General features: G+C 65.7%; 114 protein-coding genes, 3 pseudogenes and 1 other annotated feature (2 of these 118 cut by a window edge). Of the genes and pseudogenes, 56 read left to right on the top strand and 61 right to left on the bottom strand.

Going from position 1 to position 113523, the window contains the following annotated elements; all coding sequences use genetic code 11:
- Window positions 1–200, top strand: the end of a protein-coding gene (locus ACPXYO_RS09600; RefSeq protein WP_423919516.1) for a helix-turn-helix domain-containing protein. It extends 544 nt beyond the left edge of the window; the window shows 200 of its 744 coding nt (coding positions 545–744); its start codon lies beyond the left edge, outside the window; its stop codon occupies window positions 198–200.
- A gap of 40 nt (window positions 201–240) precedes the next feature.
- Here the strand turns inward: ACPXYO_RS09600 and ACPXYO_RS09595 are convergent, their stop codons facing one another.
- The 3 genes from ACPXYO_RS09595 to ACPXYO_RS09585 are packed head-to-tail and all read right to left on the bottom strand — an operon-like array spanning window position 241 to window position 3517.
- Window positions 241–1497 carry a CoA transferase gene (locus ACPXYO_RS09595; RefSeq protein ID WP_423919514.1) on the bottom strand — a complete coding sequence of 419 codons (1257 nt, stop codon included), beginning with the start codon at window positions 1495–1497 and terminating at the stop codon, window positions 241–243.
- Window positions 1497–2747 (bottom strand): CaiB/BaiF CoA transferase family protein, encoded by a 1251-nt coding sequence (locus tag ACPXYO_RS09590; RefSeq protein WP_423919511.1) that lies wholly within the window; start codon window positions 2745–2747, stop codon window positions 1497–1499. Before ACPXYO_RS09590 ends, ACPXYO_RS09595 begins: the two co-directional genes overlap by 1 nt.
- A 23-nt stretch (window positions 2748–2770) precedes the next feature.
- Window positions 2771–3517 (bottom strand): lysophospholipid acyltransferase family protein, encoded by a 747-nt coding sequence (locus tag ACPXYO_RS09585; RefSeq protein ID WP_423919509.1) that lies wholly within the window; start codon window positions 3515–3517, stop codon window positions 2771–2773.
- A 119-nt stretch (window positions 3518–3636) separates the two neighbouring features.
- Here ACPXYO_RS09585 and ACPXYO_RS09580 point away from each other — a divergent pair, with 119 nt between their 5' ends.
- Both ACPXYO_RS09580 and ACPXYO_RS09575 read left to right on the top strand, forming a co-directional pair.
- Complete coding sequence (locus tag ACPXYO_RS09580) at window positions 3637–3807, top strand: hypothetical protein (protein WP_420621682.1); 171 nt, start codon at window positions 3637–3639, stop codon at window positions 3805–3807.
- An 84-nt stretch (window positions 3808–3891) separates the two neighbouring features.
- Complete coding sequence (locus ACPXYO_RS09575) at window positions 3892–4785, top strand: MaoC/PaaZ C-terminal domain-containing protein (protein WP_423919506.1); 894 nt, start codon at window positions 3892–3894, stop codon at window positions 4783–4785.
- On the opposite strand, the gene ACPXYO_RS09570 is transcribed toward ACPXYO_RS09575, so the two are convergent.
- The 4 genes from ACPXYO_RS09570 to ACPXYO_RS09555 form a co-directional block, all read right to left on the bottom strand.
- Window positions 4766–6358: a M1 family metallopeptidase gene (locus ACPXYO_RS09570; RefSeq protein ID WP_423919503.1), complete on the bottom strand. Its 1593-nt coding sequence runs from the start codon at window positions 6356–6358 to the stop codon at window positions 4766–4768. The genes ACPXYO_RS09575 and ACPXYO_RS09570 overlap by 20 nt on opposite strands.
- Window positions 6359–6441: 83 nt before the next feature.
- Window positions 6442–7119: a dienelactone hydrolase family protein gene (locus ACPXYO_RS09565; RefSeq protein ID WP_423919500.1), complete on the bottom strand. Its 678-nt coding sequence runs from the start codon at window positions 7117–7119 to the stop codon at window positions 6442–6444.
- Between the two features lie 79 nt (window positions 7120–7198).
- The gene (locus tag ACPXYO_RS09560; RefSeq protein ID WP_423919497.1) at window positions 7199–7630 is read right to left on the bottom strand and encodes a type II toxin-antitoxin system VapC family toxin; all 432 of its coding nucleotides are present in this window, start codon (window positions 7628–7630) and stop codon (window positions 7199–7201) included.
- Window positions 7627–7923 carry a transcriptional regulator gene (locus tag ACPXYO_RS09555; protein ID WP_423919495.1) on the bottom strand — a complete coding sequence of 99 codons (297 nt, stop codon included), beginning with the start codon at window positions 7921–7923 and terminating at the stop codon, window positions 7627–7629. Before ACPXYO_RS09555 ends, ACPXYO_RS09560 begins: the two co-directional genes overlap by 4 nt.
- Window positions 7924–8120: 197 nt before the next feature.
- On the opposite strand from ACPXYO_RS09555, the gene ACPXYO_RS09550 reads away from it, so the two are divergent.
- Both ACPXYO_RS09550 and ACPXYO_RS09545 read left to right on the top strand, forming a co-directional pair.
- A complete protein-coding gene (locus ACPXYO_RS09550; RefSeq protein ID WP_423919492.1) occupies window positions 8121–8339 on the top strand; it encodes an antitoxin in 219 nt (72 codons plus the stop codon).
- The gene (locus ACPXYO_RS09545) at window positions 8330–8752 is read left to right on the top strand and encodes a PIN domain-containing protein (protein ID WP_423919490.1); all 423 of its coding nucleotides are present in this window, start codon (window positions 8330–8332) and stop codon (window positions 8750–8752) included. The genes ACPXYO_RS09550 and ACPXYO_RS09545 overlap by 10 nt, the downstream gene beginning before the upstream one ends.
- A 2-nt stretch (window positions 8753–8754) precedes the next feature.
- On the opposite strand, the gene ACPXYO_RS09540 is transcribed toward ACPXYO_RS09545, so the two are convergent.
- The 4 genes from ACPXYO_RS09540 to ACPXYO_RS09525 form a co-directional block, all read right to left on the bottom strand.
- On the bottom strand, window positions 8755–9546 hold the full coding sequence (locus ACPXYO_RS09540; protein WP_423919487.1) for a hypothetical protein: 792 nt from the start codon (window positions 9544–9546) through the stop codon (window positions 8755–8757).
- A 734-nt stretch (window positions 9547–10280) separates the two neighbouring features.
- A complete protein-coding gene (locus tag ACPXYO_RS09535; protein ID WP_423919485.1) occupies window positions 10281–11435 on the bottom strand; it encodes an amidohydrolase family protein in 1155 nt (384 codons plus the stop codon).
- Between the two features lie 121 nt (window positions 11436–11556).
- The gene (locus ACPXYO_RS09530; protein WP_423919482.1) at window positions 11557–12339 is read right to left on the bottom strand and encodes an alpha/beta hydrolase; all 783 of its coding nucleotides are present in this window, start codon (window positions 12337–12339) and stop codon (window positions 11557–11559) included.
- Between the two features lie 10 nt (window positions 12340–12349).
- Window positions 12350–13009, bottom strand: a complete 660-nt coding sequence (locus tag ACPXYO_RS09525) for an O-methyltransferase (protein WP_423919479.1) — start codon at window positions 13007–13009, stop codon at window positions 12350–12352.
- A 23-nt stretch (window positions 13010–13032) separates the two neighbouring features.
- On the opposite strand from ACPXYO_RS09525, the gene ACPXYO_RS09520 reads away from it, so the two are divergent.
- The 5 genes from ACPXYO_RS09520 (at window position 13033) to ACPXYO_RS09500 (ending at window position 21115) form a co-directional block, all read left to right on the top strand.
- On the top strand, window positions 13033–14250 hold the full coding sequence (locus ACPXYO_RS09520; RefSeq protein WP_423919476.1) for a hypothetical protein: 1218 nt from the start codon (window positions 13033–13035) through the stop codon (window positions 14248–14250).
- Between the two features lie 78 nt (window positions 14251–14328).
- On the top strand, window positions 14329–15954 hold the full coding sequence (locus ACPXYO_RS09515; protein WP_423919473.1) for an acyl-CoA carboxylase subunit beta: 1626 nt from the start codon (window positions 14329–14331) through the stop codon (window positions 15952–15954).
- 82 nt (window positions 15955–16036) lie between these two features.
- The gene (locus tag ACPXYO_RS09510; RefSeq protein WP_423919471.1) at window positions 16037–18277 is read left to right on the top strand and encodes an acetyl/propionyl/methylcrotonyl-CoA carboxylase subunit alpha; all 2241 of its coding nucleotides are present in this window, start codon (window positions 16037–16039) and stop codon (window positions 18275–18277) included.
- A gap of 64 nt (window positions 18278–18341) precedes the next feature.
- Window positions 18342–19958, top strand: coding sequence for a SulP family inorganic anion transporter (locus ACPXYO_RS09505; protein WP_423919468.1), 1617 nt, complete (start codon window positions 18342–18344; stop codon window positions 19956–19958).
- Between the two features lie 83 nt (window positions 19959–20041).
- Window positions 20042–21115 (top strand): alpha/beta hydrolase, encoded by a 1074-nt coding sequence (locus tag ACPXYO_RS09500; RefSeq protein ID WP_423919465.1) that lies wholly within the window; start codon window positions 20042–20044, stop codon window positions 21113–21115.
- Between the two features lie 339 nt (window positions 21116–21454).
- Here ACPXYO_RS09500 and ACPXYO_RS09495 read toward each other — a convergent pair whose 3' ends face one another.
- The 9 genes and pseudogenes from ACPXYO_RS09495 to ACPXYO_RS09455 form a co-directional block, all read right to left on the bottom strand.
- Window positions 21455–21763, bottom strand: coding sequence for a hypothetical protein (locus tag ACPXYO_RS09495; RefSeq protein ID WP_423919462.1), 309 nt, complete (start codon window positions 21761–21763; stop codon window positions 21455–21457).
- Between the two features lie 77 nt (window positions 21764–21840).
- A pseudogene (locus ACPXYO_RS09490) lies at window positions 21841–22092 on the bottom strand (PIN domain-containing protein); the annotation flags it as partial.
- A gap of 635 nt (window positions 22093–22727) precedes the next feature.
- Window positions 22728–24140, bottom strand: a complete 1413-nt coding sequence (locus ACPXYO_RS09485; RefSeq protein ID WP_423919459.1) for a DHA2 family efflux MFS transporter permease subunit — start codon at window positions 24138–24140, stop codon at window positions 22728–22730.
- Window positions 24141–24237: 97 nt separating this feature from the next.
- The gene (locus ACPXYO_RS09480; protein WP_423919456.1) at window positions 24238–24597 is read right to left on the bottom strand and encodes a type II toxin-antitoxin system HicB family antitoxin; all 360 of its coding nucleotides are present in this window, start codon (window positions 24595–24597) and stop codon (window positions 24238–24240) included.
- An 11-nt stretch (window positions 24598–24608) separates the two neighbouring features.
- A complete protein-coding gene (locus tag ACPXYO_RS09475) occupies window positions 24609–24812 on the bottom strand; it encodes a type II toxin-antitoxin system HicA family toxin (RefSeq protein ID WP_423919453.1) in 204 nt (67 codons plus the stop codon).
- Between the two features lie 69 nt (window positions 24813–24881).
- On the bottom strand, window positions 24882–25049 hold the full coding sequence (locus ACPXYO_RS09470) for an amidohydrolase family protein (protein ID WP_423919451.1): 168 nt from the start codon (window positions 25047–25049) through the stop codon (window positions 24882–24884).
- Complete coding sequence (locus tag ACPXYO_RS09465) at window positions 25046–25189, bottom strand: hypothetical protein (RefSeq protein WP_423919448.1); 144 nt, start codon at window positions 25187–25189, stop codon at window positions 25046–25048. Before ACPXYO_RS09465 ends, ACPXYO_RS09470 begins: the two co-directional genes overlap by 4 nt.
- 11 nt (window positions 25190–25200) lie before the next feature.
- Complete coding sequence (locus tag ACPXYO_RS09460; RefSeq protein WP_423919446.1) at window positions 25201–26220, bottom strand: zinc-binding dehydrogenase; 1020 nt, start codon at window positions 26218–26220, stop codon at window positions 25201–25203.
- Between the two features lie 35 nt (window positions 26221–26255).
- Window positions 26256–27008, bottom strand: a complete 753-nt coding sequence (locus ACPXYO_RS09455) for a crotonase/enoyl-CoA hydratase family protein (RefSeq protein WP_423919443.1) — start codon at window positions 27006–27008, stop codon at window positions 26256–26258.
- 73 nt (window positions 27009–27081) lie between these two features.
- Between ACPXYO_RS09455 and ACPXYO_RS09450 the strand changes: the two genes are divergently transcribed.
- Window positions 27082–28299, top strand: coding sequence for a cytochrome P450 (locus tag ACPXYO_RS09450; RefSeq protein ID WP_423919440.1), 1218 nt, complete (start codon window positions 27082–27084; stop codon window positions 28297–28299).
- Window positions 28300–28316: 17 nt separating this feature from the next.
- Window positions 28317–29630 carry an MFS transporter gene (locus ACPXYO_RS09445; protein WP_423919437.1) on the top strand — a complete coding sequence of 438 codons (1314 nt, stop codon included), beginning with the start codon at window positions 28317–28319 and terminating at the stop codon, window positions 29628–29630.
- Between the two features lie 8 nt (window positions 29631–29638).
- Here ACPXYO_RS09445 and ACPXYO_RS09440 read toward each other — a convergent pair whose 3' ends face one another.
- The 7 genes from ACPXYO_RS09440 to ACPXYO_RS09410 form a co-directional block, all read right to left on the bottom strand.
- A complete protein-coding gene (locus tag ACPXYO_RS09440) occupies window positions 29639–29920 on the bottom strand; it encodes an HU family DNA-binding protein (RefSeq protein WP_423919435.1) in 282 nt (93 codons plus the stop codon).
- A 109-nt stretch (window positions 29921–30029) separates the two neighbouring features.
- Entirely contained in the window at window positions 30030–30929 is a 900-nt protein-coding gene (locus tag ACPXYO_RS09435) for an ABC transporter permease (RefSeq protein WP_423919432.1), read from the bottom strand.
- Window positions 30930–31007: 78 nt separating this feature from the next.
- Window positions 31008–31727, bottom strand: a complete 720-nt coding sequence (locus ACPXYO_RS09430) for an ABC transporter permease (protein ID WP_423919430.1) — start codon at window positions 31725–31727, stop codon at window positions 31008–31010.
- A 203-nt stretch (window positions 31728–31930) separates the two neighbouring features.
- A complete protein-coding gene (locus tag ACPXYO_RS09425; protein ID WP_423919427.1) occupies window positions 31931–32488 on the bottom strand; it encodes a hypothetical protein in 558 nt (185 codons plus the stop codon).
- A 132-nt stretch (window positions 32489–32620) separates the two neighbouring features.
- Entirely contained in the window at window positions 32621–32791 is a 171-nt protein-coding gene (locus ACPXYO_RS09420; RefSeq protein WP_423919424.1) for a hypothetical protein, read from the bottom strand.
- Between the two features lie 45 nt (window positions 32792–32836).
- Window positions 32837–33256, bottom strand: coding sequence for an ABC transporter substrate-binding protein (locus ACPXYO_RS09415; RefSeq protein WP_423923796.1), 420 nt, complete (start codon window positions 33254–33256; stop codon window positions 32837–32839).
- Window positions 33257–33288: 32 nt separating this feature from the next.
- A complete protein-coding gene (locus ACPXYO_RS09410) occupies window positions 33289–33750 on the bottom strand; it encodes a hypothetical protein (protein ID WP_423919421.1) in 462 nt (153 codons plus the stop codon).
- 233 nt (window positions 33751–33983) lie between these two features.
- Here ACPXYO_RS09410 and ACPXYO_RS09405 point away from each other — a divergent pair, with 233 nt between their 5' ends.
- From ACPXYO_RS09405 to dtd (ACPXYO_RS09390), 4 genes are all read left to right on the top strand, one after another.
- Complete coding sequence (locus ACPXYO_RS09405) at window positions 33984–36485, top strand: CoA transferase (RefSeq protein ID WP_423919417.1); 2502 nt, start codon at window positions 33984–33986, stop codon at window positions 36483–36485.
- A gap of 41 nt (window positions 36486–36526) precedes the next feature.
- Window positions 36527–36937 (top strand): RidA family protein, encoded by a 411-nt coding sequence (locus ACPXYO_RS09400; protein ID WP_423919415.1) that lies wholly within the window; start codon window positions 36527–36529, stop codon window positions 36935–36937.
- Window positions 36938–37138: 201 nt separating this feature from the next.
- Window positions 37139–38353, top strand: coding sequence for an ATP-binding protein (locus ACPXYO_RS09395; RefSeq protein ID WP_423919412.1), 1215 nt, complete (start codon window positions 37139–37141; stop codon window positions 38351–38353).
- 4 nt (window positions 38354–38357) lie between these two features.
- The gene (gene dtd / locus ACPXYO_RS09390; RefSeq protein ID WP_423919410.1) at window positions 38358–38795 is read left to right on the top strand and encodes a D-aminoacyl-tRNA deacylase; all 438 of its coding nucleotides are present in this window, start codon (window positions 38358–38360) and stop codon (window positions 38793–38795) included.
- Between the two features lie 233 nt (window positions 38796–39028).
- Here the strand turns inward: dtd (ACPXYO_RS09390) and ACPXYO_RS09385 are convergent, their stop codons facing one another.
- Both ACPXYO_RS09385 and ACPXYO_RS09380 read right to left on the bottom strand, forming a co-directional pair.
- Window positions 39029–39883 (bottom strand): hypothetical protein, encoded by an 855-nt coding sequence (locus tag ACPXYO_RS09385; RefSeq protein WP_423919407.1) that lies wholly within the window; start codon window positions 39881–39883, stop codon window positions 39029–39031.
- A gap of 33 nt (window positions 39884–39916) precedes the next feature.
- Window positions 39917–40345 (bottom strand): fibronectin type III domain-containing protein, encoded by a 429-nt coding sequence (locus tag ACPXYO_RS09380; protein WP_423919404.1) that lies wholly within the window; start codon window positions 40343–40345, stop codon window positions 39917–39919.
- A 157-nt stretch (window positions 40346–40502) separates the two neighbouring features.
- Between ACPXYO_RS09380 and ACPXYO_RS09375 the strand changes: the two genes are divergently transcribed.
- From ACPXYO_RS09375 to ACPXYO_RS09360, 4 genes are all read left to right on the top strand, one after another.
- Complete coding sequence (locus tag ACPXYO_RS09375) at window positions 40503–40937, top strand: fibronectin type III domain-containing protein (protein WP_423919401.1); 435 nt, start codon at window positions 40503–40505, stop codon at window positions 40935–40937.
- A 320-nt stretch (window positions 40938–41257) separates the two neighbouring features.
- Window positions 41258–41866: a hypothetical protein gene (locus tag ACPXYO_RS09370; protein ID WP_423919398.1), complete on the top strand. Its 609-nt coding sequence runs from the start codon at window positions 41258–41260 to the stop codon at window positions 41864–41866.
- Window positions 41867–41905: 39 nt separating this feature from the next.
- Window positions 41906–42550 (top strand): hypothetical protein, encoded by a 645-nt coding sequence (locus ACPXYO_RS09365; RefSeq protein ID WP_423919395.1) that lies wholly within the window; start codon window positions 41906–41908, stop codon window positions 42548–42550.
- A 41-nt stretch (window positions 42551–42591) separates the two neighbouring features.
- Entirely contained in the window at window positions 42592–43002 is a 411-nt protein-coding gene (locus tag ACPXYO_RS09360) for a RidA family protein (protein WP_423919393.1), read from the top strand.
- A 54-nt stretch (window positions 43003–43056) separates the two neighbouring features.
- Here ACPXYO_RS09360 and ACPXYO_RS09355 read toward each other — a convergent pair whose 3' ends face one another.
- Entirely contained in the window at window positions 43057–43506 is a 450-nt protein-coding gene (locus tag ACPXYO_RS09355) for a VOC family protein (protein ID WP_419554394.1), read from the bottom strand.
- A gap of 231 nt (window positions 43507–43737) precedes the next feature.
- Here ACPXYO_RS09355 and dtd (ACPXYO_RS09350) point away from each other — a divergent pair, with 231 nt between their 5' ends.
- Entirely contained in the window at window positions 43738–44163 is a 426-nt protein-coding gene (gene dtd / locus ACPXYO_RS09350; protein ID WP_423919390.1) for a D-aminoacyl-tRNA deacylase, read from the top strand.
- 27 nt (window positions 44164–44190) lie between these two features.
- On the opposite strand, the gene ACPXYO_RS09345 is transcribed toward dtd (ACPXYO_RS09350), so the two are convergent.
- Window positions 44191–44610, bottom strand: coding sequence for a Zn-ribbon domain-containing OB-fold protein (locus ACPXYO_RS09345; protein WP_423919387.1), 420 nt, complete (start codon window positions 44608–44610; stop codon window positions 44191–44193).
- Window positions 44607–45773 carry a thiolase domain-containing protein gene (locus tag ACPXYO_RS09340; protein ID WP_423919384.1) on the bottom strand — a complete coding sequence of 389 codons (1167 nt, stop codon included), beginning with the start codon at window positions 45771–45773 and terminating at the stop codon, window positions 44607–44609. Before ACPXYO_RS09340 ends, ACPXYO_RS09345 begins: the two co-directional genes overlap by 4 nt.
- A gap of 96 nt (window positions 45774–45869) precedes the next feature.
- On the opposite strand from ACPXYO_RS09340, the gene ACPXYO_RS09335 reads away from it, so the two are divergent.
- Together ACPXYO_RS09335 and ACPXYO_RS09330 are read left to right on the top strand one after the other, a co-directional pair.
- The gene (locus tag ACPXYO_RS09335; RefSeq protein ID WP_423919381.1) at window positions 45870–48329 is read left to right on the top strand and encodes a CoA transferase; all 2460 of its coding nucleotides are present in this window, start codon (window positions 45870–45872) and stop codon (window positions 48327–48329) included.
- Window positions 48330–48360: 31 nt separating this feature from the next.
- Entirely contained in the window at window positions 48361–48861 is a 501-nt protein-coding gene (locus tag ACPXYO_RS09330) for a hypothetical protein (protein WP_423919378.1), read from the top strand.
- 44 nt (window positions 48862–48905) lie between these two features.
- Here ACPXYO_RS09330 and ACPXYO_RS09325 read toward each other — a convergent pair whose 3' ends face one another.
- From ACPXYO_RS09325 to ACPXYO_RS09315, 3 genes are all read right to left on the bottom strand, one after another.
- On the bottom strand, window positions 48906–51407 hold the full coding sequence (locus ACPXYO_RS09325; RefSeq protein WP_423919375.1) for a CoA transferase: 2502 nt from the start codon (window positions 51405–51407) through the stop codon (window positions 48906–48908).
- 87 nt (window positions 51408–51494) lie between these two features.
- Window positions 51495–52211, bottom strand: a complete 717-nt coding sequence (locus ACPXYO_RS09320; RefSeq protein WP_423919372.1) for a type 1 glutamine amidotransferase — start codon at window positions 52209–52211, stop codon at window positions 51495–51497.
- Between the two features lie 57 nt (window positions 52212–52268).
- Window positions 52269–53408, bottom strand: a complete 1140-nt coding sequence (locus ACPXYO_RS09315) for a serine hydrolase domain-containing protein (protein WP_423919370.1) — start codon at window positions 53406–53408, stop codon at window positions 52269–52271.
- Window positions 53409–53477: 69 nt separating this feature from the next.
- Between ACPXYO_RS09315 and ACPXYO_RS09310 the strand changes: the two genes are divergently transcribed.
- Both ACPXYO_RS09310 and ACPXYO_RS09305 read left to right on the top strand, forming a co-directional pair.
- Window positions 53478–54440 (top strand): LLM class flavin-dependent oxidoreductase, encoded by a 963-nt coding sequence (locus tag ACPXYO_RS09310; protein ID WP_423919367.1) that lies wholly within the window; start codon window positions 53478–53480, stop codon window positions 54438–54440.
- A gap of 33 nt (window positions 54441–54473) precedes the next feature.
- The gene (locus tag ACPXYO_RS09305; protein WP_423919365.1) at window positions 54474–56156 is read left to right on the top strand and encodes an AMP-binding protein; all 1683 of its coding nucleotides are present in this window, start codon (window positions 54474–54476) and stop codon (window positions 56154–56156) included.
- A 27-nt stretch (window positions 56157–56183) separates the two neighbouring features.
- On the opposite strand, the gene ACPXYO_RS09300 is transcribed toward ACPXYO_RS09305, so the two are convergent.
- Genes ACPXYO_RS09300 through guaB form a run of 3 tightly spaced genes read right to left on the bottom strand, consistent with a single transcriptional unit; the run spans window position 56184 to window position 59711 of the window.
- Window positions 56184–58175, bottom strand: a complete 1992-nt coding sequence (locus tag ACPXYO_RS09300) for a putative glycoside hydrolase (protein ID WP_423919362.1) — start codon at window positions 58173–58175, stop codon at window positions 56184–56186.
- 52 nt (window positions 58176–58227) lie between these two features.
- A complete protein-coding gene (gene queF, locus ACPXYO_RS09295) occupies window positions 58228–58596 on the bottom strand; it encodes a preQ(1) synthase (protein WP_419554409.1) in 369 nt (122 codons plus the stop codon).
- A gap of 35 nt (window positions 58597–58631) precedes the next feature.
- Window positions 58632–59711, bottom strand: a complete 1080-nt coding sequence (gene guaB / locus ACPXYO_RS09290; RefSeq protein ID WP_423919358.1) for an IMP dehydrogenase — start codon at window positions 59709–59711, stop codon at window positions 58632–58634.
- A gap of 28 nt (window positions 59712–59739) precedes the next feature.
- Between guaB and ACPXYO_RS09285 the strand changes: the two genes are divergently transcribed.
- Both ACPXYO_RS09285 and ACPXYO_RS09280 read left to right on the top strand, forming a co-directional pair.
- Window positions 59740–60636 (top strand): YceI family protein, encoded by an 897-nt coding sequence (locus ACPXYO_RS09285; RefSeq protein WP_423919355.1) that lies wholly within the window; start codon window positions 59740–59742, stop codon window positions 60634–60636.
- 106 nt (window positions 60637–60742) lie between these two features.
- Window positions 60743–61621, top strand: coding sequence for a haloalkane dehalogenase (locus ACPXYO_RS09280; protein WP_423919352.1), 879 nt, complete (start codon window positions 60743–60745; stop codon window positions 61619–61621).
- 25 nt (window positions 61622–61646) lie between these two features.
- Here the strand turns inward: ACPXYO_RS09280 and ACPXYO_RS09275 are convergent, their stop codons facing one another.
- The gene (locus ACPXYO_RS09275) at window positions 61647–62879 is read right to left on the bottom strand and encodes an LLM class flavin-dependent oxidoreductase (RefSeq protein ID WP_423919350.1); all 1233 of its coding nucleotides are present in this window, start codon (window positions 62877–62879) and stop codon (window positions 61647–61649) included.
- A gap of 144 nt (window positions 62880–63023) precedes the next feature.
- Here ACPXYO_RS09275 and ACPXYO_RS09270 point away from each other — a divergent pair, with 144 nt between their 5' ends.
- The 5 genes from ACPXYO_RS09270 (at window position 63024) to ACPXYO_RS09250 (ending at window position 66406) form a co-directional block, all read left to right on the top strand.
- Entirely contained in the window at window positions 63024–63932 is a 909-nt protein-coding gene (locus ACPXYO_RS09270) for an NAD(P)-dependent oxidoreductase (RefSeq protein ID WP_423919347.1), read from the top strand.
- A gap of 4 nt (window positions 63933–63936) precedes the next feature.
- Window positions 63937–64902 carry a HalD/BesD family halogenase gene (locus tag ACPXYO_RS09265; protein WP_423919345.1) on the top strand — a complete coding sequence of 322 codons (966 nt, stop codon included), beginning with the start codon at window positions 63937–63939 and terminating at the stop codon, window positions 64900–64902.
- A gap of 81 nt (window positions 64903–64983) precedes the next feature.
- A complete protein-coding gene (locus ACPXYO_RS09260) occupies window positions 64984–65673 on the top strand; it encodes a pyridoxamine 5'-phosphate oxidase family protein (RefSeq protein WP_423919342.1) in 690 nt (229 codons plus the stop codon).
- Window positions 65674–65768: 95 nt separating this feature from the next.
- The gene (locus tag ACPXYO_RS09255; protein WP_423919340.1) at window positions 65769–65999 is read left to right on the top strand and encodes a CopG family transcriptional regulator; all 231 of its coding nucleotides are present in this window, start codon (window positions 65769–65771) and stop codon (window positions 65997–65999) included.
- Window positions 65996–66406, top strand: coding sequence for a type II toxin-antitoxin system VapC family toxin (locus tag ACPXYO_RS09250; protein ID WP_423919337.1), 411 nt, complete (start codon window positions 65996–65998; stop codon window positions 66404–66406). The genes ACPXYO_RS09255 and ACPXYO_RS09250 overlap by 4 nt, the downstream gene beginning before the upstream one ends.
- Before the next feature lie 22 nt (window positions 66407–66428).
- Here the strand turns inward: ACPXYO_RS09250 and ACPXYO_RS09245 are convergent, their stop codons facing one another.
- Window positions 66429–66866, bottom strand: coding sequence for a GFA family protein (locus ACPXYO_RS09245; RefSeq protein WP_423919334.1), 438 nt, complete (start codon window positions 66864–66866; stop codon window positions 66429–66431).
- Window positions 66867–66948: 82 nt separating this feature from the next.
- Window positions 66949–67830, bottom strand: a complete 882-nt coding sequence (locus ACPXYO_RS09240) for an endonuclease/exonuclease/phosphatase family protein (RefSeq protein ID WP_423919331.1) — start codon at window positions 67828–67830, stop codon at window positions 66949–66951.
- Between the two features lie 176 nt (window positions 67831–68006).
- Between ACPXYO_RS09240 and ACPXYO_RS09235 the strand changes: the two genes are divergently transcribed.
- Together ACPXYO_RS09235 and ACPXYO_RS09230 are read left to right on the top strand one after the other, a co-directional pair.
- On the top strand, window positions 68007–68423 hold the full coding sequence (locus tag ACPXYO_RS09235; RefSeq protein ID WP_423919328.1) for a hypothetical protein: 417 nt from the start codon (window positions 68007–68009) through the stop codon (window positions 68421–68423).
- A gap of 259 nt (window positions 68424–68682) precedes the next feature.
- Window positions 68683–69240 (top strand): DUF488 family protein, encoded by a 558-nt coding sequence (locus ACPXYO_RS09230; RefSeq protein WP_423919325.1) that lies wholly within the window; start codon window positions 68683–68685, stop codon window positions 69238–69240.
- A 29-nt stretch (window positions 69241–69269) separates the two neighbouring features.
- Here ACPXYO_RS09230 and ACPXYO_RS09225 read toward each other — a convergent pair whose 3' ends face one another.
- The 7 genes from ACPXYO_RS09225 to ACPXYO_RS09195 form a co-directional block, all read right to left on the bottom strand.
- Entirely contained in the window at window positions 69270–70079 is an 810-nt protein-coding gene (locus ACPXYO_RS09225; protein WP_423919323.1) for a Swt1 family HEPN domain-containing protein, read from the bottom strand.
- A 410-nt stretch (window positions 70080–70489) separates the two neighbouring features.
- The gene (locus ACPXYO_RS09220; protein WP_423919321.1) at window positions 70490–71182 is read right to left on the bottom strand and encodes an exonuclease domain-containing protein; all 693 of its coding nucleotides are present in this window, start codon (window positions 71180–71182) and stop codon (window positions 70490–70492) included.
- Window positions 71183–71257: 75 nt separating this feature from the next.
- Window positions 71258–71683, bottom strand: coding sequence for a type II toxin-antitoxin system VapC family toxin (locus ACPXYO_RS09215; RefSeq protein WP_423919318.1), 426 nt, complete (start codon window positions 71681–71683; stop codon window positions 71258–71260).
- Window positions 71680–71964: a type II toxin-antitoxin system Phd/YefM family antitoxin gene (locus ACPXYO_RS09210; protein ID WP_423919315.1), complete on the bottom strand. Its 285-nt coding sequence runs from the start codon at window positions 71962–71964 to the stop codon at window positions 71680–71682. The genes ACPXYO_RS09215 and ACPXYO_RS09210 overlap by 4 nt, the downstream gene beginning before the upstream one ends.
- A 101-nt stretch (window positions 71965–72065) precedes the next feature.
- The gene (locus tag ACPXYO_RS09205; RefSeq protein WP_423919312.1) at window positions 72066–72800 is read right to left on the bottom strand and encodes a hypothetical protein; all 735 of its coding nucleotides are present in this window, start codon (window positions 72798–72800) and stop codon (window positions 72066–72068) included.
- Between the two features lie 140 nt (window positions 72801–72940).
- Window positions 72941–73396, bottom strand: coding sequence for a type ISP restriction/modification enzyme (locus tag ACPXYO_RS09200; protein WP_423923794.1), 456 nt, complete (start codon window positions 73394–73396; stop codon window positions 72941–72943).
- Window positions 73397–73435: 39 nt separating this feature from the next.
- Window positions 73436–75133 (bottom strand): TolB family protein, encoded by a 1698-nt coding sequence (locus ACPXYO_RS09195; protein WP_423919309.1) that lies wholly within the window; start codon window positions 75131–75133, stop codon window positions 73436–73438.
- A gap of 144 nt (window positions 75134–75277) precedes the next feature.
- Here ACPXYO_RS09195 and ACPXYO_RS09190 point away from each other — a divergent pair, with 144 nt between their 5' ends.
- Together ACPXYO_RS09190 and ACPXYO_RS09185 are read left to right on the top strand one after the other, a co-directional pair.
- Window positions 75278–76045, top strand: a complete 768-nt coding sequence (locus tag ACPXYO_RS09190) for a gamma-glutamyl-gamma-aminobutyrate hydrolase family protein (protein ID WP_423919306.1) — start codon at window positions 75278–75280, stop codon at window positions 76043–76045.
- Between the two features lie 16 nt (window positions 76046–76061).
- A complete protein-coding gene (locus ACPXYO_RS09185) occupies window positions 76062–77648 on the top strand; it encodes an acyltransferase family protein (protein WP_423919304.1) in 1587 nt (528 codons plus the stop codon).
- Here the strand turns inward: ACPXYO_RS09185 and ACPXYO_RS09180 are convergent.
- Window positions 77605–78633, bottom strand: a complete 1029-nt coding sequence (locus tag ACPXYO_RS09180; protein ID WP_423919301.1) for an LLM class flavin-dependent oxidoreductase — start codon at window positions 78631–78633, stop codon at window positions 77605–77607. The genes ACPXYO_RS09185 and ACPXYO_RS09180 overlap by 44 nt on opposite strands.
- Window positions 78634–78823: 190 nt before the next feature.
- Between ACPXYO_RS09180 and ACPXYO_RS09175 the strand changes: the two genes are divergently transcribed.
- The 3 genes from ACPXYO_RS09175 (at window position 78824) to ACPXYO_RS09165 (ending at window position 82339) form a co-directional block, all read left to right on the top strand.
- On the top strand, window positions 78824–80539 hold the full coding sequence (locus tag ACPXYO_RS09175) for a flavin-containing monooxygenase (RefSeq protein WP_423919299.1): 1716 nt from the start codon (window positions 78824–78826) through the stop codon (window positions 80537–80539).
- A 139-nt stretch (window positions 80540–80678) separates the two neighbouring features.
- Entirely contained in the window at window positions 80679–81851 is a 1173-nt protein-coding gene (locus ACPXYO_RS09170) for a thiolase C-terminal domain-containing protein (protein WP_423919296.1), read from the top strand.
- A gap of 68 nt (window positions 81852–81919) precedes the next feature.
- The gene (locus ACPXYO_RS09165) at window positions 81920–82339 is read left to right on the top strand and encodes a Zn-ribbon domain-containing OB-fold protein (protein WP_423919293.1); all 420 of its coding nucleotides are present in this window, start codon (window positions 81920–81922) and stop codon (window positions 82337–82339) included.
- Window positions 82340–82405: 66 nt separating this feature from the next.
- Here the strand turns inward: ACPXYO_RS09165 and ACPXYO_RS09160 are convergent, their stop codons facing one another.
- On the bottom strand, window positions 82406–83569 hold the full coding sequence (locus ACPXYO_RS09160) for an MFS transporter (RefSeq protein ID WP_423919290.1): 1164 nt from the start codon (window positions 83567–83569) through the stop codon (window positions 82406–82408).
- Between the two features lie 197 nt (window positions 83570–83766).
- On the opposite strand from ACPXYO_RS09160, the gene ACPXYO_RS09155 reads away from it, so the two are divergent.
- On the top strand, window positions 83767–84675 hold the full coding sequence (locus ACPXYO_RS09155; protein WP_423919287.1) for an IS982 family transposase: 909 nt from the start codon (window positions 83767–83769) through the stop codon (window positions 84673–84675).
- A gap of 197 nt (window positions 84676–84872) precedes the next feature.
- On the opposite strand, the gene ACPXYO_RS09150 is transcribed toward ACPXYO_RS09155, so the two are convergent.
- Together ACPXYO_RS09150 and ACPXYO_RS09145 are read right to left on the bottom strand one after the other, a co-directional pair.
- Window positions 84873–85781: a hypothetical protein gene (locus ACPXYO_RS09150; RefSeq protein ID WP_423919284.1), complete on the bottom strand. Its 909-nt coding sequence runs from the start codon at window positions 85779–85781 to the stop codon at window positions 84873–84875.
- Window positions 85765–86235 carry an FxsA family protein gene (locus ACPXYO_RS09145; RefSeq protein ID WP_423919281.1) on the bottom strand — a complete coding sequence of 157 codons (471 nt, stop codon included), beginning with the start codon at window positions 86233–86235 and terminating at the stop codon, window positions 85765–85767. The genes ACPXYO_RS09150 and ACPXYO_RS09145 overlap by 17 nt, the downstream gene beginning before the upstream one ends.
- 104 nt (window positions 86236–86339) lie before the next feature.
- Here ACPXYO_RS09145 and ACPXYO_RS09140 point away from each other — a divergent pair, with 104 nt between their 5' ends.
- On the top strand, window positions 86340–86468 hold the full coding sequence (locus ACPXYO_RS09140; RefSeq protein ID WP_423919279.1) for a hypothetical protein: 129 nt from the start codon (window positions 86340–86342) through the stop codon (window positions 86466–86468).
- A gap of 53 nt (window positions 86469–86521) precedes the next feature.
- Here the strand turns inward: ACPXYO_RS09140 and ACPXYO_RS09135 are convergent, their stop codons facing one another.
- Window positions 86522–87418 carry an IS982 family transposase gene (locus ACPXYO_RS09135; RefSeq protein ID WP_423919277.1) on the bottom strand — a complete coding sequence of 299 codons (897 nt, stop codon included), beginning with the start codon at window positions 87416–87418 and terminating at the stop codon, window positions 86522–86524.
- 42 nt (window positions 87419–87460) lie between these two features.
- Between ACPXYO_RS09135 and ACPXYO_RS09130 the strand changes: the two are divergent.
- From ACPXYO_RS09130 to ACPXYO_RS09110, 5 genes and pseudogenes are all read left to right on the top strand, one after another.
- Window positions 87461–88046: pseudogene (locus ACPXYO_RS09130) on the top strand (transposase); the annotation flags it as partial.
- Window positions 87739–87867, top strand: a sequence feature (AL1L pseudoknot). It overlaps the preceding pseudogene by 129 nt.
- A gap of 108 nt (window positions 88047–88154) precedes the next feature.
- Window positions 88155–88872: pseudogene (locus ACPXYO_RS09125) on the top strand (IS3 family transposase); the annotation flags it as partial.
- Window positions 88873–89135: 263 nt separating this feature from the next.
- Entirely contained in the window at window positions 89136–90668 is a 1533-nt protein-coding gene (locus ACPXYO_RS09120; protein ID WP_423919274.1) for a carboxylesterase/lipase family protein, read from the top strand.
- Between the two features lie 311 nt (window positions 90669–90979).
- Window positions 90980–92845 carry a translational GTPase TypA gene (gene typA, locus ACPXYO_RS09115; RefSeq protein ID WP_423919271.1) on the top strand — a complete coding sequence of 622 codons (1866 nt, stop codon included), beginning with the start codon at window positions 90980–90982 and terminating at the stop codon, window positions 92843–92845.
- Between the two features lie 147 nt (window positions 92846–92992).
- Window positions 92993–94264: an ATP-binding protein gene (locus ACPXYO_RS09110; RefSeq protein WP_423919268.1), complete on the top strand. Its 1272-nt coding sequence runs from the start codon at window positions 92993–92995 to the stop codon at window positions 94262–94264.
- Window positions 94265–94274: 10 nt separating this feature from the next.
- On the opposite strand, the gene ACPXYO_RS09105 is transcribed toward ACPXYO_RS09110, so the two are convergent.
- The 4 genes from ACPXYO_RS09105 to ACPXYO_RS09090 form a co-directional block, all read right to left on the bottom strand.
- On the bottom strand, window positions 94275–95528 hold the full coding sequence (locus tag ACPXYO_RS09105; RefSeq protein ID WP_423919265.1) for an LLM class flavin-dependent oxidoreductase: 1254 nt from the start codon (window positions 95526–95528) through the stop codon (window positions 94275–94277).
- 45 nt (window positions 95529–95573) lie between these two features.
- Window positions 95574–96725, bottom strand: a complete 1152-nt coding sequence (locus ACPXYO_RS09100) for a serine hydrolase domain-containing protein (protein WP_423919262.1) — start codon at window positions 96723–96725, stop codon at window positions 95574–95576.
- A 132-nt stretch (window positions 96726–96857) separates the two neighbouring features.
- Entirely contained in the window at window positions 96858–97820 is a 963-nt protein-coding gene (locus ACPXYO_RS09095) for a hypothetical protein (RefSeq protein ID WP_423919260.1), read from the bottom strand.
- Window positions 97817–98473, bottom strand: coding sequence for an RNA polymerase sigma factor (locus ACPXYO_RS09090; protein ID WP_423919258.1), 657 nt, complete (start codon window positions 98471–98473; stop codon window positions 97817–97819). The genes ACPXYO_RS09095 and ACPXYO_RS09090 overlap by 4 nt, the downstream gene beginning before the upstream one ends.
- On the opposite strand from ACPXYO_RS09090, the gene ACPXYO_RS09085 reads away from it, so the two are divergent.
- From ACPXYO_RS09085 to ACPXYO_RS09070, 4 genes are read left to right on the top strand one after another with little or no spacing between them, the layout of a single operon-like run.
- A complete protein-coding gene (locus ACPXYO_RS09085) occupies window positions 98357–98659 on the top strand; it encodes a hypothetical protein (RefSeq protein WP_423919255.1) in 303 nt (100 codons plus the stop codon). The two genes, ACPXYO_RS09090 and ACPXYO_RS09085, sit on opposite strands and share 117 nt — an antisense overlap.
- Before the next feature lie 38 nt (window positions 98660–98697).
- Entirely contained in the window at window positions 98698–99462 is a 765-nt protein-coding gene (locus tag ACPXYO_RS09080; protein WP_423919253.1) for an ABC transporter ATP-binding protein, read from the top strand.
- A 13-nt stretch (window positions 99463–99475) separates the two neighbouring features.
- A complete protein-coding gene (locus ACPXYO_RS09075) occupies window positions 99476–100873 on the top strand; it encodes an ABC transporter substrate-binding protein (protein WP_423919250.1) in 1398 nt (465 codons plus the stop codon).
- A 58-nt stretch (window positions 100874–100931) separates the two neighbouring features.
- Window positions 100932–103772 (top strand): ABC transporter permease subunit, encoded by a 2841-nt coding sequence (locus ACPXYO_RS09070; protein ID WP_423919247.1) that lies wholly within the window; start codon window positions 100932–100934, stop codon window positions 103770–103772.
- 51 nt (window positions 103773–103823) lie between these two features.
- Here the strand turns inward: ACPXYO_RS09070 and ACPXYO_RS09065 are convergent, their stop codons facing one another.
- Window positions 103824–104567, bottom strand: a complete 744-nt coding sequence (locus tag ACPXYO_RS09065; protein ID WP_423919244.1) for an RCC1 domain-containing protein — start codon at window positions 104565–104567, stop codon at window positions 103824–103826.
- Between the two features lie 441 nt (window positions 104568–105008).
- Between ACPXYO_RS09065 and ACPXYO_RS09060 the strand changes: the two genes are divergently transcribed.
- The 4 genes from ACPXYO_RS09060 (at window position 105009) to ACPXYO_RS09045 (ending at window position 108143) form a co-directional block, all read left to right on the top strand.
- The gene (locus tag ACPXYO_RS09060) at window positions 105009–105341 is read left to right on the top strand and encodes a helix-turn-helix domain-containing protein (RefSeq protein ID WP_423919241.1); all 333 of its coding nucleotides are present in this window, start codon (window positions 105009–105011) and stop codon (window positions 105339–105341) included.
- Window positions 105319–105990, top strand: a complete 672-nt coding sequence (locus tag ACPXYO_RS09055; RefSeq protein ID WP_423919239.1) for an IS30 family transposase — start codon at window positions 105319–105321, stop codon at window positions 105988–105990. The genes ACPXYO_RS09060 and ACPXYO_RS09055 overlap by 23 nt, the downstream gene beginning before the upstream one ends.
- Before the next feature lie 157 nt (window positions 105991–106147).
- On the top strand, window positions 106148–107482 hold the full coding sequence (locus ACPXYO_RS09050; protein ID WP_423919236.1) for an IS1380 family transposase: 1335 nt from the start codon (window positions 106148–106150) through the stop codon (window positions 107480–107482).
- Between the two features lie 298 nt (window positions 107483–107780).
- Window positions 107781–108143, top strand: coding sequence for a hypothetical protein (locus tag ACPXYO_RS09045; protein ID WP_423919234.1), 363 nt, complete (start codon window positions 107781–107783; stop codon window positions 108141–108143).
- Window positions 108144–108169: 26 nt separating this feature from the next.
- Here ACPXYO_RS09045 and ACPXYO_RS09040 read toward each other — a convergent pair whose 3' ends face one another.
- Together ACPXYO_RS09040 and ACPXYO_RS09035 are read right to left on the bottom strand one after the other, a co-directional pair.
- Window positions 108170–110563 (bottom strand): xanthine dehydrogenase family protein molybdopterin-binding subunit, encoded by a 2394-nt coding sequence (locus ACPXYO_RS09040; RefSeq protein WP_423919231.1) that lies wholly within the window; start codon window positions 110561–110563, stop codon window positions 108170–108172.
- A gap of 68 nt (window positions 110564–110631) precedes the next feature.
- Window positions 110632–111399: an SDR family NAD(P)-dependent oxidoreductase gene (locus ACPXYO_RS09035; protein ID WP_423919228.1), complete on the bottom strand. Its 768-nt coding sequence runs from the start codon at window positions 111397–111399 to the stop codon at window positions 110632–110634.
- A gap of 188 nt (window positions 111400–111587) precedes the next feature.
- Here ACPXYO_RS09035 and ACPXYO_RS09030 point away from each other — a divergent pair, with 188 nt between their 5' ends.
- Both ACPXYO_RS09030 and ACPXYO_RS09025 read left to right on the top strand, forming a co-directional pair.
- Window positions 111588–112265 carry a metal-dependent transcriptional regulator gene (locus tag ACPXYO_RS09030; protein WP_423919225.1) on the top strand — a complete coding sequence of 226 codons (678 nt, stop codon included), beginning with the start codon at window positions 111588–111590 and terminating at the stop codon, window positions 112263–112265.
- A gap of 222 nt (window positions 112266–112487) precedes the next feature.
- The gene (locus tag ACPXYO_RS09025; RefSeq protein ID WP_423919222.1) at window positions 112488–112718 is read left to right on the top strand and encodes a (2Fe-2S)-binding protein; all 231 of its coding nucleotides are present in this window, start codon (window positions 112488–112490) and stop codon (window positions 112716–112718) included.
- A 50-nt stretch (window positions 112719–112768) separates the two neighbouring features.
- Here ACPXYO_RS09025 and ACPXYO_RS09020 read toward each other — a convergent pair whose 3' ends face one another.
- On the bottom strand, window positions 112769–113523 hold the final stretch of the coding sequence (locus ACPXYO_RS09020) for an HNH endonuclease (protein ID WP_423919220.1). 919 nt of this gene lie beyond the right edge of the window; 755 of the gene's 1674 nt are visible here — the last part of the coding sequence; the start codon falls outside the window, past its right edge — the gene reads right to left on this strand; it ends in the stop codon at window positions 112769–112771.

Genomic DNA, 113523 nt, shown 5'->3' with positions numbered 1-113523 from the left:
CAGCGGGCGAGTGGAACGCGGAGTTCTTCGGCTGGGAGAAGCCCTATCCCGACGTCAGCCACCTTGCCGATGCCCGCGAAGAAATCGAAGGGCTCACCGACAAGCTCCACGCGCCCGATTTCGAGTGCCTGACCCCCGATGAGCGTGCTGAAGTGCGTGAGCTGGCCAAGGCGGCGCGCTTCCACAACCCTGACAAGTAGCCAACGCGCGCAACCGACGCCGGGCGTTGCGATGCAGCGCTCAGTCAGTGAGCAGGCCTTGGTGCTCGCCGAGGCGCGGGGCTCGCGTGGCGTGCCATGGCGTCGCAGAGAACTGGTAGGGCGCTCCGGGATAGGTGACGGCAGTCCCGTCGTGGTCGATCTCGACGGGGAAGCCTCGGGCCACGACATGCTCGTCGGCGAGCATCTCTTCGGGCGAATACACGATGCCGCAGGCCAGCCCGAGCGACTGCAGGCCTACAAAGAGCTCGTGTGCGCCTAGGCGCTCGGCCAGGAAGTTGATGGTGTCGCGGCCTGCGCCGAACACCTCAGCACCGAGCGGGTCCGCAGCCAGATGCAAGACGTCGATCTGCTCGTAATCCTCGCCCAGTGCCAGCAATTCGGTGTACGGGCATTCGTCGGTGAGTCCGAGTTCAGCGACCCAGCCAGCCAGCGCTGCAAACTCCGGTCCACGCCGGGGCGGCACCCCGGTATTGAGCCAGCGGCCGTCGGCGCAACGAACCTGCGTGGGCTCAGACAGCTGCGGGAGAGCGTGACGGCCGGTCTGGCGCTGCACATCGACCTGCTGGTTCAGCCAGAAGTAGGTCGCGAACTCGCAGGTTGCGTTCGCGGCGCCGAGCATCGACACGTCGATGAGCTGGCCACGGCCCGAGTCTTCCCGCCACATCAGCGCCGCCATCAACGTGGCCACGGCGTAGTGGCAGGCCATCTGCAGGCCTTGATTCCCGCCGCCACGCACCGGCGCGATGGAATGGTCGTCATAGCCGCACGACCACACGGGCCCCCCTTCAGCCAGCACGGTGAGGTCGGTTGCCGGCGGGTCGGGACGCTCACGCCCGTTGTGGGTGATCGAGACCCAAACGAGCCGTTCGTTGCGTCCGGCGTCCCCTGCGGTATCTGATGTTTCTGCCGCCAGCCCGCCGAGCTGGTTCCAGTCGAGCCCGAGCGCGCCAAGCCGGCCGAGCGGTTCAGCTTCGAACACGACGTCTGCAGTGCCGACGAGACGCTGGAAGTCGTGAGCGCCCTCGTCGGTGTCGAGGTCGATCACCACCGAGCGCTTCGACGTGTTGTAGTGCCACCACCACAGGGCGCCTTCGGGATCGGATTCGTCTGCAGCGAACGGCTCGTAGTCACGCATCGGTGAGCCACTCGGCGGCTCCACCACGATCACGTCGGCGCCCATGTCAGCCAGCAGCTTCCCCGCGAGCGCGCAGCGCTCCGAGGTCAGCTCGATGACCCGGAGTTCGTCAAGCGGACGCGGAGCCCCTTCACCGGCCATCAGATGACCCCGTCGGCAGCCAGCGCAGCGATTTCGTCGTCGCTGCGGCCGAGCACTTCGCCGAAGACGTACCGGTTGTCCTCGCCCAGACATGGAGCGGCGCGGCCGATCGCCCAATCGGTTTCCGACAAGCGGACCGGCAAACCTTCGACCCGGGTGTCGCCCACCTCCCGATGCGGCACGGTGACCCACATTCCCCAGTCCTCGGTGCGGGGATCGCCGTCGATGCGCTCGCTGGGGCGCAGCACCGGCGCGGCTGGCACCTCTGCCGCGATGAGGTGTTGGGAAACACCTTGCCTAGTGCGGCCCGCCGTCCACTCACCGACCAACCGATCCAGTTCGTCTTCGTCCGCCAAGCGGCCCGCGAGCCGCTCCCAGCGCGCTTCGTTCGCCCACGGTTCGTTCACTGCGTGCGCGAAACGCTGCCAGTCATCGTCGCTGCGCACCGCGATCGCCACCCACTCGTCGTCGCCGCGGCACGCAAAGATGCCGTGCGGCGCCATCGCTGGGGACTGCGAACGGTTGCTGTTGGGCATGCCGTTGCGCCGAGCCGTCCTGCCGTTCACGGTGAAATCCAGCGAGGCTGCGCCGTGGAGGGTGCCAGCCGCCTCAATGCAGGCCAAGTCCACCCACTGGCCCTCGCCGGTGCGCCGACGATGAAACAGCGCCATGCCGATCGCGATCGCCATGTAGTAGGCGCCGGTGTGATCCATGAACGAGTAACCCCAGCCGGCAGGCGGCAGATCGGGCAGGCCGGACTGAAACGTCAGGCCCGACACCGCCTGGGCAATCGGGCCCCACGACCGGAAGCTGGCATACGGACCGCTCGCACCGAAGCCGCTGTTCGAGACGTAGACGATGTCGGGCTTGATGGCACACAGCGCCTCGTAGCCGAAGCCGAGGCGGTCCATCACACCGGCTGCGAAATTCTCGGTGACCGCGTCGCTGACCGCGACGAGTTCAGCGAGCAGCTCCTTCGCCCGGTCGTCTCGCAGGTTGAGCGTAATACCCAGCTTTCCGGCGCTGTGATTGTTGAACGCGCCCCCGGCTTCGATGCCGCGGTGTTCGCCCACGAACGGCTGGGTGCCCCGCAGGATGTCCCAACGGCCCTGCCGCACGGGGTCTTCAATGCGGATCACCTCCGCACCGAGGGCCGCCAGGATCTTGGTGGCGCCAGCGCCGGCCAGCTGCCCGGTGAAGTCGCAGATGCGGATGCCGGCCAGCGCTCCGGGCTCGGGCTTCGGCCACACCGGTGAAAGGTGATCGGGTCCGATCACGGCACAAGATCGCGCATAGGCGTGCGCCCACGGCCGGGCTCGTTCGCCAGCGCTCGTGCACTCCGCTGGCAGTCCTCCAGCGCGTCCCGCAACGTCGCCGTCCACGCGGTCATGTCAGGTCGCCGGGCACGTCCCCCGTCTGGCCTTGTCGGCGGTGCAAGGGGTTCGCCCACCACGATCGCCACCTGTGTCCTCTTGGGGAACTTCGCGCCGCTGGGCATGGCCTCGCGTGTGCCGGCGACTCCCACAGGCAGCACTGGAGCCCCCGATTTGGCCGCCAGCCACGCGGTGCCGTCGAAGATCGGGCCGATGTCATCGGAGGGCTGTCGCGTCCCTTCAGGAAAGACCAGCATCGCCTCGCCGTCTCGCAACAATTGCAGCGCCGCACGCATTGCGTCGAGGTCGGCCTCGCCTCGCCGCACTGGGAAGGTCCCGATCGAGCGCATGAACCAGCCGAGCGGCTTGGGATGGAAGAGCTCCTCTTTGCCCAGGTAGCGAACTCGATGATGGGTGAGGCTCCCGACGAGTGGGCCGTCGAGGTGGCTGCGGTGAACGGGCGCGTAAATCAATGGGCCGTTCGCCCGCAGGCGCTCCTGCCCGGTGGCGCGCACGCGGAACATTCGGTACAGCACGATGCGAATGAGCCCGCGCGCCGCCCGCCACGCCCGATAGCCGGCCGTGCCGTCGGCGGCCAGCAAACCTCCTGGGCCGCGCAATCTCCATCTGTTCGCCCGTCTCGCCACACAGTGATTCTGGCGTTTCGAAGGCACCGCGCGACGACTTGGGGACCGCGCAAGAAAGGTATGCAAGAAATGGCGAATACCGCGAACACTTTTTCTGCGGTCAGACTTACAGTGAAGTCATGACCCGACTGACGATCCCCGATCACGCCGAGATCCGTCGGCAACGGATCGCACGTCGGCGTCGGATCGACGGACACACCGTCTGCACCCGCCCGTCGCAGCCAAGCGAGCTGTGCCGGCGCATGCTGAAGGTGCTCACCGCCGTCCGGCGCCCGCCCTGCGGTTACTGAGACCGACGATCCCGCCGACTGCCAGTCGGCGGGACCTCGCGGCATCACTACGCTCGTGCCCGCGAACAGCGGGGGTTTGACGCCATGCCAGTACCGACAGACATGGTGGGCGAGGTGATCGGGCCGATCACCCACGACGTGGACGCCCGCTGGACAATGGCCTACGCAGCGTCGCTGGGCGACACCCACGATTGCTATTTCGACACGCTTTCTGACGACGGCATCGTGGCGCACCCAATGTTCGCGGTGTGTCCCGAGTGGCCGGCCATCGTGGCAGGCCGTGACGTTTCGGCCCGCTGGGGCATCAGCCTCGACGAGATCCGGCGCTCGGTGCATGCCACGCACGACTTGACCGTGCACCGCTTGGTGCGACCGGGCGACCGGCTGACGACCAGCCTCACCTACTCCGGCATGCAGCAACGCAAGCCGGGCACGTTTCAGACGATGCGGCTCGACACCGTCGACGCCAACGGCGACCCGATCGCAACGACGTATCAGGGCGGCATCTACCTCGGCGTCGAAACCGTCGGCCCCGATCGCCCCGACCCTGACGCGCCCGCAGAGCCGGATTTCGGCGATCTGCCAGCCGAGCCTCTCATTGAGCTTCCGGTGCCCGTGACTCACGGAGCGGCACATTCCTACACAGAGTGCGCTCGCATCTGGAATCCGATCCACACCGACGCCGCCGTCGCGCGCAAGGCCGGGCTGCCCGGCATCATCCTGCATGGCACCGCCACCCTGGCCCTCGGCGTCTCAGCCGTCGTCGACGCTGTTGCCGACGGCGACCCCATGAGGGTTCGCCGCATCGTCTGCCGCTTCCGCGCCATGGTGCTCATGCCGTCGACGATCACGGTGCGCATCTGGGAGGTGATACCTGTCGACGATCATGGCGACGCCACCGAGGCCGTTCGCTTCGATGTGCTGAATGCGGAAGGCGGCCCTGCAGTGGACCGCGGCGTCATCCTCTTAGGTCGCTGACAGGCGGATCACCCAACGTCGACGGCACGTCGACGCTATAAAGCCAAGCGTCAAGCACGTCGGTGGCCTCGGACCCGCCCAGCTCAGCGACGATCGCTGCGAAGTCGGCAGTGGTGGCGGTGCCGCCTGCCGCTTGTGAGTAGTGGCGTCTGAGGATCTCGAAGAACGTCTCGTCGCCGACGCGGCGGTGCAGGGTGTGAAGCGTCAGCGTCGCCCGTCGGTAGATCGAGTTGAAGTCGAACAGCTGGGTGACTTCGATGCTGCCAGGCGGCGCCGCCTGTCCCGCAATCGCCACTAGCAGTTCCTGCGCCATCAGGTCATCGAGATCCTCACCCTGCACTTCGGCGAGGTACATGAAGCTCAGATAGTGAGCGAATCCTTCGTGCAGCCAGATGTCGCTCCAATCTTCCACCGTCACCGAGTTGCCGAACCACTGGTGCGCCAACTCGTGGGCAATGATCTGCGAGTCCAGCGTGTGGCTGCCGTGCAGCGAGAGCGTCTGGTTCTCCATGGCGAAGCCGAGGGCGAACGGCATCACGATCGTGCCGTAGACATCGAACGGGTAGGGACCGAGCAGCCCCTCGAAATACTCGATGGCTCCCGCAGTGACAGAGAGCGCATCGAGCGTCGCCTGGCGCTCAAGGTCCGACAGCGATCCCGAGATGTAGTCGCGGATAAGCAGATCGTCTCGGAACGCCTGGATGTGCCGCTCGAAATCGCCGATGTACACAGCCGCCAGATAGGGCGCCATCGGGTCGTCCATGTGCCAGGTCGCCGTGCGCCGGCCGTCGGCAACGGTCTCGTCGACGAGCAACCCGTTCGATGCCGCCGTCAGGTGTTCCGGCACGGTGATGCGCATGGTGAACGTGGCCTTGTCAGTCGGGTGGTTGTTCGATGGAAACCACGACATTGAGCCCGAAGGCTCGTTGGCGGTGAACACCACACCGTTCAAGTTGAACCAGCCGATCGGCGTGAACGGCACGCCTGGATCACGGACCCCCTGTGGGGTACCTGAGTAGGCAACTTCGACCGTGAAGCTGCTGCCAGCAGAGATCGGCGCAGCTATCTGCACGATCAGCTCGGCTCGTTCGCGTGCGAACTCCGCTGGCGTGCCATCGATGCTGACCGCTCGCACCTCGAGGCCGGATAAGTCCAAGTACAGCGTCTCAAGGTCTTCGGTCGCAACGGCATGGACAGTCGTGTCGCCGTCGATGGTGTTGGCGACGGGGTCGACATCAAGCGAGAGGTCGTAGTGGGTGACGTCGTAGCCGCTGTTGCCCAGCCAGGGATAGAAGCTGTCGCCGGCGCCTGCCCCGGGTGGTGGCGGTGCGTCACGGTCGTCTTCTGGAACAGCCAGCGCTGCGGTCGCCGAGGTGACGGGTGATTCCGGCGTCGCAGCGGTCGTTGGCGGAATCGGTGGTGCAGTGGTCGGTGGAGGCGAAGCGGTGGTCGCGGTGACAGCGGGTGCTGCGATGGTCGTCGGCGGCTGCGTTGTCCCAGCGCGCTCGGCGTCAGTGGCACTGCATGCCGACACCGCCAGTGCGATCGTCAAACCCGCCAGCAAGCTGTGCATCGGCGTCATCATCTCAGGCGATAGTCCAAACGCGACTTCACCCCGGCGGATCGCCGGATATCGGACGCGATCGCGTCGCGCAGCTAGCTCAGATGTTCAGCGAAGTGCGCTAGCGTGCGTTGCTTGGCAAGGGCGGCCGCCTCGGAGTGGAAGCTGGCGCGGGCGTCGCAGTTGAAACCGTGGTCGGCGCCGTCGTAGATGTGCACGGCGATGTGCGACCAGCGTTCGTCGATTGCACGCACGCTCTCAAGCGGAATGCCCTTGTCTTCAGAACCGAAGTGAAGCAGCAGCGGAGCTTCGGGGCGTTCCTCGAGGTGCGGCATGATCTGCCCGCCGTAGTAGCCAGACACCGCAGCGATCTCATCGGACATGCGGGCTGAGGCCACGTAGCACATCGACCCGCCCCAGCAGTAGCCGACGACGCCGACCTTGCCGCCATCTGAGGCGCAATCGGCCGCCGCCGAGATATCGGCCATGACCTGATCGACCGTCAGGTCTTCGAAGGCGATCTTGCGGCCCACGTCAATGCCCTCGGCGTCGTAACGCAGCTCGACGCCGCCGCGTACCCGATCGAACAGCGCTGGCGCCACCGCCACGTACCCGTCAGCGGCATAGCCGTCAGCGACGCTGCGGATGTGATCGTTCACGCCGAAGATCTCCTGCACCACCACGACGCCACCCTTGGGCGCGCCGTCGGGATCGGCCCGGTAGGCACTGAAAGTCGTCCCGTCAGAAGCTGTCAATTCGATCGTCTGTCCCATGGCGCCAATGTCTAGCGGACCCGCCCCCGCCCGCGATCATCGGTGCGGCGCCTCTGGGAGATTGCGATTTGCCTCACGCTCACCACAGGAGCAAGAGACCTTCGGCTGCGGCAGCGTTATTCAGCTTCTCATCGAAGCAGCCGAATGGACATCTGCCGATGAGGCGAGATGCGGCCAGCGCCGATGCAAGCTGGACCGCGTCGTAAGCGCGAAGCGGGTGGCGGGCTACGAGGCCGATTGCCGAACGAAGGATGTCTTTGCCTACCTCGATGAGGACGGCGTCGCTCTCTGGGGAAGAAGCGGAGATGTCGGTCAGAAATCGTCGGCACAGGTTCTGAGCATCGGTTGCGGAGATTTCACCGATCCGATGCTTGCGCCATAACGCGGCTGGGACCTCGACTGCAGCCAGATCGCTGGCGATCACCGGCTCCGAGACAGCTTGCACCAGGTCGCTGTCCGGCTCGTCGGCGTAGCGCTTGACGAGAGCGGATGAATCGAGGAAGGCCGTCACCGGTTGGCGCGAATCAGTTCAGACAGCGGTGTCCCCGGACCCGCTCGTCGGCGGGCGGCTTCAACAACCTCTTCGTCGGGTCGCACCGCGTCGTGAGCTTCGAAGTCAGAGAGAAGACCAGCGAGTCTGAGGCGCGATCTGATCTCCTCGATTTCGTTCGACAAGAGCGAGGGATCGGTTGCCGCTTGCGCGATCCGCGTGAGGTACTCGTTCATCGAGACGCGTTGGTGCTGAGCGCTCACCTTCACCCGAGCAACGAGTTCATCGTCTGCTCGCCAAGTGATCTGCTGCATGCCTGCATGCTAGCAGTCATGCAGTCACATTGAGTCACGGTTGAGGACTCTGCTGATCGATTGGCCGGGTAGTCAGCTTGTCGAGAACCCGCGCGCGTTACTGATGCGATGCTAAGCAGTGCTGATTCGGTGCAGGTGTTGTCGGGTCGGAGTATCTTCGATATCATGCGATATCCCGAGATGACGGAGGTCGGAACGTGGCAGACATCTTGATTCGCAACGTTCCCGACGATGTCATCGCGGCCGTCGACGCCAACGCGATCAGGGCCGAACTCTCCCGGGTCGAATACCTGCGTCGGATGCTCGAACGCGAATGCTCTCGTGCCCCCGAGGTGACCCTGGACGACTTTCGTCGGCTTGCGGAAACGTGCGCGGACGCGAGAGATCCCGAGTTCATCGCCTCCGCATGGCGCTAACCGAGTGGCTCATCGACACCTCGGCGCTGGTTCGGTTGGAAATTGCGCTCGGCGCAGATGAATGGACGATGCGGGTCCAGCGTGGACTCGTGCGGATCTCGACGATCACGAAGCTGGAACTCGGCTATTCGGCCCGAACGGCTGAAGATCACCGCCGGGACCTGGCGGGGTTACCTGTCAGTGCCATGCCGGTCGAGCACCTGACACCGGCAGCGGAGGACCGGGCCATCGAAGTGCAACTGGCGCTGGCGCGAGCTGGTCCTCACCGCGCCCCGTCGATTCCCGATCTCTTGCTTGCGGCCTCGGCGGAACTCGCTGGACTCACCGTCCTACACTTCGACAAGGATTTCGAGCTCATTGCCGAAGTCACCGGCCAGCCCGTCGAACGGCTGCCGATCGAATCACCTCATTGATGTCAACCAGACCCGGATGGTGGGGTCGCGTCGCCCTCAAGCTCGTCAAAGGCGTCAGCTAGCCAACGCAACCGCTGAGCCACGAGGCGTCCCGGCGCGGTAGGAACGAAATCGCCCTGACCTGAGGCGCCGTCTTCGTTCCTCGCTATCGCTCCAAGCCACTGACCGGCCAACAGTTCCACAGCAGCAGCGACCTCCGCCGGAGATGCCTGGATTCTCTTCAGCATGTTGAGTGTCACTGAGATCGCCGACTGGTCGGCCTTCAAGCCCTTGGTGGCGATGTCGGTCACAGCCTCATGTACCGCCAACAGCAGATCTCGGCGGTGCGCTTGCTGAGAACGAGCGGCCTCAATCTGCCGAAGCTCCACGGTGCCGCCAACTGGTCGGCCATTCTCATCGACAAACAGGCCGTGATACTCCGCTAATGGCAACGGGACAACGGCGTGCGCGTCAACAAGGTCCGCGAGGTGTTCGGCGGCGAGAACGCCGATCTGTGCATTCGCAGCGAAATCAAGCAGCTGACCAGTCGGAGACGGGCCAACCAGAAGCGCAAAGTCCGCTTGGTGCTGTTTTCGGTGCTTCTCGATGGCGGGCCACGTCACCTGCCCAGAAGTCAACGAACCCTTGCTGACGGCTTTCGCGTCGACGGCAGCTCTGTACTGCCAACGATTCATCGAGAGGTGATCACCGATCTCCGATTTTCGAACCCCAGTGACCAGGACATCCGTCTGCCCGGCTCCTGACAGCAGCTGCGCCTCGAAGCCCAGAAACTCGAAGGCGTCACGGACCGCCACCTCAAATTCCTTGTGCTTGCTGCCCTCGACAGAGAGCGTCCGAAGTCGCTCAGCCAATGTCACTGGCGGAGCCGGGGGTGTCGGCGGAGCCAGAGGTGGCGGAGGCGGAGCCGGGGGTGTCGGCGGAGCCAGAGGTGGCGGAGGCGGCCGCGGCAGACGTGGTCGATACAGTTCGACCTGTTCAATAAACGCAAGCCCCGTCTCAGTTGCTTGGTACTCGCTGCCGTTGATCATTCGCGCGAGTCCTGCCGACCTCAGCCAACAGAGCCGGAAATCGATTTGGGCTGTCTTGTCCCAAGTGAAGCCATAGCGGTTGTTCGCCAGCTGACGCAAGGCCTCCTTCGAGCGTGGTTCGCGGATTTCGTCAAGTAACTCGCCGATGAGTTTGACATTGACGTGCATCGCTCCGATGATTAATTCTGTCCGTCCACTCTCGCGCCAACGGACGACTGATGCCGATGGCGCTACCGCGCTTGCAGCCACTTGGAGCAAGCCATACCGGAACGCCGCATCGATCTGACTACCTGCGGTCTTCTGCGACAAGTCGTATTGCTGCTGATACCGCTTCTTGAGCTCGACCTTGGTCAATCGATTGGATTGGCAGGTTTGCACAATCCACGCCAGTGCATCCAAGTACAGCTGGTTACCGCCAGCCAGGGGCAATACTCCGCCCGAACGTTCTTCCCACGGCTTGACCGGGGGTAGGTTCGCAGTGAGGTTGTCGGACACAGGGCTCAGGTCAGGCCCATGAAGCGGCGGGCGTTGGTGTAGACGACCTCGTCGCGCAGGCTGCGCACCTCATCGTCGCCGAATCCGTCGAACGTCTCGTTCAGCTCGGCCAGCGCGCCGGGGAACGTGCAGTCGTAGTGCGGGTAATCCGAGCCCCACACCACGGTGTGCGCGAGGCCCATTGCGGCGACCTGCTCGAAGGCCTCGCCCTCGCCGGCCTCCATCGTCACGAAGCACTGCTCGGAGAAGATTTCGGTGGGGTCACGCTTGAGCCTCGGCACCAGGTGACCCATGGCTTCCTTGTGCTCGTCGAGGCGGTCCAGCCAGTACGGCAGCCACCCCAGGCCGGACTCGAAGAAGCCCACCCTCAGCATGGGATGGTCGTCAAGCACGCCGGACGCCACCATCTCCATGACCGATGCCATCTGTTCGAAGGGGTGGCAGACCATGTGGACGTAGAACTGGTTCTCATAGCGGGTCTTGGCGAAGCTCGGCATTCCCGAGCCGAAGCTGCCGTGGATGCCGACGGTGAGGTCGTGGTGCTCGGCGGCTGACCACACCCGGTCCATGTCGGCGGAGAACAGTTCCAGCCCGCCGTAACGCTCGGGGCGGAAGGTGATCCCCGTCAGCCCTGCGTTGGCGACTTCCTCGATGATCTCTGCTGCGCCGTCAATCGACTGCAGCGGGCACACGCCCATGCCGAAGAGCCGGTTCGGGTCCTCCGAGCAGAAATCGGTCATCCAACGGTTATATGCACGGGCGTTCTCGACAGCAACCTCGGGGTCGTTGATGTCGCCCGAGATCAGCATGAGCGACGGGAACATGAGCGCTGCGTCGAGGCCTTCGTCGTCCATGACCGACAGGCGTGCTGCTGGGTCGTAGCTGCCCGGCACGATGTCGTTCCAGGTGACCTTGGTGCCGTACGCGTGCGGGATGCACGCCGGCGCGATGCCGTTGCGCAGCTTCTTGCCTTCGGCGAACGCGGCGTCGGTGCCGTCGTCCATGATCCGGCATTGCATGATCCGGTCGCGGAACTTCGGATCGGCGTATGCCTGCCACACCGACGGCGGCTCAGCGATGTGCGCATCAGCGTCGTACACCGGCACCTTGCCGTTCGTCGCCAGCGGCCCAAGTCCCTTGCGTGTCTGCGTCATGGCCATGTCCCGGCCTCCCCGTTGCCCTAGTGCGCCCATTCTGCCCCACCCCCGCAATCGGCGCGGAATGACGCCGGGTCAGCGCAGTTCGGGATGCCGCAGGGGAGCTGGAACTTCGTAGCCGGGATCAGACGGCGTAGAGAACCCGCAGCCCGCGGCTGACAGCCGGGCCGACCACGGTGTTGTGGTTCTCTCCGGGGAAGACGTGCCAGGTGAGGTCGATGTTGCGGTACCTGCGGGCCGAGAGCTGGTCGTGGAACTTGGCTTGGGGCGAGTACTCGTCGGTCTCGTTCTCCCCCATCGACATGAACACCTTGACGTCCGGATCGCCGCCAGCAGCAGCGTGCTCGGCCTCCAGGCGGAACATGACCTCGTAGTCCCACCACACCGACGGGCTCGCGAGCAGGTAGCGGGCAAACATGTCGGGGCTGTTGAAGAGCACGTGGAGCCCGAACAGCGCCGTGAACGAGTGCCCGACGTAGGTGGTCTCGCCGACGTGGTACCGGTCTCGCAGCAGCGGTATCACATCGCTGGCGAGCCACTGTCGAAACTGTTCGGCCCCACCCGTCTCAGCGGCAGGCGCCCGAATGCCGGTCATCGGCGGGGCCTCGGCCGGCGTCACCGTGTAGTCGATTGCCCGCAGGTCGAGCATCTCGCGCATGTCGGTGGTGTCGTGCGCGATGCCCGCGACCACGCAGCGGGGCGTCTCCCGGGACATCGACAGGATCCGGGTCGTGTCCACTGCGGTGCCGAAGGTCCATGGCGCGTCGCAACAGACAACGAGCGGGTACGGCCGGGAAGCGTCTGCCCGGTAACCCATCGGCAGCGCCACCCACAACTGGTAGGTCCGGTCGGCGTCGCGACGGTGGAGGATGTAGGTCTCGATGGGCCAGGCGGCCGAGTCACGCACGGCGGGGATGTTATTGGCGGCGCGTGATCATCGTCAGGCCGTCGCCGATGGGGAGCATCACGCTGCGCGCCCGGTCGTCGGCCGCGACGTGGTCGTTGAATGCCCGCATGGCTGCGGTGCCGTCGTCTACTCGGGCGGGATCGGCGACCGTGCCGCCCCACAGCACGTTGTCCACGAGAATCACGCCGCCCGGCGAGAGCCGGCCGAAGATCTCCTCGTAGTAGTCGATGTAGCTGGACTTGTCGGCGTCGATGAACGCCAAGTCGATCTGGGGTCCGGTCGGCAGGGCACGCAGTGTGTCCAGCGCCGGCCCGATGCGCAGGTCGATGCGATCAGCCACGCCCGCGCGCTCCCAGTAACGGCGGGCAACTGAGGTCCACTCCTCGGAGACATCGCAGCAGATGAGCTCGGCACCCGGTTCAAGCGAACTCGCAACGCAGAGTGCTGAGTAGCCGGTGAACGTACCCACCTCGACCGCGAGCCGGGGGCGCAACGCCGTCGTCAGCACGCTCATGAACGCCCCCTGCAGCGGGCTGATCTGCATGCCCGCAACTCGCCCGAGCGTTGCCGTCTCGGCAATCAGCTCCCGCTGGATCGCCGTCGGCTGCAGCGAGTGCGCTGCGGCGTATGACGCGACTCGATCTTCGATGAAGGCGCTCTGGCGAGACACGGCGACGAGGTTACGGTGCATCAATGAAGCGCTGCCATGCAATCGCTGGCCTCACTGCAATGGTCGCGCTCGGGGTTGCCTGCTCAAGCGTTCAGACCGAGATCGTCGCCGGCGGCCCGGGCCCTGACGCCACCGGCTCGACGTCTGAAGTAGACGTCGCATCTGCAGACGATCGCTCGGATGAGTCGAACATCATCATTCTCGAAGGAACTCCGATCGAGAGTGCCGCATCGATGCCGCTGCGGGAATTGGCCCAGCGAGTACTCGGCTCTGACCCCGACTTGCCGTGGCGGCTGTACGACCCCGATGCGCCCTTGACGCACGAAGCATGCGATCCTGAGCCGCCGCCCGACAGCGGTGAACGAGAACACCAAGAAGACCAACAAGACTCTCAAGCGCTCACCGCCCCCGAAGGGACGGTGCTGATGGCCTGCTACATGGCTGCGGATTTCGGCATTCCGCCATGGCAGGCACTGATCCAGATGGGCCAGGAAGACCGAGCCGGCGCCTTCACCTCACGCTGGCGCACGGAGTACCACCACGAACTCGACGTGGCCTTCAACCTGACCGTGCGCTGGAACGGTGCTGTGCCACCCGAAGTGATGGCCGAGGCACGCGCCAGTGGTCTTCCGTTCCGATTCGAGCAATCGTCCACCGTCACTGCTGCAGAGATCCAGCGCGCTGCCAAAGAGATCTGGGAGACCCTGCAAGAGTTCGGCATACGCAATGTCGACTACGGGGGCTACGTCGTGACCCGGACGGTTGAGGCCCGCATTGGCCAGGCGTTCGTCGGCGGAGTGCCCATTGACCGTGAGGCCGTCGAAGCGGCCTTGCCCAGACGGTCAGGCATCACCTACGAGATCGAGTGGCTGCTCGATCCCGACGAGATTTCGCCGCCGGCGGTGGACCGTTTCGTTGTCGCATTCGTGCAGATGTCGACCGACAACTTGAATCGCGGCACTCTGCGCATCGGCGATGAGTGCATCTGGGCCGAGTACGGCGATGGGCCGACACAGCGGACGCTCGTGTTCCCCCACTCCGAGCGGCTCAGCTTCGATGCCTCAATCCCCGCCGTTGTGAACGGTAAGCAGTTGATGCGTGACGGAGACGAGATTGAGTTCGGCGGCAGCGCCGAGGGGCGCATCGACGATGTCGGCGATGACTTCCTCACTCTGCCCCACTCCACGTGCCCGCCGATATGGCACATTGCCACCGGGCCTTCGCCGTACACCGGCTGGTAGGCACTAGCGACTCGCTTCAAGCAGACTGCGAGGGTTCGCGTCTGCGTTCGCGCCGCTTGCCTACTGCGCAGGAGTCACATGCCGGTACTGCAATCACACATCGACACGTCTGCTGAGTGGTTCGCCAAGAACTGCGACGACATGCGCGAACAGCTCGTCGAGCTTGACGAGCTGCAGCAACAGGCAGCGGAAGGTGGTGGGCCGCGGGCAATGGCGCGCATGCGTAGCCGGGACAAGATGCCGGTCCGCGAGCGCATCTCGATGCTGGTCGACCGCGACTCGCCCTTCTACGAGATCAGCTCGCTGGCCGGCTACTGCTCCAACTACGCCGTGGGCGGCGGGCTGGTGATGGGCATCGGTGTCGTGAACGGCGTCGAGTGCATGATCGAGGGCAACGATCCGACGGTTCTGGGCGGCGCAATCACGGTGTTCGCCGGCCGCAAGATCATGCGAGCCATCGAGATCTCCCGCGACAACCGGATGCCGTACATCCAGTTTGTCGAATCGGCCGGCGGCGACCTGCGGGGCAACGACGACCCCGAACGGCAGATGCGCGAGCAAGAGAGTCACTTCGCGGAATCCGGCCGGCTGTTCTACGACGTGACCGAGCTGTCGAAGCTGAAGATTCCCTCGATCTCAGTGGTGTTCGGCAGCTCGACGGCCGGCGGCGCCTACCAGCCGGGGATGAGCGACTACAACATCTTCATCCGCAACCAGTCCAAGGTCTTTCTGGGCGGGCCGCCGCTGGTGAAGATGGCGACCGGCGAGGACTCCGACGACGAGACGCTGGGAGGGGCGCAGATGCACGCCGAGATCTCGGGCTTGGCCGACTACCTCGCCGAGGACGAAGCGGACGCCTTGCGTATCTGCCGGGAAGTGGTCTCGCACCTCAACTGGCGCAAGCTGGGTCCCGGCCCGACCATGCCAGCCGACCCGCCGGTCCACGATCCCGAAGAGCTGCTCGGGCTGATGCCGCGGGACCTCCAAGCCATGATCGATTGCCGCGAGATCATCGCCCGCATCACGGACGGCTCCCGCTTCGAGGAGTTCAAGTCGCGGTACGGCACCACGCTCATCTGCGGTTGGGCCTCCGTACACGGCTTCCCCGTCGGCATCATCGGCAACAACGGACCGCTCTTCAGCGACAGCTCCGAGAAGGCCACCCAGTTCATCCAGCTATGCAACCAGCAGGACATCCCGCTGCTGTTCCTGCAGAACATCACCGGCTACATGGTGGGCAAGGACTTCGAGCAGGGCGGCATCGTCAAGAACGGCTCGAAGATGATCAACGCCGTGTCCAACTCGATGGTGCCGCACATCACCGTGATCCTCGGCAACAGCTACGGGGCAGGGAACTACGGCATGTCGGGTCGGGCGTTCAACACCCGCTTCACGTACCTGTGGCCGACCGCCAAGATCGCCATCATGGGACCGAAGCAGATCGCCGGCGTCATGTCGATCGTGCGGCGCGGCCAAGCCATGCGGCGCGGAATCGAGTTCGATGAGGAAGCCGACCGCAAGATCACCGAGCAGGTCGAGCACTTCCACGAGCTGAAATCCCTCTCCGCCTACGCCAGCGGGCGAGTCACCGACGACGGCGTCATCGACCCGCGCGACACCCGCGATGTCGTGGCGATGTCGCTGTCGGCGTGCCACAACAACGAAGTGAAGGGCGCCGACGGCTTCGGCGTCTTCCGGATGTAGGGGCGGCTGCGATGAGCGAGCAACGACACCTCAGGAAGACGCCGCCACGACACGGGTCTTCCGGATGCAGCGGGGGCACGCAATGAGCGAGAACACTCGAACACAGCAACGCCCGCTGCGGCGGCTGCTCGTTGCCAACCGCGGCGAGATCGCTCGCCGCGTCTTCCGCACCGCGAGCGACATGGGCATCTCGACGGTTGCCGTGTATTCCGACGGCGACGCCGAAGCGCCGTTCGTCACCGACGCGGACCTGTCGGTGCCGCTCGGCGGGCGGACAGCGACAGAGTCGTACCTGTCGATCGACAAGGTGATCGCTGCCGCTGTGCGCAGCGGCGCCGATGCCGTGCATCCCGGCTACGGCTTCTTGTCGGAGAACGCCAACTTCGCCACGGCTGTGATCGACGCGGGGCTGATCTGGGTGGGGCCGCCACCTGAGGCCATTGCAGCGATGGGCGACAAGCTGGCTGCCAAGGAGACAATGGTGGCCGCGGGCGTCCCGACGCTGCCGTCGGTCCCGGTGACCGACACCATGTCCCCCGATGACCTGGCTGCTGCGGCGACTGACGTCGGCTATCCCCTGCTGGTCAAGGCTTCGGCTGGCGGCGGCGGCAAGGGCATGCGCATCGTGGACTCGGCGAGTTCGCTCGCGGATGCTGTGGCGGCGGCACGCCGGGAAGCAGCCGGAGCCTTCGGCGACGACACTGTCTTTCTTGAGCGCTACCTGCCAGCGCCTCGCCACGTCGAGATCCAAGTGCTGGGTGACACGCACGGGAGCGTCGTGCACTGCTTCGAGCGGGAATGCTCGATCCAGCGGCGGCATCAGAAAGTCATCGAGGAGGCACCGTCGCCGGCGGTGACACCGGCGCTGCGTGAGCGCATGGGTGCTGCTGCGGTCGCTGCCGTCAGCACGATTGGCTACCACTCGGCTGGGACCGTGGAGTTTCTGCTGGAAGGCAGCGGCGACGACGCCGAGTTCTGGTTCCTCGAGGTCAACACCCGTCTGCAAGTCGAGCATCCGGTCACCGAAGAGATCACCGGTCTCGACCTGGTGCGTGAGCAGATCCGAATCGCTGCCGGGGAGCCTCTGGGCTACGCGCAGGCTGACCTGGCGATCAACGGCCACGCCGTCGAGGCCCGCCTGTACGCGGAGGATCCCGCCAACGGATTCCTGCCCGCAACCGGCACTGTCGAGCTGTGGGCACCGGCACGCGAGCCGCAAGCGCGCTTCGATTCAGGCATCGAGATGGGTTCGGTGGTCGGGACAGAGTTCGATCCGATGCTCGCCAAGGTGGTCATGGCGGCGCCGACGCGTACCGAGGCTGCGCTGGGACTGGCATCAGCGCTCGACCGCACCCGGTTGGGCGGCGTTGTCACCAATCGCGATTTCCTCTCGGCGGTGCTGCGCAGCGACGAGTTTCTCGCCGGCGACACCACTACCGATTTCATCGACCGAACAGGACTTGCCACCGACTCGCCGCCCTACCGCGGCCTGTTCTTGCATGCAGCGGCATCGGCTGTGGCGCTGGTGTCGCAGGCCCGGAATCGTGAGCTGGCGACTGCGCTGGGCTTTATGACATCGGGGTACCGCAACAGCGTCATGCCCGACGAGGTGCTGCCGCTCACGGCACTCGATCCCGTGGCAGGCGATGTCGATGTGAGCGTTGCCTACCGGCGGCAGCGAGACGGCAGCTATCGGCTGCGCGTGGCGCCGCTGCGGAACGACGCGCCGTATGCGCCGCCAGAAGATGGCGAACCCCAACGCAGCGACGGCGGCGCGGGCGACGGCGAGACCGACGGGGGCGACGGCGACGGGGGCGACGGCGACGGCGACGGCGAGGGGGGCCTGCCGGACTCCAGCGAGTTCGTCGTGCGGCCCCACTCGATCCAGATCCACCCGATCGTGGACGACTTGGCTGGCGAGGTGACCGACGCACCCCCCGCCGAGCAATTCGATGCCGAACTCGACGTCGAGACCGGCGGGATGCGAGGCACCTGGCAGATCAGCCGTCGCGGTCACGACTGGTACGTCACTGGGCCGCTCACCGGTTCCGCGACATTAAGGGAGCGCTCTCGATTCCCCGACCCGGACGCCGAGGCTGTCGAGGGCGGGCTGGTCGCGCCGATGCCCGGCAAGGTGCTGATGGTCAATGTCTCCGAAGGAGACCGGGTGAGCGCGGGCCAGGTGCTGGTGGTGATGGAGGCCATGAAGATGGAGCACCAGATCACCGCACCGGCAGACGGCGAAGTGAGCGAGGTACGCGCTGCTGTCGGCGATCAGGTCGACAACGGCGAACTGCTCGTCGTCATCACGGCAAACGAATAGCCGAGACACCCCGTCGAATAGCGTCGATCTGGTCGGCGTTCGAGGGGGGTCGGGCAACTCCGATATGCGCTACGACCTGCAGACATTCCGGGGTGACTTGGCGGGCGGCCTCACGACGGCCGCAATCTCGATCGCGCCAGCGGCGACGTTCGGCGTCGTCTCCGGTCTGGGGCCGGCAAGCGGCATCTACGGCGGCATAGCGGTCGGTCTCTTCGTCGGCATCTTCCAGCGGGCACGACCTCAGATGGCAGCCACCAGCAGCGTTATGGCAGTCGCCATGGCGACCGTCATCGCCACGCATGCCGACACGATGGCTGAGGCGTTCACCATCGCGATGCTGGCCGGTGTCATCCAGATCGTGCTCGGCGCCCTGCGCATCGGCAGCTACATCTCCTACACGCCCTACTCCGTGATTGCCGGTTTCACATCGGGTATCGGGCTGATGATCGTCGTCTCGATGGTTGGGTCCTTTCTCGGCGATCCGATCAAGATCACCAAACCCGTCGACGCGATCCGAGCCTGGCCCGATGCGATCGGCTCAGCGAACGCCAGCGCGCTCGCGATCGGCCTTCTCACGCTGGTCGTCTCACTGCTGTGGCCTCGAAAGCTGCGCAAGCTGCTGCCGTCAATGCTTGCGGGGCTGCTATTCGGCACTCTGCTCAGCGTCGTCTGGCTCGTCGATGTGCCGACGATCGACGGCATCCCGTCCGCCCTGCCCGAGATCCAGCGACCGGTCGTGTCGCTGGGCTTTTTGGCGAGTGCCGTCGTGCCGGCGCTGACCGTCGCGTTGCTCAGCACGGTGCGCGGGCTGCTGTCGTCGCTCGCAGTCGACGCGCAAACCCGGACACAGCAAGACCCGGACCGAGGGCTCCTCAGCGTGGGAGCCGGCAACGTGGCAGCAGGCCTCATCGGCGGTCTTCCGGGGCACATGACCTTCGTCCCGACGATGGTGGCGTACCGGCTCGGCGCCCGAACACCGCTGTCGCCGGTGATCCGGGCGCTCACGCTCTTGGTGCTCGTGCTGGGGCTGGCGCGCTACCTCGAGTTCATCCCCCATGCGGCACTCGCGGGCATGCTCGCAGTGCTCGGCTGGCAGCTCATCGACTGGCGCTTCCTTGCGCGCCTTCACCGCGTCCAGCGCGAGCACCTCGTCATCATGCTGGCGACGTTCAGCGTCACCATGCTGGTCGACCTGGTGACAGCCGTCGCGGTCGGGCTGATCGTGGCCGGCATGATCGGTGCCCGCCAATTCGAGCGCCTCCAGCTCGACAGCGTCGTGTCGGTGCCGCTGCTCGACCAGATCTTCCTCCACGACCAGACACCCGATACCCACGCCATCAGCCCCTACTCCGCACGCGTCGGCATCGTGAAACTGCGTGGCAGCTTCACGGTCGCGTCGTCGAGCAAGCTCATCCGCACCATCGGCGACGACATCGTCGGCCACGAAGTCGTCATCTTGGACTTCTCCGAGACCGACTACATCGACGACAGCGCCGCCCTGGTGATCGAGCAGCTCATCGACACCGCTGCCGCCGGCGACGCGACCTGCATCGTCATGGCCCTTGACGGCGCCCCCACGGCGACCCTGGCCTCACTGGAGGTTCTGCGCCAAGTCGGTGACGAGCACATCGTGGCAACCCTTGATGAAGCCCGCGAAGCGGCCCGGTACCTGCTCGACTAGACGCGACGCGTGGCAACAGGCCCTGGGACTACTGTCAGCGCGATCTGGGGGCGCCGTGCCGCCTGGTGGACAGGGGACCACTCATGGACGCAGCGCAAGTACACCGACCTGGACGGCTCGGCGACCCGGACATGACGCTGGGGACTGATCCGCGAGCCGATCGCCGGATGGTCGCCGTGATGGCCGAGTTCGGCCTCGACGGCCACGGCGAGCCCACGCCGGTCAACGCTGACACGCCCATCGAGGGTCTCTACGCCTACTGCAACGAGGCCGAGCCGGGCTTCCAGATGATGTTCGACGTGCTCTATGCGGGCCTGCCGCCGATTGAGGGTGTCGAGCGGAACGACATCACGATCACTGGGCCCGACGGCAACGAGATCGGCCTGTACATCCACCGTCCCGCCGGCGTCGACGAACCGCTGCCGGCCGTCTTCCACATTCACGGCGGCGGCATGGTGATCCTCACAGCAGCCGACGCCTCGTTCTGTCGTTGGCGGGACGAGCTGGCCGCTCTCGGCCTCGTGGCGGTGGGCGTGGAGTACCGCAACGGCGGCGGAGCGCTCGGCAACCACCCGTTCCCGGCGGGGCTCAACGACTGTGACACTGCGCTGCAGTGGGTCGCTGCCAACAAGGCCGACTTGGGCATTTCCACGATCACCGTCTCGGGCGAGTCTGGCGGCGGCAACCTGACGCTGGCGACCACGCTCAAGGCCAAGCGCGACGGCTACCCCGGCATCATCGACGGCGTGTTCGCTCAGTGCCCGTACATCTCGGGCATGTACGCGAACCCACCCGCCGACCTGCCATCGCTGCACGAGAATGACCTGTACTTCCTGGGCTGCGAGAACCTGGGCGCACTCGCGAAGGTGTACGACCCGTCCGGTGAGAATGCGACCAATCCGCTGGCATGGCCGATGCACGTCAGCGTCGAAGAACTGGAGGGCCTGCCTCCACACGTCATCTCGGTGAACGAGCTCGATCCGCTGCGCGATGAGGGCCTGACGTACTACCGCAAGCTGACCGCTGCAGGCAATGCAGCGGTCGCTCGGACGCTGAACGGCACCTGCCACGCGGGCGACGTCATCTTCCGCGGCGTCCTGCCCGACGTGTACGCCTCCACCGCCGCTGCGCTGCGTAACTTCGCCTATTCGGTGTAGCCAAACCGCCTCGAACCGTCGTCGCCGCCAGGAACGCCTGAGCGATTACATCTCAAGCCAGCGGTGTAAAGGGCACTCGTACGATGACCCAGCGAAGGGTGTCCTGCCGCGTTGAGTCAAATCAGGAATTGGTCAAGCTTCGGCAACCTACGACGCCCAAGACTTCGTGACGACACTTCAGCAGTCTTGACCGGAACGCTGGTCACATGACAGTGACATCGCTGGAGCAGCTCAGTCGCTGCTGAGCCCCAAGGCCAAATCAATTGCAGCAATTGTTTCGTCCATCGATCGCTCTACTGCATCCTGGCGATGGACTGCCGCAATTACTTGCAGTGCTGATCACAATCCCAATCCCTGATTCGGATTCCCCAGTGTAATTGTCTGGCTTACATCCTCGTCTGCCGCCAGGTACACATCAGGTCGTAGGCTTACGTGATCGGCGTCAGCAAGCGCCTTCCAAGCATCCGAGAGTTCACGCCAGTATGCAGAAATCTGATCACACTTCGCCCGCCGCTGGCCAAATGAGACATATTCATCCGCATGATCGTTCCAGAACTCTGAAGCTAGTTCGGTGCTCATTGCTCGATCATCAGCAATTGCCTGCGCATTGAACCAGATAGCTTCTCCCGGATCGTCTCGGCCAGCCATTATAGTTCCCCAGTAAGAAATAGCTTTGAGTGCATCAGTTCCATACGGATTAGATCAATCGCAATCCACCATCCACATCATCTGATTTGTCGAATAAACGTATCCGATCCCCAAGCCCTGTCAGCAGTCAACAGTACCAATTGCAGGCGACGAGCAAGCGCCATACAGAGACGATCCGCTAGCGAGAGTCCTTCAGCGCGAACGTATCGCCGAGCCGCCCACTCCGCATCGTCACGATTAACGGGCACGATGGCAATCAATCGACGCTCCATTAAGAAATCAGCAATCTGCCCAAGATCATGACCTTCGGCAAGAATCTGCTGAGATACTTCGGACCAGTTTGCTGCACCTCACAGTGCAGTTTCTTGCAGCATCGCCTGTTCAACCACATCTGCGCCCGCCTCGCCTTGAAGATAGGCCAAGAGTGCCGATGCATCCAAGACGACACTCATCGCAGATCTTCTCTGGCTGCTTCCTCTCTCCTCGACCTCAAGAGATCACTTACCATGCCACTACCGCTGAGCTGCGTCCGAATCGTACGCAAAGCTGCCGAGTAGCTCTCGGCTTGGTTAGCTGACGTATTTGTTCTTTGAGCGCTGCTGCAAAGACTCGCGATTAATTCTGTCATCCGAGTCCGCGTCGTTGCCGAAATTGGGTGCTGTGGGTCTTGATTGGCGACCGGCACTTCTTCGGTCGTTTCGCTCATGAGAGCAATCCTATTGTTTGCGATGGATCTAGTGGAAATCGGTCATGTGCGCATCGGGGATATCGACCCGCTCCGAGGTGTTCGATACGTGCGACGGGGCGACCACTTCTACGTGGTCGCATCGGCGGTGGCAGCAGTGGTGCGCCCCCCATCGAGGCGGTTGTCGATCCTCGCGGTTGGTGGGTCCACCGCTCCGCCACGCCAAACATCTTGCCACGGTAGGACGTTTGCCTTCGCAACTCAAAGTAGTTACCGCATCTAACGACATGCTTGGGCGACGGGGACGCCATCGTGCCGGGGGTACGCCGTCGCGAACAGCAGCGTTTGGGCGGCAAACAGGACGAGCGACATCAGCCATACCCAGCGCATCCCGCCGAGGAACTCGGCCGGCGACGCGGGTCGGCCGACGATGCCGATCGCGGCGGCGACAGCGAGTGCCACCGAGAGTTGGAAGATGGTGGTGCGGCCCGCGCCAGCCATCGCATATCGGGGTGGGGGCACATCGCGCATCGTCGCACCGACGAGCGGCGCGAAACCGCACGCGGCGCACAGGCCCATGGCCACACCGGGAATGAGCAGGCCCATCAGGTAGCTGGGTTCGGTGCCGGTCCACGCCAAGTGCATCGCAGCCGATGTCACACCCATCAGCCCGCCCACGACGAGAAGCGGACGCGGCCCGAGCCGATCTGCGAACCGACCGGCCATCGGGGCAAGCATCGAGGCCACCATCGGCCCGGGCGCGATGGCGAATCCCGATCTCAGCACCGACCAGCCCCAGGCGCGCTGAAGGAACTCGGGAAGGACGATCAGCCACGCAAAGAAGGCCGTCGCGAAGTTGACGGTGCCGAGATTGCCGACGAGATAGCTGCGGAGCCGGAACAAGCCCAGGTCGAACAGCGGCGCTGGGTGGCGATGCGCGCGCAGGACAAACAGGCACAGCAGCACGGCGCCCGCTGCCCACGCAGCGAGCGTCCCAGGGCTGGTCCAACCCCAGTCCGATGCCTGAACGATGGCCAGCAAGAAGGCTCCGACGCCAATCGAGGCCAGCGGCACACCCACGAGGTCCACCCGCCGCGCTACACCTTCGCCTCTGCTCTCAGCAAGCCAGGTCGGTCCGAGCAGCAGGGCCATCAGTGCCACCGGCACGTTGATGAGGAACACCGACCGCCAACCCAGGGCGTCGACGAGAAGCGCACCCACTGATGGACCCAACGCCGCCGCCAGCCCGCCCATGGCGCCCCAGACGCCGATGGCCATCTGTCGTCGCTCGATCGGAAACGCTGTCAGCAGCAGTGCCAGGCCAGACGGAAACTGCAGCGCTCCACCCAAGGACTGCAGTACACGCGCCGCTATCAGCAGCTCAGAGGAAATCGCGAGCCCTGACAGCAGCGAGCCGACGGCGAAGATTGCCAGTCCCCACAAGAACATCTTCCGGCGGCCGAATCGATCAGCCATCCAGCCTGCGGGCAGCAGCACCGACGCGACACCGATGTTGTACGCGGTGATGACCCACGACAGCATGGCCGCCGACGCGTCCGGGAATGCCTGCGCGATCTCATCACGGGCCAGCGCGATGACGGTGATCTCGAGCGCCACCATGAAGCCAACGAGCGACGTGACGAACAGAGTTCGGTACGCAGTTGCGTTCGACGTGGCGCCGGGATTGTCCAAGGTCAGGCCGCCGAGGGCTGAGAAACTTCGGACAGCGGCTGACTCGACGCACCTGTCGTGATCGAAGACGATCTGCCTGGCCAGATGGGAATCGAGCTCACCCGGCGACTAACTGTTGGACGCGCTGGTGCGACACGCCGAGCATCCGGGCCGAGTCGCGTCGTGAGATACCCGCATCGGCGAGTCGCAAGGCCGCGGCGCGCTGTCGGGCCAAATAGATTTCTTGCCGCTCTTGAGCCTGGTCACGAAGTCTCGCCAGCTCGTCGATATCGACGTCGACAACATCGAAGTGCTCGTCGAGTTCCAATTGCCAAGGGTCGTCGTCCACAGTGACGGCGATGGCTTCACGAACGTTGGTTGCCGCCTCGTCAAGCGTTCGACCGAACGTGTGCACGTCTGCCATGCCTTCGATCTCGACGAGCCATGCGTCATCATCGGCATCCCGACGGTATGTCACCGCATACGCCGTCATCGCTTCAGCCATCCTTTCCCGAGACACGATTCAAGCTGGCGCTCGATGGAGCGCAGCGTCCCGACGGGAATGTCGCGACCTGGGTGTACCGGCACGGTCGCCAGACAGTCACCGCAGCGCAGTCGTACATGTGATCCTCGCCGTCGCAACACCTGACACCCTGACCGGCGCAACCTGCGCAGCAGCTCGTCGCCGGTCACCTGTCAACTGTACTAGACACGCATGCCGACGATGCTGCGCGACGTCATCGGATTGGTTCGGCGCCAACCTCATAAGCCGAGGACTCGGGCGGCGTTGTCGCGCAGGTACTTGCGCTCGATGTGGGGCGGCAGGTCCCAGCTGGCCACAATGCGGCGCAGGTCGGTGAGCGGACCGCAGCTGGGGTAGACGCTCCCGAACAGGATCTGGTCGGGCAGCTGGCGGGCTAGCGCGGTCACGTAGTCATCCGATCCAGGTAGTGATAGGTCGTGGACGGCGTCCAGCTGCGAGCGCCGATGGGCCGGAATCGGAAGTCGATGACGCCGAAGGGCTCGTTCTCATCCCCGTCGGCAGCCACCACCGTCCCGTGGGGGGTCATTGCAGCGACGTTTAGACGGGGGCGTCGGCGGTGATGACGATCTTGCCGAAGAAGCGTCGCTCCTCCATGGCCCGGTGAGCCTCGACGCCGTCGGGCAGTGGCACCAGGGAATCGATCACGGGCACCAGCTCGCGCGACTGCACCATCCGCAGCAGCTCATCAAGGTCGTCGCGCTTCCACCCGTTGGAACCTCGGATGTCCATCTCGGCGGTCCAGATGAAGCGAAGGTCAGTCGGCGGGTTGTAGCCAGCGGTAGCGCCGCAGGTCAGGACACGCCCGCCCTGCCGCACGCATCGCAGCGAACGGGCCCAGGTGTCGCCGCCGGTGAAATTGACCACCACGTCGTAGCCGCCCCCGCCGAACAGGCCGCCGGTCTGTTCTCGGCAATAGCGGGCAATGTCGACCTCGGAGTAATTGATCGTCTCGTCGGCGCCCAGGTCAGCGAGGCGCTGGCACTTCTCGTCGGTGCCCGCTGCAGCGATCACTTTCGCACCGCGCAACACCGAGATCAGCAACGCGCTGGTGCCCACTCCCCCGCTGGCGCCCAGGATCAGCACGGAGTCGTCGGGGCCGACCTCGCCGCGGGTGATCATCATCCGGTGGGCGGTGCCGTACGCGACCGGCAGGCACGAAGCATCCTCGTAAGAAACGTCGTCGGGCAGCGAGATCAGCTGGCTTTCGCTCACGGTGACGTACTCGGCATAGGCGCCCCACAGGGTGTCGCCGATCATGGAGAACTTGCCGCTCCCGCGGTCCCAATGGACCGGGTCTGCGAGCACCCGGTCGCCCACCGACCATCCCTCGACACCTGGACCGAGCTCGGCAACCTGCCCTGCGGCGTCACAGCCCGGGATGCCCGGCAGCGGCACCCTGATCCCTGGCATTCCCCGGCGTGTGAATACGTCGTGGTAGTTCAGCGAGCAGGCCCGCACCGCGATCCGCACTTCGCCGGGTTGCAACTCGGGCGTGTCGATGTCGCGATACGACAGCACATCGATGTCGCCGTGCTCCGAGAAGACGATTGCTTTCATCGCAGTGCCCCTATTCGCCGACCTTCATCGGTCTCTCATGCCGCCGAGGCGCGGTCTCGTTCGACGGATGCGTCCATCTCGGCAAGCACGTCGCCGCGCAGTGCCCGCACTGTGCCGGCGTAGGCACGGGGGTCCAGCGTGTCGGCCAGCTCCGCAGCGACCTCGAGCGCCCGCTCGACGACCGCATCCGGCGCCACCGCCTCGTCGAGGAAGCCAGCTTGCGTCGCACCCACGCCGTCCAGCAGGCGGGCGTTCGCCACGCAGCGCTGCAGGTGACGCTTGGGCAGGCGTTCCTTGGAAATCGCCATGGCCCAGTCCGGCAGCGTCAGCGCTATCGCCACTTCGTTCAGCCCGATCCGCACGGGCGCATCGGGGCCGACGCGATGGTCGCAGCCCAGCAGCAGCAACGCTCCCGCTGCAACGGCATGGCCAGTGCATGCTGCCACCACGGGTACCGATGAGCCGTAGGCCCGCCGCACCATTGCGCCACCCGCTGACACCAGCTCGGTCATCGCAGCACGGTCGCCGCCGCGGATCACGTTGAGGTCGAACCCGGCAAAGAAGGCCCGTTGGTTGCCGGCGATGACCACCGCACCGATGCCGTCATCGGCCTCGGCTGCATCGATCTGCGCGTCCAGCGCCGCCAGCATCGACACCGAGAACGCGTTCGCCTTGCCGTCGTCCACCCGGACCAGCAGCACGCTGCCGTGTCGTTCAGCTGAGACCGTGCCATTGCCTGATTCCCCATTGCCTGATGTGCCATTGCCCGGTGTGCCTGCGTCATTCATCGTGCGAATGCTACGGCTGCGCCTCCCGGCGTGCCCGAGCCGAGGCCAGTGCAGGGCTGGTTAGGGTGCGCCCATGGCTGTGCCGGTTGCCGATGTGGAGATGCCCGAACTGGACCTCGATCCGGTCACATGGGAGGAGCAGCGTCAGCTGCTGCTCGGCCTGCTCGAAGACGACAACTGGATTGCGCGGACGCCGCTGGGCTACGTCATCACTCGCTACGACGACGCAACCGCCATGCTGCGCGACGACCGCTGGTACTCGGCCATCGGGCTGATCGCGGAGATGCAGGGCTACGACGACCCGGACTTCAGGCGGCGCTCGGGCCGAAACATCTTGGCCATGGAAGGTGACGAACACCACCGGATCCGTCGCCTCGTCGGACCCGCCTTCACACCGAAATCAGCCGAGCGACTGCGACCCTTCATGGCCGAGGTCATCGACGAGTTGCTCGATCCGATCTGCGCACGGGGAGAGGCCGAGTTCGTCAGCGAGGTGTGCGAGCCGTATCCGATCCCGATCATCTGCGAGATGCTGGGTGCTCCTCGCGAGGACTGGAAGCTGTTCGGACGCTTGGCGACTGACATTTTCCGCATCTTCAACGGCAACCTCCACCGGGACGGTCCGGCCATCGTCGCTGCGCAGAGCGAGATGGAGGCTTACATGACGGCGCTCATCGCCGAGCGCCGAGCGGCGCCGCGTGACGACCTGCTGTCCGATCTCATCGCCGTGTCCGAAGCAGGCGATCGGCTGTCGACGGAGGAGTTGTTGTCGCTCGCCAACTCGTTGCTGTTGGCAGGCACCGACACGACTCGCAACCAGCTCGCGTGCGCGGTGGCGCTGTTCGCACAGCACCCTGAACAGTTCCGAGTCCTGGCGGACGATCCATCGTTGGCACCGGGAGCCGTCGAAGAAGTCATGCGGTATCTCGGCGCGATACGCGGCACGGCTCGTTACGCCAGCGGGCCGATCACCTACCGCGACATCGAGTTCCCGGCCAACACCTTCATCTTCCCTAGCCTTGTGGGCGCCAACTACGACGGCGAGAAGTTCGTCGAGCCCACAGACTTCGACATCACGCGCCGTTCAGGCACCCCGCACATGACCTTCGGCAGCGGCATCCATCACTGCTTGGGGGCCTTCTTGGCCCGGGCAGAGCTGCAGGAGGCATTCAAGGCCATCGCACGCCGCATGCCGAACCTTGAGCTCGACGGCAACGTCGAGTGGAAGCCGCTCTCGAACGGGATCTGGGGTCCGGCGGTTCTGCCCATCAGGTTCACGCCGGGGCACTGACCCCAGCCACTGCGCAGATGGGCCGCTTGCGCGACGCCTTCAGGGTCACGCCCGCAGCGACAGGACTGGGCGATGCCGTGCCGACACTGGGCTCGGCGGCAGCTGCCGATGCGGTCGGCGACGGGGTCGACTTCGACCGCGTGCGCTGGGGCCGCGTCGTGCTCGTGGCCTTCTCCGGGGTGGTATCGCACATCTTCGGTCGGGCCACCATCGGAGTACTGCTCCCCGCCATGGCCCCCGAACTCGGGCTGAGCGACACGCTGGTCGGCGCACTCGGTTCGACGAATATGGGCGCCTACTTCACGGGTGTAGTGATCGTCACGTTCAGCGCGGGCCGTGTCGAACCGTTCACGCTTCTGCGAGCCGGCATCGTCACGTCGACGATCGGCCTCGTCGTGGTGGGAACGGCGTCGTCTCCGTTCGCTGTGGTGATCGGAACTGCACTGGCGGGCCTCGGCGGCGGGGGTATCTGGCTCACCGCTCCAGTCATCGCCAGCGAGGGAGTGCCTGCGGCTCGGCGCGGCGCCGCGCTCGGCGTGCTCACCGCCACCATGGGCGCAGCATTCATCGGCGTTCCCCTGGCAACTGCGGCGATGCGCAACGTGGCTGGCAGCGACGCGATCTGGCGGCCGCTCTGGCTGGGCGAGGCAGCGATCTCGATACTGCTGCTCGTTGCGCTGACGCTGTTCGTCAGGGTGGGGAGAACCGAACGGGTAGACGCCGTCGGCGGACTCGCAGCGTTGCGGCAGATTCAGGGCTGGAAGCGGACCGTCGTGGCGTACATGGCCTTCGCCTATACGACGTCGTCGTTCGCAAACTTCCTGGGTCTGGCACTCGAGCGCGACCACGGCTTCGACCGCTTGGCCGCCACGCTGGTGTTCTCCGGCATGGGGGCGGGTTCGATGGTCGGCGCTTTGGCGTTCGGCCGTCTCAGCGATCGCATGGGCCGTCCCGCCACGATGGCGACCGTGATGGCCATCAGCGCATGCACCGGTGTCGTGCTGGCGGCGCGCGTTCCCAATGCAGCAATCATCGTCGCCGCCGTGGTCGTGTTCGGCGGCGCATCGTTCGCCTACCCATCGCTTACCGCCACGTTTGTGAGCGATCACGTTGCCGACCGCACGTTTGCGGCTGTGCTCGGCACGATGACAATGTTCTATGGCCCGGTGGCCGTCATCGGTCCAGCGGCGAGCGGTTGGCTCGCTGACAGGACAGGCAATTTCGACGCGACCTACGGAGTCATCGCGGTGATGGCCCTCACGTCATGCCTCTGCATGGCGACGATGCGCCGTTCTCGAAGTACGGCGCCGCAGCAGGCGCCGACTGGCTGAGCGCTGGCTCAGCCCTCCATCAGCTGCTTCTTCATGGCAGCCGCGGTTGCCAGCTTCAACGAGCGGCTCGGGCCAATCTCGATGGACTCGCCGGTCTGGGGGTTGCGTCCCATCCGGGCGCCACGTTCGGACATGGAAAAGGCGCCGAATCCTGGCCAGGTGATCTTGCCACCGGCCTTCACCTCCGCCGCGACGAGATCGAAGAACGCTGACAGCGTCCGCTCTGCGTCGCCCGCAGTTACACCGGCTTGAGCGGCTACCGCCTTAATGGTCTCTGCCTTGTTGGCCACGGTCCAGTTCCTCTCACAAAGGGATTCGGGGTATCACCTCAGCACACAAACAGGCCGAAGTGGTGGAATTGCGGCCCGCTGTCTACCGGTATGAGGGCTCCGACGCACCTCACGCCTGGGGATCGGCGGGCGTTTGATGACGTACTTCCACCTTGACATCGAAGGCGTCTCGCAGGCCGTCGCCGACGTAGTTGACCGACAGGACGGTGATCACAATGGCCAAACCGGGGGCCCACACGAGCCAAGGCGCAGTCGTCACCAGCCCCTCATTGCCGCCGAGCATGTTGCCCCAGGTGGCACCGTGCACTGGGCTGACGCCGAGGCCGAGAAAGCTCAGAACTGATTCAGCCAGGATCGCCGCTGCGACTGCCAACGAGACTGCCGCCGTGATTTCGCCCACCAAGTTCGGCAACAAGTGCCGAAACAAGATGCGCGGAGTCCCTGATCCCATGGCTCGGGCAGCGGCGATGTAATCGTGCTCACGCAACGCCAGCGCCTTGGCGCGAATGATGCGCGCGAGTGGCATCCATCCGAGCAGCGACAGCACCAGAACCACGTCGAACACGCTCCCGCCAAGGATCCGAGCCAGCAGGATCACCACCATGAGGCTCGGAAGAGCGAGCAGCGTGTCGATGATCCGCATGAGCGCGGCATCGACGAACCCGCCGCGGTATCCGGCGACAAGACCGACGAGCGTGCCCATCACCGATGCCAGAATCGCCACCGACACACCGACCAGCAGCGAGATGCGGCCGCCATAGAGAACACGGCTGAACGTGTCGCGACCGAGAGTGTCGGTACCCAGCAGGTAGTCGCGGCTCGGGCCAGCGAGCAGATCGTCGAGATGCTGCTCGGTCGCGGGATGTGGCGCGATGAGGTCGGTGCCGGCAACGACCGCCGCGACGAGCACAAGTGCCACCAGCGCCACGACCGAGAGCCGATGCTGGGCGAATCGCTGACACGCCTGCGCTAGGGGCCCATGAGCACGAGCGCGATCAGCGAGCACCACGCCGGATCCTCGGGTCAAGCACGCCGTACAGCAGGTCGGCGACGAAATTCAGGGCGTACACGGCGACTGCCACGGCCATTACCGCAGGCAGCAGTACTGCGTTGTCCCCGCGTGCAGGGCGTCAAGGAACAGCAGGCCCATGCCCGGGTACTGAAACACCTGCTCGGTCACGATGAGACCGCCAACCAACAAACCGATGTCGAGGGCAGCCTGTGTCGTCAGCGGGATCAAGGCGTTGCGCACGCCGTGGCGGAGCACAACGACACGTTCGGACAGACCCTTGGCGTACGCCGTGCGCACGTATTCAGCGCTGAGGGCATCGAGCAGCCCCGCACGCATGTAGCGGCTGTAGACGGCAACCAGCTGCAATGACAAGGCCATGGTCGGCAAGGCGAGATGACGAGCACGGTCGATCAGATCGAAGCCCTCCTGACCCGGGGAATACAGACCAGCCGTCGGCAGCAGTGGCGGGGTAACTCCCAGCCAATTCGCGAGGTACAGGCCGAAGAAGAGCTGCAGCATCAAGCCGAGCCAGAACACCGGGATCGAGAGACCGAAGAACGACGTGGTGGTAGCTGCGTAGTCGATGAGCAAGCCGCGTCGCGCGGCTCCGAGCGTCCCCAGGACGATGCCCACCATCAGCGACAGCGTCACTGCGACAGCGACGAGCACCAGTGTGTTCACCAAAGCGGTCCGCACCAGCGGCCACACCTCGGCTCCGTTTTGCACCAGCGACGTGCCAAGGTCGCCGGTGACGAAGTTGCTCAGCCAATGGAAGTAGCGGGTCCAGAACGGCAAGTCGAGTCCCAGAGCCTCGACGTATGCGGCGCGGTCGGCAGCCGAGATCCGCGGGTTGACAGCGAACAGCGCTGTCGGCTTCGTGATGTTGTCTGCTGCCTAGAACGCGCCCAGCGAGATCACAGCCAGGATCGGCAGCGTGACTGCGAGCCGTCTGAGCGCGTACCCCACCATGACGCTGTATCAGCCCGAGACCGAAGCCATCAGCGGGCCATCAGGGAGTCATTCGCCGCTGACCGTCCAGTCGTACATGTCGAAGAAACCTCCGTAGCGACTCGACACGTACGCCCCCGGGCCAGACACCACCGTCTCGTTCCAAGCCAACAGGTTCGGCAGCACGTACAACGGGATCCACGGCACGTCATCCGCGAGCAGCGCTCCGAGTTCATGGACCATGACCAGCCGAGCAGCCGGATCCACCTCGCGTCGATGGCGAATGCCAGATCGCTCGCAGCCTGGCTGCGATAGGCCGTGAAGTTCTGCCCGGAGTACCCGTTCTCGGAGGTCGGCACGCCTTCGATGTCGTAGTACACCGTGACGGACGGGTCTGGATCGGTGCTGTTTGCGAACAGCGCCACCGGACCGAAATTCAGCACCGGCAGCCGGTTCTGGAACAGCTCGCCCGCGTCGTAGTTGATGATCTCCCAACCGATGCCGAAGGGTGCCGTCATCTCGACCACGAGCGCCTGCACGTCCTCGCGTCGTTTGTTGCCGGCCACGGTGTTCCACGCAAGCACGAGTTCTTCGCCTTCAGGGTTCACCCACAGACCGTCGGGGTTAGGACGGGTCCAGCCCTCGGCCTCGAGCAGCCCAGCAACCTTGGCGGCGTCCTGACGGTAGTGGGCGAAGTCGTCGTCGCACCACTCGCCGAAACCGGGGTTCCAACCGGTGCATTACAGCACTTCGGGGTCCGGGACGATCGAGCCGAGCGCGACGTCCGCGATGCGCTCCCGGTCAAGGGCGTACGCGAGTGCTTGACGCACGTTGCGAGTGACATCGAAGCGTCGATCGGGCGCGTCCTGGTTGATCCAGAGCCCCTCAATGAATGTCCCTGCGCCGACCACGAAGGTCAGATCGCCGGTGATGCGCTCACGGGCGCCCGGAAACGGCTACGGGAAGGCGGCCATCGCCTCGCCGGTCTGCAGTGCGAGGATCTCCGAGTCGGTGTCTTCGCGAGGCACCATGACGACCTCGTCGAGCAGCGGGATCCGATCCGCGTCCCAGTAGTCGCGATTCGGCACCAGGATCTGCTGCTCGGTCGACCATGAGTGCTGGATCCACGGGCCGCCAGAGAACGTGATCTTGTCGTTCCACTGGTCGGCGATGTCGGTGTCGGGCCCCAGTTCGTGTGCTGGCAGAACCAGGTCGAACAGCGTCTGCCACGGCGCATAGGGCTCGCTGAACGTGATCACTGCGGTGTGCGGATCGGAGTGGTCGATGTCGGTGATGAGGTCGTAGCCCGGGGTGCTGAGCGTGCCGGTGGTGTCGAGCACAGCGCGCCAGGTGAACCACACGTCGCTGCTGGTGATCGGCGTGCCGTCGCTCCACGTCGCCGCGGGGTTCAGCTGGAATGTGAGCTGAAGGTGCGGTCGTCGGCCGTGACGACGCCACCGTTGCCGACGCTCGGCTCAACGGTAAGCAACGACGACGCCACATACGTGTTCTTCGTGTCCAGCTCCATCAGCCGAGGCAGCACGTGAATCAGCGTCGACCACAGCGTCCACGTGGCGTTCCTGCACGACGTCACCGGGTTCAGGCACTCGGGCCACTGCTCGACCGCCAGCACGCGCGTGCCGCCGCCCGGGCCGTCATCGGCGCTGTCCGTGCCGCTGCCTGCGGCCGTCCCGCCGTCGGTGGCTGCAGGCCCAGACTCGTCGACCGATGTGCCGCTGCACGCGGTGAGCATCAGCGTGGTCGCGAAGGCTGCGGCAGCCCAGCGTCGTCGCGTTGCTTGTCGCGGCATCGCAGCCTTGGCACGCCTCACGTCGCGTGTTGGCCGATCATCAGCAAAAGTGGCTGTCATGGCAGAAAAATACGCTGTGCTGACGGCCGCAGGCGGCCGCTGGGCATCGGTCAAGGCTGGCGCGGCGCCCTTCCCGCCTTCTCTGCGCAATTTTGCCGCCTGTGGCGGCATTTCTGCACAGAGTCGAGGCGAACCGGGCTGACAGGCACCGCTGCGGTTCCGCTCGACCTCTGAGCACCTGCAGGACGCGTCTGGCAGAGTTTGCGGGATTCGGGGCCGGGCATGCCGGCCAAATGGCGACACGGGAGCGCACCGAGGTGCTGGACGGCTACCGCATTTTGGATCTGACCGACGACCGGGGGCATTTGGCCGGGATGCTGCTCGCACACCTCGGCGCCGAGGTGGTGCTCGCCGAGCCGCCCGGCGGACACCGCACCCGTCACCGCGGCCCCTATGTGGACGACGTCACGGATCCGGAGCGGTCGATCGAGTTTCTGGTCTACAACCGGGGCAAGCACTCGGTGGTCATCGAGAACTCAGCTCAGATCGCCGAGCTGGCAGCCCACTGCGATGCGGTGATCTCGTGTGGTGCATTCGTCGTCGACTTCGATGTGCTGCGTGCCGCCAACCCCCAGCTCGTGACCGCCTCGATCACGCCGTTCGGCGAAACGGGGCCAAAGACCGGCTGGGTGGCAACCGACCTCACGATCGCCGCCTCAAGCGGCACGATGTCGCTGACGGGCGACCGTGACCGGGCACCGGTGCGCATCGGCTCACCCCAGACCTGGCACAACGCTGCGGTGGACACCGCCGGCGCGATCCTCATGGCGCTGCACGAGCGGCAGACCTCGGGGCTGGGCCAGCACGTGGACGCCTCGGCCCAGCAGTCCTTCGTCGACTGCACGCAATTCCAGATGATGGCCGTGCTCACCGGCGGCGAGGTCCCGGTGCGGCTCCCGGGCGCCGTCAACCTGGGCGGCTTCCTCATCCCGTGGGTGTACGAGTGCGCTGACGGCTACGTGACCATCACGTTCCTGTTCGGCCCGATGATCGCACCCTTCACGAGCCGGCTCCTGACATGGGTCTGCGAGGAGGGCTACTGCGACGCCGAGCTGCGGGACAAGGATTGGGTCGACTTCGGCATGGCCATCTTCGAAGGCCGCGAGTCGATGGACACCTTCGACCATGCCATCAAGTGCTTGACCGCGTTTGCGGCCTCAAAGACGAAGGCGGAGTTGCTCGAGCGAGCACTGTCGGACAACCTGCTCATCGCGCCCGTCACGACGACTGCCGACGTGCTCGCGCTCGATCACCTGGGTGTGCGCGACTACTGGCAGCTGACCGAGGTGCCTCGCGTCAGCGGTCCTGAACCAGTGCGGCTGTGCGGCGCGATGGCCAAGACCACCGGCGGCCCGCTCCCAGACTTTGCAGCCGCACCGCGTTTCGGGGAGCACGCGGGGCGGTACTTGACGGCCGATGGAGCGGCCGGGCCGGCGATCACGTCCCGTCGGGGGGCAGAACTCACCCCCACCGGGCGATCGATGGAGCGCCCGCTAGAAGACGTCAAGATCCTCGACTTCATGTGGGCGCTGGCGGGGCCTGGTGCGACTCGAACCCTGGCCGACTACGGCTCAACCGTCGTCAAGGTGGAAAGCGAGCTGCACCCCGACGTCCTGCGCGGCGTCCATCCGTTCATCGGCGAGGAAGGCGGGCAGGAGAACGCGCTGCAGTTCCACTCGATCAACGCAGGGAAGATGGACTTGACACTCGACTTGTCGCTGCCCGAGGCCCGCGACGTGATCCTGGACCTCACTGCGTCGTGCGACGTGCTCACCGAGTCGTTCTCGCCGAAGGCGATGGCGAATTGGGGCCTCACCTACGACGTGCTGCGCGAAGTGAATCCCGACCTCGTGATGTTCTCCAGCTGCCTGATGGGCCAGACCGGGCCGATGCGCATGTACGCCGGCTTCGGCACGATGGCCGCCGCGATCGCCGGCTTCTATCCGGTGACCGGCTGGCCCGACCGCATCCCGGCTGGCCCGTTCACCGCCTACACCGACTACATCTCGCCGAAGCTGGGCGTGATGCTGATCCTGGCTGCGCTGGCCGAGCGGGATCGAACGGGCCGGGGCCAGCACATCGATTTCTCCCAGATGGAGGGGGCGCTGCACTTCTTGGCGACCGAGTTCGCCGACGAGGAGATCAATGGGCGCACTGCCGGTCGCAATGGCAACGCTGACCGCCACATGTGCCCTCACAGCGTCTATCCCGCAGCCGGCGATGACCGCTGGGTCGCGATCGCCTGCGAGACCGATGCGCAGTGGAGCGCGTTGGCGGGACTGCTTGTAGGGGCCGCAGGCGAGAACAGCGATCTGGGCCACGCCCTGTTGGCGATTGGCGCAGACGCTGACCTGGCGGCCGTGGACGTTGCAGGTCGACAATCCCGCAGCGACGCCATCGACGCTGCGATCGCCGCTTGGACTGAGCCCCAAGAAGCAGCCGCCATCGAGGCGGCGCTGCAGCAGTGCGGCGTGCCAGCACATCGGGTGAACGACGCTGCCGATCTCATGGCCGACCCGCAGATCATCGCCCGCGAGCACTTCTTGTCGGTACCCCACGCCAAGCACGGCCACACCTGGGTGGAGGACAGCAATTTCGAGCTGTCTCGCACGCCCGGACGGCCGCTGTGGGGCGGCCCGATGTTCGGCGAGCACAACATGGAAGTGCTCGAAGGCATCCTCGGTTACGAAGCCGAAAAGATCGCCGAACTCGTCATCGCCGGCGCCATCACCTGACAGCGCAGCACGGCACGCCCGCAGCGCCCCACAATGTCGCCATGAACAACGACAGCAACGGGTCAGGCGCCGGCAGACAGAACATCTCGAGCGGCGGTCCATATGAAGCCATCGGCGGCTATTCGCGCGGGGTTCGCCTGGGCAACTACGTGGCCGTGTCGGGTAGCACCACGCTCGGACCCGATGGCGTGGCGCACCCAGGTGATTGCTACCGGCAGGCGAAGGCGATCTTCGAACTCATCGAAGGTGTGCTCAACGAAGCGGGTGCCCAAATGAGCGATGTCGTGCGGACACGGTCGTTCGTGACCGACATCGGCACGACCGGGGACTTCATCCGTGCCCACGGAGAGGTCTTCGGTGACATTCGCCCTGCTTCCACCCTCGTCGAGGTGTCGGCGCTGATCCATCCCGATCTGGTCATCGAGATCGAAGTCGACGCGATCATTCCCTGAAGGCCGCTGGACGCGATGGCGCTGGCACTCAACCCCGCCAGCGAGGCCAATCGACCATTAGGTCGCCGCATGCCGTGATTGTATACAACAATCTATCCGTGAAAATAGGCAATAAACGGCTGTTATTCCGTACAGGAATAGCTGTGGTAACGCGCTAGCATTGGCCGTATCGACAACTACATCCCTCGTGTCGCCGACAGTGTGCTGCGCCGCCATCTCGCGGCGTGGCCTGCTGAGTTCGTCACCGGACCGCGTGCCGTGGGCAAGACGACGACGGCGCTGCGTCACGCCGCATCCACGCTGCGGCTCGATCAGACATCTGACCGCGGGCTGGTCCTTGACGACCCTGACGTTGCCTTGCGCGAGGGTCCGTTCCCATTGCTCATCGACGAGTGGCAGCACGCGCCTGAGGTTCTGGGTGCCGTCAAGCGCGCTGTCGACACGCAGATTCCCACGGGAGGACAGTTCATCCTGACCGGATCGTCGCGCAATGACCTGCACAGCGGTCAATGGCCTCTGGTAGGCCGCTCGCTTGCCACGCACATGTGGCCTCTCACAGGCAGGGAACGCTTCGGCAATGCCGCTGCCGATTCGCTGTTCGACCGCTGGGATTCCAGTGCGCGCTTCACTGTGCCTCCCGCGCCACCGGACCTGCTCGACTACCTCGACATCGCGCTCGACGGCGGCTTTCCCGGTGCTCTTGTCGCTGCGGCAGCAGGCGCCCGAAACGATTGGATGCGCACATACGTCGACACGACCGTGGTGCGTGACCTGCCTGAACTCGCCGCAGCCCACGGACGACGACGACACCCCGATGCGCTGCGGCGCTACTTGGGCGCCTGCGCACTGCACACCGCAGGCGTGGTACCCGATACGGCACTGGCACATGCGGCCGGGATGGACCGGCGCACTGCAGTCGGCTACCACGGCACGCTCAACGTCCTCCGCCTCGTTGCCGACGTGCCCGCATGGCACTCGAACCAGCTCAAGCGCTTGACGTCGATGCCGAAGCGCTTGCTCGCAGATTCCGGATTGGCGGCATGGCTGATCGGCACCGATAACGACGCCATCAGGCGGGATCCTGCAGTGCGCGGTCGGATCGTCGAGACCTTCGTCGCTGCGCAACTCCGCGTCGAGATTGAGGCGGCACAGCGTCGAACCACCATGTTCCACCTGCGCACACAGGGTGGGGAACACGAGGTCGATCTCGTGGTCGAGTTCGGCACGCGGCTGGCGGCGTTCGAAGTGAAGACGTCGAGCGGGCCTTCTGCGAGCGACGCCCGTCACCTTGCATGGTTGCGCGACAACTTGCCCGTGGAACAGTTCGCTGGAGGTGTCGTCTTCCACACTGGAGCCCGGCGCTACGGCCTGGGCGATCGCATCGAGGCGGTGCCGATCGCAGGTCTGTGGGGCTGAGAGCGTGCGTGCTCTGGTTCAACGGGCTTCCGACGCCCGGGTGCGCGTCGCTGGGCAGGTCATCGGCGAGATCGGACCCGGGCTGTGCTGCCTGGTGGGAGCAACGCACGACGACAGCCGGGACTCAGCGCGGAAGCTCGCCGGCAAGATCTGGAACCTGCGCATCTTTGCCGACGAGAACGGCCAGATGAACCGCTCTGTGGCCGAGACCAGCGGCGAGGTGCTGGTGGTCAGCCAATTCACGCTCTACGGCGATACTCGCAAGGGCCGCCGTCCTTCATTCGTCGCTGCGGCCGCTCCCGACTTTGCCGCTGAGTTGATCGACGAACTGGTCGCCGAGCTGCAACGCTTGGGCGCGACCGTGGCGACGGGCTCGTTCGGGGCCCACATGGCCGTCGAGTTGACGAACGACGGCCCCGTGACGCTGATGCTCGAAGTCTGAGCTGGCCAGCCATCGGGGGAGCTGCTGTGCCCAGCACCGAAGATTCTGAAGAATTTGTTGAGTCCGCACCGAACTATTCGAACTATTCAACTTGGGCGAGTACGCGGCGTCGCGCGCTGCGGAGACCAAGGTCGCGACGCATTCTGCGACCTCGCCGGTGCGGTCACCGGCTACTACGAGATGACTGGCTGGGCTGACCGGGCACCCGCAGGACCGTTCCTCGCCTACACCGACTACTCAGACGCAGCAAGTGCTTGGTAGGGCACGTCCAGCTCGAGATCGTGCGAGAGCGGCGTGCCCGCGGCGGTGCACACTTGGGTCTGGGAGCGGGCTTGACCGTCACTCGACATCGCGCACGCGGTTGCTGCCGGGAGCGACAACGTCACGTCATCGGTGCCGCTCGGCTTGACATGGATCTCCCAGAGGTCACTGCGCCCGTCGACGCGCTTGAACTTGAGGGCTCTGCCGTTGGTCACTTCCAGCAAGTCGTCACGCAGCGTGCGGTAGCTCACAGCGATCGACTCGCTGAACTGGACGCGTACGGTGAACTTTCGCGTGCCGGCATAGGATTGCGGAACGGTCGACTCGACGAATTCGGCAGTCAGAACCGGGGCGTCGCCCTCGTCGCCGTCGCCGTCGTCGCCATCATCACCGTCGTCGCCGTCGTCTGGTGAAGGCTCAAGCAGCGCAGCCGATTTGAGCGTGAAGCTCGGACCAAGCTGTGCATCAGATCGGGTACGGACTCCCTCTGAATTGTCCGGCGGGCATGCCGCCGGAACAGTCGCCGTCAGGGTGCCCCCGTACGCGTAGGGCTGCGCAGACGATGCCTGGTTGAGGTGGAACGGTGTGCTGATGTCGCCCCACGACGTCTGCGCCCGAACCACCACCTTGTACTCGACAGTGTTAATCAGGCCAAAAATCACATATTCCAAGTCGTCATGACTGTCGCCGTCGCTGCAGGGGTCAACGCTCGAGATGAGGTCGCTGCGGTTCCAGCGCGATATGAGGAACTGACTGTGAGCCGTGGCGTCGATCCAGTAGACGTAGTAGTCGATGTCGTCGGCATCGGCGAACTGCGGCCACGTCACCTTCAGGCTGCTGTTGCCGCGCGTCAGGGTCGGCTAGTGGATCGGTGCGGGGCGGGTACGGGTGCGGTCCGTCAGCGATTCGCTCCACGGACCGAACCCATACTCGTTGCCGGACCGAACTTGGAACACGTATCTGACGTCGCGCTCCAGACCCTCGACCCAGTGGTAGTAGTCCGTATCGGATGTCTCGACCGTCCAATTCTCGTCGGACATGTCCGTCGCATCCTCACGTATATAGCGGACCTCCGCACGGTCAGAGCTGACATCTCCTTCAGGACTCCAGATGAGCAACATCCAAGTAGTTCCCCACGAGTACAGACAGCAGGTAGGCGCCTCCATGACTGCGACATTTTCGTCGACTTCTGATTGCGCCTGCGCGTGTGTCGGCACTGCCGCAATGAACACCGCCACACACAGCGCCGCGGCGATTCGCTTCCAGAGGACATGAACCGATTTGTGCACATCAGTGAATGTAGTTCATAATATTGTGCGGCTGCGCCCCGGCGGAGCGAAGACTGGGCGCACATCGCAGCTGTGAGCGATTCGGGCAACCAGCCCGTCTTAGCCAACTGACCAGCCAGCGGGGGAAATGCCGACACATCCAATATGCCCGCCGGCAATGCGCAGATTCCCAACAAGGCGCCTACGCGGCGTCTTTGCCGCTCTTGTGCTGGTGCTGACGGTGGTCGCCCCCGCAACAGCGCCCGCGGCGGCTGAGCTCGCGGTGGCGGTGGCGGTGGCGGCCCGGCCTGTTGGGCTTCGGCTGGTGGCGGCCGCCCACGACCAGATCTCCATCGCGTGGGACGACCCCGGCGACGCCTCCATCAACGGCTACCAGATCCTGCGGCGCCTGCGCGACAGCTACGCCGTGGGCCGCTTCGACGTCGTCGCCGACGACACCGGAACCGCTGACACCGCCTACACCGACGCCGAGGTGACCCCCAGCACCCGTTACGTGTACCGGGTCAAAGCCATCAACTCCGCCGACACCAGCCGGCAGTCGACATACCCCCCCCCCCCCGCTGAACGATCCCGACAACAGCGACGGGGGTGACAGCAAAGACGACGGGGGCGACAGCGAGGAGACAGACGCCGCCAAGGTCCTCCGCAACAAAATCGTCTTCGTCAACAACCCCCCGCCGCAAGACGTCCAACCCCGACTACAAACAACCGACAACCTCGACCGCACCCGTTTCGGGGAGTTCTCGTTGCATTCCGACAACGCCGATGCGCGCGGCTTGTGGTCGGACGGGACGACGTTGTGGGTGGGCGACGACAGCGACGCGAAGGATTACGCGTACAAGCTGTCGGGGGGGTTATGGGGACCGGGACTCGGCCAAGGACATATCGGGGGCGTCGACCGACGCGTTCTACGTGACCGGCCACCAGGACCGGCTGTGGTTGGGCGACGACGGCGTCGCCACCGGCAACACCCACCCGATGGCCTACGCCTACGACCTGCCGGGCCGCACCCGGGCGGCGGCGGACTTCGAGCTGCGCGAATACATCGACGCCGACTTCAACGTCGCGGGGGTGAACTCCAACCGGGGCATGGCCACCGACGGGAACTACCTGTGGGTGGCCGACGCCACCTCGGTGGTGCAGGCGTTCCGCCTGTTCGACGACCCCGACACCCCCGAGAACGACTACGGCACCAACGACACCGGACGCGATCTCGACTTCGACGACAACGGCGACTCGTTCAGACCGTTCGGCCTGTTCACCGACGGCGCCACCATGTGGGCCGTCGCCACCGGCGAGACCACCGCCAAGGCGTTGAACCTCGCCGACGGCACCCGCAACACCGCAGCCAAGTTCACCTTGCGCACAGACAACGCCATCCCCTACGGCATCTGGTCCAACGCCATCACCATGTTCGTCCTCGACAACGCCGACCACAAGATCTACACCTACCGCATCGGCGACGTGGAGGTGTCGGGAGCTGTGGTGGGGGGTGTGGCCCATGTGTCTGCTGGCGGGTAGCACTCGTGTGTATTGGGTGGGAAGGGGTCTTCGACGCGGGTGGAATGCTCGGGCGGTGATGGGCCGTTGGGCAGCGATGCCGTGGTGCCGGGGGCGGGCAGCGGCCGCCATTACGAGATGGTGTCGGCAGACGGGTTCCATTCATGCGCGCTGTTGGACGACGGCGCCGCGAAGTGCTGGGGCAACAACCGGTTCGGCCAGGCGCCGGCTGATCGCTCGCACAACGATACGAACCTGGGCTATGTGTCGGTTGATGCGGGGGTGTGGCACACGTGCGCAGTGGTCGATGACGGGTCTTTGGACTACTGGGGCCGCAACGACGACGGCCAGCTCGACGCCCCGGCGCTGGAGGGAGGCCGGGAGTGGATCCAGGCGTCCGCGGGCGGGTATCTGGGCGGCATCAGCACTAACGGGGCGTTGTCGCATTCGCGCACCTGCGGGCTGGTGATCGACGGCACAGTGCGCTGCTGGGGCGACACCCCCCATGGTCTCGACGAGGTGCCGCACGCCAAGCACGGCCACACCTGGGTGGAGGACAGCAATTTCGAGCTGTCGCGCACGCCCGGACGGCCGCTGTGGGGCGGGCCGATGTTCGGCGAGCACAACATGGAAGTACTCGAAGGCATCCTCGGCTACAACGCCGACAAGGTTGCCGAACTCGTCATCGCCGGCGCCATCACCTGACAGCGCAGCACGGCGTGCCTGCCGCGCCACACAATGTCGTCATGAACAACGACAGCAGCACTTCAGGCGCCGACAGGCAGAACATCTCGAGCGGCGGGCCGCTTGAAGCCGTCGCCGGCTATTCACGGGGGGTGCGCCAGGGCAACTATGTCGCCGTGTCAGGTAGCACAACGCTCGGACCCGATGGCGTGGCGCACCCGGGCGACTGCTACAGGCAGGCGAAGACGATCTTCGAGCTCATCGAGAGTGTGCTCAACGAAGCGGGTGCCCAGATGAGCGACGTCGTGCGGACACGGTCGTTCGTGACCGACATCGCCATGACCGAGGACTTCGTCCGTGCCCACGGAGAGGTCTTCAGCGACATCCGACCCGCTTCGACCTTCGTCGAGGTGTCGGCGCTGATTCATCCCGACCTGGTTATCGAGATCGAAGTCGACGCGATCATTTCCTGACGCTTGCGGCAGACGTTCGCCGACGCCCCGTTGCGGCGCGAGGGATGAGTCCGACTACTCAAACAGGTCAGAACGCGAGCCGACAGGGTGGCGACCGGGCTCGGGGTTGGGGACGAGCACTTCGCACTCCATGGCGTCAGGGTCCCGGAAGAACAGGCTGAGTTTGCGCCCGAAGTCCGTGACGGTGCCGTCGGTGGCGCCAGCGTCCATCAGTTGCCGCCTGATGTGGCCGAATTGGTCAAGATCGGCGGCACGAAGACCGATGTGATCAAGTCGGCCGCGACCGAACATCGGCGTCTGGTGCTCGGCCTGGTCGTTGCCTTCGATCTCGAACACGTTGAGCTCGGTACTGGGTCCGATGTTGATCACGGTCATGCGAGGCCCGCCGGGGTATTCCTCGCCGTCAAACTCGATCGTGGCCCCGAACATGTCGATGTAGAACCGCTGCAGCGCGTCCGAATCTCCAGTGATGACCGCTACGTGGTCCAGTCCGAGTGTCAGCATTGCACTCTCCTTTCGTTGCTGACGGCTCCGCCGCTCAGAGCGCTTGGCCTGCGTCAGGTTCGGGAGTGCTCGCCGCCGCCATTGGGGGCGTTTGCGATGCTGAGCCTTTGGCCGTGGTGAGTATAGGCACTGTATTGCGCAAAGTTCCTGTGACGACGGGAGCCGATGCCCTCGACGGCGTTGCCTATCGAGCGCATCTGACTGCGATCAGCCGAAACCTACGCTGAGCGCGTGCGTGCTCTGGTTCAACGGGCTTCTGAAGCCTGCGTGCGCGTCGACGGTGAGGTCATCGGCGAGATCGGCGCCGGGCTGTGCTGCCTGGTGGGAGCGACGCGCGACGACAGCCGGGAGTCGGCGCGCAAGCTTGCGGGCAAGATCTGGAACCTGCGCATCTTCGCCGACGAGAACGGCCAGATGAACCGGTCAGTGGCCGACACCAGCGGCGAAGTGCTGGTGGTCAGCCAGTTCACGCTCTATGGCGACACCCGCAAGGGCCGACGGCCGTCGTTCGTCGCCGCGGCCGCTCCCGACCTCGCCGCTGAGCTGATCGACGAGCTGCGACGCCTGGGCGCCACGGTTGCAACCGACTCGTTCGGGGCATACATGGCAGTCGAGTTGACGAACGACGGACCAGTGACGCTGATGCTCAAAGTCTGAGCCGAAGCACTGCGGCGCTGGGCAGGCTCAGGCGGGGGTGAAACGGAGCAGTGCGGGGCCTTCTGGAGTGGGGTCGAAGACTGCCTGCACGGCCTGGCCGATGTGGACCGTCTCGGGGTCGCAGCCGACGATATTGGTGACCACGCGGGGGCCTTCGTCAAGCTCGACGTAGGCCAGCACGAACGGGGCCGCCTTGCGCCACGAGCCGGGGATCCGCCGGGTGACCGTGCAGCTGTAGACGGTGCCGTGCCCCGAGGCCTCGAACCAGGTCACTGACATCGAACCGCATTGGTCGCAGCGTTCGCGCGGGTACCACACGACGTGATCGCAGTCGTCGCAGCGGGGCAGCTCCAAGCGGCCCTCGGCCGTGGCGTCCCAGAAGCGCTGCGTCTCGAGGTTCGCATTCGGCGGCGGCACCGGCAGGCCCGACGGCCCCAATTCGCTCACAGCGATCGTCCCATGACGAGGGTGGCGCTTCCCATGCGTGTCGCGAGGCTGCCTCCGGTGCCGTGCGCCAAGGCCAGCTCGCAGTCGGGCACCTGTACAGCAGCGTGAGCCTCGCCACGCAGCTGCCGCACGGCTTCGACCACCTTGGTCATGCCGCCGCGATTGGCCGGATGGTTGTTGCACAGCCCGCCACCATCGGTGTTGAACGGCAGCACACCGCCCGGTGACTGCAGAGCGCCGTCGGACACGAAGCGCCCGCCGTCCCCCTTCTTGGCGAAGCCCAGGTCTTCGAGCGTGACCAACACGGTGATCGTGAAGCTGTCGTAGATCGACACGTAGTCGATGTCGGCCGGGGTGATGCCGGCCTCGGCGAACGCCAGCGGGCCCGAGCGCGACGCTCCGGTGTGGGTGAGGTCGATACGCCCGCCTGAGGTGTGCTTGATCGACGTGCCCGTGCCCAGTACCGGGACGCAGTGACGGTCGAGCGACGCTGCTACAGCTTCGGAGACCAGCACCAGCGCTCCCCCGCCGTCGGTGATGACGCAGCAGTCCAGCCGGTGCAGCGGGTCCGAGATCATCGGCGACGAGACCACCTCGTCAACGGTCACCACGTCGCGTAGGAACGCGTTCGGGTTGTGCTGGGCGTGCGTGGACGCCGCCACTTTCACTTCGGCGAGCTGCTCGGAGGTCGTGCCGAACTCGTGCATGTGACGTGCCGCGGCCAGCGCGTACCCGCCGGGTACCGACATGCCGAACTGATTCTCGAAGGACGCCTCGGGCGCAGAGCTGAATCGGGCACTGCCGCCCGGTCCTGCACCGCCGGTGCGGGGCTTGCCCGCCAGCGTGATAAGCGCCACGTTGACGTGACCTGCGGCGATGGCGGCCGCAGCGTGCTGGACGTGAACCAGGTACGCGGAGCCGCCGGTTTCGGTGTCGTCGATGTAGGTGCAGTCGAGCCCCAGGTACTCCACCATCGACAGCGCACCGAAGCCAGGAGCGTCGCCCGCGGAGTAGTAGGCGTCGACATCGGCCAGGGTGAGTCCCGCGTCGGCCAGCGCCCCAGCGGCCACCTCAGCGTGGATCTGCGGCAGCGTGCGATCGGGCAACTCGCGCCCGGGATGCTCGTACACCCCGGCGATGAATGCCTTCCCTCGAATTGTCACCGGCGGCACGCTAGCCGCCCCCTGCGAAGCGATGCCCGATCGCGACCCGCACGAGAACATCGGCCTGAGATCCGAGAGGGCGTTAGCTTCACGGCGATGCTGAAGCCATATCGAGTGCTGGATCTCACCGATCACCGGGGCGCGATGTGCACCTCGATCCTCGGCTCGCTGGGCGCGGAGGTAGTCCTCGTCGAAGGCCCCGACGGCCGGGGACGAGACCACCGCCAGCACGGACCCGACGGCACATCGCTGGGCTGGTGGAACCTGCGACGCGGCGCGCAGAGCTGCGTCATCAACGACCGCAACGAGCTGCTGGAGCTCGCCGCGGGCGCCGACGCGCTGATCGAATCACCCGACCCCGGCCTCGGTCTCGACTACGACGAGCTGCGCGCCGTCAACCCGGGCCTCGTGCACACCACCGTGACCGCCTTCGGCAGCACCGGCCCGAAGGCCGGATGGGCAGCGTCAGATCTCACCATTGCCGCGTCGGCGTGCAGCGCTGCCATCACCGGCGACTCCGACCGAGCACCGCTGCGCATCACGGCACCGCAGAGCTGGCTGCACGCCGGATCGCATGCCGCGGTCGGCACCGCGCTCGCGTTGCGCCAGCGTGACCGCAGCGGCTATGGCCAGCACGTCGACATCTCGGCGCAGCAGGCGCTGATGCAGATCGCGTTTCCTGGACACGTCCACGCTCCGAACGGGTACCCGTCGGCGCGGCGGACGTCGGGCGGCATCCTGCTGCTCAACTTTCACCTCCAGTTCGTCTACCCGACGCTGGACGGATACGTCTCGATCACGCTGCTCTTCGGTGACACGATCGGCCGCTTCACCGCTCGGCTGATGGATTGGGTAGCCGAGCTTGGCTGCTGCGACGACGAGTTGGCCAACCTTGACTGGGTCGATTTCGGCATGCGCCTGTTCACCGAGCCCGACAGCGCGCCGGGGCAGCTCGAGCAGGCCAAGGCCGCGATCACCCGCCTGACCAGCACTCGGACCCGAGCCGAGCTGTTCGCGGAGGCACAGAAGCGTGAACTGCTGCTCGCGCCCGTGTACAGCCCGGCGGAGCTGACCGGAGTCGAGCACTTCAACGAACGCGGCTACTGGGACACGGTCGACGATCCGGCCTGGGGCAGCGTCGTCACCCCCGGTGCGTGGTGCAAGCCCAGCCGCACGCCCCTGCGCTCGCTCGGCGGACCGCCCGAACTCGGCGTCCACACAGAAGCGGTGAAGACGACGCCTCGTTCGGCGCTGCTGGACGCCGCGCAGGCACTGCGTGATGCGGGCAGCGACGCCGCGGCGCCGCGCCCGCTCGACGGCATCAAGGTGCTCGACACCAGCTGGGTGTATGCCGGGCCGTTCACCACGCGGGTGCTCGCTGATTTCGGCGCGACGATCATCAAGGTGGAAGGGCCGTCCCGTTTCGATGGCGCCCGGGGCAGCGGAGGCGGGCTGCGGGGCGACATGGGACCTGACGCGTCGATCCAGTACGGAACGCTCAACGCTGGAAAGCTCGGCGTGACCCTGGACCTGAATGTCCCGGAAGGCCGCGACGCCTTTTGCGATCTCACCGAGTGGGCGGACATCTTCGTGGAGTCGTACACGCCCGGCACGCTGGACGATTGGGGCATCGGGTGGGAGACGCTGTCGGAGCGCAACTCGAGTCTCATTCTGCTGAGCACCAGCCTGATGGGCCAGACCGGACCGCTTGCCACGTTCGCCGGTTTCGGCAACCTGGCTGGCGCCATCACCGGCTTCTACGAGATGACCGGTTGGCCCGACCGAGCCCCCGCAGGACCCTTTCTGGCCTACACCGACTACGTCACGCCGCAGTACATGGTGCCGCTGCTGTTGGCCGCGCTCGATGCTCGTGATGCCGATCCCGAAGGCCGCGGCCAGCACCTCGACTTCGCACAGGCCGAAGCTGCAGTCCACTTCCTGGCAACCGAAGTGCTCGAGCACACGGTCAACGGCGCAGCGGCGACTCGGATCGGCAACGCGGATGCGTTCATGTGCCCCCATGCGATGTACCCGTGCGATCCCGGAGACGCAGACCCCGACAACCCACTTGAACCGCCGGACCCTTGGATTGCCGTGGTGTGCGAGACCGAGCACCAGTGGGAATCGCTGTGCCGCTTGCTTGAGAGCGACGGCCAGCCGGTGCCGCCCGACCTCGCCAACATTGACGCAGCAGGACGCCTCGCGCGCAGCACCGAGGTCGACGCCGCCGTCGTCGCCTGGGCCGCGCAACGCACCCCTGCTGACGCCGAAGCTGCACTGCAAGCCGTCGGTGTTCCGGCGCATGCCAATCAGAACGGTCTGGGCTGCCTCGCTGATCCGCAGCTCATCCACCGAGGCCACTGGATGGAGGTGGCCCATCCGGTGCACGACCGCATGATCGTCGAGGCACCCCGCCTGCAGCTCAGCACCACACCCCACACCGTCACCCGCTCGGGCCCCAGCCTTGGCGAGCACAATGACCTGGTCTTGCGGGACATCCTCGGCTACGACGACGACCGCATCGTCGAACTTGCCGTCGCCGGCGCCATCGGCTGAGTGCCGAACGGTCTGTGAGAGGAATGAGCACATGAACGCTGACGAACGACTGCGAGCCATCCGGTTGATTCACGACTCTCCGTTGCGGATCGTGCTTTCGGTGACGGGCGGCGGGGTGCTGGCGCTGAGCGACCTGCTGACGATTCCGGGCGGCTCGCGCACGATCCTCGAGGCCGGCGTCCCGTATTCGGTGAAATCGCTCTACGAGCTGATGGGCTCAGAACTCGAGCCGCACGTGTCCGACGAGGCTGCGTTGGCGATGGCCGACGGCTGCCTGGCCCGCGCCCACTACCTCGTTTCGACACCGAAGCCGGGAACCGAGCCGTGGCCGCTCGCCGGCGTCTCGTGCACAGCCGCGCTGGTGACTGATCCGCCACGGCGAGGCGAAGACCGGGCGCACATCGCAGCCGTGACCGACTCGGGCACTCGCATCGCCCGCAAGGTCACCTACGGGACCGACGATCGGATCGCCCAGGACCGCGAGACCTCCGACGCCCTGCTCGAGCTCATCGCGGAGATCACCACCGGCTGAGTGCTCAGTAACCGGCCCGCTTGACGCCTGGTGCCGGCTGAGACTCAGCTGAACAGGCCGGTGCCGATGCCTTCGGCTACATCGTCGAAGTCGTAGCCGACCTCAGTCCATACGTCGAAATTGTGCTCGCCCAGGTAGGCGGGGCTGAGATGGCGCGGGAACCAACGCTGGCCGTTCCACAGCCCGGCGAAGGCGTCGACGGTGCGCTCGCCGAATACCGCATGGTCCGCGGGTTGCCAGAAGCCACGAGCCGCGTGCTGGGGATCGTCGGCGAACAACTGGTGCGAGTCCTGCACCGGTCCCGCAGGAACCCCAGCGGCCTGCAAGGCCTCCGCCGCCTCGGCAGCGGTGCGCCCCGCTGCCCATTCGCCGAGCACTTGGTCGATGACTGTGCGGCGATCGCGACGGCCATGCTCGGTGGCGAGCGTCGGATCGTCGAGTCGCGTGTCGGCCAACAGCCCCGAGAGCCCGAACCACTGCGCCAGCTCGGTCACGGTCACAGCCACGAAGCCATCGCTGCACGCGTACACCTCGTTGGGAACGTGGTCGGCAATGCCGTCACGGTTGCCTTCGGGCCTGGGCGGTGACACGCCGGCCGACTGGCGGATGATCGCCGCCCCGATCGCATACGTGCCTACTTCGAGCTGCGCCATGTCGATGCGCTGCCCCTCACCGGTGCGCTCGCGGGCATACAGCGCACCCACTGTCGAGACCGCTCCGGCGAAACCCGCCAGGTGGTCATTGAGCGAGAAACCCGGGCCGACGTCGCCGCGGTCGGCGAAGTTGGTCAGGTGCGTGATGCCGCACACCGCGTGCACGGTCGGTGCGTACGAGATGACATGCCGCCACGGTCCGTCATGGCCGCAGCCTGACATCGTCACGTAGACCAGTCGCGGGTTCCACTCGTGGACGGTCGTCCAGTCGAGACCCCACGAATCCAGCACTCCGGCGCTGAAGTTCTCGATGAGCACGTCGCACGTCTCGATCAGCCGCCGGGCCGCAGTCAACGCGTCAGGATGCTGCATGTCGAGCGTGGCACTGCGCTTGGAGCGGTTCCACACGAAGTAGTAGGGGAAGTCGGGCGAGTTGACGAGCGTGGAGCGCTCCTCGCTCTGAATCCGAATCACGTCGGCACCCAGATCGCCGAGCAGTTTCGTGGCAGACGGTCCGGCGAGCACCCAGGTGAAATCGGCGATCCGTATTCCGTCGAGTGGCCGCCGGTCATTTGCACCCTCGCTCAGCGCCGCGCTGACCGGGCTGCGGCTTGCCCCATTTCGGGCTTCACTCGCCGGCGCCGCCCATGACGCCAAGATCTCATCGAGAGGCGTGTCTGCCACGGCCGGAGGACAAGGCGGGATCGAACCGGACCTGCCGGCGTCGCTCCAGCGCACCAGACGGCCCGGCACGCGCACCGGACCTGCTCCGCCTGTCGCTAACCCGGCGGGCACATGCGAGCCATTGGCAGCAGTCCTCCCCGGCGCCGCTACCTCGGCGAAGAACTCTCGGTAGGCGAACTGCGGGTTTGCGGACACCTCGGCGATGTCCAGCACGCCGCCGAAGGCCACATGGCGTTCCTGCGCTTCCCACCACAACTCGCGGGAGTCCTGGGGCCCAACCCACCGTCGGACGGCGTCCATGACCTCAGTCACGTTCAGCAGCACCTCGGTCGGATCCGCTCCGAGCCACTGCGCTACGTCGTCGAAGCCAGTCTCGACCATCCACTCGAACAGCAGGTCGGGCGTCGGCGTCAGCGTGATCATGACGTAGCCGCCGTCACCGCCCCGGCATTCAGCCAGGTCATACGCACCCAGCCAGTGCAGGGCACCCTGCCGGGGAGCCACCTTGGGCAGGGGCAACACGTCGTCGAAGAAGTACTGCATGAACAGGTTCTCGATCGAACCGGTGACCGTCTCGTGGATCGAGATGTCCACATGCGCCCCGCGCCCTGTCGAGCGTGCCGACAACGCTGCTGCGACACCCGAGGTGGCCGCTACGAACCCTGCGTAGTTGTAGGCCTGCCGGCCCCACACGTTGAGCGGACGGTCAGCCAGGCCCGTGAGCGCCATCATCCCGCCCATGGCGGCCGACACCAGATCGGAGCCCAGCCACTGCGCCCGCGGGCCCGTGCGCCCGAACGGCGTGATCGACACCTGCACCAGCGCAGGGTTGTCGGCGGCCGCGTCCGCGTAGTCGATGCCCAGTTCAGCCAACCGCCCGGGGCGTTCCGTTTCGATCACCAGATCGGCTGCCGCTGTCAGCCGCCGGTATGCGTCTCGACCCTCGGCAATGCTCACGTCCAACCGGCAGCGGCGCTTGCCGCCGTCGTACCACCAATCGGCCACACCACCGAGCGCGGCCGCAGCCCGATCAGTCAGCGGCAAGCCCGGCGAACCGGTGCCGACCCGCACCACGTCGGCGCCCAGTTCGGTCAGCAGCTTCGTCGCGAAGCGGCCCGGATCGCCGGTCAGGTCGACGACGCGCAGTCCCGACAGTGCTCCCTGAGCCGCCGACGGGTCCCGGCTCTGTCGCGGGGCGGGCTGGTTCATGACGACCCGAAGCTAGCCCCCACCGATGCGCCAGACGATGGCGTCCCGAACTCGTCTCAGGGGTGCAGCGCCGGGGGCTGCCCGCGGCTAGCTGGCGGCTGCGGCCATGAAATTGCGGTAGAGCTGCTCGGCGTCGGCGGCGAAGCCGTCCATGGAGCGGTCCGCATCGGCAGCGAGGGAGTCGAGCGAGCCGGGGCCAAGCGTCGACTCCAGCGCATCGCGGTAGATGTCGATCTCGCCCCAGTTGCGCACCGTGTCGTCCTCCACCTCTACGTGGTACTGCATCGACCACGCCCATTGCCCGACCCGCATGGCCTGCACCCGGCACTCCGGCGAGCCAGCCAGCACAACGGCATCGTCGGGAGGCTGGGCCACCTGCACCGAATGCCACTGCAGGGCGTGCTGGCGATCGCCCATCTGGTCGAAGATCGGGTCAGCCCGGCCTTCTGAGGTGAGATCCACGGCCAGCACTCCGATCTCGGGCGGGCGTTGCGGTCCGCAGGTTCCCCCGAGAGCGTCGGCCAGCAACTGGTGCCCCAGGCAGAGCCCCAGGAAAGGTCGCTGCAGCTCTCGCACCCAGCGACGTATGGCCCGTTTCTCAGGCACCAGCCACGGGCATTCCTCCACGTCCCACACGTCCATCGGGCCGCCCATCACCCACATGGCGTCGAAGTCGTCCAATGGCGGGATGGGCTCGCCCTCGTCGAGTTCCACCGCGGTCCACTCGACGCCGTCGGCCCGCAGGAAGTCGCGCAGTCTGCCGGGGTGCTCGCAGTCGATGTGCTGGAGTACGAGGAGTCGCATCGCCCCTGTTGCTACCACGCCAGGGGCTGGCTGGTTACGCCTTTGATGGGCCTCAGATCAATCGGGCGTCGTGCACAATCCGGCAAGACTGCCAATCGCTGTGTCGCGGCGCGGCTGGCGCACCTCGTGCTCGTCGTAGCCGTTGGTGGTGTAGCCGAACGACAGGCCCGTAGCCGGGTCGGCCCAGGCCAGCTGCCCGCCCGCGCCGTTGTGTCCGAAGGCCATCGGCGACACCGTGCGGCCCAGCCCGCGCATGTTCGACATACCGTCGTCGCCTGCCAGGAAGAGCCCGATCGAGCGATTGGCGGGCATGCCCATCGAGTCGGGCAGGGTGTTGCGCACCTCGCCGGTGCCGATGGCCAGCATCTCGGGGTCCCACAGTCCATCCGGGTTACCCAGCAGGCCCTGGTAGAAGAGCGCCACGTCGACCGCGGTGCCGAAAGCCCCGCCGCCGGGCACGCCGACTTCGCGCACCGACGGCTCGTTGAAGCGCAGTATCGCTTCGTTGGTGACCTCGGTCATCGGCAGCTCGCGGACGCCGAACGTCACCTCGAGCTCGTCGGGTGTGGCCGGCTCGCCCACGAGGATCAGCTCGGCGATGCCGTCCTGCTCCTCGGGTGCCAGACCCAGCATGCGAGGCAGACCCAACGGCCCGGTGACCCGGTTGTGCACCTCGTCACGGAAGTCGTTGCCGGTGACCGCGTTGATGATCTCAGCGAGGACCCAATGCGCGGAGGTGGGGTGGTACTCGTACCGGGTGCCGGGCTCCCAATTGAGGCGCCAGTTCGCCATGGCTCTCAGCCGCGATTCAGAGGTATCCCACTGCGGCGGCTTGAGCGGCGCGTGCGGGAAGCCCGACGTGTGCAGCATCACCTGTTCGACGGTGATCTGGTCCTTGCCGTTCTCGCCGAAGGATGGCACATAGCTGGCCGCAGTGTTGTCGAGCTCCACCGTTCCCTCACTGATGAGCTGCCACATCGTCGAAGCCACATACGGCTTGGTTGCCGAGAAGATGCAGTAGCGAGTGTCGTCGGTGGCGTCGCCGTAAGTGGCCTGCGCCACGATCTCACCCTCGAAGCCGACAGCGACCTGGCAGCTCGGCAGGAGTCCCGATTCGATCTCGCGACCGCAGCGATCGAAAAGGGTCTCGATGCGGGATTGCTGGATGGTGGTTGACGTGTGGGTTGCAGTGCTCACGGCCTTGGCCTAGCACCCGCGGCTACCGTCTCGCACGATTCCTGAGTCGCGGCGCACAAGGGGGACGCAATGAGCAACGGCCCAATGAGAGACGACCCAATGAAAGACGACACCGCAACCAACGAGACGATCGAGTTCGGGCTGGCAATTCGCCGCAGCGACGACATCGCCGGCCAGGCACGCGAGATCGAGGCGCTTGGGTACGACTACGCCACCACCGGTGAGCACGTGTTCTTCCATGTGCCGACGTCCAATGCCTTCATCTCGCTGGCAGTCGCGGCAGGTGCCACCACGACCCTCAAGCTGATGTCGTCCATCACGCTCATCCCGCTCTATCCGGCCGCGCTGTGCGCCAAGTTGGCGGCATCGCTGGATGTGGCGTCGGGAGGGCGATTTCACCTCGGCGTGGGGGTCGGCGGCGAGATGCCGTCCGAGTTCGAAGCCTGCGGCGTACCGGTGCGTGAGCGCGGCGCCCGCACCAACGAGGCGCTCGAGATCATCCAGCGGCTGTGGACCACCGACGACGTGACGTTCGAGGGCCGCTTCAACACGCTGTCGGGCGTGACGCTCGCGCCCAAGCCCGCCTCACCGCCGCCGATCTGGGTGTCGGGCCGCCAAGACGCTGCGTGGAAGCGAGCGGCTCGCTACGGCGACGGCTGGCTGCCGTACATGTACACGCCCGAACGCCTGGCGCAATCGATCGAAGCAATTGCGGGGTACCGCGAGGACGAGGGCAATGCGACACCGGTCGAGTCCGGCATGTTCGTGTTCTTCTGCTGCCACCCCGACAACGACACCGCCGTCGGGTACGCAGCCGAACGCCTGTCCAAACAGTACGCCCAGGATTTCTCCCAGCTCGTCCACAAATACGCCATCGCAGGCGACCCGGACCGCTGCGTTGCACGCCTGCGCGAGTACATCGATGCCGGGGCCCGCACCGTCGTGCTCAGCGCAGCCTCCCCGATGCACTACATAGAGGAGAGCGAGCGCTTCATGGCCGCTGAAGTGCTTCGGAGGATCCGCGGCCAGTAACCAGCCTCACCAAGGCGCAGGGGTGAAGATCGCATGACAGCAAAACGGTTCTTCGAGACGACGCTCGAAGCGGGTCGCATCGACGATCTGAGCGCTTCAGGGGGGTGGCCGAACCGGCTGCTTGACGATCAGATCACCAAGTGGACCGCTGAGCGGTCCAGCGAACCGGTCATCACCGACCGTTTCGGCACGATGACCTGGGGCGAGTTCGGTGCCGAGGTGGACGCCGCCAGCAAGGGTTTGCTGGAGATCGGCGTCCGTCCAGGCGTGATCGTCCAACTCCAACTGCCGAATTGGCGCCACTTCGTCGTGGCTGCGGTGGCCTGCGATCGCATCGGTGCCGTGGCCAATCCGGTTGCCCCGATCTTCCGGCACAACGAAGTCACCGTCATGAGCGAGCTCGGCCGGCCGATGGTCGTCATCACCGCCGACAGCTACCGAGGCTTCGGATTGGCGCAGATGCACGCCGAACTCCGGGAACGCTGCGAATGGGTGGCCGAACTTGTGGTGGTGCCGAGCCCGTCAACCTCGATTGAGGACGAATCGTGGCTGCCCGCTGACGCGATGACCTGGGAGGACCTGATCGAGGAGGGCCGGTTCTCGTCCTACGACCGCGCCGCCGTCGACCTGTGCCGGCCGGGGCCGAACGATGTCTGCGAAATGATGTTCACCTCAGGCACCACTGGGTTGCCCAAGGGCGTCATACACACCCACAACATCCTGGAGGTGGCCGTCGACGCGTTCTTGGACACCGTGTGCGCAGGGCTTGTGCCGCATCCCGGTGCAGGGGCACCGCAGGCGTATGTCAGCCATATGGCCTCCACCCTCGGCCACCAGACCGGCTACCTCTACGGGATACGGCTCCCGTTGCATGTCGGCGGTCACGTCGTCATGCAGGACGTGTGGGATCCGGTCGAGTTCGTGGGTCTCATCGAGAAGCACCGGATCCAGTTCTCGATGGGCGCCACACCGTTTCTGGCCGATGTACTCGGCGTTGAGAGCTTGGCTGATCACGACCTGTCCTCGTGGCAACGCTTCCTGTGCGCAGGCGCCGCGATCCCCCGTCCCGTGCTCGAGCGTGCCATTGAGCTGCTGCCGGACTGCACGGTCATGCCGGGCTGGGGCATGACCGAGTGCGGCCTGCTGACGGTGGGCATGCCCGATGATCCGCTGGAGCGCCGCCTCACCGATGGGCGAGCAGTGCGCGACAACGAAGTGCGCGTCGTCGACGAGGCCGGCGAGCCTGTGCTGGACATCGAAGGCGACTTGCAGTGCCGGGGAACGGCGTTGTTTGCCGGCTACATGGCCGGGCGCGAGTTCACCGCCCAGCACTGGCCCGACGGATGGTTCGACACCGGCGACCGGGCGATCATGGATGCCGACGGCTACATCAGCATCGCCGGCCGCTCGAAGGATCTCGTCATCCGCGGCGGTGAGAACGTCCCGGTCAAGGAAATTGAGGGCGTCTTGCTGCGGCATCCCGCCGTGGGCGTGGTGGCGATCGTTGCCAAGCCCCACGAGCGCCTCGGCGAGATCGGCTGCGCGTTCGTGCAGCCCGTCGGCGATCCGCCCACACTCGCCGATCTCACGGAATTTCTGGACGCTCGGAACGTGACTCGCCAGTTCTGGCCCGAAGACCTAGTCATCGTGGACGAGTTCCCGATGACGCCCAGCGGCAAGATCCAGAAATACCGTCTGCGCGACAGTCTCGACTGAGCCGGTCTCGACGAAGCCCGGCGCCCGCTAGGGGTACGAAACGGGGATGCCCGCGGTCGTGTAGGTCACCCTCGGGTCCCACAGCAGCCAGTCGCTGATGCCAAGGTCGTGAGCGGCATCTATCTGAGCACGCACCTCAGCGGGTCCGTAGTCGACACTCAACGAGAAGTCCTGCAGCCAGGGCACGATCGCCGTGTTGGTGCCGGCCAGCACATTCTGGAATTCGGCAAGCGAAGCCCGCGTGATGTCGTAAGGCTGCGCTTCGGGGTGCGAGACGCCATATTCGCCCCGGCCCCAGTGCGACGGATACACCATGGGCGCCACATAGTCGACATGACTTGACATCGCGCCGACATCCTGCGCTATCCACTCGCCACGGTCTGCGGCGATGCCGAACACCGACACGCCGTGGAACACCTCGGCCTCCCGCAACATCGTTCCCGCTTCCGCGAGGAAGCTCACGATGACCGGCGAGGGATCGCCGCCGTCCCAACCGGGAATGCGCATGCCGCTGAGGTTTCCCTCGGGTCGGCGCATGTAGTCCCAGAGGATGTCGTCGATGCCTGCAGCGGCCGCTTCTGCCGCGATGTCCAAGTTGTACTTCCGCACAACCGCGTGGTTGAAATTGGTAAAGCCGCCATAGGCGGACAGCAGCGGCCGGCCGTCCGGGGTCTGCAATACCCAGTCGAGGTTGCCGGTCGAAGCTGCGTAGCGAGTGAGCACCGGGTCGTTGAACGCCACGATGCGGCCGATCACGCGCACGCCCATGTCGTGCAACTCGTCAATAGCACTTCGTAGGTCGAATAGGTCCTTCGAGGAGCCAACCTGGCGCGCCAGCGGAATCGATGTCGAATGGCCGATGTAGCCATCCTCGTCCTTGAGGTCGAGCTGGACCGTATTGATCCGGCCCTGTTCGATGAGCTCCACGATGCCCGAACGGAGCCCGTCGTGATCCCATGCGGCGGCGCTGACATGCACACCGGTGGTGTGGGGATAGCCGATGGGCACGATGAGGTCGAACGAAGTGCTGTTGCCTGCGGCATCGGTCGCGATCACCGGGAGCGGGCCGCCGGGCGGGCTCGACAGGGTGAGGCTGAATGAACCAGACGACGTGTCGAGTTGTTGATCGCCGATCTGCAGGGACACGCCCGCCTCGATAGGCCCAGCCAAGACCACCGGCTCGCCCAGCGGCACCGGGTCGTGAACTCTCGGCAGGTCGATTGCCGGGGGTGTCCCGTCGACCGTGAACGTCACCGCTGCCTGAGACGTGCCGAAGAAGCGCCGGTTCACGTCCAGGGTGACGATGTGCAGGCCCTCAGTCAACCCGGGTACCGGCCACACGATCCGGTTGTCGTAACGCTGAACGCCGCTCACGGGCAATCCGTCGAGCAGCATTTGGGCCGATTCGACGTCACCACCGCTCACGCTGAATTCCAGGACGGCTCCCTCGAGGTGGCCGGGCTGCAACATGGCACCCTCATGGATGCCGCCGATGGTGATCTCGGTAACGCGCAGCGCCCCGACCGCCACGACCCCGACCCCGATCGTCGCCGCGGCGAGCAGGATCACTGCGATCAAGCGGCCGCCACGGCTGCGCCCGTGGGGCCGTCCCGCAGTGCTGATGACAGCACGATCAGCCACCCGGCGGGCACGACGACTCAACCCCGTCGCATACAGCGGTGCCTCGGACTTCGGCGGCCTCCACGGAAACCCCCAGCCTTCCGCCGGGTCAACCGCCTGGGGAGCAGTCTGGCTATCGACGCGGCCGCCGAGGTCATTGCCGACCAGCGACGGCCCGACTTCGAAGCCGTGCTGGGTCAGCGACCAGCGAGCGCCTCGCAGCCCCGGTACCGAGCCCACCGGCGCCACGATGCCCGATCGCTGCAATGTGCCCAGCGACGCCTGCACGACCTGGTTGTCCAGAGCTGCAGCCGCGCTGATCTCGCCGATCTCGGCCGTACCCCCACGGACGAGCAGCTCACGCAGTATGCGCCTGTCGGCAGGCGCCAATAACGGCATCGGATCGAGTGTATTGAGGCTGCTGAGCACCCTTTAGTCAAGCGCCGACGATTCAGCCCAGTGACGCCTGCGCGGGGTGGCGGGCAGTGACGGTGGTTGTGATGCCGCCCCGGACCAGCCAACGCGTCTCGACCGTTGCTTGTTTCGGTGCGACGGCAGCAACCAAGTCGTCGAGGATGCGGTTGGTGATGGCCTCGTGATGGACGGGCTCGTCTCGGTAGCTCCACAGGTAGAGCTTCAGCGACTTCAACTCCACGATGCGGCGATCTGGGATGTAGGCGATCTCGACGGTGGCGTAGTCGGGCTGCCCGGTCACGGGGCAGACGCACGTGAGCTCGGGCGTCGTGCAGCGCACCTCGTAGTCGCGGTCCGGGTAGGGATCGTCGAGCGCGATGAGGTCCTTGGACGGTTCGCTTGCCATGGCGGATCTCCTCGACTGGCAGGTGCCGCTGCCGGTCAGTAGGACAGGGTGGCGTGCGGTGTGTTCTCCGCCAACCCGAGCGGTGTCACGGCAACGAATTCGGCGCGCTCGGTGAATTCGGCCAAGTTGCGGGCGTTGGTGTAGCTCATGGCGCTGCGGAGGCCGGCCATGAGTTCGCCGATCAGCTTGCCGGCCTCGCCCCGGTACGGAACCGTGCCCTCGACGCCTTCTGGTGCCCGCTGCTCGAAGTACTCGTCGTCGATTTCCTCGCCGTGGCGCTCGGCTCGCGCCTCGATGGCCTCGAAGCTGGCCATTCCCCGGATGCGCTTGCGCAGCCCGTACGGCCCCTGCTCGACTTCGCCGGGGCTCTCCTTGGTGCCGGCCAGCATGCTGCCGATCATCACAGTCTCCGCGCCGACGGCAAGTGCCTTGGCGATGTCGCCCGAGTTACGTATGCCGCCGTCGGCGATGACCGGGACGTCGAGTCCGGCATCGGCCAGGCCGTTGACCACGTTGTCGGTCGCGGTCAGCTGCGGCACGCCGACCCCCGCGACGAGTCGTGTCGTGCAGACCCCGCCAGGTCCGACGCCGACCTTGATGGCATCGGCGCCGGCTTCTGCCATGTCGATTGCACCGTCGATCGTGGCGACATTGCCGGCGATGACGTCGATATGGCCGAAGTGGTCCTTCAGGCGGCGTACGCCGTCGATGGCGTGATCGGCGTGACCGTGCGCGATGTCGAGGACCAGCAGATCGGCTCCTGCTGCGACCAGGGCCTTGGCCCGGTCGCCCATGTCGTGATCGGTGCCCACCGCGCCGCCGACCACCAGCGCCCCGTCGTCGATCCGTTTCACCGCAGCAATCTGGCTCGCCTGCGTGTCGATCGGCATAAACCGGTGGACGATGCCTGCACCGCCGAGACGGGCCATGGCGATGGCCATCTCGTGCTCGCAGACCGTGTCCATGTTGGCTGCGATCACCGGCAGTTCAATCTGGATGTTGCGTGACAGGCGGGTGCGCACCGATACGTGACTGCGGCTGCGGATCGACGACCGCTGCGGCACGATCAGCACGTCGTCGAAGGTCAGTCCGGTTCTCAGGTCGCGCAGTTTCATGAGCGGCCCCAAGCTACCGTGACCCGCTATGAGGCCCCGGCGCAAAACTCTGGCAACGGTCGTTGTGCTGCTGGTGATCGTCGCCGCCGCGGCGGCCTTCGGCGTCTGGCGGGTGCTCGGCTCCTCACCTGAGGAAGTCAGCTTGGCCGAAGCTGTCGCTGACGCCGAGCTCGTGCAAGCAGACGCCACACCGGGTGCGACGACCACGGTGGCTGCCACAGGTGATGAGAGCAGTGATGCAGCACCCGAGGGCGGGGCCGGCGACCATGACCAAGACCAAGACCAAGACCAAGAATATGTCGTGGTCGTCCCGGAAGACAGCGACGCCGATGCAGCCTCTCCTTCAGACGACGTTGCCACGATCGATGACATCAACGGCAGCTGGAACGTCGACGCCGAGACTGGCTCGTTCACCTTGGAAGACGCCACCGGCTCGTTCGCCGGTTTCCGCGTCGACGAGGAGCTGGCGAGCATCGGCGCGTTCACCGCTGTGGGGCGCACCGGCGACGTCAGCGGCACGATGGAGATCGCCTCAGAGCAGGTGACCTCAGTGGAGATCGAGGTCGACCTCACCACGCTCCAGACCGACGACAGGCGTCGGGACGGAGCAGTTCAACGGGCTCTGGGCGCCTCCCGGCATCCAACCGCCGCGTTCTCGCTCACCGAGGATCTGCACATCGAAGGCGCTGCGGTCTCAGGGACAGCAATCATGCTGTCGGCGCCAGGCGACCTGACCGTGAACGGCATCACCAGACCCGTTGTCGTCGACATCCAAGCGCAGCTGGTGGGCAGCGTGATCGCAGTAGTGGGTTCTGTCGAGGTCACGTTCGCCGATTTCGACGTGACCGTGCCGCAGGTGCCGGTCGTCCTCTCCGCCGAAGACCACGGCGTAATGGAGTTCCAGCTGTTGTTCAGACGCCGTTAGGCGTCTGAACCATCAGACACAGCCGACGAGCTTCCTAGGGACGGGTGCAACGTTTGGGCGGGTCAGGCATGATGTGGCGCCGATCCGGCCAAACGAAGGAGCACCGATGGCAACCCTCTCTGCGGAACCGCTTTCCAAGTCCTACGCGACCGTCAATGGCAAGCGGATGGCGTACCACGAGTCCGGATCCGGCGATGCAGTGGTGTTCCTGCACGGCAACCCGACATCGTCGTACCTGTGGCGCAACATCGTGCCTCACGTGCAACCGCACGCTCGCGTCATCGTCCCGGACCTGATCGGTCAGGGCGACTCGGACAAGCTGGACGACACCGGGCCTGACTCGTACCGGTTCGTCGAGCACCGTGAGTACCTCGACGGGCTGCTTGACCAGCTCGATCTGGGCGCCAACATCACGTTCGTGATCCACGACTGGGGCTCGGCGCTGGGCTTCGACTGGGCGAACCGTCACCGCGACCGCGTGGCCGGCCTCGTCTACATGGAGGCCATCGTGTGCCCCATGACCTGGGACGAATGGCCCGATGCAGCAGCGCGCATCTTCCAGGGCTTCCGCTCCCCCGCCGGCGAGGAGATGGTCATCAAAAAAAACCTGTTCGTGGAGGCCGTGCTGCCCGGCTCGATCCAGCGCAAGCTGACCGAGGAGGAGATGAACGAGTACCGCCGCCCGTTCGTCGAGCCTGAACATCGGCGTCCGACGCTGACGTGGCCGCGTCAGATCCCGATCGAGGGCGAGCCGGCCGATGTGGTCCAGATCGTCACCGACTACGGCGAATGGCTCTCAGGTTCTGATGTGCCGAAGCTGCTGGTCAACGCAGATCCGGGTGCGATCCTCAACGGCCCGCAGCTCGAGTACTGCCGCACGTGGCCGAACCAGACCGAGGTGACCGTGGTGGGCAACCACTTCTGCCAGGAGGACAGCCCCGACGAGATCGGCCAAGCCATCGCCGACTGGCTGGGAAACCGCTGATCCAGCAGTTCGATCAGGTAGGGCGCTAGCTGAGTCCGACTGCCTGGCGAGCGCGGGCTTCGCGCTGCTTGCGCTCGATCTCGGTGCGCTTTTCGACCGGCGTCTGGTTGGTGATCACCTGGTAAATGTCGGTGTCGATGTCTTCCAGGAGCACATCGCCGGCCAGCACGGCTGACTTCCAGTCCTGATGTTCGGCGTCGCGCTCGTGAAACTCGCCCATGACCTCGTCGGCGAACAGCTCCAGGCTGGAGCAGATGTCCGCGTGAGTGTTCTTGCCGGCCTGGTTCAACAGGATGAGCTGGTCGACGTGGGATTCTTCGTACATCTTCAGCTTCTGGCGAATCGTGTCGGGTGAGCCCACGAGGCCGACGTTGTTGCTGGCCTTCTGACCTTTCGGCGACTTTTTCCACTCCTGGTACTCGTCCCACAGGTTGACCGAGCCCGGCTCCACCGGGCCGTGGGAGTTGTAGAAGACCAGCGAGAACTGGAAGAAGGTCCAGCCTTCGGCCTTGGCCTGCGCTTCCTCATCGGTGGGAGCGCACATGAACGGGCTGACGACGGCGACGCCCGGATTGGTCTGGTAGTCGCAGAGCAGGTCGAGGTGGTTGAGGTAGTTGTTGTAGTAGGCGTTCACCCAGGCCTTCGCCGCGTCGGCAGACACGAATGAGAAGCCCAGCGCACCCATGCCGCGTTGAGCCGCCATGACAATGGTGTCGAGCTGGCTGCACGCCACCCACAGCGGCGGGTGGGGCTTCTGGTAGGGCTTCGGCACCACGTTGCGGGCTGGGAACTTGAAGATCTCGCCGTCGTAGCTGTGGTTCACCCTCTGGAACATCGGCATCAGGCAGCGCACGGCGTCTTCCCAGACCTCGCGCTTGTCCCGGAAGCGGCGATCGAAGGGGTGCAACTCGGTGACCGAGGAGCCCTCGCCGATGCCCAGCTCGACCCGGCCCCCGCTGACGAGGTCGAGCGTGGCGACCCGCTCGGCGACCCGGGCGGGATGGTTTGTGGGCAGCTGAACGATGCCGTGCCCGAGGCGGATGTTCTTCGTGCGCTGGCTCGCGGCGGCCAGGAACACCTCGGGGGCGGAGCTGTGGCTGTATTCCTCGAGGAAGTGGTGCTCGACCTCCCACGCGTAGTCGTAGCCCAGCTTGTCCGCCAGCTCGATCTGGTCGAGTGCCTGCTGGAACAGCACGTACTCGGAGTCGTCGTTCCACGGCCTCGGCAGCTGCAGCTCGTAGAAGATCCCGAACTTCATGACACGCCTCCGGGGGTTGCGGGGCGCCGGCCATCCTAGGTGGGCTCGTGTTCGGGGTCTCTGGGGAGGGCGATCGCGAGATCAGGTGGACGTGGAACAAACACTAGTGTTTGGTCACGCACCGACTGCGAGGAAATGTCAAGGATGGAGACCGTCGGATTCGTCGGGTTGGGCACGATGGGCGGGCCAATGTGCGCTCGCCTAGCTCGTGCTGGCCATCACGTGCAGGCCTTCGATCTGAACCCGCTGGCCCTCGAGGCTGTCGCAGCGGAAGGGGCCACCGCCGTGGGCTCGGCAGCGGAAGCGGCAGCCGGTGTCGACGTGCTGCTGACGTCACTGCCGGCTCCGCAGCATGTCGAGTCTGTGATGTGCGGCGCCGGTGCGCTCGCGGCCTTGGCACCAGATTCGGTCTGGGTGGACCTGACCACGAGTCGGCCCGAGCTGATCCGGCGCTTGGCCGACGAGGCGCCGGAAGGCGTTGCCGTTGTGGATTCGCCGGTGACCGGTGCTGTAGACGGCGCTCGCAACGGCACCCTCACGCTGTTTGCCGGCGGCGAGTCTTCCACGGTCGAGCGGGTACGCCCGGTGCTCGAACGACTGGGTCGGTTGATTGCCTGCGGCGACTTGGGCGCAGGCTGCGTGGTGAAGCTGGTCACGAACCAGCTGTGGTTCGTGGGCGCTGCCGCGCTGGCCGAGGGGCTGGCTGTGGGGGTTCGCAACGGCGTCGAACTCGGCGACCTGTGGGAGGCGATCAAGGACAGCGTGGCGGACAGCTTCGTGGCCCGGCACGATGCGCCGAGCATCTTTGCCGGGCACTACGACCCGTCGTTCACGCTGGGCCTGTGCATGAAAGACCTTGGTCTGCTAGTCGAACTAGAGGAAACCGTCGGTACCGACCTGCCCATGACCACCGCAGTACGCGCTGCATTTGAGCGAGCCACCGAGCGCTACGGCCTCGATGCCCCCGAGCTCAGCGTGGCCCGCCGCATCGAGGACGACGCTGGGCTCTCGCTGCGACTTGACGGCGACTGGGTTCCGCACTGGGAGGCATGAGCAGGTGGGCGGGGCAGCATCCGAAACAACCGCGGACGCACCCACGGAAGCACCCACGCAGGATGCTTCGACTGGGCTGAGCGGGCTGAGTGACGAGCAGGTCGAGAAGCTGATCGACACGGCGCGCTACCCGCTCGGCGGCCGGGATGCGCCACCCAGCGATCCGGGGCACGCCACGTACTGGCGAGCTGTTCGCACGGCACGCGCAGGCCTGCGATCGGACGGCTGTGCCCTGCTGAAGGAATTCGTCACGGCGGGTGCGGTGCGTCTGCTGAACGACGAGATCGTCGCGACCAAGCCGAGGACCCACTTCTCGACGCAGGTCATCAACCCCTATTTCCACACCGATGTCGATCCCGACTTCGATACCGACCATCCGGTCAACACGTTCACTGAGCGATCCAGCGGCTTCATCCCAGGTGACGCCTGGCCCCAGGTGTGCGCAATAGACACGCTGTTCCGGGCGCCGCAGATGTGCCAACTGCTCGCCGACTGCCTCGAGATCGACTCGTTGTACTGCTACGACGATCCGCTCGCAGGCCTGACGGCGAACATCTTGGACCCGGGCCAGCAGTTCCCCTGGCACTTCGACACCAACGACTTCGCCGTGACGGTGCTGGTGCAGCCAGCCGATGAAGGCGGGTTGTTCGAATTCGCCCCTGCTGTTCGATCGGCCGACGACGAAGGGTTCGAGACGCTTGCGGCGCTCCAACGCGGCGTTCGTGACGGCGTCCACACACTCGACCTCGAGCCCGGCGATTTGCAGATGTTCCGGGGCCGCTATTCGCTGCACCGAGTCACCCGCGTGAGCGCGACCTCGCAACCACGGCACGCAGCGATCTTCGCCTACACCCGCCAGCCCGGTGTCATCGGACGTGTCGAGCGGACACGGCAGCTGTTCGGCCGGGTTCTGCCCGAGCATGAAGAAGCCGAGCAAAGCCGAGTCCGCGACGACGACCTGCTCGACTGAGCAGATTCGGCGGATTCTGGCTGCGCGCCATGACCGGGAATACAGCGTGCTGAGCTGCGATGTTCCGCGTACCGTGCAGATGTGAGCGAATCAACAGGTAGCGGCACGCAGGCTCCCTCATCACGAACCCAGTTGCGGCGGATGGCTGAACGCGGCCGCTATGAGCGTGACGAGGTCGTGGAAATTCTCGACGCCGGGCTGATCGCGCACGTCGGCGTGAACACACCCGACGGACCGCTGGTGTTGCCGATGGCCTACGGGCGCGACGACGAGAACCTGTACCTGCACGGGGCGCTGGCCAATCACCTGCTGAACTCCGGCGAGGGCACCGGGATCTGCGTGACGGTGACCCATCTTGACGGCTTGGTCATGGCACGCACGCCGTTCCACAACTCGATGAACTACCGCTGCGTGGTGGTCCGTGGTCAAGCTCGTCGCATCGACGACGCCGTAGCGAAGGAACGTGCCTTGAAGCTGGTGACCGATCACATCGTTGCGAACTGGGACACCTCCCGGCCGCCGACTGACGCCGATCTGCGGGCCACGCTGGTGCTGGAGCTGTCACTGTCCGAGGCATCGGCCAAGGTGCGCTCCGGCGACCCCGCCGACGACGAAGAAGACATGGCCGGCAACTGGTGGGCTGGCGTAGTCCCGCTGACGACTCGCTTCGAGCTGCCCTCCCCCTCAGCCGACCTCACCGAAGGCATCCCCACCCCCGCTGCTATCGCCCGCCTCGCCAACCGCACACCCGACATCCGCCGCGCCAGGTAACTCGGGGCCAATGCGAGACGGGGTCGAGTCGCAAGGCCTCCCGCAGTGACGCACATATATAGCTAGCATCACGCTTGCTATATATGATTGGACACGTGAAGACGATCTCGATCACTATTGACGAGCATCTGAATGATGCTGCGAGGCTTGAAGCGAAGCGGCGCGGCATCTCAAAGTCCGAACTGATTCGCCGGGGTTTGCTCTACATGCTCCAAGACAGCGAACCTGTGTCATCTGACGATCCTTGGACGGCGCTCGCGGGCTTCGGGCCGAAGGGCTTGAACGTCGAGCCGGGCGAGATCGACGAAGTCGTCTACGGCACGTGAAGTTTGCCGACACGGGCTGGTGGGTGGCCTGGGCACTGCCGTCGGACGCACGACACACCGACGCACTGGCGATGCGGCGTCGCCTCGGCCGGTCCGAGCAGATCCTCACAAGCAATCACGTCGTCGGCGAGACATGGACATTCCTGAGGCGACGTGCCGGACACGCATACGGAACCGCCTACTTGGACCGCATCGAGACGCTGCAATCCGGGCACGGACTCGTCGTGACCCACGTCACCCGCGACCAGGAGCAGCGGGCATTGCGCTGGTTGCGGACACACGACGAGCGGAACTACTCGTTCGTAGACGCCACGAGCTTCGAAGTGATGCGCCAACGGCGGCTTCGAGAGGCCCTCGCTTTCGACGGCGACTTCGCCGCCGCTGGTTTCGTCAACGTCGTGCCGTGACTCCAGCCCGGCCGCGAGCGGCTTACTGCTGGCCCCAGCCGGGTACTGCCGGGTCGAGGGGGTGATAGTCGGCAGCGTCGTCGAGGAATATGGCCCGCTCAGTGTGCAGCCCCGTGGGAGGGTCGAGGGTGCCCGCGCAGATGGCGATGGTGTCGACCTGGTCGGGCGGGCCCTCCGTCACCTTCCAGAAGAGCGACCCGCCGCATTCCCGGCAGAAGCCATAGGCCACGTTCGGGTCGTCGGCAGGGTGGTGCCAGCTCAGGGTGCTGTCCGACACGAGGCGGAGGTCGGAGCTCTGGCATCCCGTCGCCGCCATGAAATGGCCCGTCCATCGTCGGCAGCGCCAGCAGTGGCAGTTCCACACTTGGCGGATCGGGCCGTGCACTTCGTAGCTGACACCGCCGCACAGGCAGTGACCCGAGGGCCGTCGCTCCGACGGAGACCCAGCCGATTCGTTCATGGCAGTCCCTCCGTGGCCCCGCCCCGGTGCCGACCGGGCCGCAATTGTCCCATGGCACGCAGGCCAGTCGTAGTGCCCCGCGCTAGTTGTCGTCAATCTCGATGAGGATGCGGCAGTGGTCGCTCGAGCCCCACTCGTCCGGTGAATTCAGAGCGCGGACATTGATCTGCTCGTGAAAGCCCCGCGAGGCAAAGACGTAGTCGAGCTGGTTGGCGGCAGTCTCCGGCGTCTGCCGTGTCGTGTGGTACGTCGGCACATTGCGAGTATCAGGCGGCAGTCCGGCGGGCGTCGGATCGGCTTGACGCCCACCATCGGGAGCTTGCGGGCCAAGAAACTCCAACCCCAGAGCATCCATCCGTTCGAAAACTGTTTGAGTCCGAGAAGCGAGATTCTGCGGTTGCTCGTCCAATTCCCCATAGATCATGTTGAGATCTCCCGCCACCAGGATCCGATGTGAGGAAGGGTCAGTGTTGCCTATGAACGCCGAGAGATCCGAGACGATTCTGTGTGCAGAACCGTCCGAATAGCCCACTTTCCATCGGCTATTGGTCGAGGGATGAGCGCCGACCCAACGTGCGTACATGGACGCCACGACGATGGATTCGAGACCGGCCGGCGCAATTCGAGCCACCGCGATGGTTCCAATGCCACTGACTGCAATTTCGTCGTCGAGCACCCAGCCGATCGGGCTGACCTGCCGGTACCACTCGACGCCAACACGATCGGACAGCTTCACAACCTTCGGCCACCGGTCGAACAGCTTCGGCCAGCGGCCGTGCCACCAGTCCGAATTCCACTGGTGCGCGTCCCAGCTCGCATCGGGACCGGCATCGACTCGGCCTGCGACATCCTCCGGGCTCTTGCCAGCTTCCTGGAGGAGGGCGACGTCGGCATCCATCTCAACGAGCTGGCGCCACGGCTGATGCCTCTTGGCGATGTTCCAATTCACAACTCTTGTCACCATGAACGGCGAACGTACCCCCAAGCTGCGACAGGTTTAGGAATCGCCTCGAATTCGAGCTAGCTGCGGCGAAGTCGCGTAGCGATCGACCTTCTGGAGAGTCCCCATCAGGTACGAAATCCAGTTCAAGCTTGCGGCATGAGGATGATTCGATGATGGAACGGAAGAGGGAATTGCAGATGCCTGTGATCGAGACGTTGTGGGGCTCGATCACGTCGGTGGGATTCGCCTCGGGTCATCGGTTCGTGATCGGCAACTGGCGGCGCAGCCCCATCGGACCGTTCGCCGACATCATGTGGGCGCAGCCCGACGGGCATCGCGTCCTGCTCGGCGAGGCTGATGCTGCCCAGTACGTCGACTCCGTGTACCCATTCGATGATCTTCAGCACCAGCCGGTCACGACCGAACGCATCGGCCGTCGCTACACCGTTCGCTCGGGTGGCCTGGAACTGCAAATGACGATCGGCCTGGCGACACTCAGCCTGCCGCTGCGTCCCCAATGGGTCACTGCCACCGTCGAGAACTGGTGCGCCCGCAAGCTGCTCGATGTGCGCACCTATAGCACCAGCCCGACCGGTGTCGTCGAGTGGTACTGAACCCGCACGGCCCGCCGGATCGTCGCCGCGACAGCGAGCCTGGACGGTGCCGACCTCGGGGCGCTCGCCTCGCTTGACCGGCCGCTCGGCTTCGGTTTCACCGATCCGCCCCGGCAGCCCTCCCACGTCAGGCTGCGAGTCGATCTGCAGCGCCGGCCCTCGCCAGCCGCCACAGCGCATCCAGGCGTGAAGTGGCAGTCCCCGACGGACGGTTCGGGCTCCTGTTGACCGCACCGAACCCCTGGTGAAGGCTCGCTCTGTGAACAAGTCCACCAAGCTTTGGACGATCGGTCACTCCAATCACCCGACAGATCGCTTCCTCGCCCTGCTCCAACAGCACGGCATCGAGACGGTCGTCGATGTCCGCTCGCAGCCCTACAGCCGCTTCTCACCTCACTTCAGGCAGTCGCGCCTGCGGGATCTGCTGTCGGAGATTGGCATCGGCTACCTGTTCCTGGGTGACGAGCTAGGCGGCCGGCCCAAGGAGCCGGAACTCTACGACGACGCCGGCAATGTGCTGTACGACCGCGTCGCGCGCACTAGACGTTTCGCCAATGGGCTGCGTCGTTTGATGGCCACTGCTGCGACCCAGCAGGTTGCAGCCATGTGCAGCGAAGAAGATCCGACACGCTGCCATCGACGGCTACTCATCACCCAGGCACTGCTCAACGACGACGCCCCACCGACGGTGATGCACATCCGAGGCGACAGTCAACTCGTTTCGGAATCTGAGATGGAGACCCACGAACTCACCGCAGGACCCCAGTTGGCCTTATTCGACGAGGATTCCTCAGCACCAGTTCGTCACCGCCGCTAGACATCGCTTGCCTTGCAGGCCGTCGCGCATCAGCGCTGCGGAGCGTCCCTGCCTTCATACCGGCTGATTTGCAAGTCGAGCGCCCGCACGATGCTCTCTACCTGCCAGAACTCGTTGCTCGCGCCGATCTCGTTGAGAAACGCCAAGATGCTCGCTGCATCGCTACGAGCGTTTGGGGCGTCGACAGGCCCAAAGTGCGCCCAGCGGTTGCGGGCATTCAGGAGCTTCTGGCCGGTAGCGCGATCCGAGCGGGCGAAGGCGTAACTCACAGCGGACCACTCGCGACGAAGGATCATCAGGTTCACATACGGATCCTCGGGCGACGCCGGATCATCGTGAAACGCGAGGAGACCGTGGCGACGGCGGAGGGTTTCAAGCCAGTCGACGCCATGTCTGGATTGGAAGTGCCGTCGCATGAACGGCCTGAGGCCACGGCCGAGCAGGCGAACGGCCTTGCCCAGTAGATCGTGGGCGCTGTCGGCCGGCGACGCAGGCCAGAAGCTGGTGATGGTGTGATGCAGCCGTTCGGGAAGCCGCTTGCCACCACTACCGACCCAGGCGTCCCAGACATCGCTGGGGGCACCGCCTGACGGTACGTCGAAGGCCCATCGGACGCGGGTATCGCCGCCTCGCGGACGGGTGTCGCGCGGGTTGCCCAGTGCGTCCACCGCCGTCGTGTGATGACCAGAGCCATCGATCTCAAGCCATTTCCAGCTGTCTGGATCAATCTTCGCCACGGCGAGCGTTCGGCCCCGGTGAAATGCCACGACGTAATTGATGTGCAGTGCATCTATGTCATCTGGCTCAAGCTCCCACCAACCGCGCAGCGATTCAGTCACAGGTTCGATCCCATCCCGAGGGTGGTATCCGCTGCGAAAGTCATCGTTGCTCCGATAACTGAGGCGGAGTAGCACGGCCGGGGTTGCGTCATCGGACACCGGCGGGAGATCGTCGGAGGCGTTCGTCATGGCTGCTTCAGAACCCTCTCGTCTCACATAGAACCGACTGAGTTGCCATGAACTCGGTGTCACACTCACCGGCCACAGTGCAACCGAGTGGCCAAGGGTCAAGCCGAGGTTTCATCTAGGACGAGAGATGATTTGCCGCAGTAGTGCCACGACGGTGAGTAACGCAGCACGCGGCGAATTGGCGAGGCATCCGCTTCGATGTGGGGCTCGCGCACGTGGAGGCAGGCGGCCCGCCAGGAGGCTGTCGATGGCCCGCGACGCTTCGCCTTTGGTGATGCCTGTCAGCGACATGGATAGGCCCGCTCGGCGAGCAGGTCACTCAGGTAGGCGAGCTGACGTTCAGTGGCCGGGTCGGTGCTCATCGAGGCAACTCGGCGGTTCGCAGTCTCGCGTCGGCTTTGCCATCCCCTGTTTGAGCGGTCAATTAGCCGCTTGAGGTCACCGTCACCGTCGGCCGCAAGCGGGAGCGCTGCCAATTGGAGAGCTGCGGCTGCGTCATCCCCCGCATCGTGCTGCTTGCCTCGGTGGACGCCGTAGGACTCGCATAGCGCCGTCAGCCTGTACGGCTGGGTACGCCTCGGCAAAAGCAAGTGGGCCATGCGGAGCGTGCAGCCCCAGCGAGGCTGCTTCCACACAATCCCGTACAGGCGAAGCGTCGCAGCAAGACACTGGCGATCAAATTCCGAGTTGTGCGCGATCAGCTGCCGTTGGCCCAGGACAGCACAGACTTCCGGCCAAATGACATCGAATGTGGGTTCGTCGGCGGTTTCCTCTGGCGTGATCCCGTGAATCCCGATGTTCTTCGCTTCGTAGCGGTTTCCGGGTGGCTGGACCAACCAGGTATTGACGGTGATCTGCCCTCGGCCGTCGACTGTGGCGACGCCGACTTGGCAAATCGATGCTTCGCTCGCAGTGGCGGTCTCGACGTCGACGCTTGCCACATCGGCGAACTGCGTCCAGTCTGGGCTCCCCACGTCTTCAGCCTGTCATTCGCGAGCGGAACCAGCATGACTGCGCGGGGAGATCTGATTGCCGACGGAGCTGCCCGCTCATGCGGAGACGACGGCAAGTCCTTCACGTTCGGCTGCTTCGGCGAGGCGTCGGTCCAGACTCACGAACTGCAACGGGGCACCGAGCTGTTCTTGAACATGCAATGCCGCGCCGAGCTGGGCGGCATCGGCCGCCCGGAGTGGATGCCGTGCCAGCACCAACATCGAACGCGACCGCACGGCCAGAATCTCGACCACTTCATGCCATGTCGCGCTGAATCCGTCCAGGTGACGCATGATGCTGCGGCGCTGCTCGCGTGACAGATCGCCGTCACGCGTGCGCCGCTCGACCGCACTCGCGATCTCAACCCGCGACCACGCCCAGGTAACGATGACGCCGTCGTCTTCCAGCCACGACCGCACTGCGTCAGTTGTCGGTTCGGCAACGAAGAGCGGTACGAGCGCCGAAGTGTCCCAGTACTTCACACACGATCCTCTCTTTCCTCGGCCAACGCCTCCGTGAGGCTGGTCGGGATCTGCAGGGGAGGTTCGTCGAGCACGGCGACAGCATCTCCCTGCCCCGCTCTAAGCACACCTAACTTAATCAATCGGTTGAGATGCTCGTCCTCGGGCTCCGCGGGCGGCACAAGCCTCGCGACCGGCGTGCCTCGATCGGTTACCTGTATCTCACCGCCTCGCCGCACCTCACGCAGATAGCGGGACAGGTTCGCCTTCAACTCGGAAACGGACACTGCACCGGAACTCATATGACTAGATTAGTCATATCAAACTGACCAGAAAGGCCACAATGGTGGCATCCGCTACTGGCCGACTCCAGCGGCAAGCACATCGTCGGCCGTGTCGATGCCTACGCATCCCTTGGTCGGGTCGGTTGGGCTCCGGACGCCGAAGTTGCGTACTCAATGGGCTCTGATTCTTCGATACGTCCCAACGTCTGCCATCTTGTGTGATCCAAACGCCACACGATCGGGTTCACCACGGACAATGCCAACCAGGCGATATCGATTTCGTCGGGCAGTTCGGGCACTTCGCTCGGATGTTGCTGATGTCGTTCGCCGTGCTCCATGGCCGCTCTGGCATCAAGCGCTGCGTGGTCCACCCAGATCAGTAGGTGACGTTCTGTGGCCGAGCTGGTAAGTCCGAGCTTGCGGGCGTTGTCCTTGGCGCGGAGAGCATGACGCGTCACGACTTCGGCAGCACTGTCTACGTCGGATGATGTGGGTTCGACCAACGGATCAAGGTAAATCGAGCCGCACGGTGCATCCGATTCGTACGACCGGCACGACAACACTCCGAGTTGCGCCAATCCCTTGTCGATAATGCCGATGGCCTCGTCGGGAACTCTGAGTGCCGCGTGCGTCAACATCGGCTTCCTGGCACCTTGACGCTCCAGTTGCTCCAGGAGGCCCGGAAGCAGTTCGTGCAGCCGGCGGACCGAGGCTGTTTGGACGACGTCGGCGAACCAATCGCTCTGTAGCTCCGAGAATTGCCATGAGCGCTTGTCGAATTCGCCTCGCTGTTGTTCACGAGCAAAGACGACATGCTGAGTGACCTCCAGGGCGGTAACCGAACCATCAGGCATGCAGATATCGAAGTCGTGCTGGGGCGTTCCAGTGTTGAGATCGTGTCGGCGAGGTATCCCTCCTAGCACTCGCGATATCAAGAGCGCACCCGCGTCTTCCAAATCCCAGTCGCATCCAGCGTTGTTGCTTGCCACGCGTCTCAGTTTCTCGGGGGCTTGCGTTCGGCGGGGGTGGGCGGGGGGAGATCGGAGGCGGGGATGAGGGGTCCGTTGACGATTTGGTCGAGGAGTTCGGCGGCTCGTGGAGTGACCTCGATGGTGTGTTCGAGGATCGACAACAGGAGCAGCAGTTCCTTGGACTGGGTCCAGCGCTTGGGACGGATTAGGTCCAACTCGCTGGACTTCCTGCCCTTGCGGTTCTTCATCCGGTAGCCGAGCCATGACGGTAGGACTCGCAGTCCGGAAACCTCGAAGTTCCAGACTTCCGGGCTGACCGGGGCGAAGATGCCGTTGCCGACGATGAGCTCCTGGCTCTCGGGTTCGTAACCGAAATTCGCTGGCATGCCTCCCACGGCCGCTCTTTCGCTGGCTCGGCCACCAGGCAGCTTGGCGTTCGCTTTCGCGGCGAAGCGCTCACTCCACGTGTGCCACCACAGGACGTCACGAACGGTGCTCGTACTTCCGCGTGCGGTGGGTTAGTTGTCCCCGCAGGCGGCTGATATCAGCTCGGCAGCGAGGGCGTCGGCATCCGATAGCGAGTCGGTGAGTACTTCCCCGTAGAGATGGCCGCACGCGAACCACACGCCGATCCGTTCGGGACTGCGGCTGATTCCCGGCAATTCCGAATGCGGGTTCTCGATGGCTTCGAAGAAACGACGCGGCTCGCTGCGCTCGAATGCGATCCACGCCTCAATCATCGTTTCACCGGCCCGGCCCCGGACCGAGAACTCGGCTTCGACCTCAACCGAATGCTGAACGGCAATCACGTCGTACCCGGCGTCCCGCACGAACGTCTCGACAACATCCAGCATCGCCCAGTACTCCGCCGAGCGCGTTGGTCTCGGTACCGCAATCGAGTACGCCCAGTGGCTGGCAGGCGTATCGGAGCCGTGGAAGAAGAGGCGCTGGCCGTCAGCGCTCCAGTGAAGCGTCGGCACCACGGTGGGCGAAGCCTGCTCGAGACCCTCCACAGCAATCACATGCTGATCCCCGGGATACAGCCCCGGCAGGTCACTGACCACGATCATCGCTCTGCCGTCGAACCAGTCCCGGAATGCAGCAACTCGCGAGCCATCCGGCGACCACGTTGCACCGCGCCCCGCCACGCCGGCGAGCAGCTCGGACTCAACGGCGTCGTCCAGCCGCAACATCTTCAGGGAGTCGCCAACCCGGTAAGCGATCAGTTCGCCGTCGGGAGACCACGCTGGTGCCGACTCGTGCTCGCCGCCGACGGTCAGTTCTTCTTCAATGCCGGTGCTGAGCTCAACCACCACGATGTATTGGTCGAATTGGCCCTCGTTGTGGCCGTCGGACGCACGAATGCGGCGCGAGAACGCGATACGGGTCCCGTCGGGCGACCACGCGGGGTCTTGGTCGAAGACCACACCGTCCGTGACTTGGGAGAGACCAAGGGCATCGGGCTGAACGATGTAGATGTGACTCGCCCGCTCCCCGTCGACAATCGCTCCCTGCGAGAAAGCGATCCACTCGTTATCGGGCGACCACGCCGGCGCACTCAGACCATGCTGAGCGGTGAGAAACGGCAAGTCGCTCGTTCCATCGCCATTCGCCACCCACAAGGTGCTCCCGACCCGGAACACGATGCGCCGGCAGTCCGGCGCCCACGACAGGTGATCGACGCCTTCGGGCTTCGTGCTGGCAAACCGCAGGGGAAGCTGGATTCGACTTGCGCTGAGCAAGCCGGAACAGATCTCCGCAGGTGGACCTGGCCCATCGGACCGGACGCGGCTCGGGATGTGCGGCTCGACACCCGAGACCGGATGCTCAGGTTCGCCGAAGACCTGCAATGACTCCGCCCCAGGATCGTCGTCGGCACCTGCTCGCTCGTCGCCTGAGGGGTCCGGCTCCGGCTGCGCCGGCGTCTGCGAGTCCGCCGACGTCGCATCCGGCGCCTCGAGTTCATCAGGCGAGGATCCGTCCGCGCTCTCGTCACCCCCATCTTCTGCCGCCTCAGCATCGTCGGCGACACGGTCTGTTCCAAGCTGCGAATTGACGGCAACTGCGGCAATGAGCAGGGCGCCGGCAACAGTCGCGACCAGCCACCAACGCTTTCGCGGCCCATCAGTGCCCTGCTGCATTTCGACCGTCGCAGAACCGCCGTCGGCCGGCTCCAGCGGCACCAACACCACCGGGTCTTCTGGCTCAGCGGGCACTTCCAGACGCCTCCTGGCAGCTTCCCCGGCCCTGATCGCTACGGCAGCTCGAGCCAAGCACCACCATGGGCCCGACCGTACTTGCGCGCGCCGGTGAGCGAGATGTCGGAGGGGGTCTTGAAACGACCCATCTAGGGTGGACGGGTGCCGAAACCGTTGATCGGGCTTGTCGGACGCCGACGCAAAGGATCACGAATCGGTGGCTTCCCACCGGTGTTCACCGATGTCGACGTTGACCTGTACATCGCCCACTACGCCCAGGCCGTGAACGCGGCGGGCGGCATTGCGGTCTACCTGCCCCTCAACGCTGACCCCACAGACATTGCGCCTCGACTCGACGGAGTCCTGCTCACCGGCGGCGAGGACGTTGCTCCAAGCCTGTACGCCGAGCGGCTGGTCACCGAAGCTGGGGACGGGTCCGGTGCCAGCGCCCCGAACGCCTTCGACACGCCCGACGACGCTGTCGTGCCAGACGGACAGATACCGCTGCGCGACGCCTTCGAGCTCGAGTTGCTCGACGCCGCCGTGACCGCCGACGTGCCGGTGCTGGGCATCTGCCGCGGCATCCAGTTGATGACGGTCGCGGCCGGCGGCACGCTGCACCCCCACCTGCCCACCCACGCATTTGTCGACGGGCCGCCCGACGCAACACCGCACGTCGTGACCACCACCGAGGGCAGCGAACTACGACGCCTGTATGGACCGGAGGTCGCCGTCAACTCCTTACATCACCAGGCTGCCGACCAGCTTGGCGACGGCTACATCGCCACTGCTCACTCTCCCGACGGGATCATCGAAGGCATGGAGCACGCCGAGCTGCCGATCATTGCCGTGCAATGGCACCCCGAGCTTATGATCGGAGCGCTGGCCGACCCGTCATTCCGCTGGCTGGTCGATCACGCCAGCCGTTGACTGCTGTGTCGGGCCTATGACCCAGCTCGACGCCGGCACAGCTCAGCCGACCGGAGCGCCCAGCGCACCCACACCCGACCCCCGCCGTCACGACCTCGACGCGCTCCGCGGCTTCGCCATGCTGCTGGGCATCGTCCTGCACGTCACGCTGGCGTTCTTTCCCTCGTTCTGGCCGGTCACCGACGGACGCGCCAGCCTCGCCGGGCCGTTCGACGAAATCCTGTGGGTCATCCATGGCTTCCGGATGCCGGTCTTCTTCCTGCTCAGCGGCTACTTCACCGCAATGCTGTGGCGCCGGCGGGGCGTGGCCAGGCTGATCTCCCACCGGGCTCGCCGCATCGGCTTGCCGCTGCTGATTGGCGTGTTCACGATCGTCCCCCTGATGGACGCCACCACGCAGTGGGCCTACACCTCCGGCATCGACGACGACAGCGATCTCTTTGCCGCCGCCTACTTCGGCGATGTGCTCGCAGCCGAGTCGATTCTCGACGGCGGCTTCGACGTCAACGCCGTCAACCCCGCAGATCCAAACAAGAACACGGCACTGCACCTGGCAGCGGTCACCAACGACGCCGAGATGGCTGAACTGCTCCTGGAACGTGGCGCAAACTTCAACGCCCGCAACGCCGACTGGGCCACGCCGCTCGATATTGCCGTCTACTTCGCGCATCCCGAGGTGGCCGAGGTGATCGTCGAAGGAGGCCACATCGACTACCGCCAGCCCGGCGGCGACTGGGACAAGATCGGCTTCTGGGGCGACGGCGCCGCCGACTCGCCCTTCCACCAGCGTGTCGGCAACGGAGAGTCCGGCGAGGATGACATCGGCCTCTCCAGCTGGGTGACCAGCTTCCATCACCTGTGGTTCCTCTGGTTCCTGTGCTGGTACATGGCGGCATTCGCCGTCGTCGCCTGGCTCATCGACATCGTCACGCGACGCCGGACGCAATCGGGCCGCCCGCACAGCATGCTGCGTTCCGCGCTGATCTGGCTGACGGTCCCGCTGACGTTGCTGCCGCAACTGGCAATGGGCGATGGCGGTCAATGGCCGGTGTTCGGTCCTGACACCTCAGCAGGCCTCGTTCCCGTCCCGCATGTCCTGGCCTACTACGCGTTGTTCTTCGCTTTCGGGGCCCTGATCTACGGTCGCCGCACACCCACCGGCAAGCTGATGTCAGACCGGCTGGGCCGTCACTGGCGCTGGGTCCTGCCCGTCACGTTCTTGGTAGCGCTGCCCATCGGGCTCGGGCTCACCTTCGAAGACGGACCATGGCCGGTCGCCGCTGCATTCCAGGCCGCCTACGCCTGGGGCATGTCGCTGGGCTTGATCGGGCTGTTCAGCGTGATGCTCGGTCGGGAGCGCCGTTGGGTGCGCTACCTGTCCGATTCGTCGTACTGGCTCTATCTGGCGCACCTGCCGCTGATCATCGTGCTGCAGGCCTGGGCGCGCACCACCGATCTTCCCCGAGGCATCGAGTTCACCGCCATCGTCGCGGGCGCAACTGCGATCCTGCTGGCGAGCTACGCCATCGCCGTTCGCCACACCCCCATCGGCTGGCTGCTCAACGGCCGCCGCCCTCGACGGCGGCGCGCACCCGCGGGATGACGTTGCGAGCCAAGCGCTCCAGCGACGAGTTGAACAGCGACGGGGCCATGCCGGGCGAGGCTCCCCAGGTGCACACGTCGGTAAGTCCGTAGCGCGTGATGAAGTCGACCAGCTCGGCAACGCAATGGTCCTCATCGCCCACAATCCAATTCTGAGGAATCGCACCCTTCGTCAGATCAAACGCAGTAAACTCGTCGGGCGTCTCGGCGAACAACTTGGCGTACACCCCGAGCCGGTAACGCTCCGCTGGCTTGATCGGGTTCCACTCACGCTCGACGTCGTCGGTCACGAAGACCGAGCGGATGATGCCCACGCGGTAGTCGTCAGGGTCACGTCCGGTCGCCCGCAGCTCCGCCTTCCACGGCTCCATGACGACATCCGGGGCGCCCTGGGGCAACAGGTGCGTGTCGAACCTGGCGGCCCGCACGGCCGCTTTGGAGCTCATGCCCGCGATCCACAGCGGCGGTCCGCCGGGCTGCACCGGCGCAGGGGTCACCAGCAGATCGTCGAACTGGTAGCGCTTGCCATGGAAGCTGAACGGCTCGCCCTTCCACGCCAAACGCAGGATCTGCACCAGCTCCTCAGTCAGCGACACCCGGCGGGACTGCGGGATCCCGAAGCCTCGGAACTCGTGGGCCGCATAGCCCATCCCGATGCCGAGCTCGATGCGTCCGTTCGAGATGTTGTCGAGAATCGCCAGGTCTTCGGCCAGCCGGATCGGATGGGCGAACGGCGCCAGCAGGATGTCGGTCGACATGCGGATGTTCGACGTGCGAGCGGCCACAGCACCGGCAACCGGCACGAAGTTCGGCAGGTGGCCGTCATCGAGGAAGTGATGCTCGGTGAACCACGCCAGATCGAAGCCGAGCTCGTCGGCCATCTCGATCTGGTCGAGCGCCTGGGCGTACATCTCACGCAGCGGCACCTCGCTGCCCGGCGGGCTGCGCAAATCGTGGACGATACCGAATCGCAGGGGTTGAGGCATCCCCGGAGACTACGACCGAGCCGGTCGAGGGGGCAGAGGTGACGCACCGCGCCGTCCCAGGGCCGTTCGGAGACGATTCGACTACCGTGGACAGGCGGGTCCGGGTTACGCGCAACGCCTGGCCGCGGCTCGCTCGGCGAGGCACAGCCGGGCGCAACGACCCGATCACGATCGCGAAGGGGCACAGCTCATGGCGCAGGGAACGACGAACGGCACGACCAACGGTTCGCAGGTCACCTCAGCGTCGGCGAACGGCATACCGGACTACGAGGTCATCATCATCGGCGCCGGCGTCGCCGGCATCTACCAGATGTACCGGCTCGCTGAACGCGGCGTCCATGCGACCGTGCTCGAGATGGGCAGCGACCTGGGCGGCACATGGTTCTGGAACCGCTACCCCGGCTGCCGGTTCGACTCCGAGAGCTACACCTACGGCTACTCGTTCTCCGACGAGTTGCTCGACGAATGGCACTGGCAAGAGCGCTTCTCGGGCCAGCCCGAGAACCTGCGCTACCTCAACTACGTCGCCGACAAGTTCGACCTGCGCAAGTACATGCAGTTCGACTGCACGGTGGATTCGGCGCACTTCGACGACACCCACAACATGTGGCGGCTGCACCTTGCCGACGGTCGCGACCTGTCCTCCCGCTTCCTGCTCACCGCACTGGGCCTGCTGTCGGCACCCACCTATCCACGCATCGAGGGCGTCGACGCCGACGGCACCGACGTCTTCAATGGCCCGTCGTTCCACACCTACCACTGGCCGGCAGAACCGGTCGAGATCAAGGGCAAGCGGGTCGCCGTGATCGGCACCGGCGCCACGGGCGTGCAGGCCATCGCCGCCATCGGCGAGCAGGCCGAGCACCTGACGGTCTTCCAGCGGCGTCCGAACTGGTGTGCACCGCTGCACAACAGCGAGATCTCCGATGAGGAGATGACAGGCATCCGAGCCCGCTACGACGAGATCTTCGACAAGTGCGCCCGAACACCGGGCGGCTTCGAGCACGAGCCGGACCGCCGCGGCTTCTGGAACGTGCCGCCCGAAGAACGCCGCGCCATGTGGGAGAAGCTGTACGGCGAGCCGGGATTCGGCATCTGGATGGCCAACTTCCGCGAGATCTTCTTCGACGAAGAGGCCAACGCGGAGCTGTCGGCGTTCATTGGCGACAAGATCCGCGAGCGGGTTGACGACCCGGTCATCGCCGAGAAGCTCGTCCCCTCCGACCACGGCTTCGGCGTGCAGCGGGTCCCGCTCGAGACGCACTACTACGAGACGTACAACCGGCCGAACGTGAACTTGGTGGATCTGCAGGAGACACCGATCACCAAGATCACCACGACCGGCATCCAGACCACCGATCAGCACTACGAGTTCGACCTCATCGTGTACGCCACCGGATTCGACGCCATCACCGGCGCCTTCGATCGGATCGACTTCCAAGGCAGCGGCGATCTGAAATTGCGCGACAAGTGGGGAGACGGACCGGTCACCTACCTCGGTTTGATGGTCAACGGCTTCCCCAACCTGCTGACCATCGCCGGACCGCAGAGCGGCTCAGCGTCCACCAACTACCCGCGGGGCATCGAGATCGGTGTCGACTGGGTGACCGGCATGCTCGACTACATCTGGGAGAACGGCTACACCCGCTTCGAGGCCAACGAAGACGCCGAGCGGGATTGGACCAACCACGTCGTCGAGATGTACGCCATGATGCTGATGCGCAAGGCCCAAGGCTGGTTCACGGGCTACAACTCGAACGTGGACGGTCATGAGAAGGGCACCATCCGCTACCTCGTGTACAACGGCGGCGCCCCGAAGTACAAGCGCCGCATCGACGAGATCGCCGACCACGACTACGAGGGCGTCTCGTTCGCAACCGAGCGCGCTGCGGTCGGAGTCGGCTGAACCCGAGCTGCCGATCCTGAGCTGCCGATCCTGGGCTGGGGATCCTGGGCTATGGATCCTGGGCTATGGATCCTGAGGTGCTGATAGCGGGCCCCTCGCGGCGCTTGTGCATCTGACCGTTCCTGACTTGAGGTGAATCGTGGATATCTCTGGAGCCGCTGCCATCGTCGGGGTTGCCGAGACCGACTACATGCGTGGCACGTCGCTGAGCGTGCCCGAACTGGTGCTGGAAGCGACCATGGCCGCCATCGCCGATGCCGGGCTCGATCCCAGCGAGATCGACGGCATCCTGCCGCCCCCAGGGTTCATCTCGGCCGAGGAGATCGCCGCCAACCTCGGCGCTCGTGACATTCGCTACGCCATCACGGTGCACATGGGCGGCGCCAGCCCGGTCGCAGCGCTGCAGTCAGCCACGATGGCCATCGCCGCAGGCGTTGCCACCAACGTCGTGATCACGATGGGCTGGAACGGCTACTCGGCCATGCGACCCCGGCCCGAGACCCGTCCGACCAAGCGGCGCTTGGAACCGGGACCGTTCGTGGACGTGAGCCGTAACTTCTATGCGCCCTACGGCGTGCGTTCGGCTGTGCAGTGGTACTCGATGTACATCCAGCGCTATGTGGACATCTACGACGTCGAGCCGACCGATGCCGCTCAGGTGGCATTGACCTGCCGCGAACATGCGCACCTCAACGACAAGGCGCTCATGGGCGGCCGGCCGATGACCATGGAGGACTACCTGGCCTCACCGCTGATCACCGAGCCGATGCGCAAGTTCGACTGCTGCTTGGAGACCGACTGCGCGGCCGCCGTGGTGCTGACATCGCCCGAGCGGGCGAAAGACCTGCGCCATACGCCGGTGCTGTGGCTAGGCGGCGCCGAAGGGCACCCGTACCCCGCCGACGAGATCACCAACCGGCCCGACATGCTCCGCCTGGGCCTCGACTCCGCAGCTCCCCGGGCGTTCGCAATGGCGGGCGTGCAGCCGTCCGACATGGACTTCCTGCAGATCTACGACTGCTTCACCTACGTCGTGCTGATGGAGCTTGAGGCCATCGGCATGTGCCCGAAGGGCGGTGCAAAGGAGTTCGTGGCCGACGGAAACATCTCGCTCGGCGGCCGCTACCCGATGAACACCCACGGCGGCCTGCTGTCCCAGGGTCACGCATGGGGCCTCAACCACGTCGTGGAAGCGGCCCGACAGCTGCGCCACGAGGCCGGCGACGCCCAAGTGCCCGACGCCGAGGTGGGCTTGGTGACCGGTTACGGCGACCTCGGCGACGGCAGCATCGCCGTGCTGGCTCGGGGCTGAGGACCCGGCACCATGAGCCCGACCCGATGAGCCCCATCCGATGAGCCCGACCCGATGAGCCCGACCCGATGAGCCCGGCCAGGCCGGCCCGCAAGTACATCCCCCAGCCCGAGGGGTTGAACCTCGAGTTCCACCTGGCGTGTCTGGAAACGGGACTGCTGTGCATCCAACGATGCTCGGAGTGCGAGCAGTTCCGTCACCCGCAGCGCTGGTACTGCCCGTCGTGCCACAGCCGCAACTACGACTTCGCTCCGGTGAGCGGCAGCGGACGCATCTACTCCATGGCCGTCAACCACTTCACCGTCGATCGCGGCTGGGTCGACGAGCTGCCGTACATCACCGCCGTGGTCGAGCTTGATGAAGGGCCCCGAGTGGTGGGATCGTTGCGGGACGTGCAGCCCGGCGAAGTCGGCCTCGGTCATCAAGTGCAGGTGTCGGTCGAGCCTCGAGGCGAAGAATTCGCCTACCTCTGGGTCGATTTGGCCTGAGCCACCAGCGTCGGAGAACCGAGCCGGCCGACGCCGCGAGCGCGCTCCGGCGGCCGGACCGGTCGATCAAACACCCCGCGTGTCGAGCCGACTCGCCACAACGGTCACGATTGCCAAGAGGCCAATGCCAGCACACGCCAGGTAGGCCACAGTCGGGCTGATCGCGAATACGGGGAGCCAGACGATTGCGCCGAGAGCGTGCCCGAAGAAACGATGCGAAAGGGTGAACGACAATGCGCCGGCACGGTTGTCAGGGACTGCCACGGAGGCCAGCGACTGGAAGCTGACCACGATTGCCTGAGTCGCGGCGCCGCCGACGAACCAGACGGCTGCCAGCAGCCACGCTGTGCGCGCTGCGGGGAGCAGCGCCACGATTCCTGAGCAGACGGCGAGCGAGACGATGACGGCGCGCAACCCGCCCCAGCGATCGAGCACGATCCCCCACAGCGGCGCTGCCGCCATGCCGGCTATCCCGCCGCCAAACAGGAGCAAGCCGACCTGTGATCCCGTCAGCCCGATGACGTCGCGGCCACTCAAGCTCACCAGGACCCTGACCCCAACTGGACCGAACGCACTCAACAGGGTGGTGGCCGCCAGCAGCAGCATCGGCCGACGCAACAGCGAGCGCAGCTGCAGCGGCGAGCTGAGCGGCTGACGTGGCCCCGATGCACCGGTGCCAGCGATGTTCGGCAGCAACAACGCAATGGCTGCGCCGATGACGGCCGTCACCACATAGGCCAGACGCCAGTTCCGGTCGGCTCCGAAACCGCCGAGCAGCGGGGCGGCCAGCTGACCGAACGCTTGACATGCTGCGTATCGGCCGACGATCCGACCAACGCGACCCGATGGTGCCGTCTCGGTCAACGTCGCCAGCAGCAGCGGCGTAATGAACGCGTTCATCGAGCCTTGGCCGACGCGGGCCACGAGAAACCACAGGTACGAGGGCGCCATGGCGCACGCAGCGGTCGCTACCGCGTACAGCGCAACGGCAGAGCGCAACGTCCGGGCACGGCCCCATCGGTCGGCAATCGTGCCCGAGACCAGCAAGAGTCCAGCGAACGGCAGCAAGTAGCACCACAACGCCCACCCGATCTGTCCGGTCGTGACCGAGAAGGTCGAACGCAGCTCGGGGATCATCGGCAGCATCACGAAGGTGCCGAGCGGCCCCATCATGCCGCCGACGTAGAGCACCGCACGGCGCCAGTCCCCACCCGAGCCCCGTCCATCCATAAGCGTCCGCACGCTAGTTCCACGCCAGAGCCACAGGCCGCTCGGAGCCGATCACCGGCGACAACCGGACCGGCGCAGCGGCTCAGCGCACCTCGCGCCTAGATGATTAGTTCCAAGGGGTGGGGTCCACCGGTTGTGGGGTGAGGGTGTCCAAGCTCGGGGTGTGTATTCACGCTTCGATCTTGGAGGTTCTCAGCATGGGCCCGGACTTGGACACCCTCGCGACCGCACTGTATGTGAGGATCGATGACCTGTTGGCACAGAACCCTGGGTGGGCTCCGCGGCGGCCTGCGGTGGGGTTCGCCCCGAAGCTGTCGGACGCGGAGCTGGTCACCTTGGCGGTGATCTCGGCGCTGCTGGGCTATGACAACGAGTCGCAGTTCGTGCGCTACGCGAGAGCGCATCTGGGGCCGTGGTTTCCGTATCTGCCCAACCGCGACGGCTACAACAAGCGGCTGCGGCGCAGCGCCGAGATGATCGCTCGTGTCATGGGATGTCTCGCACGCGAGTGCGAGTCCTGGCACGACGACGTGTGGCTTGTGGACTCCACCCCGGTGGAGTGCGGCACCCGCCGCGAGACCCAAAAGCGCTCCGGCCTCGCCCGATGGGCCCAATACGGCTGGTGCGCGTCGCATTCGCGGTACTTCTGGGGTCTGCGGCTGCATCTTGTCGCCACCCCGGCGGGGCTGCCGGTCGCGTTCGCGGTCGCAGGCGCGAAAGCCGACGAACGCGAAGTCTGCGCCGACATGATCGCCGCGGCCGGGATCGCCCGGCCGGGCCAGACCCTCATCGCCGACAACCGCTACCGCTCCACAGCGTTCGAAGCCGACCTCAGCGACGTCGGCATCACCCTGCTGCGCCCCGCCACCCGATCCGAGGCCCCACGGCCCGGCGCAAAGTTCCTGCGGCCCCTGCGCCAGATCATCGAATCGATCAACCAGACCCTCAAAGGCCAGCTCAGCCTCGAACGCCACAAAGGCCGCACCAAAGCCGGCGTCGCCGTGCGCATCGCGACACGGCTCCTCGCCCCCACCGCCGCCATCTGGCACAACGAGACCTACCGACACATCCGACCAGCACGCTCACTCACCGCCTACGACCACTAACCCCTTGGAACTAATCATCTAGGGGATGGTCGATGTTGGGATAAACGGTGAGGCCGAGCAGCAGGAAGACCAGGCCGATCGCGCCAGCGGCGATCACGCGCCGGCGATGTCCCGGCATGGGCGCTACTCCGGGCGGCCGGTGCTCAGTGCCACCGTTTGAAGCATCGTCAGCTGCGGGGTCGTCAGTTGCGGCGTCGTCAGTGGCAGAGACCCTCCGCGGAGACGCCGCGCTCGGTGTAACACATCACGGTGCCCTCGACGCTCCTGAGTATGAAGGACTCGCCCTCCTCACCTGGAGTCGCAACTATTCGCAGCCGGAAGCCACGGATCGAATCGTCGGGCTGACCGACGATGTCCATCGTGATCTCGCCGAGGACATCGCTGACCACGCCGGCACCTGAGTTTCTCACCCGCGACTCGGGCTCCGTCGATGCCACAGCACCAGCCACGGACCGACCCATATCGGTCATCGTCTCCCATCTCACTACCTCGCCAAGGATCGCCATAATCTGCGATGTGGCGTCGTAGGTCGCACCAAGAGGCGCCAGGTACTCGCCGCTGACCCAGCCGACAACCCCCGTTGCGTGCACCTCGTGCCAGGTCACCCCGGACACCTCACGCGTCGTGCCGGTGGGAACGATTCCCGTGGCAAGCGACTCAAGCTTGCCGACGATCGCGCCTCCGGGCGTCTCGCGCACGTTCAGCGTGCTGTCGTGGCCGATGCCAACTACAGCCAGCACCATGCGGCCCTCAGCACCTTCGCTGGACATCTCGTCAGACTCAGCAGCCGACGTGGCCGTCACGACCTGCTGCGCGGCCGTCGTCGTCGGCGAAGGCTGCAGCGTCTGAACCGTGGGCAACGTGGTGGTGGAGAATGCCTGAGTCGTCGCCGGCGCGGGCGCAGTCGCCGTGGCGCTCGACTCGGGTTCAACGGCTGTGTGGTCGTCGCTGTCGGAGTCGTCGACGGCGATGACCAACGCTGCGATCGCCACCGCGAGTGCGAGCAGCGCAACGCCGATCGGTAGCCATTCCCTTCCTATGTACGAGCCGTTCGCTGGGAAACGCCCAGCGTCGGGAGGTCCGTAGTTCTCAGGTGAATCGGTCATCGGAGTCGTTCGGGAAGCTTTCTGCGTCGAGTGCGGGGCCACTGCGGCCAGTTCCGCCGGGAGCACCTGCTCCGCCAGTCCTGCCAGCGACCGTGATCCGTTGGGAGTAACGGCGCACGAGCACCGAGCGTACGGCCACCCGGGTCGGCGGGAAGAGCAGGAACAGACCCAAAACGTCGGTCAGGAAGCCGGGCGTCAGCATGAACGCCCCCGCGAGCAGGATCAACAGCCCGTCAACCAGTTCGTTGCCGGGAAGCTCGCCCTGCGCCAATCGGGTGCGAATCTGGTTCAGCACGCCCAGCCCGGACCGGCGCACCATCCAAGCCCCCACCACAGAAACAACGAGCAGCAGCACGATCGTCTGCCCCGTGCCCAGCCCGCCGGCAACCTGCACAATCACATACAGCTCCAGCAACGGCACCGACACGAGCAGCAAGATCAGCACTGCCAGCACGTCGCCCACCCTAGGGCCGCCTGCCGAAGCCGCACGAGCGGTGCGGGCAGCAGAAGATCAGCACCAACAGTGCCGATTCGGAAAGAGCTCAAGGTCGAGGTGCCATGGCCGCAGCGAGTCTTGAACAGCGGATCGGCAACGCCTTGACTGGCCGGGTACAGGTCTCGCTTGTCGGCGTCCGCGAGTTCCGCCCTGACGATCTCGTTCGCCGAACCGCCGCTGTTTGCGGCTGAGGGCAGTGACTGCTGTCCGAAGGGGTGGGACCTAGATGAGTAGTTCCAAGGGGTTAGTGGTCGTAGGCGGTGAGTGAGCGGCTGGGGCGTGTGTGGCGGTAGGTCTCGTTGTGCCAGATGGCGGCGGTGAGTGCTGCGATGCGGGCCAGGACGCGTGCGGCGACGCCGGCGCGGGTGCGGCCGCGGTGGCGTTCGAGGCTGATCTGGGATTTGAAGGTCTGGTTGACCGATTCGATGATCTGGCGCAGCGGCCGCAGGAACTGCTGGTGGGGCCGCGCTGGCTCGGTGCGCATCGCTGGACGGATGAGCGTGATGCCTCGCTCGCTGAGGTGCCTTTCGAAGCTGGCGCGCCGATAGCCCTTGTCCGCGATGAGGGTCTGGCCGGGTCGCGTGAGGCCGGCATGGTCGATCATGTCCGCGCAGATGTCTCGCTCGTCGGCTTTCGCTCCGGCGAGGGCGAACGCGACCGGTAGCCCCGAGGGTGTTGTGACAAGGTGCAGGCGCAGCCCCCAGAACCAGCGCGAGTGCGACGCGCAGTACCCGTATTGGGCCCATCCCGCGAGGTCAGAGCGCTTTTGGGTCTGACGGGAACGGCCGCACTCGACCGGTGCGGAGTCCGCCAGCCACACGTCGTCGTGCCAGCTGGGGCACTCGCGTGAGAGACGCTCGACGACACGAGCGATCATCTCGGCGCTGCGGCGCAGCCGCTTGTTGTAGCCCGGACGCTTGGGGATGTACGGGAACCACGGCCCCAGATGCGTCCGGGCGAAGCGAACGAACCGTGCTTCGGAATCGAACCCCAGCAGCGCCGAGATCACCGCGAGCGTCACCAGCTCCGCATCGGACAGCTTCGGCGCGATGCCCACCGCCGGGCGCTCAGGAACCCACTGCGGGTTCGCACACAACAGATCATCGGCCTTCACACACAGTGCAGTCGCGAGATGAATCACACCGGGTTTGGTGGAGGCTCTGTTCCTTGAGAGGATGGAGCGATGCCAGGAAATGGGAGATATCCAGCCGAGCTGCGTGAGCGTGCGGTGAGAATGGTGCTCGACAACGAGCGCTGCTATGGGTCGCAGTGGGAGGCGATCTGCTCGGTCGCCGACAAGCTGGGCCCGACCCCGGAGACGGTGCGGCTGTGGGTGCGCCGCGCTGAGATCGACGGCGGGACCCGGGCCGGGGTGACCTCAGCGGAGCGGGCTCGGATCAAAGAGCTCGAAGGCGAGAACCGTGAGCTGCGCCGAGCGAACGAGATATTGAAGGCGGCGTCGGCTTTCTTCGGGGCGGAGCTCGACCGCCAGTCGAAGCGATAGTGGCGTTCATCGACGCCCATCGCGACCGGTTCGGGGTCGAGCCGATCTGCGCTGTGCTCGCCGAGCACGGCGTCGGGATCGCCCCGTCCACCTATTACGCAGCCAGGTGCCGGCCGCCGTCGGCGCGGGCGCAGCGCGACGCCTGGTTGTGCGGAGAGATCGCTCGTGTGCACCGGGACAATTACGACGCGTACGGGGCGGCCAAGGTGTGGGATCACCTCAACCGCGTCGAGGGCATCACGGTGGCTCGCTGCACTGTGGAGCGGCTGATGCGCCAGCTGAGCAAGGGACCCGCCGAGGCGCCACGGTGCGCACCACCACCAGCGACCCCGACGCCTGCCGGCCCGCGGACCTGGTGAACCGCTGCACTGTGGAGCGGCTGATGCGCCAGCTGAGCCTCGAAGGGACCCGCCGAGGCGCCACGGTGCGCACCACCACCAGCGACCCCGACGCCTGCCGGCCCGCGGACCTGGTGAACCGGGATGGAAGGGGCGCAACCGGCCTTCACAGTGCCGGCCCCGAACCGGCTGTGGCTCGCCGATCTCACCTACGTGCGCACCCGCAGCGGCTGGGTGTACGTGTCGTTCATGATCGACGCCTATTCGCGCCGGGTCCTGGGCTGGCAGGCGTCGTGGTCGCTGCGCACCGAGCTGGCGCTCGATGCCTTGGAGATGGCCATCTCGGGGCGCCGCCGCGACGGCCACAGCATCGAGGAGGTGACTCATCACAGCGACCGCGGGTCGCAATATCTTTCCATTCGCTACAGCCAGCGCCTCGACGACAACGACATCGTCGCCTCGGTCGGAACCCGAGGCGATTCCTATGACAACGCCATGATCGAGAGCTTCAACGGCCTGTTCAAATGGGAGCTCGTCTACCCCCGGGGACCGTGGCAAGGACTGCGCGACGTCGAGTTCGCCACCCTCGAATACGTCGACTGGTACAACCACCGACGCAGCCACAGCGCCCTGCTGCCCGGCCGCGGCAGCTACACCACCCCCGCCGAACACGAAACCGCCTACTACCGTCAAACCGTCACAGCCACCCCGGCCGTGACTCAACAACCCGAGTCTCTACTGAACCCGGGGTGATTCAAGAGTGTCCAAGTCCGGGTTCATGGTCCGGTCCTCCAGGATCGAGGCGTGTATTCACACCCCGAGCTTGGACACCCTCACCACACCAACGGCGGACCCCACCCCTTGGAACTACTCATCTAGCATCGCCGCCACGGCGTCTCGGCGTCTCGGCGTCTCGGCGACGGCTTGCCTGCCGTGGAGAGAGTTGCAAGCAGCCATCCGCGGCTCCGGCAGCGAAATCCGACCGGCAACCGGCCGGGAACCGACAGGGGGCAGACATGGCTGGAGAAGTGACGATTACCTCGGGACGACTGGCAGGTATCGACGACCAGGGCGTCCACGCCTACAAAGGCATTCCCTATGCGGCGCCTCCGGTGGGCGACCTGCGATTCCGGCCGCCAGTCGCGCCAGCCGGCTGGGATGGTGTGCGCGACGCCTCGGCCTTCGGCCCGGTGGCACTGCAGCAGGCCATGCCGGGCATCTTCGGCGAGCTGGGCACGCCCCCGAATCCTTCCGGCGACGACTGCCTGCGGCTGAACGTGTGGACGCCGGACCCCACAGCAGGCGACATGCCGGTGCTGGTGTGGATCCACGGCGGTGCGTTCTACGCCGGCAGCGGCGTGGACGACGTGTACAACGGTGGAGCGTTTGCCCGCGATGGCGTCGTCTGCGTGACGATCAACTACCGCCTCGGAGTTCAGGGCTATTGGAACCTCGCCGGCCACTTCGGTGAACTGGCCGCGTCGGGCAACGTGGGCATGCTCGACCAGATCGCTGCGCTGGAGTGGGTACAAGACAACATCGGCGCGTTCGGCGGCGATCCCGGCAAGGTCACCATCGCCGGCGAATCCGCGGGCGGCATGAGCTGCTCGACGCTGATGGCGATGCCTGCAGCGAAGGGCCTCTTCCGGGCCGCCATCCCCCAGAGCGGCGCCGCTCACAACGGCCTCAGCGCCGACACCACCTCGCTCATCGGCAGCTACGTGCTGGACGCGGTCGGCATCACACCGGGCGACACAGCTGCGCTGGCGGCCGTCAGCAATGACGACCTGCTCGCTGCGCAGATCGCGATCACCGACGATCTGAGCGCAACACGCGACCCGGAGAAGTACCGCGAGGCAGCGGCGGTGCCGATGGCCTTCCAGCCCACCTATTTCACTGAGGAGCTGCCGCAACGGCCGATTGACGCCATTGCGGCTGGTGCGGCCTCGGACGTGTCGGTGATGATCGGTTCCACCAAGGAAGAGGCACTGATCTTCGTGGTGGACCTCAAGGAGATGTTCAGCGACGAACTGGTGCAAGCCAGCACCAGCGCGGTCTTCGGAATGGCCGGCAAGGACGGCGATACGGCCCTGCAGGTATATAGCGACAACCGGCCCGGCGCCGCGCCGCACGAGCTGGCAGCGGCCGTCGAGACCGACCGCATGTTCACCGTGCCGGCCATCCGCATGGCCGACGCCCAAGCCGCGCACAACTCCGACCTGTGGACGTACCGATTCGACTGGGACAACCCTGAGCGCGACGGCGAATGGGGCGCGCACCACTTCATCGAGGTGCCGTTCGCATTCGACCAAACCGACAACGACATGAGCCGCGGCTTCGTCGGCAACAACCCGCCGGCCGACCTGATTGCCGCCACGCACGACGCATGGGTCCGGTTCGCAACCGACGGCAACCCCAACCACAGCGGCCTGCCCGACTGGCCCCGCTGGGAACGGAGTACTCGCCCAACGATGCTCTTCGACGACGAGTGCCGCGTTGTCAATAGCCCCGCCGCCACGGAGATCAGTCTCTGGGACGGCGTGATCTAGCAGTTCGGAACACACAAGCGCCGGTCGGCCACCAGCCACAGGTCATTGCATGGACTGCAACGTACGCAATGCATGGATTGCAATCGTTCTGTTGCGTTGTTTGCAAGTGCTCACGTGTTCGCATCGTGCGGACGTGCCGTTCGCTCCCGCCCGTAGAATCAAGCTCTGCTGAGGCCTTCGAATCCGGCAGGAATCAGAGCCTCCAGATTCGGTGGGCCTCCGTTCTGCGCCCGGAGTCCTTCGACTCCGCTCACCTGCGGTGAGCTTGCAACCCAACGCTGCGTCGGCGCCGTCTCCTTGCGAGGATCACCATGGCTGCATCCCCTCATCTCGTTGCGCGCGCAGACCTGCGCAATGTGGCCATCATCGCTCACGTCGACCACGGAAAGACCACCCTCGTCGACGCCATGCTGTGGCAGTCAGGGGCCTTTCGCGCCAACGAGACGGTTGCCGAACGGGTCATGGACTCGATGGACCTCGAACGCGAGAAGGGCATCACGATCCTGGCCAAGAACACCGCTGTGCGCTACGTGCGCGACAGCGGCGAAAAGACGAAGATCAACATCGTCGACACGCCGGGCCACTCCGACTTCGGCGGCGAGGTGGAGCGCGCGCTGACGATGGTGGACGGCGTCCTGCTGCTGGTCGACTCCAGTGAGGGCCCGCTGCCGCAGACGCGGTTCGTGCTGCGCAAGGCACTGGAACTGCAGCTGCCCGTCGTGCTGGTGATCAACAAGATCGACCGGTCAGACGCTCGCATCGCTGACGTCGTCGACGAGGTGTACGAGCTGTTCTTGGACCTCGACGCGACCGACGACCAGATCGACTTCCCGATCGTGTACACCAACGCCCGCCAGGGCACAGCGACGCTTGACCTCGGCCAGCCAGGCACCGATCTGCGTCCGATGTTCGAGACGCTGCTCGAGACCGTGCCCGCTCCCTTGCACGACCCCAAGCATTCGCTCCAGGCGTGGGTCACCAACCTCGACTCCAGTCCTTATGTGGGGCGCATCGCGATGTGCCGGGTCATGCACGGCACCATCAAGCGAGGCCAGAGCGTGGCGTGGTGCCGCACCGACGGTACGACCACCACAGCCAAGGTCAACGAGCTGTATGTCACCGAAAGCCTCGATCGAGTGGACGCCGACGAGGCCGGCGCCGGCGAGATCATCGCCATCTCGGGCATCGAGGACATCACGATCGGCGACACGCTCGCCGATCCGACCAACCCCGAGCCGTTGCCCCTCATCACCGTGGACGAGCCGAGTCTGTCCATCACGATCGGCATCAACACCTCCCCGATGGCAGGTCTCGGCGGCGACAAGGTCACCGCCCGCCTCATCAAAAACCGCCTCGACGCCGAGCTGATCGGCAACGTGTCGGTGCGAGTGCTGGACACCGAGCGGCCCGACACCTGGGAGGTCCAGGGGCGAGGCGAGCTTCAGTTAGCAGTGCTGGTGGAGATCATGCGCCGCGAGGGTTTCGAGATGACCGTGGGCAAGCCCAAGGTAGTCACCCGCACCATCGACGGAACGCTTCACGAGCCCACCGAGCGCGTCACCATCGACATCCCCGAGAGCTTCGTCGGGGCAGTTACCCAGCTACTCGGCGAGCGCAAGTCCGACATGGTCGCCATGTCCAACCACGGCACCGGATGGGTTCGGCTGGACTACATCGTGGCGGCACGCGGCCTCATCGGCTTCCGCACCGAGTTCCTGACCGAGACGCGGGGCACCGGCCTCATGGCCAACGTGTTCGAGGGTTACACACCCTGGCTCGGCGAGCTTCGCACCCGCCACTCGGGATCGATCGTCGCAGACCGCAAAGGCTCGGTCACCGGATACGCCGTGGCTGCTGTGCAAGAGCGGGCTTCGCTGTTCGTGGCACCCGGTGACGAGGTTTACGAGGGCATGGTCATCGGCGAGAACCCACGCACCGAGGACATGGACGTCAACATCTGCCGCGAGAAGAAGCAGACCAACGTCCGCGCCGCTGCCTCCGACGACACCATCCGCTTGACGCCGCCCCGTGTCCTGTCGCTCGAGCAAGCGCTGGAATTCATCGGCGACGACGAATGCGTCGAGGTCACTCCGAACGCCATCCGCATCCGCAAGACGGTCATCGATGCCACCGCCCGCGGCCGCGCCCGCAAACGCCTCCAGCGGACGACCGCCTGAGCCCGCATCGCCCACAATCTGCAGGCCAGTATCTCCATATTCTGTAGGCTGCCTGTCGAATATTCTGTAGGCTCAGATATCCAGCTGTTGTAGGTTCGGTGTGCGTGGCCCACCGTGCCATCACCCGCCGACCGGCAAAGCGCAACCATGTCAGACACGCTCGAACCCGACGGTTACCGACCCCGTGTGACCGACTCGGCGGTTGAGAGGGCGTTGGCGGCCATGCCCACCGTCGTCATCGAGGGTCCGAAGGGCTGCGGCAAGACCTGGACGGGTCGAAAGTTCGCCCGCAGTGAAGTGCTGTTCGACCGCGATCTCAACGCCCGCCGAACAGTCTCGATTGTGCCCGGGCTCATTCTCGACGGACCCGAACCACGTTTGCTCGACGAATGGCAGCTCGCTCCAGAAATCTGGAACCAGGCCCGGCACGCCAGCGATGAGGGGCGACGAACCGGCCGATTCATCCTGACCGGTTCGGCCGTGCCCGCCGACGACATCACCCGCCACTCTGGTGTTGGACGCATCGCGCGTGTCCTCATGCGCCCGATGTCACTTCTGGAAACGGGCGAGTCCACCGCAGAAGTGTCGATCGGATCCTTGCTCGATGCGGAACCGGTGGGGGCACGGCGACCGGACGCTGAATTCGCACACATCGTCGAAGCCCTCTGCCGGGGTGGCTGGCCTCGGTTGCTGGATCGGACCGTGACCGACGCGCAACTGTTCCTGGACAACTACCTCGGGGAACTGTGCCGGACCGACGTCGCGGAGGTCGACGGGGTAGCGCGCAATCCTGACGGAGTTGCGCGGCTCATCGCTTCGATCGCGCGCAACGTCGCAACCACTGCGTCGTTCTCGAAGCTTGCCGCGGAGGCCAGCGGGGACCGCCCGCTGAACCGGACGACTGCGACGGAATACCAGCGCTCGCTGCAACGGCTCTTTGTCGTCGAAGACGCACCGTGCTGGCGCACGCACCTGCGCTCAAGGGCCACGCTGCGCGCAGCCCCGAAGCGACATTTCGTCGACCCATCACTTGCGGTGGCCGCTCTCGGTGCGAGCCCTGAACGCCTGCGGACAGACCTGCAAGCGCTCGGTTTCCTTTTCGAGTCACTGGTGGTACGGGACCTGCGGATCTACGCCCAGGCCAGCGGTGCAACCGTCTATCACTACCGCGACAGCGACCAGCTCGAAGCCGACGCCGTCATCGAAGCCCGCGACGGTCGCTGGATCGCCGCAGAGGTGAAGCTCGGCGGCAACGAGAACATCGAACAGGCCGCTCGATCGCTGCTGTCCCTGCGCGACAAGGTGGACACTGCGCGCATCGGCGAACCCTCGAAGCTGCTGATCATCACAGCCACCGGCTACGGCTACGACAGACCCGACGGCACCACGGTCGTACCCATCAGCGCACTGGGGCCGTGAACTTGGAGGTCTAGACGCTGGGGTTGGCGGGGATTGCCAGCTCCAGGCGCGGGGCCAAGTCGATGTTGTGGAAGTTCTGGAGCCGCTCGATGGTCTCCGCGTAGCGCTCACGCTTTCTGGCCTCGCGCTCTGGAGCACGCTCAGCGAACTCGGGCATGACTTCCCGGGCGAACAGCTCCATTGACTCGCAAATGTCCTCGTGGCGGTTCCGGCCCGCCTGGCTCACGAAGATCAGCTCATCCACCCCGGCGTCTTCGTAGGCGCGCACGAAGTCGCGGATCTGGCCGGGCGTGCCAATGCAGCCCCGCAGCGAGTCCAGCCCGCCCTCCTCGATGCCCGTGCCGTCTTCGGCCCGAGCTTCGTCAACCTGTGCGTTGAGCTTCTCGAAGCCCATCTCGGCACGGTTCTGCTCGAACTCGGTCCAGATGTCGGTGCCGCCGGGCGTGTGGGTGCCGAATTGGTAGTAGTGCAGCAGCGAGTAGGCGAAGAAGTGAAAGCCGTCGAGACCCCGGTCGAGTGCCGTCTGCTCGTCCTGGTGGCACATGAAGCCCGTCGCCACCGCGATGTTCGGGTTCGGCGCCAGACCGATCGGGTCGGTACAGGCCTCGAACGCTGCGTAGTAGTCGGCGACCCATTGGCGGGCCTCGTCGGGATTGATGAACGCGAAGCTCAACGCCCCGATGCCCCGACTGCCCGCCATGAGGATCGTGTCGCGCTGGCTGCACGCCACCCAGATCGGCGGGTGCGGCCGCTGCACGGGCTTGGGCACCACATTGCGGGCCGGCATGGAAAAGTACTTGCCGGTGTGCCCCTCGTACGGCGCCTGCGACATCATCTTGGCGATCTCGGCGATCGCCTCTTCCCACATCGAGCGCTTGTCGGCCCGCTCGATCTCGAAGCCCAACAGCTCCATGTCGCTCGACGTCTCCCCGGTGCCGAACTCGACTCGACCATTCGAGATGATGTCCAGCGTCGAGATGCGCTCGGCAACCCTTGCGGGATGGTTGTAGCCAGGCAGCACCGGCACGATGCCGTGGCCGATATGGATGTTCTGCGTGGTCGCGGCGCACGCGGCCAAGAACACTTCGGGTGCCGATGAGTGCGAGTACTCCTCCAAGAAGTGGTGCTCCACCTCCCACACCGTGTTGAAGCCGAGCTTGTCGGCGAGCTGCACCTGTTCGAGGGCCTCGTGGACTACCCGTGCCTCAGCGCCGTCATCCCACGGGCGCGGCAATTGATGCTCGTAGAAGATGCTGAAGCGCATGGCGATTCCCTGTGTCTTCTTGGAGGTTGTGGGCCGTTGGGCTGATCAGCCGGCGGCCGCGATGCTGGCGAAGGCCGAGTCCACGATGCGGCCGCCGCGGGGGTCGCCGGTGATGGCGGCGTCCATCTTGTTCATCACATAGGACACCGACGCCCGCACGTCGAAATCGACGACGGCGACCGAGCCGCCCCAGCCGCCCCAGAACATGTGGTTCGGGTTCGGGCTGCTCACCCAGCCTTCGAGCTCGCGGGCGAAGCCGATGCCGTGTCGCAACCGCATGTACAGCACGTCGTCGACGTTGTCGATCTGCTCCTCGAGGCCCTTACGCGCCCCCGCCTCGGACATGATCCGAACCCCGTCAACTTCGCCTCCGCAGGCCAGCATCGAGTGGATCCGTGCAATGGAGCGGGCATTGCCGATGCCACCCGCGGCCGGGATCTCGGCAGCACGCCACTCCCGAGTCCGAGGCTCGGTGGCGTCAAGCAGGCAGCTCATCAGCGTGCGTGCGCAGATCGAGTCCAGCTCAACCTTCACCCCGTTGATCTCCAGTCCCTCAGACAGGACCTCTGGCGGAAGCAACTCCCCCATCCGGTGATCCTCAGAGGCGGGCAGGCTCATGTGGAAGTCAGCACCCAGCGGCTCGGCGATCTCGTCGCGGAACCAGTCAGCCATGCGCTCGCCGGTGATGCGGTACAAGATCTCGCCTTCGAGGTTGCCTTGGGTGACAGCGTGATAGCCGGACTTGGTGCCCGGCTCCCACCAGAGTTCCTGGGCTGCGAGGCACTCGGCAATGGCGTCGAGGTCGTACAGGTCGGCAGCCGTCACCGGTGGTACGTAGCCGGGCAGCCCCGCGGTGTGCGACATGACGTGGCGGACCAGCACACCCTCTTTGCCGTTCTGGGCAAATTCGGGCCAGTACTGGCACACGGGAGCGTCGAAATCGAGTTCGCCCCGATCTGCCAGGGCGAGCATGCAGGTCGCCGCCATGGTCTTGGTGGTGGAGTACACGTTGACGATTGTGTCCCGCTCCCACGGCTCGCCGTTGGGGCCGGCGTCACCGGCCCAGATGTCAACGACGGACTCGCCGTCAACGGTCACCGCCGCTGCTGCACCAACTTCAAGATCTTCGGCGAAGTTCTGCTCGAAGGCGTCACGAACTGCCTCGAAGCCCTCTTTGCACGTCCCGTGAATCTCCATGAACTGCCCCCCTTGCGGTGCCAGCCCGCTGGGCCAGCACGTCAGGGGTTCATCATTGCAGTCGAGACCAGGGGTCGCCCAAGCCGGGTGTGCGCTCAATCGGCGGCGGCCGGCACGTGACGATGGCGGGGCTCAGTTCGTGGGCGCAGTGATCGGTGGGGCGTCGCCGAAATCGGCCCAGTCCGTGGCGACCCTGAAGGTTCCGGTGCCGTCGATGGTGGCGCTGTAGCTCACCCGTCGGATGAGATCGTCACCGTCGACCCAGACGTCGAGCTGGATGCTGTCTGGCTGGGTGGCTGGCGCCTGGCTCGTCATCATCATGAACATGCCGAGCGACATGTGGAAGCCGGCCCCTGCGCCGGCAGGCGTGGTGTGGGTGCGGTAGTGCGCCACTGCGATCCCGTCGAGGTCCTCGTTGCCCACTTCAGAGAAGTCGTAGAGACCTCCGAGGTCGTCGATCGCGACGCCGAACGTCAGGTTGGACTGGATAGGTCCGCCGGGGCCCGGAGCATCTGGCTCCCATGCGACCGGAACCGGACCCTCCCATGGTCCCTCCGCAGCCGAGCGGTACGCCTGACCGTCGACGATGACCTCGGTGTAGGAGTCCATCTGTGGGATGCCCATTTCTGGCATCGCCGGTCCAGGTGTCATCCGATACTGGAAGTTCCCGCCCGAAGACGTCGCCTCGATGGTCAATTCCCATGGCTCAGCGAAGTCGTCGAAGTCGAACGTGACCGTCGTCTGCGAGGTGGCTGAGTCGCTCACCTGGATCGTGGTCTCGACGGCCTGGTGCACCGCAGCAGTCGCGTCGCGGCCGGTGCCAGTGTCGTAGGCGACGATCGTCGCCGCTGCTACGAGTGAGATCACGACGGCTGCAGCAGCGGCGTTGATCCACCGCGGATGAGCGTGTGGACCGAATGGGGACGCGCTGCGAAGCGCTCGAACGGGCGGTGGTGCGTCTCCGGTGTCCGCCAGGATTCTCTCCAGCGTCCGCGCCGGATCCGGTTCGGTCGCCGATGCGAGCGAATCGACGTTGACCGGGTTGGCTCGGCGCAGCTCATCGAGCAGATCGTCGTGGATATCGGTGCCGGTCATTGCGCCTTCCTTGCCGAATCGTCGTCGGGCCGCTCTGGCTGATGCTCATCGGGCCGTTCTCTTGCTGCCTGTCCGTGTCGGCGCAGCTCTTTCGCGTTCGATTCGCCCGCCTCTGAGTGGTCGAGATGCTCGAGGTGCTCAAGGCGCGCCGCGAGCCGTTTGCGAGCCCGGTGGACACGGATCGCCGAGGCGTTGGCCGAGATGCCCAGAACCTGTCCGATCTCGGCATGGCTGAGTTCCTCCCACGCCACGAGCATGAGCACTTCGCGATCGGCCTCGGACAGGGAACCCAATGCCGTTCGCAGCATTGTCGAACGGTCGTCAGCTGCATCGGCGACATTGTCGATCGCCTCGGGAGGATTCGCTATGCGCAGCCGATCGTGCGCTGCCTGGCGCCGCCAGTTCGAGCGTGCGGCGTTGCGGATCATGTTGCGGGCCACACCGAACAGCCACAGCCGTTCGGAGCCGTCGGGAACGTCGTCGCGCCGGCGCCACGCTGTGAAGAACGTATCGGCGACGACCTCGTCGGCGGTTGCGTGGTCCACCCGGCGACGCGCGTACGCGAGCAACGGCCGGTACGTCTCGGAATAGACGCCCCGGAACCAGTCGTGGTCGTGGGCACCCAGCATGCGAACAGCCATCATGGCTGTCATGTCCGCGCTCGCCTGACTCTTTCACCATGGCAGCGCAAGGCTGCAGGCACCAACGACAGTCAAGCGTGGTGCGACACAGGATCGGCCGAGTTTGCGCCATCCGAGATCACCGAGGGCACCCCATCCGACATTCGTGCGAACGAGGCCGTCATCGACGCCTACCTTGGTTCCGAGGTCCACACATGAGCCCGATCACATGAGCCCGATCGCATGAGCCCGATCGCATGAACCCAGGGGAAGCCCCGACCCAGAACGGCAGCGCCGCTACGGCGCCGGCGCTGGACGTACGGAACCTGGTTGCCGGTTGGGGCGGCGTGCCGGCCGTGCGTGACCTGTCCCTGCACGTCCATCCCGGCGAAGTGGTGGCGCTTCTGGGACCCAACGGTGCCGGCAAGACGACCACGCTGTTGACCATCGCAGGGGTCTTGAAGCCCATCGACGGCGAGATCGATGTGCTCGGCATACCTCTCGACGGTGCCAGCGCACATCAGGTGGCCCGCAGGGGCGCCGCGTTGCTGCCCGAGGATCGCGGTATCTTCTTCCAGCTCAGCGTGGCGGAGAACCTGCGCCTGCACCGCCACCGTCGCAGCGAAGTCACCGAAGCCGACATCATCGGCTGGTTCCCTGCCCTGGACCCACTCCTGGACCGCCGGACAGGCCTGCTCTCAGGCGGCGAGCAGCAGATGCTGGCACTGGGCTGCAAGCTCATCGCCGATCCGAAGCTCTTGATGGTGGACGAGATGAGCCTGGGCCTCGCCCCGAACATTGTGGAGCGGCTGATTCCGGCGGTGCGACGCATTGCCGACGAGACGGGCACAGCGGTGCTGCTCGTGGAGCAGCACGTGCATGCTGCGCTGGCCATCACCGACCGGGCGTACGTGCTCAATCATGGCGAGCTGGCGCTGTCAGGCACTGCCGACGAATTGGCGCAACGGCCCGAAGTGCTCGAGGCCAGCTATCTCGGCGAGCGCACACTCGACCACGAGTAGCGTCGAGGACCTCATGACATCTCGACTGTCTCGACTGTCTCGACTGTCTCGACTGTCTCGACTGCTCCCACTGCTCTTCGCCTTCGGCCTCGCCGGCGCCGCATGTGGCGGCTACGGCGACGGTGACGCTGACCAACCTGCGGCCACCACTGCACCCGACGATGCCGGTGACACGACGGACACCGTCGTCACGACCGATAACGGGGCTGACGTTGACGACACGGCAACTGGCGACGCGCCAGGTGACGGCGACGATGACATAGCTGACGACACGCCCGTCATCGACCGCACCGGCGAGGTCATCCGGGTCGGCTACGTCAACACCGAGGGAGGTGCCATCTCCCTGCCGGAGCTGCGCGTCGGTGGCGAGGTCGCGATCGGGGTCATCAATGCTTCAGGCGGGATCCACGGAGCGATGATCGAGCCGGTCGTCTGCCTCACCGACGGCACGCCCGAAGGTGCCATCAACTGCGCCGTGAAGCTCATTGAGGAAGACATTGTCTTGGCCTACATGGGGGTCGAGCTGGCCTCAGAGGCTGCGATCCACCTGTGGCTCGACGCCGGCATCCCCTATGTCTCGTCAAACTCGTGGGGCCCCACCGAGAGAAACAGTCCTGGCGCGTTCCTGCTGCACGCGGCATTCGGGGCCTACGCCGTGGGCCCGGCCAAGACGTTCAAGGATCTGGGCATCGACCACATCGGCGTGATCACCCAGGACTCGCCCGTCGGCTTGGACTTCCTGGACAACATCATCGGGCCCGTCCTCGAACACAACGGGATCGAGATGGAGCGCATCGTGGTCGATTCCTCAGCACCTGACTGGACCGCCGCAATCGCGGCGGCGCAGACAGCGGGCGTCGAAGGACTCATGGGCCAGCTGGACGAGTTCGGCTGTATCGGCATGGTCGGATCAGCTGCCGCGAGCGGCTTCGACAAGCCGATCTTCGCCGGCTCATGCACCGTCTACATCAACCTGTTGGGCCCGGCCGCACTGGGCACCTACACCCAGGGCGACCAGTGGATTCCGTCGATCCAACAGTTCGCACCGCCCGAGATCGCGGAGCGTCTCGAGGCCTTCAGGGAGGACATGACAGCCGCGGGTTACGCGAACATGATCGACGGCTTCGCTGTGGCCCCGTACTCGGCGTGGCGCGAACTGGAGTTCATCCTGGAGACCATCGAAGGACCGATCACGGCCGAATCGGTCATTGCGGCCTTTGACAATGCAGGCGAGACACCCGGCTGGTTCGGTCCCAACCTGCGTTGCGGCCAAGCGCCATGGCCAGCGGAGTCCTCGCACTGCACGTCGGAGATCATGGTCTGGCAGATCCAGGAACGCGATGACGGAACGGTGGGTCGGGTGCCGATCGGCGGTGGATTCTTCGACGCCTATTCCTACAGCGGCCTCTAGACGCGAGACGCCCTGAGACACGCAGAGCAATCAGACATGAGGGGTCGGCCCGACTGAAGTGCAGCAGTACCTCCTCTTCGCAATCGTCGGGCTGGGATTCGGCAGCATTTACGCGGCGTTGTCGATGGGCGTGGTCATCACATACCGGGGCACAGGCATCATCAACTTCGCCACCGGCGCGATGGGGATGTGGGGGGCGTACGTCTTCGAGGAGCTGAGCCGCACAGGCGACCTCGTGCTGCCAGTCGTCGTCGTTCGACACCGGGTCAGCCTGGGTGGCAGCTCGGGCACGGTGCCGTTCCCGGCAGCGATCGTGCTTGCGGTGCTGTCGTGCAGCCTCGTCGGCCTGATGGTGCATTTTCTCGTGTTCCGGCCACTGCGACGCGCCCCGATCCTGGCGCGAGTCGTGGCGTCGGTCGGCGTGTTGTTGGTGATCCAGGCCTTGATCGTGATGCACTTCACGAGCTCGGCTCGCATCGTCAGCCCGATCCTGCCGAACGAGCCCGTGAGCTTCGCCGGCATCAACTTTTCACGCGACCGCCTGTGGCTCACCGCCGTCGTGTTGGTAACTGCCGCGTTGGCATGGGCCTGGTTCCGGTTCACTCGCCTGGGCCTTGCCACTAGGGCGTCCACCGAGAATGAGCGGGCCATCAGCCTCGCCCGCTACTCGCCGCAGGTCCTCGCCGGCTCGACTTGGGTGCTGTCGAGCACGGTCGTCGGCTTCCTCGTCATCTTGACGTCGCCGCTTGTGACCTTGAATCCCTTGACCTACGTGCTGGCCATCGTGCCGGCGCTGGCCGCTGCGGTCATCGGCCGGTTGTTGTCCATCGCCATCACGGTGACGGCCGCGTTCGGCCTCGGCATCTTCCAGTCGATCGTCGTGTACCAGACCACCAACCCGTGGTGGCCGGACTGGGCGATCACCGGGCTGTCCCATGCGCTGCCGTTCGGGGTCATCGTGATCGCCCTGTTCGGCTTGGGCCATTCGCTGCCGACCCGAGGTGCGGTCGAGGCTGATCCCCTGCCGGAGGTGGTCCGGCCACGGATGCGCCCGTCAGTGGTCGTGCTGGTTGCGCTGGCGGCAGGCGTGTTGACCGTCGTGACCCACGGCAGTTACCGGCTGGGCGTCATCACCAGCATGATCATGACGATCGTCATGCTGTCGCTGGTGGTGCTGACGGGTCTGGTCGGGCAGATCTCGCTGGCCCAAGCTGCCATCGCCGGGGCTTCAGGCTTCGCGCTCAGCAAGCTGGGCGACTCGATGGGCATACCGTTTCCCATCTCGCCGCTGCTGGCGGCTCTCATGGCGACGGTCTTCGGTGTTCTGGTCGGGATTCCAGCCCTTCGCATCCGGGGTGCACAGCTAGCCGTGGTCACCTTGTCGGGTGCCGTCGCGCTCGAGGAGTTCGTCTTCCGCAATCCCTCCATCACCGGTTTGTTCGGAAACCCCATTTCGGATCCGTCCTTGTTCGGAATCAACCTGGGTGTGCGCGAGGGGCGAAACTTCGCCCGTTTGGAATTCGGGATCCTCGTGCTCATCGTGGTGACGGTGTGCAGTGTCGTGGTCGGAAACCTTGCCCGCAGCGCCACCGGACGGCGATTCCTGGCAGTGCGATCGAACGAGCGCGCTGGCGCCTCGGTCGGGATCTCCGTTGCCAAGACCAAGCTGCTGGCGTTCGGGATTTCCTCGTTCCTGGCCGGCGTGGGTGGTGCGTTCATCGGCTACAGCCGTGGCCAGCTGTCTGCTGAGAGCTTCGCAGTGCTGGTCGGCCTGAGCTTCTTGGCGCTCGCCTACCTGTGCGGCATTACCAGTGTTGCGGGGGCGATCATCGCCGGGATCTTTGCGCCCCTGGGCATCGGCTACGTCGTGGCCGACCGTGCGGCATCGCTGGGGAGGTGGTACCAGTTCCTGGCTGGCATCGGACTGGTGCTGACCGCGATCTTCTTCCCCGAAGGCGTCGCCGGTGCATACCGCCAGAACCTCGCGAAGTTCAGGGCCATGCGTTCCGCGAGGCGTGCCGTCAGGGCCGTCCGTGAAGGCGGCCGCAGCACGGCTGAGCTCCCCGGCGCCGCCCCGACCCTCGTCGACGCTCCCGCTGTTGTGGCAGACGACGAGCGGCCGGCGCGGCCGTCGAGCTTCGATGCGGCACCGACGGTGCTCACCGTCGAAGACCTCACGGTTCGATTCAGCGGTCTGAAGGCTGTGGATGGGGCATCGCTGCGTATCCGTGAGGGCGAGATCGTGGGGCTGATCGGGCCGAACGGCGCTGGCAAGACGACCTTGGTCGACGCACTGACAGGTTTTGTCCCTTCGCAAGGGCGTATCACCTTCAGCGGGCAGGAACTGGCCCACCAAGCGCCGCACCAGCGAGCGCGACTTGGTCTGACGCGGACGTGGCAGTCGCTCGAGTTGTTCGGCGACCTGTCGGTGCGCGAGAACGTTCAGGTCGCAGCCGAGCGGTCGTCGATCCGTGCCGTGCTAGCCGACATGGTGGTGCCGACGCGACCTGCAGACGAGTCGCGGGTGGACGAGGCGCTGGAACTTGTGGGTCTGGTCGGTGACGCCGAGGCGCGGCCCCAGAACCTGCCGCTCGGCCGTCAGAAGCTTGTCGGTGTCGCACGGGCGCTGGCTCCGGGGCCCCGCGTTGTGCTCGCCGATGAGCCTGCCGCCGGCCTGACCAACACCGAGAGCAGGGCGCTGGGCCGCCGGCTGACCGACGTGGCGTCGGGCGGCGTGTCGATCCTGTTGATCGACCACGACATGGGCCTCGTCCTGGAAGTCTGCGACTACATCTACGTGCTCGAATTCGGCCGGATCATCGCGGAAGGCACGCCGGCGGAGATCCGGGTCAACGAAGCAGTGGTGGATGCCTACCTCGGCTCAGGGGCCCATGCCTGAGCGACCGCGGTGATCGACCACGACTCTTGCCAGTTATGCGTCATGCGATGGTCACATTTCGGCCATGTACCCCCAGCAGAGCATGGTGCCATCTTCCCGGAGACCGCAAGCGTGGAAGTTGCCAGCGTCAAGCATGCTAAAACGCATTCCCTCAGGTGCCGTGATGCTGACCCGATCAGGCAGGCGCTCGCCTTCCGCCGTCCGATAGCCCCCCGTTCGATTCTCACCCCAGCAGACCGCAGTCTGATCGGGGCGAAGTCCGCAACTAAAGGTAGAACCAGCGGTGATCTCGACGAGCTGTGTTCCCGCAGAAGGCCGCGCTTGATTCCAATTGTTGGCAGCCCAGCACACCACGTTCCCTGTCTCCGCGCTCGACTCAGACAGCAGGGCGCAAACGTGCTTTCCACCGACGGCCATCTGAACATATTGACGAGAGAGATCGGGCTCCCCGATGCCCGCATGAAGGACACCCCAACAATCGCCAGTCCCATTGTCTCTCACGGCACATGTATGTTCACCGCCAGCAGAAACACTCTTGTATTTCAAGTGACGCGGCAAGTCCGGAACAACTCCAGAGAATTCTTGGCCCCAACAGACAATGCTACGATCCTCACGAAGGCCGCAAGTATGGGTGTCGCCAACAGCGACTGAGATGAACCGTTCATTCTGCGGCGGCTTCGATTGGTTATGACGATTGCTGCCCCAACAATGAGCAGTTGCCTCTCTATCAATGCCACATGTGTGTGTCTTGCCGACAGAAATACTGGAAAATGTCACACCATCAGGACTCGACATCACCCGATCGTCGCCGAAGCCAATGCAACCCACGGATCCATCGCTTCGCAGTCCGCATGCTCTGCCCCCACCAACACTGATCGCCCTGAGGTCGGTGAGCGCGCGTCCATCGGCCGGTACACGCGTGGATGTCTCAACTTCCTCTGACAGACACGCGGCCAAGCTGACTCCTACGACCAAGAGGCTCAGCATCCACCGCATCAGCACCCGAAACCGGCGATTGAGCGCAACAATACGCATGACCTAGGAGGCTGGTCGGAAAGTCGCATTTCGGGGGTTTGATGCACGCGAAACCGTAGGTCAGGGGCTTGCGGTCTGAGCCTGACACCCATTTCCGACCACCCTCCTAGGACTAGGACATTCACTAGCCATTGTCACACCACCAGCGGCGTATCCGATCAACGATCGGCGAACTCCATCGGTGGTTGCAAGTGAACGGTCATGATGACCGTTGCCAACACATGCAACCGACCGATGGAGGTGTCCAGTTTGGCAGCGAGGCTGAGTTTGGATGAGCGGGTGTTCATCGAGTCGTCGCTGGGGGCGGGCCGCAGTGTCGCGGACGTAGCGCAGCGGCTGGGCCGTGATCGGTCCACGGTGCATCGCGAGCTGGCCCGCTGCGGCGGGCGGGGGGCCTATGACGCCCGCGCGGCGCACGCGTGGGCGTGCGCGAGGGCGCGACGAGAGCGAACGCCCAAGCTGGCGCGCGAGGGCGCGACGAGAGCGAACGCCCAAGCTGGCGCACGATCGGGTGCTGGCCGACGCGGTCGATGAGCGTCTGAAGCTGAGGTGGTCCCCGCACGCAGCGGCGGCGGACCTGCGCGAGGCGGGCATGAGCGTGTGCGCGGAGACGATCTATCGGGCGTGCTACGCGAACGACCCGCGCAGCGGCCTGGCGGCGGGCACCTGGGCGAAGCTGCCGCGGCGCTGCCGGCGCCGTCGGCCGCGCAGCGTCGCGCAGGCCCAAAAGCCCAGCCCGCTGGGGGAATACCGGCTGATAGCCGACCGGCCCGCCGACGTCGAGGAGCGCACCAGCCGCCACGCGGTCACCGCAGCGCTGCCCCACGGCTACAGCGCGCCCCAGGTCGCCGCCGCGGTCACCGCGGCGCTCGCTCGCCAGCCCCCCGCGCTCGTGCGCACCCTCACCTGGGACCAAGGCCGCGAGACGGCCCGCTGGGCCGACATCGAAGCCGCGCTCGGCATCGAAGTGTTCTTCTGCGAGCCGCGCTCGCCGTGGCAGCGACCCACCAACGAGCACACCAACGCGCTGCTGCGCCGATGGCTCCCCAAAGGCACCAGCCTCGACATCGCGCAGCTGCGGCTCTCAGTCATCGAGGACAACCTCAACCACATGCCCCGCCGACTCCACAACTGGGCATCAGCACACGACATCTACACTCAACTCACTTGCAACCACCGGTAGAGCTTGCCGTGCGTTCAATTAGCCCTGATTATTCACGAGTGTGGCGGGCGGGGCTGTTGGGGTGCGCGGAAAGGCCTCTCTGACCTGCGACGATGCGTGTGTTCTAAGAACGCATTGGGCAGTTCAGGGGGGCATCTCGGAGGTGAAACTTGGCAGTGTGTCGAACGCGCGTCTGGTCGGCGGCGGGGAGCGGGTGGTGTGGGGCGTCGGGCTGTTCGCTTTGGGGGGTTTCGCGGACCGGGCGGGGCTGACTGGGGCGCTGTCGGCTGCGGTGCCCCGGCGCGGCGAGCGCGCCCCGACCCATGACCGGGGCCGGGTGCTGGTTCATGCGCTGGTGATGCTGGCGGGCGGCGGTGAGGCGTGCACGGATATCGAGCATCTGCGTGCCCAGCGGGGCCTGTTCGGCGACGTGGCGTCGGACTCGACGCTGTATCGCACGATCAGGGGCTTGGGCGCGGGCGGCCCCGAGGCGCTGTTGGGGGCGGCGGCTGTGGTGCGCGAGCGGCTGTGGGCCGATCGTGGCCGCAGCAGGCCGCTGGTGGTCGACATCGACTCGACGCTGGTGGAGGTCCACTCGGAGAACAAGCAGGGCGCCGCGCCGAACTACAAGGGCGGCTATGGGTTCCATCCGATGATCTGCTCGACCTCGGACGGGGAGCCGCTGTGGGTCAAGCAGCGGCCGGGCAACGCCGCCGCGAACCACATCGCGGATCATCTCGAAGTGCTCGACGCCGCAGTTCAAACGCTCCCTGAGGCCGACGCGGCTGGGCACCGCGAAGGCGACGACCCCGACCTCGTCGGTCGCCCCCTGGTGGTGCGCATCGACACCGGGGGCTGCTCAGCGACCCTCGCTGAGGGACTGGCAAAGCGCAACATCGGCTTCGTCGTGTCGGCGCGTTCCGCCCCAGCCGTCGAAGCCGCGATCCGCAGCGCGTTGGGCGACCCGGGCCGCTGGCACACAGCCCAGCGAGACCCCAAGCAACGCAAACGGCGCGGCGCTCAGGTCGCGGACCTCACCGACCTGGCGGACCTGTCGGGCTGGCCGCAGGGCACACGGCTGGTGGTGCGCCGCGAACCGCTGCACCCCGCAGCGCAGCGCAGCCTGTTCCCCAGCGACCATTTCCGCTACTGGGGGTTCTACACCGACCAGACCGGCGACCCAGCGCGGCTGGACCGGCTGATGCGCTCACATGCCGACATAGAAGACGCTGTGTGCCGGCTCAAGCACAGCGGCCTTTCGCGCATGCCGTTCACCGACTGGCACGCGAACAGCACCTGGGCCGCGCTGTGCATGATCGGCCTCGCGCTCGTGGGATGGTTCCAAACCTGCTGCCTCACCGGCGAGCTGCGCCGAGCAGCCCCCAAACGGCTCCGCTGGCAGCTCTGGCACCTCCCCGCGCTCGTGTGCCACACCGGCAGACGCGTCCTGCTGCGCCTCCCCGACCAGCACCCCGGCGCCAGAGCACTCCTCGCCGTCGCCCACCCCCGCTGACCCCCCAAGGCCGAGTCCTGAACATCCCCCGAGCCGCCGAAGCGGCCCTGACCCGCCACGCCCACACCCGCCCACGACCGGTCCGTCACACCCAAAACCGCAGACCGCGCCCGACCCCGGCATCCCCGAACCCGACACACAGCAACCGGACACCACGAAACCGCCCGCAAAAAGCGCCAAAAGACAATCACCACAGTTCTCGTGAATAATCAGGGTTAGCTGCATGAAGATATGAATGTATTAGCAGACTCGGGGAATTGAGCGGCTGAGGATCTGCGAAGGCTGCGAGCGTCACCTCTTGGAGGACGTTCGAGGGGTCGGTGACGCCGAGGCGCGGCCCCAGAACCTGCCGCTCGGCCGTCAGAAGCTTGTCGGTGTCGCACGGGCGCTGGCTCCGGGGCCCCGCGTTGTGCTCGCCGATGAGCCTGCCGCCGGCCTGACCAACACCGAGAGCAGGGCGCTGGGCCGCCGGCTGACCGACGTGGCGTCGGGCGGCGTGTCGATCCTGTTGATCGACCACGACATGGGCCTCGTCCTGGAAGTCTGCGACTACATCTACGTGCTCGAATTCGGCCGGATCATCGCGGAAGGCACGCCGGCGGAGATCCGGGTCAACGAAGCAGTGGTGGATGCCTACCTCGGCTCAGGCACCCACGCCTGAGCCGCAGCGAGGAGCACGCGTAGCGGCTACTGGCGTGCGGCAGCCAGCGCGGCGTGGACGCGGGCTGGGCTGAGCGGCAAGTCGTCGATGGTGATGCCGTAGGGGGCGAGCGCGTCGCACACGGCGTTGGCGATCGCTGCGTACGGGCCGAGCGTGCCGCCCTCGCCCACGCCGCGGATGCCGTTGAGGTTGTGGGCGGGATCGGCGATGTGGCCGAGCTCGATCGGCGGCACACGATCTGCTGAGATCGCCAGATAGTCCATGAACGTGCCCGACAGCAGCTGCCCGTTGCCGTCGTACACAAAGTGCTCGTACAGCGCCCCGCCCACGCCCTGGACGATGGCACCTTGGACCTGGCCGTTCACGATCATCGGGTTGATCGTCCGCCCGGTGTCCTCCACGCACACGATCCGGCGCACTTCCACTTCGCCGGTGTCGGGATCCACCTCGACGATGGCGGCCTGGGCGCCCGCGGCGAAGGTGCCGGTGATCGGGTCGTAGAAGCGGGAAGCTTCGAGGCCAGGCTCGGTGCCGGGTGGCAGGCGCTGCGGCTCGAAGTAGGCGACGCGAGCCACCTCGGCCACCGTCACGCCGACCGCCGGCGCATCGGCTGTGTGGATCAGGCCGTCGTCAATGGTCAACCACTCCGGCTCGGCTTCGAGCAGGTGCGCGGCGATGGTGAGCATCTTGGCTCGCACGGTGCGGGCCGCCAGGGTCGCGGCCCCCGAGCCGATGACTCCCTGGCGGCTGGCGAATGCTCCCAGCCCGAAGGAGATCCGATCGGTATCACCCATCTCTACGGACACGTCGTCGACGTCGATGCCCAATTCGGCTGCCACCACCTGGGCCATCGTGGTCTCGAGACCTTGGCCTTGGGAGGTCACACCCATCGCAGCGGTGACCGCACCGGTGGGGTCGATGCGCACGCTGGCCGACTCGTGGCCGGTGCGGAACGGCAGCCGTGGCCCCGCGGATGCCTTCTGGCCCAGACCGGTCAGCTCGTTGTAGCAAGCGAAACCGATGCCGAGCAGCCGGCCGTCGCCGCCTGGTGCCGTAGACGCCCGCTGCAGAGCGCGGAACTCGTCGTAACCCACACGCTCGACGACTCCTTCGAGACAGTCGAGGTAGGTGCGCGAGTCGTGCACCAGCCGGGTGGGTGCGACATAGGGCAGGTCGTCGGGTGCCACCAGGTTCTTGCGGCGGATGTCGAGCGGGTCGAGGCCCAGCGCCGCGGCAGCGTCGTCGAGCAGGCGTTCCATGACGAAGACCGTGGCGGGCCGCGCCACACCTCGATAGGGACCCGTCGGCGTCGTGTTGGTCGCGACACCCAGCACGTTGCAGCGGTAATGGCCGAGCTTGTAGGGCCCGGTCAGGAGCCCGCCCGCCATGAGCGGCTCGACCCCTGCGGTCCACGGCGGCGCGCTATATGCACCCACGTTGGCGTGCAGCACCGCGTCGACGGCAATGAGCGCCCCGTCAGGATCAAAGCCGGCCCGCACCGTGTAGTGGTGGTCCCGGGCGTGCAGGGCGGTCAGCAGATGTTCCGAGCGTGTCTCGATCCAGCCGACTGGGCGTCCCAGCCGTCGCGCCAGCTGTGCAATCGCCAGATCTTCGGGATACAGCACCGCCTTGATGCCGAAGCCACCGCCTACGTCGCCGACCAGCAACTGCACCGCGCTGTCGGGCACACCCAGCACCTTCGCGATGCCGTTGCGGTGAAGGTGCGGGACCTGCGAGGTCGCGTGCAGCGTCAGCTTGGTCCGATCGCTGCTCCAGCGCGCCACCGCGCCGCGGCCTTCCATCGGTGTCCCGCCGTGGCGGTTCGTGCGGTACTCCCGCTCGATCACCATGTGCGCGTCGGCGAGTGCCCGGTCGACTTCGCCGGCGTCGAACAGCCTCGTGACGATGAGATTGTCGGGAGCGAGGTCGTGCACCGGATCGGCCGGATCGACGGCTGCAGCGACCGCGTCGACGTGGCAGGTCAGCTCGGCGTAGGTGACGTCCACCAGTTCTGCGGCGTCGGCCGCCAACGCTGAGCTCGTGGCAACGACGGCGGCTACCGCCTCTCCCTGATAGCGGACCTTCTGCGCCGCCAGCACCGGCTGGGGCGTGGCGACGTGGGTCCGCAGCGCTGACTCGGCCACCAGCGCCATGGGGGCAAAGTCCGGGTCGGAACCGGTCGCGATGTCGACCACGCCGGGGGCGTCGAGTGCCGCGGAGGTGTCGATGCTCACGATGCGGGCGTGTGCGACCGGGCTGCGCACGAACGCGACCGCGAGCTGTCCGTCGTAGCGGACGTTCGCGATATAGCGGCCCCGGCCCCGCAGCAGTCGCGGATCCTCTCGCCGCGGGATCGACTGGCCGAACGGGCCGCCCTCAGTCGGCGTTGTCTCGTCCAGTCGGAACGGCTCGTCTGCCACGCTGTTTTCTCCCCGACCGGCGTCCGACCGGCTGCGCGGGCGCGAGCCGGCTAGACGGAATTGGTCGTCTAGACCATTGAGTAGCCGCCGTTGACCGAGATGGTCTGGCCGGTCGTCCAACCCGACAGCGGCGAGGCCAGCAGCAGCACCATCGGTGGCACGTCGTCGGGAACGCCGACTCGCCGCAGCGGGTACATCTTGGCGATGCGGGCCATGCGCTCGTCGTCGGCATTGCCGGTGTGATGGGCGAACCGCTCCGAGCGCACCAAGCCGAGCGACACCGTGTTCGCTCGGATCCCGTTGCGGCCGAATTCCTTGGCCAACGACTTCATCAGGCCCATGGTGGATGCCCGTGTCGTGGCCACGGCCGCCAAGCGGCTCTCGCCCACCCGGCCCGAGTCGCCCATGAGCGACACGATCGATCCTGCAATGTCGGCAGCGACCATGTGCCGCACGACTGCCTGGGTCATCCGCATCATGCCCATGACGGTGACGTCGACCATGCGCTGGAGCTCGTCAGGGTCAATGTCGATAAACGGTCCCGTGTCGGTGTACGCGGCGTTGTTGACCAGCACGTCAATGCCGCCGAATTCGCTCACGACCTCGTCAACCGTGCGCTCGACGTCTTCCTGGCTGGTGACATCGCATCGCACGGCGAGCGCCGCCCGGCCGGCTTCCTGTGCTGCGGCGGCGCCCTTCTCGGCCCCTTCGCTCGACGCGTTGTAGGCGAAGGCGACGTTGGCGCCCTCGTCGGCGAACGCCGCAGCGATGGCCAGGCCGAGTCCCTGACCTGCGCCTGTCACCAGGACGTTCTTGCCTGCCAACTGCAAATCCATCGCGTGCTCCGTTTTTCACCGGCCGTCGGGGCCGAACCGCTGCGCCAGTCTGCCCCGGCCGGAACGTGAGCGCCCGCGAACCTCGAGGCCGTACTGGTGCGACGGCAAAGAGCTCTGCCCCGGCGAACGCACCGGCTGCCCGCAAACCCGGTGCAGCGGTTCTCGGGGTCACAGCTATGGTGGCGACCATGGCATACAAGCCGGTGGAATACCACCCTGCTTTCGAGGAGTACTCCGAGACGGTGTACGAGCTGGAAGAGGACGGCGTCGAGGTCATCCAGGCCCGCATTGCCGAGCGGCTTGAAATCTCGCGGCCCGCGGTGTCCGAGATGATCCGCCGCATGCAGCGTGAAGGCCTCGTCAAGGTCGACGACGATGCCCACATCACCCTCACCGACGAGGGCCAGCAGATCGCCACGACGGTCGTGCGCCGGCACCGGCTGGCCGAGCGGTTCCTGACCGACATTTTGGAGCTGAGCTGGGCCGATGCTCATCACGAAGCGGGCCGCTGGGAGCACGTGATTTCTCCGGTGGTCGAGAAGGCGCTCGTGGATGTGCTCGACGATCCCAACACCTGCCCGCACGGCAACCCCATCCCCGGCTCCGACTACATCGCGCCGGTCAATGCGAAGCCGCTCGCCGACGTCGGGCCGACCGGTGGTTTCATCGTGCAACGCATTCCCGAGGAGCTCGAATTCGAACCCGGACAGCTGGAATTCCTGGAGCAGTCGGGGCTGATGCCGGGCCGCACAGGCACGCTGATGTCGGTGTCGCCCGACGGCACCGCCACGGTGGAGATGAGCGAGGGCACCGTCGGCGTCAGCGCCTACACCGCGGCCCGGATACTGGTCACTGCGAACAACTGAGCAGCGGCGGAACGCTCGACCACCAGCGCGAACGTCCGACCAGCGGCAGCGCGAACGCCTGCGCAGCAGACAGATCGAGCGCCGGTCGAGTGATGCTCCGATGCCGGTACTTGGGTGTCGGTGCTTGTGCGCGCCGCGTTAGCGGTGCCTAACATTGAGCATCAAGGTCGTGTGTGCCGCTCGCAGGTGCCCGCTTGTGCAGAACTGGAGATCGTTGCTTCGATGATCATCTGCCAGTGTCTTGCCACGAACGAGGCCGCCATCCGGCACGTCGTTGCACAGGGTGCAACGACAGCGCTCGAAATAGGTGCAGCGTGCGGTGCAGGCACCGATTGCGGGAGCTGCGTCGGCATGATCCGCGCCGTGCTCGAACAGTGCAGGCTTGAGTTGATGGATCCCGAGCACACGGCGGTTCACTCGATCGCTTTCGACACCATCGCCGTCGGCGTCTAGCACTGCGTCAAGCGACGCATCTGCCGGCGACGATGTGTCGCCGCGCTGCATCAAGGCGGCGCTCTCGGGGCGCAGGTGTCGTCGGGGTCGGTGCGAGGTTTGGTGGTCCATCGGCTGGTGGTGGGGTGCCGGAGGAGGCGCTGGTTGTTCTTGTGGAGATCGTTGTGGCAGTCCCCGCAGAGGGCGGCGAGGTTGTCGTGGTCGGTGTTGCCGTTGTCGGCGTGCCATTCGTCGATGTGGTGGAACTTGCAGCGGTGCATGGGGGCTCGGCACAGCACGCAGCCGCGGTCTCGTATCGCTATGGCGAGCTGCTGGGCGATGCTGGCGTGTCGGCGGCCGCGCCCCAGCCACAGCACCTGTCCAGGTCCACCAAAGATCGCGCCGCTGATACGCGTGTCCGGCGACAGGTTGTTCAAGATCTCGGGCGGGACGGGTCCGGTGCCGAGGGCTTCGCAGAGTCCGTCGGGTTTGGTGCCGTCGATGACGCTGATGTCGGCGATGATCACGAGCTGGTTGGGTGCGTGTGCGGGCCGCCACCGCTCAACCGAGCGACCCGCAGTGCCCACAGGCACGGCATCGTCGTCCCCGCCAGGACCGCCGCCGCCGCCCTGGTCGCGCTCGGTATCGCTGCGCGGACGGTATTCGGCATCGCCGTGGGCATCGTGGCTGGCTGCGCCGTCGTGGGCATCGTGGCTGGCAGCGACGGCGTGGGCATCGTGGCTGGCAGCGACGGCGTGGGCCGATTCGGCGTCGCTGTCGGCGTTGTGGGTGGTGTCGCTGTGCGTGCGCTGGGCGCGGGCGGCCG

The organism is Candidatus Poriferisodalis sp. (genome assembly GCF_965237655.1).
Classification (GTDB): Bacteria; Actinomycetota; Acidimicrobiia; order Acidimicrobiales; family Poriferisodalaceae; genus Poriferisodalis.
The sequence above is the reverse complement of the archived record's forward strand: the minus strand, read 5'-3'. Positions and strand labels throughout refer to the sequence as shown.

Coding starts and splice junctions, on each gene's coding strand:
- ACPXYO_RS09030 (WP_423919225.1), top strand. CDS start 111,588: ATGGCATACAAGCCGGTGGAATACCACCCTGCTTTCGAGGAGTACTCC.
- ACPXYO_RS09210 (WP_423919315.1), bottom strand. CDS start 71,964: ATGAGTTCCGGTGCAGTGTCCGTTTCCGAGTTGAAGGCGAACCTGTCC.
- queF (WP_419554409.1), bottom strand. CDS start 58,596: ATGGCAAGCGAACCGTCCAAGGACCTCATCGCGCTCGACGATCCCTAC.
- ACPXYO_RS09075 (WP_423919250.1), top strand. CDS start 99,476: ATGACATCTCGACTGTCTCGACTGTCTCGACTGTCTCGACTGTCTCGA.
- ACPXYO_RS09285 (WP_423919355.1), top strand. CDS start 59,740: ATGAGGCCCCGGCGCAAAACTCTGGCAACGGTCGTTGTGCTGCTGGTG.
- ACPXYO_RS09545 (WP_423919490.1), top strand. CDS start 8,330: ATGGCGCTAACCGAGTGGCTCATCGACACCTCGGCGCTGGTTCGGTTG.
- ACPXYO_RS09580 (WP_420621682.1), top strand. CDS start 3,637: ATGACCCGACTGACGATCCCCGATCACGCCGAGATCCGTCGGCAACGG.
- ACPXYO_RS09280 (WP_423919352.1), top strand. CDS start 60,743: ATGGCAACCCTCTCTGCGGAACCGCTTTCCAAGTCCTACGCGACCGTC.
- ACPXYO_RS09275 (WP_423919350.1), bottom strand. CDS start 62,879: ATGAAGTTCGGGATCTTCTACGAGCTGCAGCTGCCGAGGCCGTGGAAC.
- ACPXYO_RS09405 (WP_423919417.1), top strand. CDS start 33,984: ATGGCGACACGGGAGCGCACCGAGGTGCTGGACGGCTACCGCATTTTG.
- ACPXYO_RS09520 (WP_423919476.1), top strand. CDS start 13,033: ATGAAGCGCTGCCATGCAATCGCTGGCCTCACTGCAATGGTCGCGCTC.
- ACPXYO_RS09235 (WP_423919328.1), top strand. CDS start 68,007: ATGCCTGTGATCGAGACGTTGTGGGGCTCGATCACGTCGGTGGGATTC.
- ACPXYO_RS09180 (WP_423919301.1), bottom strand. CDS start 78,633: ATGCCTCAACCCCTGCGATTCGGTATCGTCCACGATTTGCGCAGCCCG.
- ACPXYO_RS09245 (WP_423919334.1), bottom strand. CDS start 66,866: ATGAACGAATCGGCTGGGTCTCCGTCGGAGCGACGGCCCTCGGGTCAC.
- ACPXYO_RS09570 (WP_423919503.1), bottom strand. CDS start 6,358: ATGCACAGCTTGCTGGCGGGTTTGACGATCGCACTGGCGGTGTCGGCA.
- ACPXYO_RS09460 (WP_423919446.1), bottom strand. CDS start 26,220: ATGAAAGCAATCGTCTTCTCGGAGCACGGCGACATCGATGTGCTGTCG.
- ACPXYO_RS09120 (WP_423919274.1), top strand. CDS start 89,136: ATGGCTGGAGAAGTGACGATTACCTCGGGACGACTGGCAGGTATCGAC.
- ACPXYO_RS09140 (WP_423919279.1), top strand. CDS start 86,340: ATGGCCGCAGCGAGTCTTGAACAGCGGATCGGCAACGCCTTGACTGGC.
- ACPXYO_RS09310 (WP_423919367.1), top strand. CDS start 53,478: ATGAGCAACGGCCCAATGAGAGACGACCCAATGAAAGACGACACCGCA.
- ACPXYO_RS09410 (WP_423919421.1), bottom strand. CDS start 33,750: ATGACAGCCACTTTTGCTGATGATCGGCCAACACGCGACGTGAGGCGT.
- ACPXYO_RS09095 (WP_423919260.1), bottom strand. CDS start 97,820: ATGACCGGCACCGATATCCACGACGATCTGCTCGATGAGCTGCGCCGA.
- ACPXYO_RS09465 (WP_423919448.1), bottom strand. CDS start 25,189: ATGACCCCCCACGGGACGGTGGTGGCTGCCGACGGGGATGAGAACGAG.
- ACPXYO_RS09105 (WP_423919265.1), bottom strand. CDS start 95,528: ATGCGCTTCAGCATCTTCTACGAGCATCAATTGCCGCGCCCGTGGGAT.
- ACPXYO_RS09090 (WP_423919258.1), bottom strand. CDS start 98,473: ATGACAGCCATGATGGCTGTTCGCATGCTGGGTGCCCACGACCACGAC.
- ACPXYO_RS09375 (WP_423919401.1), top strand. CDS start 40,503: ATGCGCAGATTCCCAACAAGGCGCCTACGCGGCGTCTTTGCCGCTCTT.
- ACPXYO_RS09505 (WP_423919468.1), top strand. CDS start 18,342: ATGCGCTACGACCTGCAGACATTCCGGGGTGACTTGGCGGGCGGCCTC.
- ACPXYO_RS09335 (WP_423919381.1), top strand. CDS start 45,870: ATGCTGAAGCCATATCGAGTGCTGGATCTCACCGATCACCGGGGCGCG.
- ACPXYO_RS09510 (WP_423919471.1), top strand. CDS start 16,037: ATGAGCGAGAACACTCGAACACAGCAACGCCCGCTGCGGCGGCTGCTC.
- ACPXYO_RS09205 (WP_423919312.1), bottom strand. CDS start 72,800: ATGCCTGATGGTTCGGTTACCGCCCTGGAGGTCACTCAGCATGTCGTC.
- ACPXYO_RS09060 (WP_423919241.1), top strand. CDS start 105,009: ATGATGACCGTTGCCAACACATGCAACCGACCGATGGAGGTGTCCAGT.
- ACPXYO_RS09575 (WP_423919506.1), top strand. CDS start 3,892: ATGCCAGTACCGACAGACATGGTGGGCGAGGTGATCGGGCCGATCACC.
- ACPXYO_RS09305 (WP_423919365.1), top strand. CDS start 54,474: ATGACAGCAAAACGGTTCTTCGAGACGACGCTCGAAGCGGGTCGCATC.
- ACPXYO_RS09270 (WP_423919347.1), top strand. CDS start 63,024: ATGGAGACCGTCGGATTCGTCGGGTTGGGCACGATGGGCGGGCCAATG.
- ACPXYO_RS09565 (WP_423919500.1), bottom strand. CDS start 7,119: ATGGGACAGACGATCGAATTGACAGCTTCTGACGGGACGACTTTCAGT.
- ACPXYO_RS09595 (WP_423919514.1), bottom strand. CDS start 1,497: ATGGCCGGTGAAGGGGCTCCGCGTCCGCTTGACGAACTCCGGGTCATC.
- ACPXYO_RS09165 (WP_423919293.1), top strand. CDS start 81,920: ATGAGCCCGGCCAGGCCGGCCCGCAAGTACATCCCCCAGCCCGAGGGG.
- ACPXYO_RS09325 (WP_423919375.1), bottom strand. CDS start 51,407: ATGAACCAGCCCGCCCCGCGACAGAGCCGGGACCCGTCGGCGGCTCAG.
- ACPXYO_RS09155 (WP_423919287.1), top strand. CDS start 83,767: ATGGGCCCGGACTTGGACACCCTCGCGACCGCACTGTATGTGAGGATC.
- ACPXYO_RS09240 (WP_423919331.1), bottom strand. CDS start 67,830: ATGGTGACAAGAGTTGTGAATTGGAACATCGCCAAGAGGCATCAGCCG.
- ACPXYO_RS09025 (WP_423919222.1), top strand. CDS start 112,488: ATGATCATCTGCCAGTGTCTTGCCACGAACGAGGCCGCCATCCGGCAC.
- ACPXYO_RS09400 (WP_423919415.1), top strand. CDS start 36,527: ATGAACAACGACAGCAACGGGTCAGGCGCCGGCAGACAGAACATCTCG.
- ACPXYO_RS09175 (WP_423919299.1), top strand. CDS start 78,824: ATGGCGCAGGGAACGACGAACGGCACGACCAACGGTTCGCAGGTCACC.
- ACPXYO_RS09100 (WP_423919262.1), bottom strand. CDS start 96,725: ATGGAGATTCACGGGACGTGCAAAGAGGGCTTCGAGGCAGTTCGTGAC.
- ACPXYO_RS09035 (WP_423919228.1), bottom strand. CDS start 111,399: ATGGATTTGCAGTTGGCAGGCAAGAACGTCCTGGTGACAGGCGCAGGT.
- ACPXYO_RS09065 (WP_423919244.1), bottom strand. CDS start 104,567: ATGTCGAGTCCTGATGGTGTGACATTTTCCAGTATTTCTGTCGGCAAG.
- ACPXYO_RS09445 (WP_423919437.1), top strand. CDS start 28,317: ATGGGCCGCTTGCGCGACGCCTTCAGGGTCACGCCCGCAGCGACAGGA.
- ACPXYO_RS09080 (WP_423919253.1), top strand. CDS start 98,698: ATGAACCCAGGGGAAGCCCCGACCCAGAACGGCAGCGCCGCTACGGCG.
- ACPXYO_RS09360 (WP_423919393.1), top strand. CDS start 42,592: ATGAACAACGACAGCAGCACTTCAGGCGCCGACAGGCAGAACATCTCG.
- ACPXYO_RS09355 (WP_419554394.1), bottom strand. CDS start 43,506: ATGCTGACACTCGGACTGGACCACGTAGCGGTCATCACTGGAGATTCG.
- ACPXYO_RS09450 (WP_423919440.1), top strand. CDS start 27,082: ATGGCTGTGCCGGTTGCCGATGTGGAGATGCCCGAACTGGACCTCGAT.
- ACPXYO_RS09515 (WP_423919473.1), top strand. CDS start 14,329: ATGCCGGTACTGCAATCACACATCGACACGTCTGCTGAGTGGTTCGCC.
- ACPXYO_RS09535 (WP_423919485.1), bottom strand. CDS start 11,435: ATGGCCATGACGCAGACACGCAAGGGACTTGGGCCGCTGGCGACGAAC.
- guaB (WP_423919358.1), bottom strand. CDS start 59,711: ATGAAACTGCGCGACCTGAGAACCGGACTGACCTTCGACGACGTGCTG.
- ACPXYO_RS09555 (WP_423919495.1), bottom strand. CDS start 7,923: ATGCAGCAGATCACTTGGCGAGCAGACGATGAACTCGTTGCTCGGGTG.
- ACPXYO_RS09185 (WP_423919304.1), top strand. CDS start 76,062: ATGACCCAGCTCGACGCCGGCACAGCTCAGCCGACCGGAGCGCCCAGC.
- ACPXYO_RS09150 (WP_423919284.1), bottom strand. CDS start 85,781: ATGACCGATTCACCTGAGAACTACGGACCTCCCGACGCTGGGCGTTTC.
- ACPXYO_RS09300 (WP_423919362.1), bottom strand. CDS start 58,175: ATGCCGTTATTGGCGCCTGCCGACAGGCGCATACTGCGTGAGCTGCTC.
- typA (WP_423919271.1), top strand. CDS start 90,980: ATGGCTGCATCCCCTCATCTCGTTGCGCGCGCAGACCTGCGCAATGTG.
- ACPXYO_RS09110 (WP_423919268.1), top strand. CDS start 92,993: ATGTCAGACACGCTCGAACCCGACGGTTACCGACCCCGTGTGACCGAC.
- ACPXYO_RS09160 (WP_423919290.1), bottom strand. CDS start 83,569: ATGGATGGACGGGGCTCGGGTGGGGACTGGCGCCGTGCGGTGCTCTAC.
- ACPXYO_RS09500 (WP_423919465.1), top strand. CDS start 20,042: ATGGACGCAGCGCAAGTACACCGACCTGGACGGCTCGGCGACCCGGAC.
- ACPXYO_RS09495 (WP_423919462.1), bottom strand. CDS start 21,763: ATGGCTGGCCGAGACGATCCGGGAGAAGCTATCTGGTTCAATGCGCAG.
- ACPXYO_RS09330 (WP_423919378.1), top strand. CDS start 48,361: ATGAACGCTGACGAACGACTGCGAGCCATCCGGTTGATTCACGACTCT.
- ACPXYO_RS09455 (WP_423919443.1), bottom strand. CDS start 27,008: ATGAATGACGCAGGCACACCGGGCAATGGCACATCAGGCAATGGGGAA.
- ACPXYO_RS09320 (WP_423919372.1), bottom strand. CDS start 52,211: ATGCGACTCCTCGTACTCCAGCACATCGACTGCGAGCACCCCGGCAGA.